88 protein-coding genes and 4 tRNA genes (1 of these 92 cut by a window edge) are annotated in these 101,600 nt (G+C 64.7%); 39 read left to right on the plus strand and 53 right to left on the minus strand.

Going from position 1 to position 101,600, the window contains the following annotated elements; genetic code table 11:
- The 6 genes from TQ98_RS19515 to TQ98_RS19540 all read left to right on the plus strand — a co-directional run.
- On the plus strand, positions 1-581 hold the 3' portion of the coding sequence (locus TQ98_RS19515; protein ID WP_044870546.1) for a phosphatase PAP2 family protein. Its footprint begins 139 nt before the window's first position; the window shows 581 of its 720 coding nt (coding positions 140-720); its start codon lies beyond the left edge, outside the window; its stop codon occupies positions 579-581.
- A 103-nt stretch (positions 582-684) separates the two neighbouring features.
- Entirely contained in the window at positions 685-2,022 is a 1,338-nt protein-coding gene (locus TQ98_RS19520; RefSeq protein WP_044870547.1) for an aspartate aminotransferase family protein, read from the plus strand.
- 51 nt (positions 2,023-2,073) lie between these two features.
- Positions 2,074-2,730 carry a LuxR C-terminal-related transcriptional regulator gene (locus TQ98_RS19525; protein ID WP_044870694.1) on the plus strand — a complete coding sequence of 219 codons (657 nt, stop codon included), beginning with the start codon at positions 2,074-2,076 and terminating at the stop codon, positions 2,728-2,730.
- 179 nt (positions 2,731-2,909) lie between these two features.
- Positions 2,910-3,725: a molybdenum cofactor biosynthesis F family protein gene (locus tag TQ98_RS19530; protein WP_044870548.1), complete on the plus strand. Its 816-nt coding sequence runs from the start codon at positions 2,910-2,912 to the stop codon at positions 3,723-3,725.
- The gene (locus tag TQ98_RS19535; protein WP_044870549.1) at positions 3,722-4,504 is read left to right on the plus strand and encodes an SDR family oxidoreductase; all 783 of its coding nucleotides are present in this window, start codon (positions 3,722-3,724) and stop codon (positions 4,502-4,504) included. The genes TQ98_RS19530 and TQ98_RS19535 overlap by 4 nt, the downstream gene beginning before the upstream one ends.
- Positions 4,505-4,610: 106 nt before the next feature.
- Positions 4,611-5,858, plus strand: coding sequence for an MFS transporter (locus TQ98_RS19540; protein WP_044870550.1), 1,248 nt, complete (start codon positions 4,611-4,613; stop codon positions 5,856-5,858).
- A 42-nt stretch (positions 5,859-5,900) separates the two neighbouring features.
- On the opposite strand, the gene TQ98_RS19545 is transcribed toward TQ98_RS19540, so the two are convergent.
- The 5 genes from TQ98_RS19545 to hpaA form a co-directional block, all read right to left on the minus strand.
- A complete protein-coding gene (locus TQ98_RS19545) occupies positions 5,901-7,112 on the minus strand; it encodes a Bcr/CflA family multidrug efflux MFS transporter (RefSeq protein WP_044870551.1) in 1,212 nt (403 codons plus the stop codon).
- Between the two features lie 52 nt (positions 7,113-7,164).
- Complete coding sequence (locus TQ98_RS19550) at positions 7,165-8,487, minus strand: TRAP transporter large permease (protein WP_044870552.1); 1,323 nt, start codon at positions 8,485-8,487, stop codon at positions 7,165-7,167.
- Positions 8,484-9,014 carry a TRAP transporter small permease gene (locus tag TQ98_RS19555; RefSeq protein WP_044870553.1) on the minus strand — a complete coding sequence of 177 codons (531 nt, stop codon included), beginning with the start codon at positions 9,012-9,014 and terminating at the stop codon, positions 8,484-8,486. Before TQ98_RS19555 ends, TQ98_RS19550 begins: the two co-directional genes overlap by 4 nt.
- Positions 9,015-9,020: 6 nt before the next feature.
- Positions 9,021-10,043, minus strand: a complete 1,023-nt coding sequence (locus tag TQ98_RS19560; RefSeq protein ID WP_044870554.1) for a TRAP transporter substrate-binding protein — start codon at positions 10,041-10,043, stop codon at positions 9,021-9,023.
- A gap of 243 nt (positions 10,044-10,286) precedes the next feature.
- Complete coding sequence (gene hpaA / locus TQ98_RS19565) at positions 10,287-11,204, minus strand: 4-hydroxyphenylacetate catabolism regulatory protein HpaA (protein WP_044870555.1); 918 nt, start codon at positions 11,202-11,204, stop codon at positions 10,287-10,289.
- A 169-nt stretch (positions 11,205-11,373) separates the two neighbouring features.
- On the opposite strand from hpaA, the gene TQ98_RS19570 reads away from it, so the two are divergent.
- The 7 genes from TQ98_RS19570 to hpaI all read left to right on the plus strand — a co-directional run bounded on the left by TQ98_RS19570 (position 11,374) and on the right by hpaI (position 17,473).
- Positions 11,374-12,033, plus strand: a complete 660-nt coding sequence (locus TQ98_RS19570; protein ID WP_044870556.1) for a fumarylacetoacetate hydrolase family protein — start codon at positions 11,374-11,376, stop codon at positions 12,031-12,033.
- A 10-nt stretch (positions 12,034-12,043) separates the two neighbouring features.
- Positions 12,044-12,832: a fumarylacetoacetate hydrolase family protein gene (locus TQ98_RS19575; RefSeq protein WP_044870557.1), complete on the plus strand. Its 789-nt coding sequence runs from the start codon at positions 12,044-12,046 to the stop codon at positions 12,830-12,832.
- 5 nt (positions 12,833-12,837) lie between these two features.
- Complete coding sequence (gene hpaE / locus TQ98_RS19580; RefSeq protein ID WP_103103161.1) at positions 12,838-14,298, plus strand: 5-carboxymethyl-2-hydroxymuconate semialdehyde dehydrogenase; 1,461 nt, start codon at positions 12,838-12,840, stop codon at positions 14,296-14,298.
- A gap of 108 nt (positions 14,299-14,406) precedes the next feature.
- Positions 14,407-15,330 (plus strand): 3,4-dihydroxyphenylacetate 2,3-dioxygenase, encoded by a 924-nt coding sequence (gene hpaD / locus TQ98_RS19585; RefSeq protein WP_044870558.1) that lies wholly within the window; start codon positions 14,407-14,409, stop codon positions 15,328-15,330.
- A gap of 11 nt (positions 15,331-15,341) precedes the next feature.
- Positions 15,342-15,752, plus strand: a complete 411-nt coding sequence (locus TQ98_RS19590; protein WP_044870559.1) for a 5-carboxymethyl-2-hydroxymuconate Delta-isomerase — start codon at positions 15,342-15,344, stop codon at positions 15,750-15,752.
- Between the two features lie 7 nt (positions 15,753-15,759).
- A complete protein-coding gene (hpaH, locus tag TQ98_RS19595; protein WP_044870560.1) occupies positions 15,760-16,563 on the plus strand; it encodes a 2-oxo-hept-4-ene-1,7-dioate hydratase in 804 nt (267 codons plus the stop codon).
- A 106-nt stretch (positions 16,564-16,669) separates the two neighbouring features.
- Positions 16,670-17,473 carry a 4-hydroxy-2-oxoheptanedioate aldolase gene (gene hpaI, locus TQ98_RS19600; protein ID WP_044870561.1) on the plus strand — a complete coding sequence of 268 codons (804 nt, stop codon included), beginning with the start codon at positions 16,670-16,672 and terminating at the stop codon, positions 17,471-17,473.
- A gap of 375 nt (positions 17,474-17,848) precedes the next feature.
- On the opposite strand, the gene TQ98_RS19605 is transcribed toward hpaI, so the two are convergent.
- The 3 genes from TQ98_RS19605 to TQ98_RS19615 form a co-directional block, all read right to left on the minus strand.
- Positions 17,849-17,925 (minus strand) — tRNA-Arg (locus tag TQ98_RS19605).
- Positions 17,926-18,031: 106 nt separating this feature from the next.
- Positions 18,032-19,084, minus strand: a complete 1,053-nt coding sequence (locus TQ98_RS19610) for a Glu/Leu/Phe/Val dehydrogenase dimerization domain-containing protein (protein ID WP_044870562.1) — start codon at positions 19,082-19,084, stop codon at positions 18,032-18,034.
- Between the two features lie 107 nt (positions 19,085-19,191).
- Complete coding sequence (locus TQ98_RS19615; protein WP_044870563.1) at positions 19,192-22,659, minus strand: indolepyruvate ferredoxin oxidoreductase family protein; 3,468 nt, start codon at positions 22,657-22,659, stop codon at positions 19,192-19,194.
- Positions 22,660-22,859: 200 nt separating this feature from the next.
- Between TQ98_RS19615 and TQ98_RS19620 the strand changes: the two genes are divergently transcribed.
- Positions 22,860-23,327 (plus strand): Lrp/AsnC family transcriptional regulator, encoded by a 468-nt coding sequence (locus tag TQ98_RS19620; protein ID WP_044870564.1) that lies wholly within the window; start codon positions 22,860-22,862, stop codon positions 23,325-23,327.
- A gap of 3 nt (positions 23,328-23,330) precedes the next feature.
- Here the strand turns inward: TQ98_RS19620 and phnN are convergent, their stop codons facing one another.
- A complete protein-coding gene (phnN, locus tag TQ98_RS19625; protein ID WP_044870565.1) occupies positions 23,331-23,915 on the minus strand; it encodes a phosphonate metabolism protein/1,5-bisphosphokinase (PRPP-forming) PhnN in 585 nt (194 codons plus the stop codon).
- A gap of 488 nt (positions 23,916-24,403) precedes the next feature.
- Between phnN and TQ98_RS19635 the strand changes: the two genes are divergently transcribed.
- On the plus strand, positions 24,404-24,730 hold the full coding sequence (locus tag TQ98_RS19635; protein WP_041770386.1) for an Arc family DNA-binding protein: 327 nt from the start codon (positions 24,404-24,406) through the stop codon (positions 24,728-24,730).
- Positions 24,731-24,848: 118 nt separating this feature from the next.
- Here the strand turns inward: TQ98_RS19635 and mgtE are convergent, their stop codons facing one another.
- The gene (gene mgtE / locus TQ98_RS19640) at positions 24,849-26,291 is read right to left on the minus strand and encodes a magnesium transporter (RefSeq protein WP_044870567.1); all 1,443 of its coding nucleotides are present in this window, start codon (positions 26,289-26,291) and stop codon (positions 24,849-24,851) included.
- A 316-nt stretch (positions 26,292-26,607) separates the two neighbouring features.
- On the opposite strand from mgtE, the gene TQ98_RS19645 reads away from it, so the two are divergent.
- On the plus strand, positions 26,608-27,111 hold the full coding sequence (locus tag TQ98_RS19645) for a DUF4124 domain-containing protein (RefSeq protein ID WP_044870568.1): 504 nt from the start codon (positions 26,608-26,610) through the stop codon (positions 27,109-27,111).
- Positions 27,112-27,157: 46 nt separating this feature from the next.
- Here TQ98_RS19645 and TQ98_RS19650 read toward each other — a convergent pair.
- From TQ98_RS19650 to TQ98_RS19760, 23 genes are all read right to left on the minus strand, one after another.
- A tRNA-Arg gene (locus TQ98_RS19650) sits at positions 27,158-27,234 on the minus strand.
- Positions 27,235-27,305: 71 nt separating this feature from the next.
- A tRNA-Arg gene (locus TQ98_RS19655) sits at positions 27,306-27,382 on the minus strand.
- A 107-nt stretch (positions 27,383-27,489) separates the two neighbouring features.
- Positions 27,490-27,580 (minus strand) — tRNA-Ser (locus tag TQ98_RS19660).
- Between the two features lie 61 nt (positions 27,581-27,641).
- The gene (csrA, locus tag TQ98_RS19665; protein WP_003283978.1) at positions 27,642-27,827 is read right to left on the minus strand and encodes a carbon storage regulator CsrA; all 186 of its coding nucleotides are present in this window, start codon (positions 27,825-27,827) and stop codon (positions 27,642-27,644) included.
- Between the two features lie 187 nt (positions 27,828-28,014).
- Positions 28,015-29,250, minus strand: a complete 1,236-nt coding sequence (locus TQ98_RS19670; protein WP_044870569.1) for an aspartate kinase — start codon at positions 29,248-29,250, stop codon at positions 28,015-28,017.
- A gap of 100 nt (positions 29,251-29,350) precedes the next feature.
- Positions 29,351-31,975 carry an alanine--tRNA ligase gene (gene alaS / locus TQ98_RS19675; RefSeq protein WP_044870570.1) on the minus strand — a complete coding sequence of 875 codons (2,625 nt, stop codon included), beginning with the start codon at positions 31,973-31,975 and terminating at the stop codon, positions 29,351-29,353.
- A gap of 265 nt (positions 31,976-32,240) precedes the next feature.
- A complete protein-coding gene (gene ltaE / locus TQ98_RS19680) occupies positions 32,241-33,245 on the minus strand; it encodes a low-specificity L-threonine aldolase (RefSeq protein ID WP_044870571.1) in 1,005 nt (334 codons plus the stop codon).
- A gap of 86 nt (positions 33,246-33,331) precedes the next feature.
- Positions 33,332-34,330, minus strand: coding sequence for a succinylglutamate desuccinylase (astE, locus tag TQ98_RS19685; protein WP_044870572.1), 999 nt, complete (start codon positions 34,328-34,330; stop codon positions 33,332-33,334).
- A gap of 9 nt (positions 34,331-34,339) precedes the next feature.
- Positions 34,340-34,624, minus strand: coding sequence for a hypothetical protein (locus tag TQ98_RS19690; RefSeq protein ID WP_044870573.1), 285 nt, complete (start codon positions 34,622-34,624; stop codon positions 34,340-34,342).
- A gap of 10 nt (positions 34,625-34,634) precedes the next feature.
- A complete protein-coding gene (gene astB / locus TQ98_RS19695) occupies positions 34,635-35,981 on the minus strand; it encodes an N-succinylarginine dihydrolase (protein WP_044870574.1) in 1,347 nt (448 codons plus the stop codon).
- On the minus strand, positions 35,978-37,441 hold the full coding sequence (gene astD, locus TQ98_RS19700) for a succinylglutamate-semialdehyde dehydrogenase (protein ID WP_044870575.1): 1,464 nt from the start codon (positions 37,439-37,441) through the stop codon (positions 35,978-35,980). Before astD ends, astB begins: the two co-directional genes overlap by 4 nt.
- Positions 37,442-38,464 (minus strand): arginine N-succinyltransferase, encoded by a 1,023-nt coding sequence (gene astA / locus TQ98_RS19705; protein WP_044870576.1) that lies wholly within the window; start codon positions 38,462-38,464, stop codon positions 37,442-37,444.
- A 108-nt stretch (positions 38,465-38,572) separates the two neighbouring features.
- On the minus strand, positions 38,573-39,589 hold the full coding sequence (aruF, locus tag TQ98_RS19710) for an arginine/ornithine succinyltransferase subunit alpha (protein ID WP_044870577.1): 1,017 nt from the start codon (positions 39,587-39,589) through the stop codon (positions 38,573-38,575).
- 153 nt (positions 39,590-39,742) lie between these two features.
- Complete coding sequence (locus TQ98_RS19715; RefSeq protein ID WP_044870578.1) at positions 39,743-40,963, minus strand: aspartate aminotransferase family protein; 1,221 nt, start codon at positions 40,961-40,963, stop codon at positions 39,743-39,745.
- A gap of 370 nt (positions 40,964-41,333) precedes the next feature.
- A complete protein-coding gene (gene argR / locus TQ98_RS19720) occupies positions 41,334-42,320 on the minus strand; it encodes a transcriptional regulator ArgR (protein WP_044870579.1) in 987 nt (328 codons plus the stop codon).
- Between the two features lie 95 nt (positions 42,321-42,415).
- On the minus strand, positions 42,416-43,180 hold the full coding sequence (gene aotP, locus TQ98_RS19725) for an arginine/ornithine transport ATP-binding protein AotP (RefSeq protein ID WP_044870580.1): 765 nt from the start codon (positions 43,178-43,180) through the stop codon (positions 42,416-42,418).
- A gap of 19 nt (positions 43,181-43,199) precedes the next feature.
- Positions 43,200-44,312 carry a succinylglutamate desuccinylase/aspartoacylase family protein gene (locus tag TQ98_RS19730; RefSeq protein ID WP_044870581.1) on the minus strand — a complete coding sequence of 371 codons (1,113 nt, stop codon included), beginning with the start codon at positions 44,310-44,312 and terminating at the stop codon, positions 43,200-43,202.
- Between the two features lie 4 nt (positions 44,313-44,316).
- A complete protein-coding gene (locus tag TQ98_RS19735) occupies positions 44,317-45,015 on the minus strand; it encodes an ABC transporter permease (protein ID WP_044870582.1) in 699 nt (232 codons plus the stop codon).
- Positions 45,012-45,701, minus strand: coding sequence for an ABC transporter permease (locus TQ98_RS19740; protein WP_044870583.1), 690 nt, complete (start codon positions 45,699-45,701; stop codon positions 45,012-45,014). The genes TQ98_RS19735 and TQ98_RS19740 overlap by 4 nt, the downstream gene beginning before the upstream one ends.
- Before the next feature lie 107 nt (positions 45,702-45,808).
- Entirely contained in the window at positions 45,809-46,591 is a 783-nt protein-coding gene (locus tag TQ98_RS19745) for an ABC transporter substrate-binding protein (protein WP_044870584.1), read from the minus strand.
- A gap of 621 nt (positions 46,592-47,212) precedes the next feature.
- Complete coding sequence (acs, locus tag TQ98_RS19750; protein WP_044870585.1) at positions 47,213-49,168, minus strand: acetate--CoA ligase; 1,956 nt, start codon at positions 49,166-49,168, stop codon at positions 47,213-47,215.
- A 296-nt stretch (positions 49,169-49,464) separates the two neighbouring features.
- A complete protein-coding gene (gene putP / locus TQ98_RS19755; protein ID WP_044870586.1) occupies positions 49,465-50,958 on the minus strand; it encodes a sodium/proline symporter PutP in 1,494 nt (497 codons plus the stop codon).
- A gap of 624 nt (positions 50,959-51,582) precedes the next feature.
- The gene (locus tag TQ98_RS19760) at positions 51,583-52,335 is read right to left on the minus strand and encodes an AraC family transcriptional regulator (protein ID WP_044870587.1); all 753 of its coding nucleotides are present in this window, start codon (positions 52,333-52,335) and stop codon (positions 51,583-51,585) included.
- Positions 52,336-52,482: 147 nt separating this feature from the next.
- Here TQ98_RS19760 and lon point away from each other — a divergent pair, with 147 nt between their 5' ends.
- From lon to cmoB, 6 genes are all read left to right on the plus strand, one after another.
- Complete coding sequence (gene lon, locus TQ98_RS19765; RefSeq protein ID WP_044870588.1) at positions 52,483-54,882, plus strand: endopeptidase La; 2,400 nt, start codon at positions 52,483-52,485, stop codon at positions 54,880-54,882.
- Between the two features lie 101 nt (positions 54,883-54,983).
- Positions 54,984-55,388, plus strand: coding sequence for a protease inhibitor I42 family protein (locus TQ98_RS19770; RefSeq protein WP_044870589.1), 405 nt, complete (start codon positions 54,984-54,986; stop codon positions 55,386-55,388).
- A gap of 91 nt (positions 55,389-55,479) precedes the next feature.
- The gene (locus TQ98_RS19775; RefSeq protein WP_044870590.1) at positions 55,480-56,169 is read left to right on the plus strand and encodes a lysoplasmalogenase; all 690 of its coding nucleotides are present in this window, start codon (positions 55,480-55,482) and stop codon (positions 56,167-56,169) included.
- Between the two features lie 26 nt (positions 56,170-56,195).
- Positions 56,196-56,768, plus strand: coding sequence for a hypothetical protein (locus tag TQ98_RS19780; protein ID WP_044870591.1), 573 nt, complete (start codon positions 56,196-56,198; stop codon positions 56,766-56,768).
- Between the two features lie 65 nt (positions 56,769-56,833).
- The gene (gene cmoA, locus TQ98_RS19785) at positions 56,834-57,577 is read left to right on the plus strand and encodes a carboxy-S-adenosyl-L-methionine synthase CmoA (RefSeq protein ID WP_044870592.1); all 744 of its coding nucleotides are present in this window, start codon (positions 56,834-56,836) and stop codon (positions 57,575-57,577) included.
- Positions 57,574-58,542: a tRNA 5-methoxyuridine(34)/uridine 5-oxyacetic acid(34) synthase CmoB gene (gene cmoB / locus TQ98_RS19790; RefSeq protein WP_044870593.1), complete on the plus strand. Its 969-nt coding sequence runs from the start codon at positions 57,574-57,576 to the stop codon at positions 58,540-58,542. The genes cmoA and cmoB overlap by 4 nt, the downstream gene beginning before the upstream one ends.
- Before the next feature lie 147 nt (positions 58,543-58,689).
- Here the strand turns inward: cmoB and pdxJ are convergent, their stop codons facing one another.
- From pdxJ to rpoE, 11 genes are all read right to left on the minus strand, one after another.
- On the minus strand, positions 58,690-59,436 hold the full coding sequence (gene pdxJ, locus TQ98_RS19795; RefSeq protein WP_044870594.1) for a pyridoxine 5'-phosphate synthase: 747 nt from the start codon (positions 59,434-59,436) through the stop codon (positions 58,690-58,692).
- The gene (gene recO / locus TQ98_RS19800) at positions 59,429-60,127 is read right to left on the minus strand and encodes a DNA repair protein RecO (RefSeq protein WP_044870595.1); all 699 of its coding nucleotides are present in this window, start codon (positions 60,125-60,127) and stop codon (positions 59,429-59,431) included. Before recO ends, pdxJ begins: the two co-directional genes overlap by 8 nt.
- Positions 60,128-60,135: 8 nt before the next feature.
- A complete protein-coding gene (gene era / locus TQ98_RS19805) occupies positions 60,136-61,038 on the minus strand; it encodes a GTPase Era (RefSeq protein ID WP_044870596.1) in 903 nt (300 codons plus the stop codon).
- Positions 61,031-61,720, minus strand: coding sequence for a ribonuclease III (rnc, locus tag TQ98_RS19810; RefSeq protein ID WP_044870597.1), 690 nt, complete (start codon positions 61,718-61,720; stop codon positions 61,031-61,033). Before rnc ends, era begins: the two co-directional genes overlap by 8 nt.
- On the minus strand, positions 61,717-62,094 hold the full coding sequence (locus TQ98_RS19815; RefSeq protein WP_044870598.1) for a DUF4845 domain-containing protein: 378 nt from the start codon (positions 62,092-62,094) through the stop codon (positions 61,717-61,719). Before TQ98_RS19815 ends, rnc begins: the two co-directional genes overlap by 4 nt.
- A 117-nt stretch (positions 62,095-62,211) precedes the next feature.
- Positions 62,212-63,066: a signal peptidase I gene (gene lepB, locus TQ98_RS19820; RefSeq protein ID WP_044870599.1), complete on the minus strand. Its 855-nt coding sequence runs from the start codon at positions 63,064-63,066 to the stop codon at positions 62,212-62,214.
- Positions 63,067-63,071: 5 nt separating this feature from the next.
- On the minus strand, positions 63,072-64,871 hold the full coding sequence (lepA, locus tag TQ98_RS19825; protein WP_044870600.1) for a translation elongation factor 4: 1,800 nt from the start codon (positions 64,869-64,871) through the stop codon (positions 63,072-63,074).
- A 151-nt stretch (positions 64,872-65,022) separates the two neighbouring features.
- Positions 65,023-66,447, minus strand: coding sequence for a DegQ family serine endoprotease (locus tag TQ98_RS19830; protein WP_044870601.1), 1,425 nt, complete (start codon positions 66,445-66,447; stop codon positions 65,023-65,025).
- Positions 66,448-66,633: 186 nt separating this feature from the next.
- On the minus strand, positions 66,634-67,584 hold the full coding sequence (locus TQ98_RS19835; protein ID WP_044870602.1) for a MucB/RseB C-terminal domain-containing protein: 951 nt from the start codon (positions 67,582-67,584) through the stop codon (positions 66,634-66,636).
- 8 nt (positions 67,585-67,592) lie between these two features.
- Complete coding sequence (locus tag TQ98_RS19840; RefSeq protein WP_044870603.1) at positions 67,593-68,186, minus strand: RseA family anti-sigma factor; 594 nt, start codon at positions 68,184-68,186, stop codon at positions 67,593-67,595.
- A gap of 31 nt (positions 68,187-68,217) precedes the next feature.
- Complete coding sequence (gene rpoE / locus TQ98_RS19845) at positions 68,218-68,799, minus strand: RNA polymerase sigma factor RpoE (RefSeq protein ID WP_044870604.1); 582 nt, start codon at positions 68,797-68,799, stop codon at positions 68,218-68,220.
- Positions 68,800-69,180: 381 nt separating this feature from the next.
- Here rpoE and nadB point away from each other — a divergent pair, with 381 nt between their 5' ends.
- Complete coding sequence (nadB, locus tag TQ98_RS19850) at positions 69,181-70,797, plus strand: L-aspartate oxidase (protein WP_044870605.1); 1,617 nt, start codon at positions 69,181-69,183, stop codon at positions 70,795-70,797.
- Here nadB and TQ98_RS19855 read toward each other — a convergent pair.
- Together TQ98_RS19855 and TQ98_RS19860 are read right to left on the minus strand one after the other, a co-directional pair.
- Complete coding sequence (locus TQ98_RS19855; RefSeq protein WP_044870606.1) at positions 70,766-71,218, minus strand: protein YgfX; 453 nt, start codon at positions 71,216-71,218, stop codon at positions 70,766-70,768. The two genes, nadB and TQ98_RS19855, sit on opposite strands and share 32 nt — an antisense overlap.
- On the minus strand, positions 71,202-71,456 hold the full coding sequence (locus TQ98_RS19860) for a succinate dehydrogenase assembly factor 2 (protein ID WP_044870607.1): 255 nt from the start codon (positions 71,454-71,456) through the stop codon (positions 71,202-71,204). Before TQ98_RS19860 ends, TQ98_RS19855 begins: the two co-directional genes overlap by 17 nt.
- Positions 71,457-71,575: 119 nt before the next feature.
- Between TQ98_RS19860 and TQ98_RS19865 the strand changes: the two genes are divergently transcribed.
- From TQ98_RS19865 to TQ98_RS19875, 3 genes are all read left to right on the plus strand, one after another.
- On the plus strand, positions 71,576-72,517 hold the full coding sequence (locus TQ98_RS19865; protein WP_044870608.1) for a folate-binding protein YgfZ: 942 nt from the start codon (positions 71,576-71,578) through the stop codon (positions 72,515-72,517).
- A 31-nt stretch (positions 72,518-72,548) separates the two neighbouring features.
- Positions 72,549-73,385 (plus strand): HDOD domain-containing protein, encoded by an 837-nt coding sequence (locus tag TQ98_RS19870; protein WP_044870609.1) that lies wholly within the window; start codon positions 72,549-72,551, stop codon positions 73,383-73,385.
- A gap of 66 nt (positions 73,386-73,451) precedes the next feature.
- Positions 73,452-74,207, plus strand: a complete 756-nt coding sequence (locus TQ98_RS19875; protein ID WP_044870610.1) for a transporter substrate-binding domain-containing protein — start codon at positions 73,452-73,454, stop codon at positions 74,205-74,207.
- A gap of 67 nt (positions 74,208-74,274) precedes the next feature.
- Here TQ98_RS19875 and TQ98_RS19880 read toward each other — a convergent pair whose 3' ends face one another.
- Positions 74,275-75,660 (minus strand): sensor histidine kinase, encoded by a 1,386-nt coding sequence (locus TQ98_RS19880; RefSeq protein ID WP_044870611.1) that lies wholly within the window; start codon positions 75,658-75,660, stop codon positions 74,275-74,277.
- Positions 75,653-76,324, minus strand: coding sequence for a response regulator (locus tag TQ98_RS19885; RefSeq protein ID WP_044870612.1), 672 nt, complete (start codon positions 76,322-76,324; stop codon positions 75,653-75,655). Before TQ98_RS19885 ends, TQ98_RS19880 begins: the two co-directional genes overlap by 8 nt.
- 204 nt (positions 76,325-76,528) lie before the next feature.
- Here TQ98_RS19885 and TQ98_RS19890 point away from each other — a divergent pair, with 204 nt between their 5' ends.
- The 6 genes from TQ98_RS19890 (at position 76,529) to TQ98_RS19915 (ending at position 82,816) form a co-directional block, all read left to right on the plus strand.
- Positions 76,529-77,794 (plus strand): OprD family porin, encoded by a 1,266-nt coding sequence (locus TQ98_RS19890; RefSeq protein ID WP_044870613.1) that lies wholly within the window; start codon positions 76,529-76,531, stop codon positions 77,792-77,794.
- 37 nt (positions 77,795-77,831) lie between these two features.
- The gene (locus TQ98_RS19895; protein WP_044870614.1) at positions 77,832-78,806 is read left to right on the plus strand and encodes a tripartite tricarboxylate transporter substrate binding protein; all 975 of its coding nucleotides are present in this window, start codon (positions 77,832-77,834) and stop codon (positions 78,804-78,806) included.
- Positions 78,807-78,872: 66 nt separating this feature from the next.
- Positions 78,873-79,316, plus strand: a complete 444-nt coding sequence (locus tag TQ98_RS19900; protein ID WP_044870615.1) for a tripartite tricarboxylate transporter TctB family protein — start codon at positions 78,873-78,875, stop codon at positions 79,314-79,316.
- 1 nt (position 79,317) lies between these two features.
- Positions 79,318-80,829 (plus strand): tripartite tricarboxylate transporter permease, encoded by a 1,512-nt coding sequence (locus TQ98_RS19905; protein WP_044870616.1) that lies wholly within the window; start codon positions 79,318-79,320, stop codon positions 80,827-80,829.
- Positions 80,822-81,844 (plus strand): AbrB family transcriptional regulator, encoded by a 1,023-nt coding sequence (locus TQ98_RS19910; protein WP_082073136.1) that lies wholly within the window; start codon positions 80,822-80,824, stop codon positions 81,842-81,844. Before TQ98_RS19905 ends, TQ98_RS19910 begins: the two co-directional genes overlap by 8 nt.
- 111 nt (positions 81,845-81,955) lie before the next feature.
- On the plus strand, positions 81,956-82,816 hold the full coding sequence (locus TQ98_RS19915; protein WP_044870618.1) for a DUF6279 family lipoprotein: 861 nt from the start codon (positions 81,956-81,958) through the stop codon (positions 82,814-82,816).
- A 5-nt stretch (positions 82,817-82,821) separates the two neighbouring features.
- Here TQ98_RS19915 and ung read toward each other — a convergent pair whose 3' ends face one another.
- Positions 82,822-83,517 carry a uracil-DNA glycosylase gene (gene ung / locus TQ98_RS19920; protein WP_044870619.1) on the minus strand — a complete coding sequence of 232 codons (696 nt, stop codon included), beginning with the start codon at positions 83,515-83,517 and terminating at the stop codon, positions 82,822-82,824.
- 110 nt (positions 83,518-83,627) lie between these two features.
- On the opposite strand from ung, the gene TQ98_RS19925 reads away from it, so the two are divergent.
- Positions 83,628-84,470 (plus strand): HDOD domain-containing protein, encoded by an 843-nt coding sequence (locus TQ98_RS19925; RefSeq protein ID WP_044870620.1) that lies wholly within the window; start codon positions 83,628-83,630, stop codon positions 84,468-84,470.
- Between the two features lie 179 nt (positions 84,471-84,649).
- Here TQ98_RS19925 and TQ98_RS19930 read toward each other — a convergent pair whose 3' ends face one another.
- On the minus strand, positions 84,650-85,531 hold the full coding sequence (locus TQ98_RS19930) for an AraC family transcriptional regulator (RefSeq protein ID WP_044870621.1): 882 nt from the start codon (positions 85,529-85,531) through the stop codon (positions 84,650-84,652).
- A 164-nt stretch (positions 85,532-85,695) separates the two neighbouring features.
- Here TQ98_RS19930 and TQ98_RS19935 point away from each other — a divergent pair, with 164 nt between their 5' ends.
- The 5 genes from TQ98_RS19935 to mmsB all read left to right on the plus strand — a co-directional run bounded on the left by TQ98_RS19935 (position 85,696) and on the right by mmsB (position 91,301).
- Positions 85,696-87,189 carry a CoA-acylating methylmalonate-semialdehyde dehydrogenase gene (locus tag TQ98_RS19935; protein ID WP_044870622.1) on the plus strand — a complete coding sequence of 498 codons (1,494 nt, stop codon included), beginning with the start codon at positions 85,696-85,698 and terminating at the stop codon, positions 87,187-87,189.
- 64 nt (positions 87,190-87,253) lie between these two features.
- The gene (locus tag TQ98_RS19940; protein WP_044870623.1) at positions 87,254-88,417 is read left to right on the plus strand and encodes an isobutyryl-CoA dehydrogenase; all 1,164 of its coding nucleotides are present in this window, start codon (positions 87,254-87,256) and stop codon (positions 88,415-88,417) included.
- A gap of 10 nt (positions 88,418-88,427) precedes the next feature.
- On the plus strand, positions 88,428-89,246 hold the full coding sequence (locus tag TQ98_RS19945) for an enoyl-CoA hydratase (protein ID WP_044870624.1): 819 nt from the start codon (positions 88,428-88,430) through the stop codon (positions 89,244-89,246).
- Positions 89,247-89,269: 23 nt separating this feature from the next.
- Positions 89,270-90,373, plus strand: a complete 1,104-nt coding sequence (locus tag TQ98_RS19950) for an enoyl-CoA hydratase/isomerase family protein (protein ID WP_044870625.1) — start codon at positions 89,270-89,272, stop codon at positions 90,371-90,373.
- A 43-nt stretch (positions 90,374-90,416) separates the two neighbouring features.
- Positions 90,417-91,301, plus strand: a complete 885-nt coding sequence (mmsB, locus tag TQ98_RS19955; RefSeq protein WP_044870626.1) for a 3-hydroxyisobutyrate dehydrogenase — start codon at positions 90,417-90,419, stop codon at positions 91,299-91,301.
- Positions 91,302-91,422: 121 nt separating this feature from the next.
- Here mmsB and TQ98_RS19960 read toward each other — a convergent pair whose 3' ends face one another.
- From TQ98_RS19960 to TQ98_RS19970, 3 genes are all read right to left on the minus strand, one after another.
- On the minus strand, positions 91,423-92,781 hold the full coding sequence (locus TQ98_RS19960; RefSeq protein ID WP_044870627.1) for an HlyD family type I secretion periplasmic adaptor subunit: 1,359 nt from the start codon (positions 92,779-92,781) through the stop codon (positions 91,423-91,425).
- Positions 92,771-94,927 (minus strand): type I secretion system permease/ATPase, encoded by a 2,157-nt coding sequence (locus tag TQ98_RS19965; RefSeq protein WP_044870628.1) that lies wholly within the window; start codon positions 94,925-94,927, stop codon positions 92,771-92,773. The genes TQ98_RS19960 and TQ98_RS19965 overlap by 11 nt, the downstream gene beginning before the upstream one ends.
- A 108-nt stretch (positions 94,928-95,035) precedes the next feature.
- Positions 95,036-96,388: a TolC family outer membrane protein gene (locus tag TQ98_RS19970; protein WP_044870629.1), complete on the minus strand. Its 1,353-nt coding sequence runs from the start codon at positions 96,386-96,388 to the stop codon at positions 95,036-95,038.
- A 349-nt stretch (positions 96,389-96,737) separates the two neighbouring features.
- Here TQ98_RS19970 and TQ98_RS27800 point away from each other — a divergent pair.
- Positions 96,738-101,600: retention module-containing protein (locus TQ98_RS27800; protein ID WP_103103015.1), on the plus strand; the 4,863-nt coding region annotated here is incomplete at its 3' end.

Raw genomic sequence — 101,600 nt, forward strand, 5'->3', positions numbered from 1 at the left:
CCCCTGCTGCCGATTCGCCTGCGGCCCGAGCCGACCTCCAGGCCGTGCTCGACGCCCAGGCCGCGCGCAGTACCGCACAGGTGAGAAAGGTGCAGGCTGACGACCAGTGGGAAGACGGTGTCTTCCCCTTCGCCGCCGACCTGCTCGGCAAGAACTTCGCGGCAGAGCGGCTACCGCTGACCCGCGCCTTCTTCCGCCGCGCCCAGGAAGACCTGGTGCAGGTGCTGATGCCTGCCAAGCAGCACTTCGACCGGCCCCGCCCCTATGAGGCCGACGCCAGGGTGAAGCCCGTGCTGCCGCCGCCGGAAGGCGATTCCTACCCCAGCGGCCACAGCATGAACGCCTACCTCAATGCCACCCTGCTGGGCATGGCGGTGCCGGAACGACACGCCGAGTTGTTCGAACGCGCACAGGAACATGCCGCGAGCCGGGTGATCGCCGGCGTGCATTACCCCAGCGACCTGGAAGGCGGGCAGCTCGCCGCCGCAGCCCTGGTAGCGAACCTGCTGACGGACCCACAGGCCGCCGCCGACTTCACGCGGGTGCGCCAGGAAATCCGCGCGGAACTGGAGCGCAACTAGGCAGGGCCAGGCAACCGGCCTGGCACGGACAGACAAGACGCCCCCGGCCGGTTGCGGCACAAATGCCACACAGCCGCACCGCTGCACGACAGGAGAATTCATTGTGAGCACCAAAGACACCGCCTTCTGGCACCCCATGCTGCACCCCAACGAGATGAAGCAGCGCGAACCCATCCGCATCCTCCGTGGTGAGGGCTGCTTCGTCTTCGATGACAAGGGCAATCGCCTGGTGGACGGCGTGGCGGGCCTGTGGAACGTCAACGTCGGCCACGGCCGCAAGGAGATCAAGGCCGCCATCACCGCCCAGCTGGACGAGCTGGAATACTTCCAGCTGTTCGACGGCATCAGCCACCCGCGCGCCGAGGAACTGGCCGCCAAGGTGATTGGCATGCTGGAACCCGAAGGCATGCGCCGCGTGGCCTTCAGCTCCGGCGGCTCCGACGCCGTGGAAACCGCGCTGAAGCTCGCCCGCCAGTACTGGAAGCTGCAGGGCCAGGCCGACCGCACCAAGTTCATCTCCCTGCGCCAGGGCTACCACGGCACCCACTTCGGCGGCGCTTCGGTGAACGGCAACACGGTGTTCCGCCGCAACTACGAGCCGCTGCTGCCCGGTTGCTTCCACGTCGACACGCCCTGGCTCTACCGCAACCCCTACAGCCAGGACCCGGAAGAACTGGGGCAGATCTGCGCCGACATCCTCGAGCGGGAAATCCAGTTCCAGAGCCCGGACACCGTGGCCGCCTTCATCGCCGAGCCGATCCAGGGCGCGGGTGGTGTGATCGTGCCGCCGGCCAACTACTGGCCGCTGATCCGCAAGGTCTGCGACAAGTACGGCGTGCTGCTGATCGCCGATGAAATCGTCACCGGCTTCGGCCGTTCCGGCGCCATGTTCGGCAGCCGCCTGTGGGGCGTGAAGCCGGACATCATGTGCCTGGCCAAGGGCATCTCCTCGGGCTACATCCCGCTGGGCGCCACCGTGGTCAACGAGCGCATCGAGCAGGCCTTCGCGGGCAATGGCGACTTCACCGGCGCCATCATGCATGGCTACACCTACTCCGGGCATCCGGTGGCCTGCGCCGCGGCCCTGGCCAACCTGGATATCGTCGAGCAGGAAAACCTGCCGGCCAACGCCGCCAAGCAGGGCGACTACCTGCTCAGCAGCCTCGCCTCCTTCCCCGAACGCTTCGCCGCTGTCGGCGAGGTGCGCGGCAAGGGTCTGATGGTGGCGCTGGACCTGGTGAGCGACAAGGCCAGCCGCGACCCCATCGACCCCATGGGCGGCTACGCCAACCGCGTCGCCGAGATCGCCCGCGCCAACGGTGTGATGGTGCGCCCGGTGGGCACCAAGATCATCCTTTCGCCGCCGCTGGTAATCGAGAAGGAGCAGATCGACACCATCGTCAATGCCCTTGCGATAGGTTTCCAGGAAGCCCATCTGTAACCCTTCGGAGCGCGGCCCATGCCGCGCTCCTCCGTTTTCGGGAGCAGCGCCATGCACAACGACTTCGGCCTGCACTGCCTGCACGCCTTCAGCCGGGTTGTCCCGGCCTCCTGCTTCGCCTTCTACCGGGTCGACCCACACCTGCGCGCCCGCGACTTCCAGCTCCTGCGCATGGACGCCCGGACCCACCGCGACTACCTCGACCACTACCGCGACTTCGACCCGCTGCAGCCCGCCCTTTGCCGCGACGAACGCCGCGCCGTGGTGTCACTGCGGGAAGCCATGGCACGCCAGGCCGACAATTCGCGGCGTATCTACCAGGGCTTCCTGGTCCGCCATGGAATCCGCGATGTGGTGGAAGTGATCGCCCATGATCGCCAGCGGCCGGTGGCGGGCGTCTCCCTGCTGCGTCTGGGCAGCCAGACGCCCTTCGATGCCGATGAACTGCAGCGCCTGGATGGCCTGCGCGGCCTGCTCGACCTCGCCGTGCGCCAGCTGCCGGACGCGCCAGCGGAGAAGGATCGGCTGACCGGTTTCACCCCTCGGGAACAGGAAATCGCCCTGCTCCTGCGCGAAGGCCTGTCCAACAAGGACCTCGCCCGGCAGCTCGATATGGGGCTGGCCACGGTGAAGACCCACCTTATCCACCTGTTCCGCAAGACCGGTGCACGCAGCCGGACCGAACTGGTGAGGAAGCTCTTCCCCTAGGATGGGGCGGGTGGTGTTCCGCGAGCTGAGCGAAACCTATCAATCACCGTGTCAGACCGATGGGTATCGCAAGCTCCACCCATCCTACGACCCGAACGTGCCACCTCCACCTTCCGGTTGATACCACCCCTCCCCCATCCAGCCGAGCATGGCGTCATCCCAACCCACGGAGATGAGCCATGACTACCCAACCCGAATGGATCACCGTCGGCGCCCTGGCCGACGGTTTCGCCCCGCAAGCCTTCATCCTGCCCAGCCTGGCGGACCTTGCCGGCCGCACCTTCACCCTGCACTTCGCCAACGGCTGGCGGATCGAGCACCGCTTCGGCGCCGAGCAGCTCGCCTGGTCATTGCAGGACGGCAGCGGCGGCGAGGCGTCCTACCGCGCCACCTCGGTGCGCGAGGGCCTGTACCTGGTGGACTTCCTCAAGCAGGAGAACGGCCGCACGGTCTCGGTAAGCCTGGTGCTGGATATCGCCAACGCCGCCTTCACCGCCGTGCTCGGGCGCATGCCCAGCGAGGCGGAATGCCGGGGCGACCTGTTCGGCAAGGCGCTCGCCGGTGGCGAGCTGACGTCGGTGAAGGCGGAATTCCTCCACGGCAGCCTCGACCGCCCCTGGCGCGAAGGCGCCTGCCCCCACGCGCCGAGCCTCGAACTGGTAGGCCTGCGCAACCTCTACCGCTACAGCCCCAGCGAGGTCTACGAGCACCTCTACCTCAACGAGAACTTCTATAGCTGGCAGTGCCTCAAGGGGGTCGAGCAGGGCCTGGCGGACACCGACCGCTGCCACACTTTGAAGATCGCCGAGTCGCTCTACCTCTTCGTCTGGCGGGAGAAGATCATCCCCACCCTCGGCGTGGTGCTGATCGACCTGCAGCACCATCGCAGCGACGGCAAGATCTGCGGCTATGCCGGCGGCGACTTCGGCCAGTTGTCGAACTTCCCGGTGAGTTCCCACTGCAGCGTGCTGAACCGCACGGAGTATCCGCTGTGAAGGGCCGCACCGTGCTCATCACCGGAGCCGGCAGTGGCATAGGCGCGGCCTGTGCGCAACGTCTCACCCACGACGGCGCGCAACTGGTGCTGGTGGGAAGGCGTCGCGAACCGCTGGAGGACGTGGCCGCCGGGACCGGCGGCCTGGTGCTCTGCGGGGATGCCGCCAGCAGCGCCGACTGGGCCCGCTTCATCCCGGCCATCCGCGAGCGCTTCGGTGGCCTCGACGGGGTGATCGCCAACGCCGGCGGCCATGGCCTGGGCAGCGCCACCGAAACTTCGGACGAGGACTGGCAGGCGGCAATGCGCGCCAACCTGGACAGCGCCTTCTACACCGCCCGCGCCTGCCTGCCGCTACTGGCACAGCGGCGCGGCGCCCTGGTGCTGATGGCCTCCATCGCCGCCCTGGCAGCCGGCGAAGGCGTTTGCGGCTACACCACCGCCAAGCACGCCCTCCTCGGCCTCACCCGCTCCCTGGCCCGGGACTTTGGCCCGCAGGGCGTGCGGGTGAACGCCGTCTGCCCGGGCTGGGTGCGCACACCCATGGCCGACGCCGAGATGCAGCCGTTGATGGAGCGTCATGGCGAAGATCTGGAGGCGGCCTATGCGCGGGTTACCGCCGAAGTGCCACTGCGCCGCCCCGCCAAGCCGGAGGAAATCGCCAGCGTCTGCCGCTTCCTGCTCTCGGACGAAGCCTCCATCATCACTGGCGCCAGCCTGGTGGCCGATGGCGGGTCGAGCATCGTGGACGTGCCGACCTTGGCGTTCGGGCGGGCCTAGCACTCTCCACTCGGCCCCGACGACGTGCCCAAAAAGCGGGCTTGGAGCAAGCGTCAATCACGTTAAGATATTAACTTTCTCTTTCCGCCAAGCTCGCAACTGCACGATGTCCGAACCCCGTCCCTGGCCCGCCGCCATCCGCGCCCTGCGCCACCGCAACTTCCGCCTGTACTTCGCCGGCCAGGCCATTTCCACCCTGGGCAGTTGGCTGCAGCAGGTGGCGCTGGCCTGGTTGATCTACCGCCTCACCGGCTCCGCGGCGCTGCTGGGCGTCACCACCTTTGCCTCATTGCTGCCGCAGTTGCTGGTAGGCCCGCTGGCCGGGGCCTGGATCGACCGCCACGACAAACGCCGCCTACTGATCGGCGTGCAGGGCCTGCTCGGCCTGCAGGCCGTGGTTCTGGCGGGGCTGACGGCGACCGGGCTGATCGGCCCGACGCTGATCGTCGCCATGGCCGCCCTGCTTGGCGTGCTCAACGCCTTCGACACACCGCTGCGCCAATCCCTGCTGAGCCAGTTCGTCAGCGGCAAGGAGGACCTGCCCAACGCCCTGGCGCTGAACGCGATGCTGTTCAACTGCTCGCGCTTCATCGGCCCGCCGCTGGCCGGCCTGCTGCTGGGTTTCACCAGCGAGGCCGCCTGCTTCGCCCTCAACGCCCTCTCCTATCTGGGCCTTGCCGCCGGGCTGCTGGTAATCCGCATGGCCCCCACGCCGCGCGCCCAGGGCTCCACCAGCGATGTGTTCCGCGAGGGCCTGCGCTACATCGCCGGCCGCCCGCCGATCCGCCTGATGATGACCAGCGTGCTGGTGGTCAACCTCACCGCCTCCAGCTACGCGGTGCTGCTGCCGGTGTTCGCCAAGGACATCTTCGCCGGCGACGCGCGCACCCTCGGTTGGCTCTGGGGCGCCGCCGGCCTGGGCTCGCTGCTGGGCACGGCATTTCTCGCCAATCGCCATGCCCTGCCGGGCCTGGTGAACAGCATCATGGCCTGCGCCCTGGCCGGCGGCGCCGGACTGCTGGCCTTCGCCGCCAGCGACGCACTGGCGCTGTCGCTGATGGCCATGGCCGTGCTCGGCTTCGCCATCACCAACTGCAACGTCGGCACCAACATCCTCTTGCAGAGCCTGGCGCCGGAACACCTGCGCGGCCGCGTGGTGGCGCTCTACACCTCGACGCGCTTCGGCTTCGACGCCATAGGGGGCCTGCTGGTCGGCATCCTCGCCGAACACTTCGGCGCCCCCATCGCCATGACTACAGCTGGCGTGCTGCTGCTCGCCTACTGCTTCTGGTTGCTGCCACGCCAGCGCTGGCTGGGCCGGGAGATCGCCGCGACAACGGAAGGTCCGCACTGATCCTGTCGTGCATTAGCCAGGGCAGTGTCTGTGAGGGCGAATTCATTCGGGAGCGGCAGCCACCACCCGCCGCGAGCGAACGGCCAGGCGTAGCGCGAGGAAGGAGCCTGCACCGCAGAGCGCGATGATCAGGCTCATGGGCATGGGCGAGCCGTCATGCAGCACGCCCACCAGGAAGCTGGCCAGGGCGCCGAGACCGAACTGCCCGGCCACCGCCAGGGCTGCGGCGGCGCCGGCACGTTGTGGGAAAAGCGCCATCAGGCTGGCGATGGCGTTGGCGCCGAGCATCCCGGTGACGCAGACAAACAGCAGCAGCGCCAGTGCAATGGCCGGCCAGCCGGACGCCGGCAAGCTAGCCGCCAGCAACAGCCCCAGTCCGGCCAGAGCCGACACTTGGGAACCCCGACGCAGCATGGCTTCGGGGCCTAGACGTCCCACCAGGCGGGCGTTGAGGAAAGTGGCGACTATCACCCCGGCGATATTGGCGCCGAACAGCAGCGCGTATTGCTGCGGGCTGAAGCCGAAATGCTCGATGAAGACGAAGGGCGAGCCGGTGATGTAGGCGAACATCCCGGCGAAGGACAGCTCCATGCACAGCATCAGACCCACCGCCCGTGGGTTGCCGAGGATCGCGAAATACGCGGCGAAGGCGCTGCCCAGGGAATGTCCGCGCGCCTCGCCACAGTGGGTTTCCGGCACCCGCAGCCAGACCGCCAGGCCGCACAGCGCGGCGAAGCCCTGCAGGCCGATGAAGATCGATCGCCAGCCGGCCAGTTCCATCAGGTAGCTGCCCAGCAGGGGCGCCACCAGCGTGGCGAGCATGGTCACCAGATGCATCAGCGACAGCACCCGCGCCGCCTGTTGCAAGGGGAAGAGGTCACGGACGATGGCCCGCGCCAATACCGAGGCAGCGGCGCCACCCAGGGCCTGAAGGCCACGCCACAGGAGCAGCTGGTCGGCACTGGCGGCCCACGAGCAGCCAACGCTGGCGACCACGTACAAGGCGATGCCGCCGAGCAGCAGGGGGCGACGGCCGAAGCGATCCGACAGCGGACCGTAGAACAACATGCCGATGCACAGCCCCACCAGGAACACGCTGATGCTGTGCTGCACCTGGGCATCGCTCGCCGCCAGCTCCCGCGCCAGCGCGGGCAGGCTGGGCAGGTACATGTCGATGGACAGGGGCGCAAAGGCCACCAGGGCAGCCAGAAGAATGATCAGGCCTCGGCCGGCCTGTGGGGCGTGCTGGGACATGGGGACTCCGCAACAGCAGGAAAGGCACGGGCCGCACGGCGGCCCGCGAAGATCAAAGGCTCAATAGCCAGAGGCACACGCCGGGGAACGCGACCAGCAGGACGATGCGCAGTAGGTCGGAGGCGAGGAACGGCAGCACGCCCTTGGCGGTTTCAAGGTAAGGCACGTCGCGCGCCACCTTGTTGACGATGAACAGGTTCATGCCCAGCGGCGGGTGGATAAGCCCGATCTCCACCACCATCAGCGCGAGGATGCCGAACCAGATGGACTTCTGGACTTCGGTGAGGCCATAGAAATCCAGCCCCATGATGACCGGGTAGAAGATCGGAATGGTCAGCAGGATCATCGCCAGGGAGTCCATCACGCAGCCCAGCAGCAGATACAGCAGCAGGATCGCGCAGAGCACCAGCATGGGCGCGAGTCCGCTCTGCTTGACCCATTCGGCCAGCTCGGTGGGCATCTGGGTCAGCGCCAGGCCCGAGTTGAGCAGGTCGGCGCCGAGCAACACGAGGAAGATCATCGCGGAGGTTTCAGCCGTGCCCAGCAGGCTGAGGCGCAATCCAGCTCCGCGCATGCCTCCCTGGAAGAACGCCAGCAGGCCGCACGCCGCCGCGCCGATGGAAGCAGCCTCGGTGGGGTTGGCCCAACCGCCGTAGATGCCGACGATCACCACCAGGAACACTCCCAGTACCGGCAGTACCTGAAGGAACGCCTTGAAACGCTCGGCGGCGCTGGCCGGTTCGCTGCGGGTGTGGCCCTCCGGCTCCCGCGACACCATCAGGCGTACGACGATCAGATAGCCCACCGCCGCCAGCAGGCCCGGCACCACGGCGGCGACGAACAGCTTGGCGATGGATTCCTGGGTCAGCACCGCATAGATGATCAACGGCACCGACGGCGGGATGAGGATGCCCAGGGTGCCGCCCGCCGCCACGGTGGCGGTAGCCAGGCGCCCGGAATAGTTGTGCCGGCGCAGCTCCGGCAGCGCCACCTGGCTCATGGTGGCGGAAGTGGCCAGCGACGAACCGCATATGGCCCCGAAGCCGGCACAGGCGCCGATGGCGGACATGCCGATTCCGCCGCGCAGGTGGCCGACGAAGGCTGCGGCGCAACGGAAAATCGCCCTGGACAGGCCGCCATGGGTGGCGAACTGCCCCATCAGCACGAACAGCGGAATCACCGCCAGGTCGTAGTTGGAGAGGCGTGACCAGGCCAGGTTGTTGAGGCTGAACAGCAGCGCGGAGAAGTCGCCATCGTTCACCGCGAGGAAGCACAGGGCGCCACCCACCATCATGGTCAGGCCGATGTGCACGCGCAGCACCAGCAGGGTGAAGGTGACGGCCAGTGCCAGCAGGCCGAGACTGAGACCGCTCATGGACGTTGCTCCCGGAAAAAGCATTGGCAGGTTCGGGCTCCGGCGGTGACCGCCAGCAGCAGGAGGCTCGGGACGATGCCCAGCAGCGGTATCCACAGCGGCACCGAGAGCAGCGTGGAGACTTCGCCGTATTCATGGCTTTCCAGCACCTGCAAGCCGGTTCGCCAGGCCAGTACCAGCGCAATCAGCAGGCATAGGAAGTGGGCAGCGGCATCCAGCCAGGCCTGGACCCGTACCGGCAATTTCAGGGTGAAGGCGTCCACCTTGATGTGCTGGCCGCGCAGTTCGCAGAGCGGCAGGAACGCCGCGATGGCGACCGCCGCGCCGATTTCCATGATTTCGATATCACCCTGGATGGGCGTAGCGAACAGCTTGCGGCCGATGATGGAGACCATGGACATGGCCACCAGAGCCAGCAGGATGCAGCCGCCACCCAGGGCGAAACCCTGGGCGGTACGCTGCAGTGCGCGGCTGGCCAGGCCAGCCCCCTCGGCGGGGGAAGACTCGAAGGACAAGGACTCGTTCATGATCGATCACCGGGCGTTACTGGAGAGCGACCGGGCGCCTTCGAGCAGCGCCTTGCCGTCGAGCCCTTTTTCCGTGACGGCAGCAGCCCAGGCATCGGCCACCGGCGCGGCGGCCTGGCGCATGGCGCCATAGGCGCTTTCGTCGATGGCGACGATCTGTTCGGAGGGCGTGCGGGTGCGGGCGTCGTCCAGGGCCTTGTCCCAAGCGGTGGCAAAGCGCTGGTTCAAGACCGGGCCGCTGTTGCGTTCGATGATGGCGCGCAGGTCCTCGGGCAGGCTGTTGAACTTGCGCTCGTTCATCAGCATCGCCAGCACGGTGTAGGAGAAGGCCGGCTGGCCGGTGGGAGTGGCCGAGTGGTGATCGGTGACCTCGTCCAGCTTCGTCGGCGGCACCACTTCCCAGGAGGCCAGCGCACCATCCACCACCCCCTTGGAGATGGATTCGGTCATCTGCGCCGGCGGCATGCTCACCGGGGTGGCACCGAGGGTCTTCACCAGACTTGCAGCGGTACGGCTGGACACCCGCAACTTGAGGTTCTTCAGGTCGTCCAGGGTCGCCACGCCCTTGCCACGTGTGTGGATATCCATGCCGCCATCACCGTGCACCGACAGCACCTTGTAGCCCTTGAAGTCGTCCCGGGCGTACTGCTCGTAGTACTGCCAGATGATCGGGTTACTGGCCTTCGCCCCGGCCGGCAGCATGAACGGCAACTCCATGGCCTCCATGCGCGGGAACTTGCCCGCCGAATACGCGGGCGCAGTCCAGACGATGTCGGCGACGCCATTGCGCGCCATGTCTGCCAGCTTGGCCGGGGTCCCGCCCAGTTGCATCGAGGGGTAGAACTGGCACTTCAGGCGGCCGGCGGACTCGCTGGTGAGCTGCTGGCACCAGGGTTCGATGATGTTGCGCTGGGCATTGGAGTTGGCCGGCAGGAAGTGCGCGACCTTGAGGGTGTAGCTCTGCTCCGCGAGCGCCGTGGACGCTGAACAGGCAGCGGCGAAGAGGATGGCAAGCCTGGAGATCTTCATTGGAGTGGGCCTCGTTGTTCTTGTAGTTGCGGGTTGAGCAATCGGGCGACAGTCGATTCGTTAACATATTCAGAATATCATTAACAAATTAACGTTTTGCCCGTGACTGTCAACCGTGGACAACTGCAATGACCCGCTCCGGTTACCCAGCTCAAAGAAAAAACTCAAAGAATCAATAAATTGCGATCGACGAAGGACAGCCGGTCGGGAAATCCGGCCTGGCAGAGAGAGACAAGACAGCAGTCAGCGCCAGGAGTCTTCCTTGTCCGCCGCCCGGCGCTGGCGATATTCCCCGGGGGACATGCCCGCATTACGCGCGAAGAAGCGGCTGAAATAGGCTGGGTCCTTGAAGCCCAGCAAGTAGCAGATCTCGTTGGATGAGCTGCCGGTGAACAGCAGCAGGCGCTTGGCCTCCTGCATCACCCGGTCGTGGATCAGGCGCTTGGACGGCAGATCGGCGATGCGTCGGCAGATGTCGTTCAGCCGCGCCTCGGTCACGCCCATCTGGCTGGCGTACTGGCCGAGGGACCAATGCTCGCGGTAGTGGGCCTCGATCAGTCCGTTGAAGCGGTGGAACACCTGCAGGTCCTCATGGCGCGCCGGCTGCGCCTTGAGGGAGCGGGCGGAAAGCCGCAACAGGCTGATGAAGATCAGCCGGGTCAGGGCCGAGAGCGCCGCCTCGCGTCCTGGCCGCTGGGCACCGAACTCGCTGCGCAGCTGGTCGAACAGCAGGTCCAGGCGCTGCACCTCGTCGCGGTACTCCTCCCCCAGCTCGGAAAAGGCCACACACACCGGCGCAATCTGCGCTCCATCGGCCAATCCCTGCTCGGCTTCGAGCAAGGGCCAGACCAGTTGCTGACGCACGGTGAGCACATGACCGTCGGCGTCCTGCTCGGTGACGAAGGCATGGGGAATGGTGGGCGGGGTGAGGAAGAACAGCGGCCCCTCCTGACGGTATTGCTGCTCGTCGAGGTAGACCCGCACCGCTCCGCTCTTCACGTAATGGACCTGAAAAAAGCGGTCGTGGCGGTGCACCGGCATGTTGCGACCGAAGAAATCCGCCAGCTTGCCGAGGGCCTCGTAGTGCACTTCGGCATCGGCGTAACGCTGGTCGTAGACCTGTCCGATGTTGATGTTGGGAATGGGTTGGCGCTCTGCCATGGCGACCTTTCTCCGCTGCCTTCGCACACCTTCGATGACGAAAGGCGAAGGCGCAAGGCTTGACGATCATTAACATGTTAAATATAAAATTAACACATTAACGAAATCCTCGTTGCGGGTGGTGCCCCTGCCACGGCCCACCCGCTTTTTTCTGCCACAGGAGACGACCATGCGCCCTGCACTCGACCACGTCGCCACCGGCACCCTGTTCGGCATTGCGCTGAACTACCGGGGCCTGCTGGAGAGCCGTCTGGAGGAATTCCAGCAGCCGCCCTACCAGAAGCCGCCGGTCAAGCCGGTGCTGTTCATCAAGACCCCGAACACCCGAAATGGCCACGGCCAGCCAGTGGTCTACCCGCAAGGCGTGGAGCGCCTGCAACCGGGCCCGGCCCTCGGCGTGGTGATCGGCAAGAGCGCCAGCCGCGTACGCGCTGAGGATGCCCTGGCACATGTGGCCGGCTACGTGATCGTCAACGAATTCAGCCTGCCGGAAGAGAGCTACTACCGCCCGGCGGTCAAGGCCAAGTGCCGCGACGGCTTCTGCCCCATTGGCCCGGAATTTGTCCCTGCCGCCAATGTGCAGGACCCGCACGCGCTGACTCTCAAGCTCTTCGTCAACGGCGAACTGCGCCAGGAGAACAGCACCGCCAACCTGGTGCGTGGCATCCCCCAACTGATCGAGGAGATCAGCGAATTCATGACCCTGCATGAGGGCGACGTGCTGATCACCGGCACCCCGGAAGGCCGTGTCGACGTGCAACCGGGCGATGTCGTGGAAGTGGAAATCACCGGCCTCGGCCGCCTCGCCAACACCGTGGTCGCGGAATAAGGAGCCCGAGATGAAACACGCACGTATCCGCTACCAGGGCGGCATCCACGCCGTGACCGTGGAAGCCGGCAATGCCGTCCGCCTCGCCGATGGCCGTCTGCTGGCCGAAGACCAGGTCGAGTGGCTGCCGCCGGCCACCGGCAGCATGTTCGCCCTGGGGCTGAACTACGCCGACCACGCCGCCGAGCTGGCCTTCAAGGCACCCACCGAGCCGCTGGCCTTCATCAAGTCGCCGGGCGCCTACACCGGCCACAACCAGGTCACCTGGCGCCCCGACAACGTCGCCTACATGCACTACGAGTGCGAGCTGGTGGCGGTGATCGGCAAGCCGGCGCGCAACGTGAAGCGCGAAGACGCCCTCGCCTACCTGGCCGGCTACACGGTCTGCAACGACTACGCGATCCGCGACTACCTGGAGAACTACTACCGGCCCAACCTGCGGGTGAAGAACCGCGACGCCACCACCCCGGTCGGCCCCTGGATCGTCGACGCCGCTGACGTGCCCGACCCGATGAAGTTGAAGCTGCGCACCTGGGTGAACGGCGAGCTGAAGCAGGAAGGCACCACCGCAGACATGATCTTCGACATCCCCTGCCTGATCGAATACTTCTCCAGCTTCATGACCCTGCAGCCGGGCGACATGATCGCCACCGGCACGCCGGAGGGCCTGGCCGACGTGGTGCCGGGCGATGAAGTGGTGGTGGAAGTCGAAGGCGTGGGCCGCCTGGTCAACCGAATCGTCAGCGAAGCCGATTTCTTCGAAAGCAAGGGCTTCGCCCGCAAGCAACAAGAGGCATGAGCAGCATGATCAAGCACTGGATCAACGGCCAGGAAGTCGAAAGCAAAGAGACGTTCGTCAACTACAACCCGGCCACCATGGACGCCATCGGTGAGGTCGCCAGCGGTGGCGCCGAGGAAATCGCCGCCGCCGTGGCCGCGGCCAAGGACGCCTTCCCCAAGTGGGCCAACACTCCGGCCAAGGAACGCGCGAAGCTGATGCGCAAGCTGGGTGAGCTGATCGACCAGAACGTGCCGCACCTGGCCGAGCTGGAAACCCTGGACACCGGCCTGCCGATCCACCAGACGAAGAATGTGCTGATCCCCCGCGCCTCGCACAACTTCGAGTTCTTCGCCGAGGTTTGCACCCGCATGGACGGCCACAGCTACCCGGTGGACGACCAGATGCTCAACTACACCCTGTACCAGCCGGTGGGCGTGTGTGGCCTGGTTTCCCCGTGGAACGTGCCCTTCATGACCGCCACCTGGAAGACCGCGCCCTGCCTGGCCCTGGGCAACACCGCAGTACTGAAGATGAGCGAGCTGTCGCCGCTGACCGCCAACGAACTGGGTCGCCTGGCCCTGGAAGCCGGTATCCCGAAAGGCGTGCTGAACGTGGTGCAGGGTTACGGCGCCACCGCTGGTGACGCCCTCGTCCGTCACCCGGACGTGCGCGCGATTTCCTTCACCGGCGGCACCGCCACCGGCCGCAAGATCATGCAGACCGCCGGCCTGAAGAAGTACTCCATGGAACTGGGCGGCAAGTCGCCGGTGCTGATCTTCGACGACGCCGACCTCGACCGCGCCCTCGACGCCGCGCTGTTCACCATCTTCTCGCTGAACGGCGAGCGCTGCACCGCCGGCAGCCGGATCTTCATCCAGGAATCGGTGTACGACCAATTCGTCGCCGAATTCGCCGCCCGCGCCAAACGCCTGATCGTCGGTGATCCGCAGGACCCGAAGACCCAGGTCGGTTCGATGATCACCCAAGCGCACTACGACAAGGTCACCGGCTACATCCGCATCGGCATCGAGGAAGGCGCCACCCTGCTGGCCGGCGGTCTGGAGCGCCCGGCCAACCTCCCGGCGCACCTGTCCAAAGGGCAATTCATCCAGCCCACGGTGTTCGCCGATGTGGATAACCGCATGCGCATCGCCCAGGAAGAAATCTTCGGCCCGGTGGTCTGCCTGATGAAGTTCAAGGACGAAGCCGAGGCGCTGCAACTCGCCAACGATACCGAGTACGGCCTGGCCTCCTACATCTGGACCCAGGACATCGGCAAGGCCCACCGCCTGGCCCGTGGCATCGAAGCCGGCATGGTCTTCATCAACAGCCAGAACGTGCGCGACCTGCGCCAGCCGTTCGGCGGCGTGAAGGGCTCAGGCACCGGCCGCGAGGGCGGCGAGTACAGCTTCGAGGTGTTCGCCGAAATCAAGAACGTGTGCATTTCCATGGGCAGCCACCACATCCCGCGTTGGGGCCTGTGAGATAACTGCTAATCCATAAAGAGGGGAGTCCGACTCCCCTCCCCGTGCCGGCGTGCAACCGACCGAACAACAAGTTCCCTGGAGGGGAACGACACGAGGAGAACCGTCATGGGCAAACTTGCTCTGGCTGCCAAGATCACCCACGTTCCGTCCATGTACCTGTCCGAGCTGCCGGGCCCGCGCCAGGGCTTCCGTCAGGCTGCCATCGATGGGCACATTGAAATCGGCCGCCGCTGCCGCGAGCTGAACGTCGACACCATCGTCGTGTTCGACACCCACTGGCTGGTCAACGCCAACTACCACGTCAACTGCGGCCCTCATTTCCAGGGTCTGTACACCAGCAACGAACTGCCGCACTTCATCAGCAACATGGAGTACGAGTTCCCCGGCAACCCCGAACTGGGTCGCCTGCTGGCCGAGGTATGCAACCGCTACGGCGTGGAAACCATGGCCCACGACGCGACGACGCTGGCCCCGGAATACGGCACCCTGGTGCCCATGCGCTACATGAACGCCGACCAGCACTTCAAGGTGATCTCGGTCTCGGCGCTGTGCACCTCCCACTACCTGAACGACAGCGCCCGCCTCGGCTGGGCCATGCGCAAGGCCGTGGAAGAACACTACGACGGCACGGTCGCCTTCCTCGCCAGCGGATCGCTGTCCCACCGTTTCGCGCAGAACGGCCAGGCGCCAGAGTTCGCCACAAAAGTCTGGAGCCCCTTCCTGGAACTCCTCGATAACCGGGTCGTGCAGATGTGGGAAGACGGTGAGTGGGAGGACTTCTGCGCCATGCTCCCGGAGTACGCGGTGAAGGGCCACGGCGAAGGATTCATGCACGACACCGCGATGCTGCTGGGCGCCCTGGGCTGGTCGAAGTACGACGGCAAGGCCGAGGTCGTCACGCCCTACTTCGGCTCGTCCGGCACTGGCCAGATCAACGCCGTTTTCCCGGTCACCCCGCAGGACGGTTCCGCCATTCCCGCCGCCCAGGCCTCCAACCCGGCCGGCGTCGTCTCCACCAGCCGCCTGTAAGGAGCCGCGAAATGCCCCATCTGGTCCTGCTCTACAGCCCCGACCTGGAACGCGAGGCGGACATCGGCGGCCTGTGCCGTGCCCTCGCCGACTGCATGCTGGAACAGCGCGACGAGACCGGCCGCCAGGTGTTCCCCACCGGCGGCACCCGCGTGCTGGCCTACCCGGCGGCCCATGCCGCCGTGGCTGACGGCAAGGGTGATTACGGTTTTCTCTACGCCAACCTGCGCATGGGCGCCGGACGCAGCCCGGCGGTGCACCAGCAGGTGGGCGACGCGCTGCTGACGGTCTTGCGCGGCTACCTCGACGGCCTGCTGGAGCAACGCCCCATCGGCATCACCCTGCAGATCGACGAAAGCCCCGGCCAGGTCTTCGATGCCAAGCACAGCAGCCTGCACCCCCTGTTCACCAAGAATTCCTGAGGTCTCCATGCTCGACGCCAGCATCATCCAGCAAGCCGCCGCCCGCCTCGACGCCGCCGAGCGTTCCCGCGAGCAGGTGCGCCAGTTCTCCCTGGACTATCCGTCCATCGGCATCGAAGACGCCTACGCCATCCAGCGCGCCTGGGTGGCCCAGAAGATCAAAGACGGCCGCAAGCTGGTGGGCCACAAGATCGGCCTCACCTCCCGCGCCATGCAGGTATCCTCCAACATCACCGAACCGGACTACGGTGCGCTGCTGGACGACATGCTGTTCGACGAAGGCAGTGACATCCCCTTCGAGCGCTTCATCGTCCCCCGCGTGGAAGTGGAGCTGGCCTTCATCCTCGGCAAGCCGCTGCGCGGCCCCAACTGCACGATCTTCGACGTGCTGGACGCCACCGAGTGGGTGATCCCGGCGCTGGAGATCATCGACGCGCGCATCCAGCAGGTGGACCCGGACACCAAGGTCACCCGCAAGGTCTTCGACACCATCTCCGACAATGCCGCCAACGCCGGTGTGGTAATGGGCGGACGCGCCGTGCGTCCCACCGAGATCGACCTGCGTCGCGTGCCGGCGATTCTCTACCGCAATGGCGTGATCGAGGAATCCGGCGTCTCCGCCGCCGTGCTCAACCACCCCGCCAAGGGCGTGGCCTGGCTGGCCAACAAGCTGGCGCCCTACGACGTCACCCTGGAAGCCGGCCAGATCATTCTCGGCGGCTCCTTCACCCGTCCGGTGGCGGCCAACCCTGGCGACACCTTCCACGTCGATTACGACCAGTTGGGCTCCATCGCCTGCCGGTTCGTCTGAGCCCGGTTTCGACCTTCACCCGACCCTTGTAGGAGCGAGCTTGCTCGCGAAGCTCTTCGCCAGCAGAGCTGGCTCCTACGTCCGGTGTATTCCCAGGAGTCCCCCCATGGACCTGCCCATCAATACCTTCAAGGCCCGCCTGCACTCCGGTCAGCCGCAGATCGGCCTCTGGCTCGGCCTTGCCGATGCCTATTGCGCGGAACTGGCGGCCAACGCCGGCTTCGACTGGCTGCTGCTCGACGGCGAGCACGCGCCCAACGACCTGCGCACCCTTCTGGCCCAATTGCAGGCCATTGCGCCCTACCCGTCCCAGCCGATCATCCGCCCACCCGTTGGTGATGCGGTGCTGATCAAGCAACTGCTGGACATCGGCGCCCAGACCTTGCTGGTGCCCATGGTGGAATCCGCCGACCAGGCCGCCGAGCTGGTGCGCGCCATGCGCTACCCGCCCTTCGGCATCCGTGGCGTCGGCAGCGCCCTGGCCCGCGCCTCGCGCTGGAACAGCATCCCCGGCTACCTCGACCAGGCTGACGAGCAGATGTGCCTGCTGGTGCAGATCGAGAACCTCGAAGGCCTCGCCAACCTGGACGTGATCGCTGCCGTGGAAGGTGTCGACGGCGTGTTCATCGGCCCAGCCGACCTCTCCGCCGCCATGGGCCATCGCGGCAATCCTGGCCATCCGGAAGTTCAGGCCGCCATCGAAGACGCGATCCTGCGCATCCGCCGGGCCGGCAAGGCCGCTGGCATCCTCTCCGCCGACCAGGCCTTGGCCCGTCGCTACATCGAACTGGGTGCCGCCTTCGTCGCGGTTGGGGTGGATACCACGGTGCTGATGCGCGGACTGCAGAGCCTGGCAGGTGCGTTCAATGGCACGGCTGCTCCGGTGAGTGGGGGTGGTGGGGTGTATTGATTGGCTCTGGAATCAAGGAAAGCCGGCTCAGATTGCCGGCTTTTGAACTCGAACCTCAGACCCTGTAATTCGGCAGTTTTTTGCGCACAGCCATCGTGGCTAATGGGCCAAGCCTGCTCTGGTTAATGCAAACCAGCGGTTGCTTCTGGCCGCGGCTGTGTAAATACGTGTTGAGCACCGAGCACTGATCGCGTCCCTGACGCGTCAGCCCCTTTCAAGGCAACAAATCAAAATTTGAGCCTGGTCCTCATAGCAGTCGCCAAGCGTAGCCAAAAGGAAGAAAGAAAAGAGGATAGAAGCAGGACGATTGCACCCGTTCTGCACCCACGGGGAACCAAGCTGAATAACGGGATAGGCTGGAAAGCGCATGAAATATGGCGTCCCAGAGTGGGTTCGAACCACCAACCTTCCCCTTAGGAGGGGGATGCTCTATCCAATTGAGCTACTGGGACGCGGCGGACTCACCAGGCCGGTGAGTCGCGAGGACGGGCGGCATGTTAGCGGCGTCTGCGTGATTTGTCATGCCTCGCGGGACCGGTGTCCCGCGAGGCGACGTCCTCAGCGTCCGAAGCGCTCTTCGGCCAGGAGGTCGGCCACCGCGGTGGTGGTGCGACCTTCGCTGTCAGCACGCACGAAGATCTCCCGCAGGGTCTCGCCGATGCCTTCGACATGCTTGCGCAGGGCATCTTCAGTGCCGCCGCTGCGCTCGTACCAGACGTCGATGATGCCGCCGGCGTTGATGGCGTAGTCCGGCGCGTAGAGGGTGCCGCGACGACGCAGTTCCTCGGCCAGGCCGGCGTCGGCCAGTTGGTTGTTGGCAGCGCCGGCGATGATCGGCGCACGCAGGGCCTCAAGGGTCTGCGGATTGATGATGCCGCCCAGAGCGCAGGGGGCGAAGACGTCGACGTCCAGACCGTAGATCTCGTTCTGCCCCACCACCTGGGCGCCCAGTTGTTCGGCGGCGCGGCGGGCGTTGGGTTCGTGGATGTCGCAAACCCAGAGCTGGGCGCCTGCGTCCTTGAGGTGTTTGGCGAGGCTGAAACCCACTTCGCCGACGCCCTGGATGGCCACCTTCAGGCCAGTCAGGTCGTCACGACCGAGGCGATGCTTCACCGCCACGCGAATGCCGACGAAGGTGCCATAGGCCGTGGACGGCGAAGGGTTGCCGTCACGCACGCCGCCGCCCAGGGCTTCGCGGGTGCCGGCGCCGGCCACGTAGCGGCTGCGCTCGGCCATGATGCGCATTTCGGTGACGCCGGTGCCGGAGTCGGCAGCGGTGATGTAGCGGCCACCCAGGCTGTCGACGAAATCGCCCATGGCCTGGAACAGCGCTTCGCTCTTGTCGCGATGCGGGTCGCCGATGATCACGGCCTTGCCACCACCCAGCGGCAGGTTGGCCAGGGCGGACTTGTAGGTCATGCCACGGGACAGGCGCAGCACGTCGCGCAGGGCCTGTTCGTCATTCAGGTAGGGCCACATGCGGCAGCCGCCCAGGGCCGGGCCGAGGTTGCTGTTGTGGATGGCGATGACGGCCTTGAGGCCGGAGGCCTTGTCGTGGCCGAAGACCACTTGCTCGTGATGATCGAACTCGACGTGGGTGAAGACGGACATGGAGGTTCCTCGATTCGGTATTGGCGTGTTTCAAAGCGAAGAGCGCCCTCTCCCCCGGCCCCTCTCCCGCAAGCGGGAGAGGGGGGAGGTTCAGGGCAGGATTGAGGTCAGGCGGCCGGGTCGAACAGGTGCAGGACCTGGATCTCGCTGGCGGTGAGGCGGGTACGGAGCTGCTTCTCCTGCTCGCGGACCTTGGCCAGGGCGCGTTCCTTCACCGGGCCGTAGCCACGGATCTGTTCCGGCAGCTGGGCCAGGGCGACGGCGGTGGCGTAGTTGCTCGGCTTCAGCTCCTTGATCAACTGGTCCACCAGGGCTTCGTACTCGCCAATCAGCTGGCGTTCGAGCTTGCGCTCTTCGCTGTAGCCGAAGACGTCGAAGGCACTGCCACGGAGGAACTTGAAGCGGGCCAGCACGCCGAAGGCCTTGAGCATCCAGGGACCAAAGCGACGCTTGCGCGGCTCGCCGGTAACCGGGTCGGGCTTGGCCAGCCAGGACGGCGCCAGGTGGAATTCCAGGTGGTAGTCACCCTCGAACTGGGCTTCCAGTTGCTTGCGGAACGTGTCGTCGCTGTAGAGGCGAGCCACTTCGTACTCGTCCTTGTAGGCCAGCAGCTTGGCGTAGTAGCGGGCGACCGTGCGGGTCAGGGCCTTGTCCTCGCCGCTGTCAGCCTGGCGTACGCGCTCCACCAGGGCGCGGTAGCGCTCGGCGTAGGCGGCGTCCTGGTAGGCACGCAGATGGTCGGCGCGGTACTGGACGATCTCTTCAAGGGTTTCGCAACGCGGCGCTTCCACTTCGGCGGGCTTGGCGAGTTTTTCCACCGCCGCCAGGTCGTGGGCAGCGCGGCGCCCCCAGAGGAACGCCTGCTGGTTGAGGGTCACGGAAACGCCGTTGAGCTCGACGGCTTTTTCGATGGCTTCGGCGGAGATGGGCACCAGGCCCTTCTGGTAGGCGTAGCCGAGCATGAAGAGGTTGGTGGCGATGCTGTCACCCAGCAGGCGGGTGGCCAGGCGGGTAGCATCGACGAAGTGGGTCTTGGCCTCACCCACCGCTTCCACCAGGGCTTCGCGCATGGCGGCGCCGGGAACCTGGGCATCGGGGTTGCGGGTGAACTCGGCGGTCGCCGCTTCATGGCTGTTGACCACGGCATGGGCGATGCGGTCGTTGAGCTTGGCGAGGGCTTCCTCGCTGGCGGTCACCACCAGGTCGCAGCCCAGCAGCAGGTCGGTTTCACCGGCGGCGATGCGCACGGCGTAGATGTCGTCCTGCTTGGCGGCGATGCGGATGTGGGTAATCACCGGACCGAACTTCTGCGCCAGACCGGCCTGGTCGAGCACAGTGCAGCCCTTGCCTTCGATGTGGGCGGCCATGCCCAGCAGCGCGCCTACAGTGGTCACGCCGCTGCCACCGACGCCCGGCAGGAGGATGTTCCAGGGGCGGTCCAGGCTGGGCTGGCGCGGCTCCGGCAGGGCCACGAAGAGTGCCTTGGCACCCGCGGCCTCCGGCTTGCGCAGGCTGCCACCGTGTACGGTGACGAAGCTCGGGCAGAAACCTTCGACGCAAGAGAAGTCCTTGTTGCAGGCGTTCTGGTCGATCTGGCGCTTGCGCCCCAGTTCAGTTTCCAGCGGCAGCACGGACAGGCAGTTGGATTTCACGCTGCAATCGCCGCAACCCTCGCACACGGCCGGGTTGATGAAGGCGCGCTTGGCCGGGTCCACCAGCTTGCCGCGCTTGCGGCGACGGCGCTTCTCGGTGGCGCAGGTCTGATCGTAGATCAGCACCGACACGCCCTTGAACTCGCGCAGATCGCGCTGCACGGCATCCAGTTCGCGGCGGTGGTGGAAGGTGACGATAGGCGCGAAGGTGTCGCGGGTCGGGTACTTCTCCGGCTCGTCGGTGACCAGGGCGATGCGCTTCACGCCTTCGGCGAAGACTTGCTGGCTGAGCTGGTCGACACGCAGTTCGCCGTCGATGGGCTGGCCGCCAGTCATGGCCACGGCGTCGTTGTAGAGAATCTTGTACGTGATGTTGACCCCGGCGGCGACGGCGGCGCGCAGGGCCAGTTGGCCGGAGTGGAAGTAGGTGCCGTCACCGAGGTTCTGGAAGATGTGCGGGGTGTCGGTGAAGGGGGCCTGGCCGATCCAGGTGGCGCCCTCCCCGCCCATCTGGGTGTAGGTGTCGGTGTTGCGGTCCATCCACTGGGTCATGTAGTGGCAACCGATACCGCCCTGGGCACGGCTGCCTTCCGGCAGCTTGGTGGAGGTGTTGTGCGGGCAGCCGGAGCAGAAGTGCGGGGTGCGCACAGTCGTGTGCTTGGGGGCGGCCAGGGCTTTTTCCTTGGCGGCGAGGAAGGCCAGGCGGGATTCGATCTGTTCGCTGGAGTAGATCGGCGCCAGGCGCTTGGCGATGACGCGGGCGATCATGGCCGGGGTCAGCTCGCTGAGGTTGGGCAGCAGGGAGGTGCCTTCTTCGTCGAACTCGCCCACCACGCGCGGGCGCTTATCCACAGGCCAGTTGTAGAGCTGGCCGGTGACCTGGTCTTCGATGACGCTGCGCTTTTCTTCCACCACCAGGATTTCGTCCAGGCCTTCGGCGAATTCGTGGACGGAGATGGGCTCCAGCGGCCAGCTCATGCCGACCTTGAGCACCCTCAGACCGACCTTGGCGCAGAGTTCCTCGTCCAGGCCGAGGTCGTTCAGCGCCTGGCGTACGTCGAGGTAGGACTTGCCGGTGGTAATGATGCCGAGGCGCGGGCTGGGCGAATCCAGCATCACCTGATTGAGGTTGTTGGCACGGGCGAAGGCGCGGGCGGCGTAGATCTTGTACATGTTCAGGCGCTTTTCCTGCGCCAGGGGCGGGTCCGGCCAGCGGATGTGCACGCCGTCTTCCGGCAGGACGAAGTCTTCCGGGATCTTCACGTCGATTCGCAGCGGGTCCACGTCCACCACGGCGGAGGAGTCGACGTTCTCGGCGATGGTCTTGAGGGCGACCCAGCAACCGCTGTAGCGCGACAGCTCCCAGCCGATGATGCCGTAGTCGAGGATTTCCTGGACGTTGGCCGGGTTCAGCACCGGGATGGAGGCGCCGATGAAGGCGTGCTCGCTCTGGTTGGCGATGCTGGAGGATTTGCAGCCGTGGTCGTCACCGGCCAGCAGCAGGACACCGCCATGGGCCGAAACGCCGGCGGAGTTGCCGTGCTTGAAGACGTCGCCGCAGCGGTCCACGCCCGGGCCCTTGCCGTACCACATGGAGAACACGCCGTCGTAGCGGGCGCCGGGGAACAGGCTGGTCTGCTGGCTGCCCCAGCAGGCGGTGGCGGCCAGTTCTTCGTTGACGCCCGGCTGGAAGTGGATGTGGTTTTCCTTGAGGAAGGACTTGGCTTCCCAGAGGCTCTTGTCGAGGTTGCCCAGCGGCGAACCCCGGTAGCCGGAGATGAAGCAGGCGGTGTTCAGGCCGTGGGCCTTGTCCCGCTGGCGCTGCAGCATCGGCAGGCGGGTGAGTGCCTGGGTGCCGGTGAGGTAGAGGTGACCGGTTGCGAGGCGGTATTTGTCATCCAGGCGGATCTCGGCCAGAGACATGCGGGCGCTCCTGTTGTTTTTATGGCGACCTTGATGGCAAGGGTAGCTGCCATCTCTTGTTCAGCCCGCCGCAGGATCGCTGCGTCGGACGCGTGGCAAGACTGTGACTGATCGGTGCCGATTTTTTCTTTCTATTTTTGGGCTACGGCGTCAGACTTGCGCATGATCTTTCCAACAAAAACAAATTTTCGGATTGATTCATGCAAAACCCTCTGAGCCCCATCGACCGCAAGATCCTCCGTCTGCTGCAGCACAACGCCGACCTGTCCGCCGCCGAAGTGGCAGAAAAGGTGGAGTTGTCGCAATCGCCCTGCTGGCGGCGAATCCACCGCATGCAGGAGGAAGGCCTGATCGAACGCAAGGTGGCCCTGCTCAATCCGAGGCTGCTGGGCTTCTCCATCACGGTGTTCGTCAACATCAAGCTATCGGCCCACGGGCGCAACAACCTCACCGAGTTCGAGGACGCCATCGTCGGCTACCCGGAGGTGCAGGAGTGCTACACCATGGCCGGTGGATCGGACTACTTGCTGAAGGTGGTGGCGCGGGATATCGCCAGCTACGAGCGCTTCCTGCGGGACCATCTGCTGCAACGGCCCCACGTGCTGGAGGCGCACTCGAACATTGCCATGAGCGAGGTCAAGCGCACCACGGAGCTGCCGCTGGACTGAAGATCAGGCGGAGTCAGACCACGCAATGGGGCGGTGGTCTTCGATGAGCTGCAGCAGGCGCTGGCAGGTCTGCTGAAGAGAGCCGGAGTTGTCCAGCAGACAGAGGTCGGGATTTTCGCCGGCCAGCAGGGTGTCGGCGAAACCGGCATTGCGCGCCAGGCGGGCTTCGATTTCTTCTGCCGATTCGCGGCCACGGGCATGCAAGCGCTGTCGCAGGACTCCGTCCTCAACCGTGAGCAGCACGGCCAGCAGGTGCGGATAGCGCCGACGGGCTTCCGGCAGGTAGCCACGGGAGCCATTCACCAGCACGTCGTCGCCTGCATTCAGCCAGTCGTCGATCACCTTGGGGATGCCATAGGACAGTCCGTTGGCGTACCAGCTCATGGCAAAGTCCCCCCGCGCCTCGCTCTGGGCGAACGCCTCAGGGGTCACGGATTCGGCCGACTCACCCCTGGCCTCGGCGGAACGGGTGATGACCCGCCGGACCACGCGGCAGCCCTGCCCTGCCAGGGTTTCTCGAGCGGCGTCGAGCAGGCTGTCCTTGCCGGAACCGGAGGGACCTATGAGGTAGATGAGCCTGCCTTTCATCTGTGCACCTGGGCGAGTTGGGGTCATGCGAAGGGGAGATCAGGTCTGACGCGGAAAGTCTGAACGGGTTTCATGACGGCGCAAAGGATTCTTTCGCGCAAAGCGTGGTCAGACTTCAGCGGCTACCATTTAACATGATGGCCATACAGCATCATGGTGCCGCCATTGGCCAGGAACTCAACAGGAGATCCACGTCGATCAGGGTGGCGTGACGACACTGTGCCAAGACAAACCGGGCCAGCTAGCACGCCAGATAGGGACGAATTGTTCAGCCACTCGCAATTCGGACAATTGGTGCTGGCCAAGAGCCTCTATATTGATCACAATGTGACACCAATTTGACGTCAATGAACCGTTTTACTGACGTCAGGGTCATACCGATTCGAATCGCGAAACTGGTTGAACAATTGCTGCTAAGGACAGTCAAACCGGTGACAATCTTGCAGCTAATCGCCAGCATCGCTTTCCTGAACTAACCGGTTGAATGTATGCGCCCTATGAAACAGGCTATCTATTCCAGTCGCACGGCTGACAAATTCGTCGTTCGTCTCCCCGAGGGCATGCGCGAGCGCATTGCTGTCGTGGCCCGCAACCACCACCGCAGCATGAACTCCGAGATCATCGCCCGCCTCGAGCAGAGCATGCTCCAGGAAGGCGCGCTGGACGAAGGTGTTTCCATGCGTCTTGACAGCCCCGAGCTGACCCTGCACGAACGCGAGCTGCTGCAGCGCTTCCGTCAGCTGTCGCGTCGTCAGCAGAATGCCTTGGTGGCACTGATCGCCCACGATGCGGAACTGGCGGCCGAAGAGTCCTGAGGCCACCCCGCATCGAATGAAGAAGCCGGCAATTGCCGGTTTTTTCATGCCTCCAATTCACGCATACCGTGAAAACAAAGAAGCCGCCCCAAGGGCGGCTTCTTTGTTTTCGGCTGAATCAGAGCAGGAACAGCGTCGCCAGCCCCAGGAAGATGAAGAAGCCGCCGCTGTCGGTCATGGCGGTGATCATCACACTGGAGCCCATGGCCGGGTCGCGCCCCATGCGCGTCAGGGTCATGGGGATCAGCACGCCCATCAGCGCCGCCAGCAGCAGATTCAGGGTCATGGCTCCGGTCATCACCACCCCCAGCGACCAGCTTCCATAGAGGTAGTAGGCCACCAGACCGATGACCCCGCCCCAGATCAGGCCATTGATCAGCGCCACCCCGAGCTCCTTGCGCAGCAGGCGCGAGGTATTGCCGGGCCCCATCTGGTCCAGCGCCATGGCGCGAACGATCATGGTGATGGTCTGGTTGCCCGAATTGCCGCCGATACCGGCAACGATGGGCATCAGTGCCGCCAGGGCCACCAGCTTCTCGATGGAGCCTTCGAACAGGCCAATGACCCGCGAGGCGATGAAGGCGGTAATCAGGTTGACCGCCAGCCAGGCCCAGCGGTTGCCCACCGACTTCCAGACCGAGGCGAAGATGTCTTCTTCCTCCCGCAGACCGGCCATGCTGAGGACTTCGCTTTCGCTCTCCTCACGAATCAAGTCGACCATCTCGTCAATGGTCAGACGGCCAATCAGCTTGTCGTTCTTGTCCACCACGGGCGCCGAAACCAGGTCGTAACGCTCGAACGCCTGGGCGGCGTCGTAGCCATCCTCGTCCGGGTGGAAACTCACCGGGTCGGTAGCCATCACTTCGGCCACCAGCTTTTCCGGGTCGTTAACCAGCAGGCGCTTGATGGGCAGCACACCCTTGAGGACGCCGTCGTAATCCACCACGAAGAGCTTGTCGGTATGGCCGGGCAGCTCCTTGAGGCGACGCAGGTAACGCAACACCACTTCCAGGGTCACATCGTCGCGGATGGTGACCATCTCGAAGTCCATCAGCGCGCCGACCTGGTCTTCCTCATAGGACAGCACGGAGCGAACACGCTCGCGCTGCTGCGCATCGAGGGATTCCATCAGCTCGTGGATCACGTCCCGCGGCAGTTCCGGCGCGAGATCGGCCAGCTCGTCGGCATCCATTTCCTTGGCGGCGGCGAGCAGCTCGTGATCGTCCATGTCGGCGATCAGCGATTCCCGGACGGCATCGGATACTTCGAGGAGGATGTCGCCGTCGCGCTCCGCCTTGACCAGTTGCCAGACAGTCAGACGCTCGTTGAGCGGCAATGCTTCAAGGATGTGGGCGATGTCCGCCGGGTGCAGCTCGTCCAGCTTGCGCTGCAACTCGGCAAGGTTCTGTCGATGGACGAGATTTTCGACGAGGTCGTGGTGCTGGCCTTCCTGACGGTGCGTCAGGTTTTCCACCACCTTGTGGCGATGCAGCAGATCGATTACCTGGGCCAGACGGTCCTGCAGGCTCTCTTGCGGCTTTTTGGCTTCTACTTCAGTCATATAGCGCGCTCCACCCCCAGTGGCAGAGCACGCCGAAAGGAGGTCAGACAGTCATTTCGCGATTGTGCAATCGGGATTCTGAGTAACTACTGGGTAATTCCATGATGGTTGTCCGAATGCCCCGGCGGGGCTGACCGCGCAATCATAACACCGCCGATTAACTCCCGCTTTACAAAATCATGGACAGAACAATCGCTTGCATCGCAAAGCTGATTCTCCGTACGCACTGCTGCGACGTCGGCAAGCCGGTGTAGGACACCCGAGGATCCGAAAAGGCTCGGATACCATCGAGAGCCCAAGCCAAGGAGAAGGCGCCATGAAAAGACTCTCGATCTACCTGATCGCCGCCCTGCCCTGCTGCCTCGACACCTCAGCCAGAGCGGCTTCGGTCTATCGCTGCATCGATGCGCAAGGCAATGTCAGCTTCAACCAGCATGGTTGCCCGCCAGACAGTCAAGCCGAACAGCAACGCACCAGGACGCCAAATCTGCTCAGCAGCCCGCCGATCAAAGAGGAAACAGGGACGGAGTACTTTCCGATTCAGGATTGGGAAAGTCCTGAACGCATCAATGAAGTGGTCGTTGTTGGCGAGCGAGAAGCCGTCTGCGGCGACCTGATATCCCAACAGGAACGTCGCCAGGCCATCATTCGAAAGCAGGTTCGCAGTGGGATGACACGCGCGGACGTGGAAAGCGCACTGGGCAAGCCGGACAGAATAAGCAGCAGCAATGGCCAGGTCCGCTACCACTACAGGCCGAAGAAGGGCGCGAGCCACCAAGTCACGTTTGATGAGGAGGGATGCGTGAAGGGTGGGCGCTGAGAGCACAACAAAAAAAGGGCCTGCATTTCTGCAGGCCCTTTCGGTATGGCGCACTCGAGAGGATTCGAACCTCTGACCGCCCGGTTCGTAGCCGGGTACTCTATCCAGCTGAGCTACGAGTGCGTATCGGTGTTTTTAGACCAGATCACCGCTGGTTGCTTCAAGTTCCCGACGTTAACCGTGAACTTTGAATATGGCGCACTCAGGAGGATTCGAACCTCCGACCGCCCGGTTCGTAGCCGGGTACTCTATCCAGCTGAGCTATGAGTGCGTTGTGGGCGCGCATTATAGGGGAGTTTTCACTCTGGTCAACTACTTTTTCGAGAAGTTTCAGTAACTTATCGATCTAGCGCTGAACCGTCCTACAACACCAAATAATGGCGGAGAAGGGGGGATTCGAACCCCCGACACCCTTTTGAGGTGTACTCCCTTAGCAGGGGAGCGCCTTCGGCCACTCGGCCACCTCTCCGCAACACGGGGCGCATGATATCCATGTTTTCCCCGTTTGCAAAGCAAAAAATGCAGAAAAATTAGTGGCTTGGTTCCTGGTCTTTCTCTTTCTGGATGCGCTGGTAGATTTCTTCACGGTGCACGGCGACCTCCTTCGGGGCGTTAACGCCAATGCGCACCTGGTTACCTTTCACGCCTAACACAGTCACAGTGACATCGTCACCCACCATCAGGGTCTCTCCGACCCGGCGAGTCAGAATCAGCATTCCTTTCTCCTTACGGATTCGTTTCGGGACAACAGTCTGCAAAAAAGAAATGGTTACGGCCCCGACACGGAATCACCGCTGGAGCTTACACCCAAGTATTGACCAGCCCCGGCAAAAGGAAAGTTCCGCCGGCAGCGGCCGAAAACGACAAAAGGCGCGGGGTAAGCCGCGCCTTTTGTTTATAGCCTTACTCGCCCTGTCGGGTCGGGGCGTCCAGCTCGAAGGCAGTGTGCAGGGCACGGACCGCCAACTCCAGGTACTTCTCTTCGATGACCACGGAAACCTTGATTTCCGAGGTAGAGATCATCTGGATATTGATGGTTTCCTTGGCCAGCGCCTCGAACATGCGGCTGGCGACGCCAGCGTGGGAGCGCATGCCGACGCCGACGATGGAGACCTTGGCGATCTTGGTGTCGCCGATCACTTCGCGAGCGCCGATTTCGCTGGCGGTCTGCTCCAGCACGCGCAGAGCATTCTGGTAGTCGTTGCGGTGCACGGTGAAGGTGAAGTCGGTGGTGTTATCGTGCGCCACGTTCTGCACGATCATGTCCACTTCGATGTTGGCGGCACTGATCGGGCCCAGGATCTTGAAGGCCACGCCGGGGATGTCCGGCACGCCACGGATGGTCAGCTTGGCTTCGTCGCGATTGAAGGCGATGCCGGAGATGATCGGCTGTTCCATGGATTCCTCTTCATCAAGGGTAATGAGGGTGCCCGGACCCTCCTGGAAGCTGTGCAGCACGCGCAGCGGGACATTGTATTTACCGGCGAATTCCACCGAGCGGATCTGCAGCACCTTGGAGCCGAGGCTGGCCATTTCCAGCATCTCTTCGAAGGTGATCTTGTCCAGACGCTGAGCCTGGGGCACAACGCGCGGGTCGGTGGTGTAGACGCCGTCCACATCGGTGTAGATCTGGCATTCGTCGGCCTTCAGGGCCGCAGCCAGGGCCACACCAGTGGTGTCGGAGCCGCCACGGCCGAGGGTGGTGATGTTGCCGTGCTCATCCACGCCCTGGAAGCCGGCAACCACAACTACGCGACCGGCCTTGAGGTCGGCGCGAATCTTGTGGTCGTCGATCTGCAGGATGCGCGCCTTGTTGTGAGCGCTGTCGGTGAGGATGCGCACCTGATTGCCGGTATAGGAGACCGCCGGCACGCCGCGCTTGATCAGCGCCATGGACAGCAGGGCGATGGTAACCTGCTCGCCGGTGGAGACCATCACGTCCAGTTCGCGCGGTACCGGCTGCTCGCTGATCTGTTTGGCCAGATCGATCAGGCGGTTGGTTTCACCGCTCATGGCGGAAACCACGACCACGATGTCATCGCCGCCTTCGCGGAACTTCTTCACCTTCTCGGCCACCTGCTCGATGCGCTCGACAGTGCCGACCGAGGTCCCCCCAAACTTCTGTACGATCAAAGCCATTTCAAAAGCCGCCTAATCCCGTGAAGGGCGCCCATTAAACAATCAACGCAGAACACTGCCAAGGCCCGCCGGGCGTGGGGCGGGCCATTGGCGGCGGGCCTTAGAGGCCCTGCTCGACGAACGGTGCTGCAAGGGCCAGGGCCTGCTCCAGGGCCGCAGCGTCGGTACCACCGCCACGGGCCATGTCAGGGCGGCCACCGCCCTTGCCGCCGACCGCCGCCGCGGCCTGCTTCATCAAATCGCCGGCTTTGAGTTGGCCGGTCAGGTCCTGGGTGACGCCGGCGACCAGTGTCACCTTGCCCTCCAGCGCACCGCCGAGCAGGATCACTGCGCGGCCGAGCTTGTTCTTCAGTTGGTCGACCAGCGCCAGCAGCGCGTCGCCATCCAGTCCGTCCAGACGCGCAGCCAGGACCTTCACGCCTTTCACCTCGATGGCGGACGCGGCAAGGTCGTCACCAGCGGCACTTGCCGCCTTGGCCTTGAGCTGCTCCAGCTCCTTCTCGAGCTGGCGATTGCGGTCCAGCAGCGCGGACAGTTTGTCCAGCAGGTTGTCGCGGCTGCCTTTCACCAGCACCGCGGCTTCCTTGAGTTGTTCTTCGGCGCCGTTCAGATAGGCCAGCGCGGCCGAACCGGTCACCGCCTCGATACGACGCACGCCGGCGGCCACGCCACCTTCGCTGACGATCTTGAACAGGCCGATGTCACCGGTGCGGGAGACGTGAGTACCGCCGCAGAGTTCGACGGAGAAGCCGCCGCCCATGGTCAGCACGCGCACCTTCTCACCGTACTTCTCGCCGAACAGCGCCGTGGCGCCCTTGGCCTTGGCGGTATCGATGTCGGTCTCTTCGGTCTCGACTTCGCTGTTCTTGCGGATTTCGGCGTTGACGATGTCTTCCAGGGCCTTCAGCTGCTCGGGCTTGATGGACTCGAAGTGGCTGAAGTCGAAGCGCAGGCGCTGGCTGTCCACCAGGGAGCCTTTCTGTTGTACGTGGTCGCCCAGCACCTGGCGCAGGGCCGCGTGCAGCAGGTGGGTGGCCGAGTGGTTCAGGGCGGTGGCCTGACGTACGGTGGCGTCGATCTGAGCGGTCACGCTGGCACCCACACGCAGGCTGCCGTGATCGACCACGCCATGGTGCAGGAAGGCGCCACCGGCCTTGGTGGTGTCACGCACGTCGAAACGCACGCCCTGGGCAGCGATGAAGCCGCAGTCGCCGATCTGACCGCCGGATTCGGCATAGAACGGAGTGCTGTCCAGGACCAGGACGCCCTCCTCGCCTTCGCCCAGTTGCTCGACGGCCTGGCCGTCCTTGAACAGGGCAATCACCTTGCCTTCGCCGGAGGTGCAGACGTAGCCGGTGAAGTCAGTGTCGGCATCCACCTTGACCAAGGCGTTGTAGTCCATGCCGAAGGAGCTGGAAGCACGGGCGCGCTCGCGCTGGGCCTCCATCTCGCGCTCAAAGCCGGCTTCGTCGATGGTGAAGCCGCGCTCACGGGCGATGTCGCCGGTCAGGTCGACAGGGAAACCGTAGGTGTCATACAGCTTGAACAGGGTTTCGCCCGGAATCATCTTGCCCTTCAGGCCCACCAGATCCTGCTCGAGGATCTTCAGGCCCTGCTCCAGGGTCTTGGCGAACTGCTCTTCCTCGGTCTTCAGAATACGCTCGATGTGCGCCTGCTGCTGCTTGAGCTCCGGATAGGCTTCGCCCATCTCGGCGACCAGGGCGGCGACGATCTTGTGGAAGAAGCTGCCCGTGGCGCCCAGCTTGTTACCGTGGCGGCAGGCACGACGGATGATGCGGCGCAGCACATAGCCACGACCTTCGTTGGACGGCAGCACGCCGTCAGCGATGAGGAAGCTGCAGGAGCGGATGTGGTCAGCCACCACCTTCAGCGACGGGGCGTCGTCATTGGCACAGCCAATGGCCTCGGCCGCGGCCTTCAGCAGATTCTGGAACAGATCGATCTCGTAGTTGGAGTGCACGTGCTGCAGCACGGCGCTGATACGCTCCAGGCCCATGCCGGTGTCCACGCTGGGCGCCGGCAGCGGGTGCATCACGCCGTCCGCAGTGCGGTTGAACTGCATGAACACGTTGTTCCAGATCTCGATGTAGCGGTCGCCGTCCTCTTCCGGGGAACCGGGCGGGCCACCCCAGATGTCCGGGCCGTGGTCGAAGAAGATCTCGGTGCAGGGACCGCACGGGCCGGTATCGCCCATCGCCCAGAAGTTGTCGGAAGCGTACGGGGCGCCCTTGTTATCGCCGATGCGCACCATGCGCTCTTCCGGCACGCCCACTTCCTTGGTCCAGATGTCGTAGGCCTCGTCATCGCTGGCATAGACGGTGACCCACAGCTTTTCCTTCGGCAGTTTCAGCCACTTGTCGCCGGTGAGGAATTCCCAGGCGTAATGGATGGCGTCGCGCTTGAAGTAATCGCCAAAGCTGAAGTTACCCAGCATTTCGAAGAAGGTGTGGTGACGCGCGGTGTAGCCGACGTTTTCCAGGTCGTTGTGCTTGCCGCCCGCACGCACGCATTTCTGGCTGGTGGTGGCACGGGTGTAAGCGCGCTTTTCCAGGCCGAGGAAGCAGTCCTTGAACTGGTTCATACCGGCGTTGGTGAACAGCAGGGTCGGGTCGTTGCCCGGAATCAGGGAGCTGGAAGCGACACGGGTATGCCCCTTCTCTTCGAAGAAGCTCAGGAAGGCTTCACGGATTTCTGCGCTTTTCATAGGTTCTTCCACGGAAACTGCGGCCACGACGGTGGGTGCTAATCGTTATCGGCGAAGGACGGCAAGCGGAAATTGGCAAGAAAGCAGCAGTTTTTCCGAGGAAATCCCGGTATTTCCCGCCTGTTCCCGACATTGCGCGCGAAACTCGCAGCCGTCTTGCGACGCGCATACGAATCACCGGCAAAGGGCCGCATTATATCGGCCCTGCGCCAGCGGGATAGTGCCTTTGTGCGATAGAGGCAGGCTATTTGTGCGCGGCAGCGACTCAGGACTGTCGGAAAGCGGCGAAAGCCTCGATCACACGGGGAATATCGGTGGCCCGGACGTCCAGATGGGTGACCAGACGAAGGCGTGCTGCGGGGCTCACGCGAATGCCACGCCCTGCGAGGAACTCACCAAGGGCTCGGGCCTTGTCGCCCATCTGCACATAGACCATGTTGGTCTGCACCGGTTCGATCCCATAGCCAAGCTCCTGCAGACCCGCGCCGAGGCGCTCTGCATTGGCATGGTCCTCGGCAAGGCGCTCCACCTGGTGATCCAGCGCATAAAGGCCCGCGGCCGCCAGGATGCCGGCCTGGCGCATGCCGCCGCCGACCATCTTGCGCAGACGCCGGGCCTTGGCGATCAGCGCCGCGCTGCCGCAGAGCACCGAGCCCACGGGCGCGCCCAGGCCCTTGGACAGGCACACCGACACCGAGTCGAAATGCCGGGTGATCTCGCGTGCATCCACGCCCAGCTTCACGGCCGCGTTGTACAAACGCGCACCATCCAGATGCAGCCCCAGGCCACGGCGGTGAGTCAGCTCGCGAGCGGCAGCCAGGTAGTCCAGTGGCAGCACCTTGCCCTGCATGGTGTTTTCCAGGGCCAGGAGACGGGTGCGGGCAAAATGGAAGTCGTCCTGCTTGATGGCGGCTTCCACCTTGCCGAGATCAAGGCTGCCGTCGGCTTCGCCCTCGATGGGCTGAGGCTGAATGGAACCCAGTACAGCTGCGCCGCCACCTTCGTACTTATAGGTGTGGGCCTGTTGCCCGACGATGTACTCGTCGCCCCGTTCGCAGTGGGCCATCAGGCCCAGCAGGTTGCTCATGGTGCCGGTAGGCACGAATAGCGCGGCGTCGAAGCCCAGACGCTCGGCCAGGCTGGCTTCCAGACGGTTTACCGTGGGGTCTTCGCCATAGACGTCGTCCCCCAGCTCGGCACGCAGCATGGCGTCCGTCATGCCGGCGGTGGGTTGGGTGACAGTGTCGCTGCGCAGGTCGATAAGGCTCATACCGGGCTCCTTGGATGGGCGAAGAGCCCGATCCTAAGGCCCTGCGCCGTTCGGGTACAGGTACAGAAAGCGGGAAAATCCGGCCGTCAGACCTCGGCGGGTACAACCAGGATGCCGGCACGCAGGCCGTTCTTCACCCTGGGATTGGGGAAGATGATGCGCGCGCCCTGCTCTTCCACCACCCAGCGGGTGCCGGCGATGTCTTCGGCCAGCAGGTAACCCACCGGTAGTTCGCTGAAATTCTCGATATCCGGAGCCAGGTGCAGCTGGAAGGATTCGCTGTGCTTGATGATCTCCCGGGATACCGAGAACAGCTGCAGCCCATTCAGGCTGCTGTCATCCAGTTCCGGCTCGCGGCCTTCGATCAGGCTATGCAGGCGGGCCTCCAGGCGGTCGAGGTTGACCTCCTGGTTGTTGCCAAAGGGCCGGGCCTTGCCCAGTTCCAGGGTGAAGGCTTCTGCATCCAGGCGGGAATAGGTGAAGGAGCTGAACGTGATACCGGTCTTGTTCTGCAGCAGCACGGCATCGATACCGGCTTCACGCAGGCGGGCCAGTTCCAGGCGTGAATGCTCGCGGCCTTCCACATAGGGGTAGAGGGCGAACTGTTCGATCTTCGAGCCACGGATCGCGGTATGCAGGTCGTAGTGCAGGCGCGCGCGATCGGGCTTGCTGAAGAATGCCGTGGCATAGCGCTCCAGTTCACCGGCGCGCATGGCCTCGAAGCCACTGGATTCGGCATGGCGACCGTTGAACAGGCGGTTGATGTCCTGCTCGACGAAGCGTTCGCCGCGGCGCATGGCCTCGGGATTGCCGAGCAGGAAGAGAATGCGGGCCCTCGGCTTGAGTTGACCACGGGCGATCGCCTGGACCAGGCGGTCCAGCAATTCGATGGGGGCGGTCTCGTTGCCGTGGACGCCGGCCGACAGCAGCAGGTCGAGCCCGCTGTCGTCGGCGGCGGGCGGCGTGACGTCGAGCGCCCCTTCGCCCAGCCAGTGCAGGCGCACGCCCCCGGATGTCAGCTGGATCTTCTCGGTCGGCTCACGGCCGGCGAGGGTCAGTTCGAGCAGTTTTCCGAGGGCTAGCATCCTGTTACCTCAATGATCGTGGTCGCAGTCGGGACCATGCACATGGTCGTCGTCGGCGTCGGCCGGTTCCATTTCCAGTTGCAGGCTGACCAGGTTGGTGGCCAGCGGGCGCAGCAGCAGGTTGGCGTACTCGGTATCGCCCTCCTCCACGTCCACGCCGATCAGCAGCTGGCCGTTGCCGGCCTGCTGGATCCACACTTCCTTGCCCTGCCAGACGACGGCGAACCGGGTGCAGGAGGTTTCGAGCTGGGTGCCGTCGGTATCTTCGAGGATGAGTTGCAGGGCGTCGGACATTTGATGACTCTCAGTTGAGCTGGAAGGGATAAACAGCGCCCAGTTTAAGGATCTGCGTCAGTTCATCCAATGCCGTCCGGCACTCCACCAGCAATTGCGGGTCGGCCAGGTCGGCTTCGCTCAGGCGGTCGCGGTAGTGCTTCTCGACCCAGGCGGACAGGGTGGCGTGGAGTTCCGGAGTGAGGATCACGCCCGGATTCACCGCCGCCAGCTCGTCTTCCTTCAGTGCCACACGCAGGCGCAGGCAGGCCGGCCCACCGCCGTTCTGCATGCTCTGCTTGAGGTCGAAGACCTTCACTTCGCGGATCGGCCCCTGACCAGCGGTCAGCTCGTTCAGGTAGTTCCAGACATTGGCGTTGGCACGGCACTCTTCCGGCACGATCAACAGCATGCTGCCGTCGTCGCGGCTGAGCAGTTGGCTGTTGAACAGGTAGGAACGCACCGCGTCCTCTACGGCCACCGCACTGCGCGGCACACGAACCGCGCTGAAGCGGCCGCCGCGCTTGCCCAGCTTGCTGTCCAGCTCGGCCAGCACCTTGTCGGTCTCGAGGAACGCATCCTCGTGGTAGAACAGCACCTCGCCGTTACCCACCGAAATCACGTCGTTGTGGAACACACCCTGATCGATCACCGCCGGGTTCTGCTGAGCGTAGACCACGCCATCGTCCCCCAGGCCATGCAGACGGGCCACCGCCTGGCAGGCTTCAAGGGTCTGACGGGCCGGGTAGCGCTGGGGCGACGGGAAACGGCTGTCGAACGCACTGCGGCCGAACACGAAGAATTCCACGCCGGCATCGCCGTAACCCTTGCAGAAACGGGTGTGGTTGGCCGCGCCTTCATCACCGAACTGGCCTACCGCCGGCAGCGCGGCGTGGTGGGCGAAGAACTTGTCGTTGGCGAACATCGCGCCCAGCACGCGGCTGGTGGTCGGGTGTTCGATCGAGCGGTGGAACTTGCAGTTCAGGTTGGCGGCCGTGAAGTGCACGCGCCCGTCCGCAGTGTCGGCACTGGGGCTGACGGTGCAGGAGTTGGCGGTCCACATGCTGGATGCGGAGCTGCAGGCGGCCAGCAGCGGCATGGCTTCCTTGGCGGCCTGGGCGATCACTTGGGCATCGGTGCCGGAGAAACCCAGGCTGCGCAGGGCGGCGACGTCCTGGCGTTCCTGCGGGGCGAACACCCCCTGCTTGAAGCCCATTTCCATCAGCGCCTTCATCTTGCCCAGGCCCTGAAGCGCGGCCTCCTTCGGGTTGGAGACCGCCTGGCTGTTGCTCTGCGAGGCGACGTTACCGTAGGACAGGCCACCGTAGTTATGGGTCGGGCCGACCAGTCCGTCGAAGTTCACTTCATAGGCTTTCACAGGCTGACTCCTGGGGTAAGGGTTGCAGGCAAGGCAAGGGTTTCGCTTTCCAGCGAGGCCACCGGGTAGGCGCAGTAGTCGGCGGCGTAGTAGGCGCTGGCGCGGTGGTTGCCGGAGGCGCCGACACCACCGAAGGGCGCGCTGCTGGCGGCGCCGGTCAGTTGCTTGTTCCAGTTGACGATGCCGGCACGGCTCTCGATGAGGAACTGCTGGTAGCGCTCGGCGGAATCCGACAGCAGGCCGGCAGCCAGGCCGTACTGGGTGGCGTTTGCTTCCGCGATGGCGGCGTCGAAGTCGGCGTAGCGGATCACCTGCAGCAGCGGGCCGAAGAACTCTTCGTCCGGGCGGCCGGTCACGGCGGTCACATCGAGGATACCGGGGGTCAGCAGCGCAGCGTTGGCCTGGGGCTGGGTCATGACCAACAGGGCCTTGGCGCCCTTGGCCAGCAATTGCTCCTGGGCCTGCATCAGGTGCTGCGCGGCGGCGAGCGAGACGACCGAGCCCATGAAGGGCGCGGGCTGGGCATCGAAGGCGCCAACCTTGATGCTGCCGGCCACGGTCACCAGGCGCGCCAGCAGGGCATCGCCCCAGGCGCCTTCAGGCACCAGTAGACGGCGCGCACAGGTGCAGCGCTGGCCGGCGGAAATGAAGGCCGACTGGATGATGGTGTAGACAGCGGCATCCACGTCCTTGACCTGATCCACCACCAGCGGGTTATTACCGCCCATTTCCAGGGCGAGAATCTTGTCCGGACGGCCGGCGAACTGCTGGTGCAGCAGGTTGCCGGTGCGGCTGGAACCAGTGAAGAACAGGCCATCGATACCCGGGTTGCCGGCCAGGGCAACGCCAGTCTCACGGGCACCCTGCACCAGATTGAGCACACCGGCCGGCAGGCCTGCCTCGACCCAGCACTTCACCGTCAGCTCGGCGACCTTGGGGGTCAGTTCGCTGGGTTTGAAGATCACCGCATTACCGGCCAGCAGCGCCGGCACGATGTGGCCGTTGGGCAGGTGGCCAGGGAAGTTGTAGGGACCGAATACCGCCACCACGCCGTGGGGCTTGTGGCGCAGGACCGCCGTGGCGTCGGCCAGGGGGCCGCTCTTCTCGCCGGTACGCTCGCGGTAGCTCTGAATGGAGATCGCGACCTTGTTGACCATGCTGGTCACTTCGGTGGCCGACTCCCACAGCGGCTTGCCGGTTTCCTCGCCAATGCAGCGAGCCAGTTCGTCGGCATGGCTGCGCAAGGTCGCGGCGAACTGTTCGAGGATGCCGATGCGCTCTTCCAGCGGGCGGCGGGCCCAGGCCGGGAAGGCGGCGCGGGCGGCCTTGACGGCTTCGTCCACCTGGGCGGCGTTGGCGCCCCGGCCGGACCAGACGACCGCCTGGGTCACCGGGTTCAGCGAATCGAAGGCTTCGCCCTGCCCTGCCTGCCAGTTACCGGCGATGAAATGGGTGCTCATTTATACGGACTCCTTGGCCGACAGCGGCACGGCGCGCACGGAGGCGCCGGCGGAGAGTTTCAGGCGTTTGGCCGTCAGCGCGTCCACCACCAGGGTGCCAGCCGCCAGGCGGGCCGGCGCGGCGGTGATGCGGCAGTCTTCGCGCTTGCGGTTGTGGATCAGGAACGGCGTAGCGTCGTCACCCGGGGTGCCGACCGCCAAAACCAGGGTCTGGCTGTCGCGCACGGCGCGGATCTTCGACGTCTCGCATTCGATGGCCGGGCCGGCGTCGAAAATGTCGACATAACCCTGGTAGCTGAAGCCTTCACCCTTGAGCATGGCCAGCGCCGGCTCGGTATCGGGGTGGACGCGCCCGATGGTGTTGCGGGCGGCCTCCGACAGGAAGCAGGTGTACAGCGGGAACTTGGGCATCAGTTCGGCGATGAACGCCTTGTTGCCGACGCCGGTGAGGTAGTCCGCACGGGAGAATTCCATCTTGAAGAAATGCCGGCCGAGGCTTTCCCAGAAGGGGGATACGCCGTCCTTGTCGGACATGCCGCGCATTTCGGCGATCACCTTGTCACCGAAGAGTTCGGGGAACTCGGCGATGAACAGGAAACGCGCCTTGGACAGCAGCCGGCCGTTCAGGCCGCTGCGATGGCCGGAATGGAGGAACAGCGAGCAGAGCTCGGAGTTGCCAGTCAGGTCGTTCGCCAGGAACAGCGTGGGGATCTGGCGGTGGATGTGCAGCTCCTGGGAGGCGCTGACGGTCAGGCCGACCCGGTAGTTGTACCAGGGCTCACGCAGACCCACGGCGCCGGCTACGGCAGAAATGCCGACGACGGAGCCATCGTCATCCTCAAGGACGAACAGGTAGTCCGCGTCGGCGCGCTCGGCCTCGCCACGGAATGCCTTCTCCGCCCAGCCCACTCGATGCGACAGACGCGCCTCGTTGGCCGGCAGCGTGGTCAGACCTGCTCCGGTGCTGCGTGCCAGGTCGATCAGGGCCGATAAATCGGCGCTGCGTACGGGACGAACGATCATGGATCCTCCGGATCAGTTGCGTGCGGCAGTCGGCGCGCCTCGCTGGAGAGGCCGCCACCTTTGCCGCTGGAACTTGCCGCTTGAAGCCTGCAGCTTGTGGCTTGTGTTTTAAACCGCGACCAGGCGGACGCTGGCGCCTTCGCCGACACCCAGGGCTTCGGCGGCTTCTTCACTCAGTACCACGGGCTTGCCGGGCACCCAGTCGAGTTCGGCGACGATGGCACGGAAATCCTGCAGTTGGCCGTTGCACACCAGGTACTGCCGACCGCCCTTGCCCTGCTCGCCCACTTTCACCGGCACCATGCGGCTCTGGGCAATGGAGCGGATGCTCGAAGTCCGGGCGTGGAGGGTCGGGCCGCCATCGAAGATGTCGATGTAGTTGTCGGTTTCGAAGCCTTCGCGCATCAGGATGTCGAAGGTGATCTGCGCCCGTGGGTGCACCTGCCCCATGGATTCCTGGGCCTCGTCCGGCAGCAGCGGCACGTAGATCGGGTAGTGCGGCATCAGCTCGGCGAGGAAGGTGCGGCTCTTCAGGCCGGACAGGCGCTCGGCCTCGGTGTAGTTGAGGTCGAAGAAGTTGCGACCCACAGCGTCCCAGAACGGGGACTCGCCCTGCTCGTCGCTGTAGCCCACGATCTCCACCACCACCGCATCGGCGAAACGCTCCGGGTGGCTGGCCATGAACAGCAGGCGGCCACGGGAGTTCAGCTCGGAGATCGGGGTGTTCACCAGGTCGCGCTCGACGTAAAAGCTGGTGAGCAGGCTGTTGCCGGTCAGGTCGTGGCAGAGCGACAGGACGTGGATCTTGTTGTGGATCTTCAGTTCCCGCGAGGCATGCACGAAGGTTTCGTTGCGGAAGCTGTAGAAGGGTTCGGAGAAGCCGGCGGAAGCGACGATCGCCGAGCAGCCGGCGAGGCGGCCGGTCTGGCTGTCTTCGAGGACGAAGAAGTAGCTTTCCTCACCGTTGAAACTGACTTCGGCGGAGAACGATGCCTCGGAGGCGGCGATCTTCTCACCCAGGACCTCGGCGTCATCCGGCAACGAAGTGACACCCACGGGGCTATCCGCAGCCAGACGCTGGACTTCAGCGAGGTCGGCCATTTGCGCGGGGCGCATCACCAGCATTGGGGGTCACTCCTTTTCTTGTTAAAGGCTCCAGACGGTCAACTCGAACCGTCCGGAGAAAGCAGGGCCCCTATGGCCCACGCTCACGCATGAATCTGTTCCGTCCCTGGGTTGTACGCGCAGCGCGTCCCTGCGCTGCGTACAGCAGTCGCGTTAAGCCTGGGTCAGCTTGGCGATGGCGCGCTCGAAGCGGTCCAGGCCCTCGTCGATGTCCGCATCCGGGATCACCAGGCTGGGGGCGAAGCGAACCACGTCCGGGCTGGCCTGCAGCACCATGACGGCTTCCTTCTCGGCGGCGTTCAGCACATCTTTGGCCTTGCCCTTCCAGGCATCGGTCAGGACGGCACCGATCAGCAGGCCCAGGCCACGAACTTCGGTGAAGATGCCGTACTTGGCGCCGATGGCTTCGAGGCGGGTCTTGAAGCGGTCGTGCTTGGTGTTGATGCCGTTCAGCACGTCCGGCGTGTTGATCACGTCCAGCACGGCTTCAGCCACGGCGCAGGCCAGGGGGTTGCCGCCGTAGGTCGTGCCGTGGGTGCCCACGGAGAGATGCTTGGCGATCTCGCTGGTGGTCAGCATGGCGCCGATGGGGAAACCACCCCCCAGGCTCTTGGCGCTGGAGAGGATGTCGGGGGTCACGCCGTAATGCTGGTAGGCGAACAGGTGGCCGCTACGGCCCATGCCGCTCTGTACTTCGTCGAAGATCAGCAGCGCGTTGTGCTCGTCGCACAGCTTGCGCGCGCCTTCCAGGTAAGCCTTCTGGGCCGGCAGCACGCCGCCCTCACCTTGCACGGGCTCGAGAACCACGGCACAGGTCTTGTCGGAGATGGCCGCCTTCAGGGCTTCCAGGTCGTTGAAGGGCACGTGGGTGATGCCTTCCATCTTTGGACCGAAGCCGTCGGAGTACTTCGGCTGGCCGCCGACGGTCACGGTGAACAGGGTGCGACCATGGAAGCTGTTGGTAGCCGAGATGATCTCGTGCTTCTGCGGACCATAGACGTCATGGGCATAACGACGGGCCAGCTTGAATGCCGCTTCGTTGGCCTCGGCACCGGAGTTGGCGAGGAACACGCGCTCGGCGAAGGTGGCAGCCACCAGCTTCTTGGCCAGGCGCAGGGCCGGCTCGTTAGTGAAGACGTTGGAAACGTGCCAGATCTTGTTGGCCTGCTCGGTCAGCGCATTGACCAGCGCCGGGTGTGCATGACCCAGGGAGTTGACCGCAATGCCGCCGGCAAAATCGATCAGCTCGCGACCGGACTGGTCCCAGACCCGGGAACCCTGGCCACGCACCGGGATGAAAGCGGCGGGGGCATAGTTGGGAACCATCACCTTGTCGAAATCGGCGCGCTCGACCTGCGCATGCTCAACGGACATCAGTTTCTCCTGCCATGAACGGCTAGTGATGAAAGGATTGTAGGGACTGAATCGGGGTTGGCATTGCCGCCATGCGACAACTTCTTACAGCGCCAACCCCGCGAAAACCGGCGCTTACGGAAATGCGACAGAAAGCGTCGGGAAGGCGCAGTTTAAACGCTGATCGCCACTGCTACGCACCGACCGGGAAATTTTCTCCACGGGGTGACTGGTGAGTATCAATCAAGGAGGGGACGGAAAATCTGTGGGGGCGAATTCATTCGCCAAGCAGGCCGCAGGCCTGCCCTACCGGACCGCAGGGGGCAGCGTTGCTGCCCTTGGCGAATGAATTCGCCCCTACAAGAGAATGAAGAGGGGTAAGCGAGAGGGATCAGGTCCGCTCGGCCACGGGAGCCGGCTGCGAAGCCTCGAAGGGGCTGGTGCCGCGGCGCTGGTTGCGGTCTTCGCGGGGAGTGACGCCGAAGAAGTTGCGGTAGGCGCTGGAGAAGTGCGGGCCGGAGGAGAAGCCGCAGGACAGGCCGATCTGGATGATGGACTTGCTGGTCTGCATCAGCATCTGCCGCGCCTTGTTCAGACGCAGTTCCAGGTAGTACTGGCTGGGTACGCGATTGAGGTACTGCTTGAAGATGCGCTCCAGCTGGCGACGGGACACACAGACATGCTGCGCGATCTCGTCGGTGGTCAGCGGCTCTTCGATATTGGCTTCCATCAGCAGCACGGCCTGGGTCAGCTTCGGATGGCTGGAGCCGAGGCGATTCTGCAGCGGGATGCGCTGACGTTCGCCGCCTTCGCGGATGCGCTCCACCACCAATTCTTCGGATACCGCACCGGCCAGTTCAGCGCCATGGTCGCGCGCCAGCACCGCCAGCAGCAGGTCCAGCACCGCCAGCCCGCCACACGCAGTGAGGCGATCACGGTCCCAGTCGAACAGGTGGCTGGTGGCGATCACCTTGGGGAAGCGTTCGGCGAAGTCGTCCTGCCAGCGCCAGTGCACCGCCGTGCGGTAGCCGTCCAGCAAGCCGAGCTGCGCCAGCGGATACACACCGGCGGAAAGGCCGCCGACCACGCAGCCGGCACGCACCAGCTGCTTGATGGCCGCCGACAGCGCCGGGGACATCTGCGCGGGCGGCTCGTCGGCCACCAGGAACAGGCGCTGCAAGCCGTCCAGCTTGCCGGTCCAGCCCTCGCCCGGCAGGCGCCAGCCGCCCTCCGCAGCCGGTTCGGCATGCAGGAAAGACATCTCGTAAACCACTTCCGGATGGAGTCGCTGGGCTACGCGCAGGGCTTCCTCGGCAAGCGCCAGGGTCAGCGCCTTGGTACCAGGCCAGAGGAGAAAAGCGATTCGATGGGCAGTCATGGCAGGCAGCTTAGCAGACCCCGGCAAAAGGAAAGGAAAGAGGTGAAGACTGGCTTCGAAGCAGCGCGGCGGCCCTGGGGCCGCCGCGCTGGACATCACTTCAGGCTGCCAGAGAGGAACTGCTTGAGGCGGTCGGACTGCGGATTGGCCAGCACGTCTTTCGGGCAACCACGCTCTTCCACCAGGCCTTTGTGCAGGAACACCAACTGGTTGGACACCTCGCGGGCGAAGCCCATTTCGTGGGTGACCACCACCATGGTACGGCCTTCCACCGCCAGATCCTTCATTACTTTGAGCACTTCACCCACCAGCTCCGGGTCCAGGGCGGAAGTGGGTTCGTCGAACAGCATCACCTCCGGTTCCATGGCCAGGGCACGGGCGATGGCCACGCGCTGCTGCTCGCCGCCGGACATGTGCGCCGGATAGGCGTCCTTGCGATGGGCCACGCCCACCTTGGCCAGGTAATGCTCGGCCTTTTCGATGGCTTCCTTCTTCGGCACGCCGAGGACATGCACCGGCGCTTCGATCACGTTCTCCAGGGCGCTCATGTGCGACCACAGGTTGAAGTGTTGGAACACCATGGCCAGACGCGAGCGCATGCGCTGCAGCTGCTTGGGATCGGCCGCTTTGAGGCCGCCGTCCTTGTTGGCCACCAGCTTCAGTTCCTCGCCATTGAGGAGGATCTTGCCGCCGTGGGGCTGCTCCAGCATGTTGATGCAGCGCAGGAAGGTACTTTTGCCCGAGCCGCTCGAGCCGATGATGCTGATGACGTCGCCAGCCTTGGCCGCCAGGGACACGCCCTTGAGCACTTCGTGGCTGCCATAGCGCTTGTGCAGATCTTGGACTTCCAGTTTGTACATGGTCTCGGTCTCGTTTGGCTCAGTCGCTCAGCAGGCGTCCCTGACGAATGGGTTCACGGCCGGCCACCTTGGCCAACCACAGTCCAGGTTGCGCGAAACGCATCCGCTCGCGCGCGAACAACACTCCGTCTACCGAAGCGCACACCACGGCGTGACGGTCTTCCAGCGGATCGATCACTTCGAACAGCGGGTCGCCCGCCTTCACGTTCGCCCCGGCGGGCTGCAGGAAACTCACCACACCGGCGTGGGGCGCGTAGAGATATTCGGCGCCCTCGAAGGGGGTGGCCTCACAACAGGCTTGCGGCGCGACCGGCCACTGACCGGTAATCAGCCCCTGGTCGGCGAGGAAGGCCAGGATGGCTTCGGTACGCGCCTCGGCCAGCGGCTTGTCGGTATCCGCCATGCTGCCCAGCTCGACGGTGGTCGCCATGCAGGCCAGCGGAATCGCCGCACCGGGGAAACGCTGGGCCAGGCGCAGCCAGGGCAGCGAACAGGATTCGTCGAAGGAACTGCCGCCGGAGTCTTCGGCGGTCAGCACGGCGCCCGCCTCCAGGCGCGCCGCCAGCGGACGCAGTTCGCTCCAGTGTTGCGGCATGCAGTACAGATGCACCGCGGCTTCGAAGTCGCAATGCAGGTCCAGCACCAGGTCGGCGTCGCAGGCATGCTGCAGCAACAGGCGCTGCAGGCCGGCCAGCTCGGAACCGGCCGGCGGCAGTGCAGCGAGTGCCTCGATCATGGCTTGGCGAATCAGCGCCACATTGGCGGTGGCATCGGCCTCCAAGCGACCGTCCAGGCGATCACCCACCAGGCGGGCCAGGTCGGCGAAGTCGCGATTGAAGTTCTTGCCGCTGCCCAGCTCGAAGCGCCCCTGTTGGGTGGCCTGAATGAGCTGGCCGAGACCAACAGGGTTGGCCACCGGCACCAGTTCGATCACACCGGTCAGACGGCCCTGCCCTTCCAACTCGCGCAGGCGGCGCTTGAGCTCCACCGCCACCCGCATCCCCGGCAGCTCATCAGCGTGCAGCGAGGCCTGGATATAGGCCTTGCGCGCGCCGCTGCCGAAACGGAAGACCGTCAGTTGGCGGCGGGTCCCCAGGCAACTCCAGGGCAGTTCATGGTCGATACGTTGCATGACATCAGGCCTTGCGCGGGGCCAGGTAGGCCAGGTAACGACGCTCGGCGGCCTTGAACAGGCGCACCAGGATGAAGGTCAGGCTCAGGTAGAACAGGCCGGCGGTGATGAAGGCCTCGAACGGCAGGTAGAACTGCGAGTTCACGGTGCGTGCCGCGCCGGTGATGTCGATCAGGGTGACGATGGACGCCAGGCTGGTGGTGTGCAGCATCATGATGACTTCGTTGCTGTACTGCGGCAGCGCACGACGCAATGCCGACGGCAGCAGGATCCGGCGGTACAGCTTGGCGCGGGACATGCCCATGGCCTTGGCCGCCTCGATCTCGCCGTGGGGCGTGGCCTTGATGCTGCCGGCGAGGATTTCCGCAGTGTAGGCGCTGGTGTTGACGGCAAAGGCCAGGCAAGCGCAGAAGGTCGCGTTGGACAGGTAGGGCCAGAACGCGCTCTCGCGCACGGACTCGAACTGGGCCAGGCCGTAATAGATGAGGAACAGCTGCACCAGCATCGGGGTGCCGCGGATCACATAGGTGTAGAGCCAGGCCGGGAAGTTCACCCAGGGCTGCTTGGATACCCGCATCAGCGCCAGCGGCACGGCAGCCGCAAGGCCGAGTGCCAGGGAGATGGCCAGGAGCTTGAGGGTCACCAGCACGCCGCCGAAGTAGAGCGGCAGGCTCTCCCAGATCACGTTGTAGTCGAAGATCATAGTTCAGCCGCCTTGATGCCAGCGGAGTAGCGACGCTCCATGTAGCGCAGGGCCAGCAGGGAAACGCTGGTCAGCACCAGGTACAGCGCGGCAACCGCGAGGTAGAAGGTGAAGGGTTCACGGGTCGCATCCGCTGCGCTCTTGGCCTTGAACATCATGTCCTGCAGACCGACCACCGAAATCAGCGCGGTAGCCTTGGTCATGACCAGCCAGTTGTTGGTGAAGCCCGGAATCGCCAGGCGAATCATTTGCGGCACCAGGATGCGGAAGAACACCTTGGGCCCGCTCATGCCGTAGGCCAGGCCGGCCTCACCCTGCCCTTTCGGGATCGCCATGAAGGCGCCCCGGAAGGTTTCCGAGAGGTAGGCACCGAAGATGAAGCCCAGGGTGAAGACACCGGACCAGAAGGGGTCCAGATCGATGTAGTCCTCGTAGCCGACCATGGGCGCCACGACGTTCACCAGCTGCTGGCCGCCGTAGAAGATCAGGAGAATCAGCACCAGATCGGGAATGCCGCGGATCACCGTGGCGTAGGTTTCACCCATCAGGGCCAGCCACTTGATCGGCGAAAGGCGGAAGGCCGCGCCGATCAGGCCAAGCACTATCGCCATGGAGATGGAAGACAGGGCCAGCAGCAGGGTGAGCCAGGCACCATCGAGAATGGTCGAGCCGTAGCCGTTGAGCATGATCAGATCCTCATGCAGCGCGCCGGAATAGTCCGGGCGGCACCGCCACAACGAAAAAGTGGCACAAACCGCTATGTGAAGTTTGTGCCACTTTCAGGGAAATGCGATTACTCGCCGTAGACGTCGAACTTGAAGTACTTGTCCTGCACATCCTTGTACTTGCCGTTGGCACGGATGGCGGCAATGGCATTGTTGATCTTCTCGGCCAGGGCCTTGTCACCCTTGCGCACCGCGATGCCGGCACCTTCGCCGAAGTACTTCTTCTCGTTGAAGTCCGGACCCACCAGGGCAAAGCCCTTGCCGGCGTCGGTCTTGAGGAAGCCGTCGTCGATGTTGACCACATCCGCCAGGGTGGCGTCGAGACGGCCGGCGGTCATGTCCAGGAAAATCTCGTTCTGGGAGCTGTAGCGCACCACTTCAACACCCGCCGGAGCGAAAACGTCGGTGGCGTAGCGGTCATAGATGGAGGCGCGCTGCACGCCAACTTTCTTGCCCTTGAGGTCGGTCAGCGGGTCGTTGATGACAGTGCCTTCCTTCATCGCGAGACGCGCGGGGGTGTGGTAGTACTTGTTGGTGAAGTCGACCGACTTCAGGCGCTCTTCGGTGATGGTCATGGACGACAGCACGGCGTCGAACTTGCGCACTTTCAGAGCCGGGATCAGGCCGTCGAATTCCTGCTCGATCCACTGGCACTTGACCTTCATCTCGTCGCACAGGGCATTACCGATGTCGTAGTCGAAGCCGGTGATCTTGCCTTCCGGAGTCTTGTAGGCAAAGGGCGGGTAGGCTGCTTCGATACCAATGCGCAGAGGCTTGGCGTCGTCCGCCATGGCGGCCAGCGGCGACAACAGGGACAGCGCCATGGCGCCGAGAAGTGCAATCTTTTTCATGTTATGACTCCTTCAAAGGGGGATGGCTTCTGTTGGCAGCGTGAGATTTCGCCCAGACGGTCCACGAATTGTAGAAAGAGTCGTCGTCTTTGCTGGCTGAAGGCCCTAAGCAAAAGGCTCCGACTGGGTGTGCGGCATTCTAGCCACAGCCCTTAAGTCGATATTTCTTCAATGCGACAACAAATTACAGAAGCGCCGGAGCGGGGGAGAAAGAGGATTGACAGGCACAGGGAAAAGTGCCGGGAAAGCAGGTTTCAAAACCTAGATTAAAGGCAATTATCAGGCCACAAAATCAAGAACCCTGATACTTCGGGCATCACAGCATTTTGACTTGCTGAGCACAGCCGGAAAAATGCTCTGAATCAGCCTCGGCCGTTCCCGATGGAACCAGGTTGGCGTCAGGCGTAACGAACACTGTTACCACAATGCCCCTCCCTTGCTGAAAATCCGATATCCAATCGGCATTTGCAGCAGCGAGTTCACGCTTTTCTTTCCAGGGTAATTCCGAACACGACGATCACCAGACTTCGCGTACGCGGCATCGACGCTGACAACGGCACCCCATAAATGCAAAACCCCGCCCCGGCTTGTGGCCGGGGCGGGGTTTTGCGCAGGGGCGGATCAGGCTGCCTGCATGGTGCGATGAGTATCGATGAGGTGCTGCACCACTCCGGGATCAGCCAGGGTGGAGATGTCGCCGAGGGAATCGTACTCGGAGACGGCGATCTTGCGCAGGATACGGCGCATGATCTTGCCCGAGCGGGTCTTCGGGAGGCCCGGAGCCCACTGGATTACATCGGGGGTGGCGATCGGACCGATCTCCTTGCGCACCCAGGCCCTGAGTTCCTGACGCAGTTGCTCGGAGGCTTCCTCGCCTGCGTTCAGGGTCACGTAGACATAGATGCCCTGCCCCTTGATGTCGTGCGGCATGCCGACCACCGCGGCCTCGGCCACTTTCGGGTGGGCAACCATGGCGCTCTCGATCTCGGCAGTCCCCATGCGGTGGCCGGAGACGTTCAGCACGTCGTCCACGCGGCCGGTGATCCAGTAGTAGCCGTCTTCATCGCGACGGGCGCCATCGCCGGTGAAGTACATGCCCTTGAAGGTCTTGAAGTAGGTGTCGACGAAGCGGTCGTGGTCGCCGTACAGGGTACGGGCCTGACCCGGCCAGGAATCGACTATCACCAGGTTGCCTTCAGCCGGGCCTTCAATGATGTTGCCGAGGTTATCCACAAGCGCCGGCTGCACGCCGAAGAAGGGACGTGCGGCGGACCCCGGTTTCAGCGGGTGGGCGCCGGGCAGCGGAGTCATCAGGCAGGCGCCGGTTTCGGTCTGCCACCAGGTGTCGACGATCGGGCAGCGGCTCTGGCCGACGTTCTCGTAGTACCAGTGCCAGGCTTCCGGGTTGATCGGCTCGCCCACCGAACCCAGCAGACGCAGGCTGGAGCCGTCGGCGCCTTCAACCGCCGCCTTGCCCTCGGCCATCATGGCGCGGATGGCGGTGGGGGCGGTGTAGAGGATGTTGACCTTGTGCTTGTCGACGATCTTGGCGACACGGGTGACGTCCGGGTAGTTCGGCACGCCCTCGAACATCAGGGTGGTGGCGCCATTGGCCAGCGGGCCGTAGACCAGGTAGGTGTGACCGGTGACCCAGCCGATGTCGGCGGTGCACCAGAAGACTTCGCCCGGACGGTAGTCGAACACGCGCTCATGCGTCAGGGAGGCGTACACCAGGTAGCCGCCAGTGGTGTGCAACACACCCTTGGGTTTGCCGGTGGAGCCGGAGGTGTAGAGGATGAACAGCGGGTCCTCGGCGCCCATCTCCTTCGGGATGCAGTGGCTGGACGCAACCTTCATCAGGTCCTCGTACCAGACGTCGCGGTGCTGGTTCCACTTGATGTCGGCGCCCGTGCGCTTGACCACCACGATCTTCTGCACGCTGCTGGTTTCAGGGTTGGTCAGGGCATCGTCGACGTTGGCCTTCAGCGGGACCTTCTTGCCGCCGCGCAGGCCTTCGTCAGCAGTGATCACCACCTTGGAACGGCAATCGATGATGCGACCGGCCAGGGCCTCGGGGGAGAAGCCACCGAAGACCACGGAGTGGATGGCGCCGATACGGGTACAGGCCAGCATGGCCACCACGGCTTCCGGGATCATCGGCATGTAGATGGTCACCACGTCACCGCGGTGCACGTCCTGGCCACGCAGTGCGTTGGCGAATTTGCAGACGCGCTCGTGGAGGTCGCGGTAGGTGATGACCTGATGCTCGGAAGGATCGTCGCCTTCCCAGATGATGGCCGGCTGGTCGCCGCGCTCGGCGAGGTGACGGTCCAGGCAGTTGGCGGAAACGTTGAGGGAGCCATCGGAGAACCACTTGATGTCGACGTGGTGATCGTCGAAAGAGGTCTGCTTCACCTTGGTGAAGGGCTTGATCCAGTCCAGGCGCTTGGCCTGTTCGCGCCAGAATCCGTCGGGGTTGATGACGGACTGCTGGTACATGGCTTTGTAGGTCGCTTCGTCGGTGAGGGACTGGGCGGCCACTTCAGGGCGGACCGGATACAGAGAAGCAGAACTCATGGGGGTCTTACCTCGGTGGGTAGTTGTTTTTGTATGGAGCCTTTTGTATCCCCCGCACTTTAGTGGGGCCATTCGACCATCGTCTTACCAAACTCGGACTATGGTCGAAGCCACCTGAATCGTGCCCAGCCAAAACCGGCCGGAACCGGCCAATGGAATCGCCCGCAATCACCTGGGCAAAAAAAACCGGCCCATGTCCGTGGACATGGGCCGGTGAAGCACTATCGGGTCGTTGGTGAGAGCCCGGGCTAGCCCGGAGGACGGCGCGCGGACGACCGGCCGCGCGTCGCACAGAGTCAGACGTGGGCGTCCTGGTATTCCTGCTCGGCTTCGTCGAAGCGCTTGATCATGGCAGCGGACGGGCCATTGCCGATGCGGCTGAAGATCAGGATGCCGAGGGTGCAGAGGATGAAGCCCGGAATGATTTCGTACAGGCCGGTCCAGCCGAAGAAGTTCTTCCACACGACCACGCTCACCGCACCGAGGATCATGCCGGCCAGGGCGCCGTTACGGGTCATGCCTTTCCAGATCAGGGACAGGATCACCACCGGGCCGAAGGCGGCACCGAAACCGGCCCAGGCGTAGGACACCAGACCCAGCACCTTGCTCTCCGGATCAGCGGCAATGACGATGGAGACCACCGCCACCAGCAGCACCATGGCGCGGCCGACCCAGACCAGTTCGGCCTGGCTGGCGTTCTTGCGGAAGAAGGCCTTGTAGAAGTCTTCGGTGAGGGCGCTGGAGCAGACCAGCAGTTGGCAGCTCAGGGTGGACATCACGGCCGCCAGGATGGCGGACAGCAACACGCCGGCAACCCAGGGGTTGAACAGGATCTTGGCCAGCTCGATGAACACGCGCTCGTGGTTCTCGGTCACGGCGCCAGCCAGGTCCGGATGAGCGGAGAAGTAGGCGATGCCGAAGAAGCCCACGGCTACGGCGCCGCCGAGGCAGAGGACCATCCAGGTCATGGAGATGCGGCGGGCGTTCGGGATGGATTTGACGGAGTCGGCGGCCATGAAACGCGCCAGGATGTGCGGCTGGCCGAAGTAGCCCAGGCCCCAGGCGAGCAGGGAAATCACGCCGACGAAGCTGGCACCCTTGAGCATGTCGAAGTGGGCAGCGTCCTTCATCTCGATGGCGACGAAGGTGGTGTCCATGCCGCCGGTGGCGATCATCACGATGACCGGGGTGAGGATCAGGGCGAAGATCATCAGGCTGGCCTGGACGGTGTCAGTCCAGCTGACCGCGAGGAAGCCACCGACGAAGGTGTAGCAGATGGTCGCGGCAGCGCCGGCCCACAGGGCGGTTTCGTACGAGATGCCGAAGGTGCTCTCGAACAGGCGGGCACCGGCCACGACGCCGGAGGCGCAGTAGATGGTGAAGAACACCAGGATCACCACAGCGGAGAAGATGCGCAGGATGCGGCTGTTGTCTTCGAAGCGGTTGGTGAAGTAGTCCGGCAGGGTCAGGGCGTTGCCGTTGTGCTCGGTCTGCACGCGCAGACGGCCGGCAACCAGCAGCCAGTTGAGGTAGGCGCCAATGATCAGGCCAATGGCGATCCAGCTTTCGGAGAGACCGGAGAGATAGACGGCACCCGGCAGGCCCATCAGCAGCCAGCCGCTCATGTCGGAGGCGCCGGCGGACAGCGCGGTAACGAAGCTACCGAGGCTGCGGCCACCCAGGATGTAGTCGGAAAGGTTGTTGGTGGAGCGATAGGCGGCAAAGCCGATCAGCACCATCGCCGCGATATAGATCACGAAAGTGATCAGCATCGGGTTGTTCATACTCATGGGGGTCTCCCCTGCTCGTTTGTTTTTATTCGGGTGCGGCGGGTTGTCCGCTCCCGTGGTTGCTGTATGGCAAGCACTTGTGGCGCCTGCCGGTTCAATTCCCGACCGAGTCAGCCATGGGGCCGACGCAATCCCGGTCGAGCATTGGCTGCAGGGCGTCCTGCCCTGCCAATGCGATGACCACAGCCTCGGAAGGCCCGGCCCGCCATACGAATCAATGGAATTCCTGGTATGCCTCGGCCATGCCGGAGACAGGGCCTGCAACCGCCCCAGGGCAGTCACTGGAATCGTTCAGTACAACCTGCGGCACGATCGAGGCACCGGGTGCGCCTACCGGTCGCAGGGCGGGTGCGAAATTTAGAGAGTTGGCACTCGGCCTTTCTTGTCGGATTCTCTGGTTTCTTTTCCAAAAGCTCTGATTCAGGGAACTTTCCGCCAAAAGGTGCAACCTGCCACCAGCCAGTCACGGTGTGATTCAGCGCCAACGCGCGATCAACAAGCGGACTCGTGGTTGCTCCTTTCAGGTACAACCCGTCACAACTGTCGATGGCGAGGTTGCACCCACAAGCAAAACCCAAGGCAAAACGGGACGACCGGCGACAATCGGATGCGTGAAAGACGGTGTTAATCGGCGCCGCGCAGGCGCCCGGGGGTCAGGCCCAGGTAACGGCGCATGGCCGTGGTCAGGGCACTCTGGCTGGAAAAACCGCATTCCTCGGCGATGCGCACCAGGGGCTGGTCGCTCTCGCGAACCAGACGGGCTGCCTGATCGAGGCGGGTCTTGAGCAAGTACTGATGGGGCGTCAGCCCCACGCAGTCCTTGAACTGGGCGTGGAAGTGACTCGGGCTGAGGCAGGCCACCTGGGCCAGTTCCGCCACACTGATGCGCCGGGACAGGTTGTTCAGGATGTAGCCGTCCAGGCGCTCGATATCCAGGCTGCCCACCGGCCGCCGCCGAGCCTCGCCGAACAGCCGCAAGTAAAGGGCACGCAGCAGGATGCCGCCCAGGGAGCGCGCCAGCATCGGGTCGCTGCCGTAGCGCGCCAGTTCGGCTCCGGCGTAATTCAGCAGGTTGTGAAAGTCGGCATCAAGTTCGGGGTAACGCGGAGTCTCGAACAGGGGACCCAGCAGTTCCAGGTCCTCCGGCGACGTGCCCCGCTCGTCCAGGTCGAGGATCAGCATGCGGTTGTCGCCCAGGCCGGCGAACTGATGCCCGGCATCCCCCGGCACCAGACAGGCACGCATGCGGCAGACCTCGCCCCCACGGCCCTCCACCTCGAACTCGGCGCGGCCGGCGAGGGACATCACCAATTGATGGTGGTCGTGGGAATGGTGACGGGCCTGATCATCCAGGCGCAGGAGGCGAGCTTCGAGCATGGGGCGACTTGATCAAAATTTGCGCATTCTACCGGGGGTGCCCGGGATTGCCCAGCGCCTCCCGGCAGGCAGCCACGGCCCGATACGGTTGAAATGCCCATCGCCCCTCCCCATCTAGGCTTAGTGAGCCAATAGCCAGGTGCCCCCATGAGCGATCAGGACATCAACGCCGACATCGTCGAAGAAGCTACTTCCAGCCAGCGGACAGGCCTGGTGTTACCCGGCCAGACCCTGCCGGACAAGGTCTACATCATCCCCATCCACAACCGCCCCTTCTTCCCGGCCCAGGTATTGCCGGTGATCGTCAACGAGCAGCCCTGGGCGGAAACCCTGGAGCTGGTGGCCAAGACCGAGCACCACTGCGTGGCGCTGTTCTTCATGGAGAACCCGCCGGAAGACCCGCGCCACTTCGACCCCAGCACGCTGCCGGAGCACGGCACCCTGGTGCGGGTGCACCACGCCAGCCGCGACGGTGGCCGGCTGCAGTTCGTTGCCCAGGGCCTGTCGCGGGTGCGGATTCGCGGCTGGCTCAAGCGCCACCGCCCGCCCTATCTGGTGGAAGTGGATTATCCACAGAGCCCTCTGGACCCACGGGATGAGGTCAAGGCCTACGGCATGGCGCTGATCAACGCGATCAAGGAGCTGCTGCCGCTCAATCCGCTGTACAGCGAAGAGCTGAAGAACTACCTCAACCGATTCAGCCCCAACGATCCTTCGCCGCTGACCGACTTTGCCGCCGCCCTGACCACTGCGCCTGCCCATGAATTGCAGGAGGTGCTGGACACGGTTCCCGTGCTCAAGCGCATGGAGAAGGTGCTGCCCCTGCTGCGCAAGGAAGTGGAAATGGCGCGGCTGCAGAGCGAGCTCTCGGCCGAGGTGAACCGCAAGATCGGCCAGCACCAGCGCGAATTTTTCCTCAAGGAGCAGCTCAAGCTGATCCAACAGGAGTTGGGCATCACCAAGGACGACCGCAGCGCCGACAGTGAACAGTTCACCCAACGCCTGGAAGGCAAGGTGTTGCCGGAGCAGGCGAAGAAACGCATCGACGAAGAGCTGAACAAGCTGTCGATCCTGGAAACCGGCTCCCCCGAGTACGCCGTCACCCGCAATTACCTGGACTGGGCCACCTCCGTGCCTTGGGGCGTGTACGGCGCGGACCGCCTCGACCTCAAGCACGCCCGCAAGGTGCTGGACAAGCACCACGCCGGCCTCGATGACGTGAAGAACCGCATCCTCGAGTTCCTCGCGGTGGGCGCCTTCAAGGGCGAAATTTCCGGTTCCATCGTGCTGCTGGTAGGCCCGCCCGGCGTAGGCAAGACCAGCATCGGCAAGTCCATTGCCGAATCCCTGGGCCGCCCCTTCTACCGTTTCAGCGTCGGCGGCATGCGCGACGAAGCGGAGATCAAGGGCCACCGCCGCACCTACATCGGCGCACTCCCCGGCAAGCTGGTGCAGGCGCTGAAGGAAGTGGAGGTGATGAACCCGGTCATCATGCTCGACGAAATCGACAAGCTCGGCGCCAGCTACCAGGGCGACCCGGCCTCGGCGCTGCTGGAGACCCTCGACCCGGAGCAGAACGTCGAATTCCTCGATCACTACCTGGACCTGCGCCTGGACCTGTCGAAAGTGCTCTTCGTGTGCACCGCCAATACGCTGGATTCCATACCCGGCCCGCTGCTGGACCGCATGGAAACCATCCGCCTCTCCGGCTACATCACCGAAGAGAAGCACGCGATTGCCAAGCGCCACCTCTGGCCACGCCTGCTGGAACGCGCCGGTGTTCCGAAGGAGCGCCTGTCCATCACCGATGGCGCGCTGACGGCGGTGATTGACGGCTATGCCCGCGAGGCTGGAGTGCGCCAGCTGGAGAAGCAGCTGGGCAAGATCATCCGCAAGTCCGTGGTGCAGTTGCTGGACGAGCCCGACGCGAAGATCAAGGTCGGCCAAAAGGACCTCGAGCACTACCTGGGCCTGGCGCCGTTCCGCAAGGAACAGTTGCTGGCGGGTGTCGGTGTCATCACCGGCCTCGCCTGGACCAGCCTGGGCGGCGCTACGCTGCCGATCGAAGCGACCCGCATCCACACCTTGAACCGTGGGTTCAAGCTCACCGGCCAATTGGGCGACGTGATGAAGGAGTCGGCCGAGATCGCCTACAGCTACGTCAGCTCGCACCTGAAGCAGTACGGCGGCGATCCGACCTTCTTCGACCAGGCCTTTGTCCACCTCCACGTACCAGAAGGCGCCACCCCCAAGGACGGCCCCAGCGCAGGTATCACCATGGCCAGCGCCCTGCTCTCACTGGCCCGCAACCAGGCCCCGAAGAGGGGCGTGGCCATGACCGGCGAGCTGACGCTTACCGGCCACGTGCTGCCCATCGGCGGGGTTCGCGAGAAGGTCATTGCCGCGCGCCGGCAGAAAATCCTCGAGCTGATCCTGCCTGAGGCTAACCGCGGCGCCTTCGAGGAACTGCCGGACTACCTCAAGGAAGGCGTGACAGTGCACTTTGCCCGCCGCTTCAGCGACGTGGCCAAGATCCTGTTCGACTGAACACCTTTCACAGGGCGGACCACGCGACCCGTCGCGCCGGAGCTACGCAAGGGCGGAGCCAGCCGTTATGCTGGGCCCGCCCTTGCCCGACGGAGCCGCCGATGTCACTCGTTCCCTCCCCTCGCCTACTGTTGCCCCTGGGCCTCGCCCTGCTCGCCGCCTGCGCCCAGCAGAAGACCGGCCCCATGGTGGTCCAGAACCAGCGCAGCGATTGCCCTATTTCCCTCAGCCAGGGCCAACCCCTGGTGCTGACCCTGCCCAGCAACCCCACCACCGGCTTCCGCTGGGTAATGCGCGATGCGGCCGGCACCGTGCTGCAGCTCCTCGGCCCGGAGGTCTATTCCGTCCCCGAGGACGTCGGTCTGGTGGGCAGCGCCGGCCAATCCACCTGGCGCTTCAAGGCCAGCCAGCCCGGCGAAGGTCGCCTGCGCCTGGATTACCAGCGCCCTTGGGAAACCGACGTGCCACCGGCCAAAAGCTTCGACTGCCAGATCAGCGTCCAGTAGCGCCATTTGACAGTGCCGCTGACGTCCGCCGCCTGGCGGGCCCGCTGGCGCCCTTTCATAGTCCCGCCCAGACCAACTCGCGGGAGCGCCCATGGGAACCCTGATATTCGGACTGGCCGGCGTACTGGCCTTCGTCACCGGCCTGACGCTGGAACTGGACTGGCTATGCTTCTGGAGCAAGCCGGTTCCCATGCTGGCCCTGCTCCTCTGGCTGCGCGCCGCGCCGTCGGGGCCATACCGGCGCTGGATCGTCATCGGCCTGCTGCTGTCCCTGCTGGGTGACATGCTCCTGGCATGGCCCGCCGATCTCTTCGTCTTCGGCCTAGGCGCGTTTCTCCTTGCCCACCTGGCCTACCTGCGCGCCTATCTGCTGCACACCCGCCGCCTGGCGCCCCTGGCGCTGTGGGTGGCGGCCGGATGCGGGGCCGCCATCTTCGCGCTGCTGGCGAGCGGAGGGCTGGGCTCCCTGCTGCTGCCGGTAGGCTGTTACGCGCTGGCCATCAGCACCATGCTCTGGCGCGCCCTCGCCCGTCTGGGCATGGGTCTCGACCGCCAGTCGGCACTGCTGGCGGCAGGTGGCGCCGCCCTCTTCGTGTTGTCCGATAGCCTGATCGGCATCAACCGTTTCGTATCCCCTTTCACCGGTGCGAGTTACCTCATCATCCTCAGTTACTGGCTCGGCCAGGGGGGCATCGCTGCCTCGGCGATGGCACATTCGAATGCCATTTCTTCCTCTACAATCCCACCGGCGCCCCCTCAGGAAATCGGCTATAGCAATTAGGCGGACACTCAAATCAGGAGCGGACGATGAGCAGCCTAACGCGAATATGGAGCTTGCTGTGCTGTACAGTTCTTCTCGCAGGCTGTGGCAGTCTTCTGCCCAGTGAGCGCGCCGAGGTGCTGTCGCCCTTTCGCGACTACACCGATGCGGAAATCCGCTACTCCCAGGCAATGCCGGGCAAGACCACACGCCCGGAACTGTTTTCCCTGGGCTTCGACCCGCTGATCCAGGGCAACGGCAAGATGCTGTCGTTCATCGACATACGTCTGATGTTCGTGCAGCCCAACGTCCCCATCGACTACCTGCCAGACGGCCTGATGAAGTGCCTGGAAGCCAAGGACCGCTGCATCGGCTATGCCTTCGAGTTCACCAAGACGGATACCCAGCGGGTGGGCAGCTTCTGGGCCGACGTCTTCAACTTCCGCAAGAATCGTGAACTGCAAGGCTGGACGTTCCGCGCGGTGTTCGTCCTGGTGGACGACGTCGTGGTGCACAAGGTGAGCAACGGCGAGCCGAACATTCGCCGCTTCGAAGTCAAACGCAACCCGCTGGGGCCGTTGCAGGGCGCAGGAGAGTTCTTTTCCGATCAGTTGAAGTGAGGGTGGTTTGGCCGCGTCGCGCAGTCCGCTAGAATGCCGGCCTTTTCCCTTGCTGGTACCGGCCCGTGACCGAAAAACCCGATCGCATCTACGCCACCCCACAGGCTCAAGTCGCCGACTTCGCCTTCAATGAGGACGTGGTCCGGGTGTTTCCGGACATGATCAAGCGCTCGGTGCCGGGCTATCCCACCATCGTCGAGAACATCGGCGTACTGGCCGCGCAATTCGCCCAGGCCGGCACCCCGCTCTATGACCTCGGCAGTTCCCTTGGCGCCGTGACCCAGGCCCTGCGCCGCCATGTGAAGGCCGACGGCTGCAAGGTCGTCGCTGTGGATAACTCCAGCGCCATGGTGGAGCGCTGCCGAGAGTACCTGCATGCCCAGGACGCCATGTTCCAGGAGCTGTTGCCGGTGGATGTCCTTGAAGCGGACATCCTCACCCTGGACTTCCAGCCTTGCTCCTTTGTTGCGATGAACTTCACCCTGCAGTTCGTGCCCCGCGAGCACCGCACCGAGCTCCTCGGCCGCATTCGCCAGGCGCTGCTGCCGGGCGGCGCACTGGTGTTATCGGAGAAACTGCGTTTCGAGGACGCTGACGAGCACCAGTTGCTCACTGACCTGCATATCGCCTTCAAACGCGCCAACGGCTACAGCGAGCTGGAAATCGCCCAGAAGCGCAGCGCCCTGGAAAATGTCATGCACCCCGACAGCCTCGAAGAACACCGCGCGCGCCTCTTGGCGGCCGGCTTCTCCAAGGTGGTGCCCTGGTTCCAATGCCTCAACTTCGCTTCGCTGATCGCCCTGCCATGATTCGTACGCTGGACCTCGACGCCCTGCAGCAAAAGCTGGCGGGCACCCCCCTGCAGGACTGGGCCGCCGACCTGCCCGGCCAACTGGATGCCAAGCTGGCGGTGGGCCACGGCGACCTGGAACGCTGGGGCGCTGCGGTCAACGCCCTGCCTCCACTGCAGCCGCAGCAGGTCGAGCTGGCCCGGCGATTTCTGCTGGAGGGCCCCTGCGACGACGCTACCCGCGCACAGCTGAAAACAGCCCTTCAAGGGCTGATCCCCTGGCGCAAGGGTCCCTTCGAACTGTTCGGCGTGCACATCAACACGGAATGGCGCTCGGACTGGAAATGGGAACGGGTCTCGCCACACCTGGACCTGACCGGCAAGCGGGTGCTGGATGTGGGTTGCGGTAACGGTTACTACCAGTGGCGCATGCTTGGCGCTGGCGCCGACAGCGTGGTGGGCGTGGACCCGAACTGGCTGTTCTTCTGCCAGTTCCTGGCCATGAAGCGCTTCCTGCCAGACCTCCCCGCCTGGCACCTGCCTCTGGCCCTGGAAGAACTGCCGCCGAAACTGGAAGGCTTCGACACCGTGTTCTCCATGGGCGTGCTTTATCACCGTCGCTCGCCCATCGACCATCTCTTCGACCTCAAGGACTGCCTGCGCCGGAACGGCGAACTGGTGCTGGAAACGCTGGTGGTTGAAGGCGACGCCCAGCAGGTACTGGTCCCCGAGGATCGCTACGCGCAGATGCGCAACGTCTGGTTCCTGCCCTCGGTGCCGGCCCTGGAGCTCTGGCTGCGCCGGGCAGGTTATGTGGATGTGCGCTGCGTGGATGTCAGCTACACCAGCGTCGAAGAACAGCGCAGCACCGAGTGGATGCGCTTCCAGTCCCTGCCGGAGTTCCTCGATCCGGCGGACCACAGCCGCACCATCGAAGGCCTGCCGGCGCCGGCGCGGGCCGTGCTGATCGCGCGCAAGCCCTGACGATCGCAGCTTATAGGGGGCACGCACCGCTTTTCGTAGGTTGGGTAGAGACTGCGTAACCCAACGCAGCGGACTCACCCCACACATCGTTGGGCCTCGTTCCTCGGCGCCAACCTACGGGGCCGCTGCGCAGCCCTTCGATATTGCTTAGCGCGGTGCAGCTGCCGAAACGATCAGCTGTTTCATCTCCACCACCGCCTGCTTGAAGCCGACGAACAGTGCATGGGCCACCAGCGCATGGCCGATGTTCAGCTCATTGATGCCCGGGATCGCCGCGACCGGCTCGACGTTGTGGTAGTGCAAGCCGTGGCCGGCGTTGACGATCAGGCCCAGTTTCAGACCCAGGGCGACGCCCTCCTGGATGCGCTGCAGTTCACGGGCGGCCTCTTCCGGGGTGCGGGCATCGGCGTAGCGACCGGTGTGCAGTTCGATGGCCGGGGCGCCAACACGGTGGGACGCTTCGATCTGCAGCGGATCGGCGTCGATGAACAGCGAAACCTCGCTGCCTACCTTGGCAAGGCGCTCCACAGCGGCCTTGATACGGGCTTCCTGGCCGGCGACGTCGAGGCCGCCCTCGGTGGTCAGTTCCTGACGGGTTTCCGGCACCAGGCAAACGTGCTCAGGGCGGATTTCCTCCGCGAAGGCCATCATCTCCTCGGTCACGCCCATCTCGAAATTCATGCGGGTCTGCAGGACCTCCTTGAGCACGCGCACGTCGCGCTCCTGGATATGGCGGCGGTCTTCGCGCAGGTGCACGGTGATGCCATCGGCACCCGCCTCTTCGGCGTCCAGGGCCGCCTTGACCGGGTCCGGGTAACGGGTGCCACGGGCCTGGCGGAGGGTGGCGACGTGGTCGATGTTCACGCCAAGAAGTACGCGGTTGGCTTCAGTCACGGTGAGGTTCCTTGATCGTCATGAATAGCTCGCGGCTGACCAGCGGCCGGCCGCCCAGGTGAGGTGCCAGGGCCTGGCGCATCAGGCGTTTGGCCGCGCCGAGGGCGCCGGGGGCGCTCCAGTCGGCTTCGGCCAGGGCGAGAAGTTCGCGGCCCTGGAACAGGCCGGGCTGCAACTGCCCCACCGGCTCCAGCCCGGCATCGGGCACGAGCCGATAGATGCCGTCCGGAGCAATGGGCTGCCCGGCCAGGTCCGTATCCAGGGCGAAACCATAGCCCAGCTCGTCCAGCAGACGCCATTCGAACGCGCGCAGCAAAGGTTCCAGCGGGCGGTTGGCGGCCAGGGCCTGGAGGGTTACGGCGTAATGCTCGAAGAGTGCGGCCTGCGGGTCTTCCGCAGGAAGCAGGCGGACCAGCAGTTCGTTGAGGTAGAGGCCGCTGAACAGAGCTTCGCCCGCGAGCAGATTGGGAATGCCGGCGCTGTCGAGGCGGCCGACATTCTTCAGCTCACCACGGCCACGAAACTCGACTTCCAGGGGCAGGAAAGGCCGCGCCAGGGTGCCGGCCTTGCCCCGGGCACCGCGCAGCACAGCGCGCAGGCGACCTTCAGGGGTGAAGAAGTCGACCAGCGCGCTGCTTTCCCGATAGGCCCTGCTGTGCAGGACAAACGCCGGTAGCGCCGCGCCGATCATGGGGTAGCTCAGAGGTCGTTGTAGCCCAGGGATCGCAGGGCCCGCTCGTCATCGGACCAGCCGCCCTTCACTTTCACCCAGAGGTTGAGCATGACCTTGGAGTCGAACATGGTCTCCATGTCCTTGCGGGCATCCTGGCCGATGCGTTTGATGCGCTCACCACCGTCGCCGATGATGATTTTCTTCTGGCCGTCGCGCTCCACCAGGATCAGGGCGTGAATGTGCAGGACATGGCCTTCCTGCTTGAATTCTTCGATTTCCACGGTGATCTGGTAGGGCAGCTCGGCGCCCAGCTGGCGCATGATCTTCTCGCGTACCAGTTCGGCGGCGAGGAAGCGGCTGCTGCGGTCGGTGATCTGGTCTTCCGGGAAAAAGTGATCCCCTTCCGGCAGGCGCTCGGCCACCAGGCGCTCGAGGGTGTCCAGGTTATGGCCCTGCAGGGCGGAGATGGGCACCAGCTCGGCGTTTGGCAGTTGCTCCTGGAGCCACGCCAGGTGCGGAATCAGGTCGCCCTTCTCGTCCATGCGATCGGTCTTGTTCACCGCGATCAGCACCGGGCCCTGCACGTACTGCACGCGCTCCAGCACCAGTTGGTCCTCTTCGGTCCAACGGTCGCGGTCCACGACGAAGACCACCACGTCCACGTCTTTCAGAGCCGCCGAAGCGCTGCGGTTCATATAGCGGTTCAGCGCCTTGTCACTCTTCTTGTGCAGGCCGGGGGTGTCCACATAGATCGCCTGCACACCGCCCTCGGTCTTGATTCCCAGCATGTTGTGGCGGGTGGTCTGGGGCTTGCGCGAAGTGATCGCCAGCTTCTGCCCGAGGATGTGGTTCAGCAGCGTGGACTTGCCCACATTGGGGCGGCCGACGATGGCAACGTAGCCGCAGCGGGGGGTATCGATATCAGTCATTGCCGTTCTCCACGCCGAGGGCAACCAGGGCGGCGGCGGCGGCCACCTGCTCGGCGATGCGGCGGCTGGCGCCCTGGCCCTGGGTCTTGTCATTCAACAGGGTCACCTGGCACTCGACGAAGAACGTCCGACAGTGCGGTTCACCCTGGATATCCACCACCTCATAGCGAGGCAGTTCACAGGCCCGGGACTGCAGGAACTCCTGCAAGCGGGTCTTGGGGTCCTTGTTGGTATCTACCAGGGTGAGGCCTTCGAGTTCATTGGCCAGCCAGGCGAGGACGCGCTCGCGAGCGGCCTCCATGCCCGAATCCAGGTAGATGGCGCCGATCAGCGCTTCCAGCGCGTCGGCGAGGATGGATTCGCGACGGAAGCCACCACTCTTCAGTTCGCCCGACCCCAGGCGCAGGTATTCACCCAGCTCGAATCCCCGGGCCAGTTGGGCCAGGGTCTCGCCCTTCACCAGACGGGCGCGCAACCGCGACAGCTGCCCCTCACGGGCCTGGGGAAAGCGCTCGAACAACGCCTCGCCGGCGACGAAATTGAGGATGGCATCGCCGAGGAATTCGAGGCGCTCGTTGTTGCGCCCCGCGTAACTGCGGTGGGTCAGGGCCAGGGTCATCAGACCCTGGTCCTTGAAGGTATAGCCGAGCTTACGCTCGAGACGGCTGAGGGATACGCTCACTGGACTCGCACACGGATTTCTTTGTCGAAGCGCACCACCAGATCGAGGTTCTCGACCAGCGGTTCGCGTTTTTCATACTTGAGGTGGGCCCTGAACTCGTTGTTTTCCAGGGTCACCTTCAGTGCCTTGTCCAGGTCCAGGTCACGGATGCCGTTGACCTGCATACCCTTGCTGACATGGCTGTAAAAGTCCGGAATGGTTCTGATCTCAAGGGCCTTCTCGGTTTCTACCGAGGTGATGATCTTCTCAAGGGAGAAGAAGTCGAGGTAATGCGGGATCACCTTGAAGGCGGTGCTGGCAAGGAAGGCCACTACAGCCAGAACCAGCAGCCAGCCAAGAACCGACATACCCTTCTGCTTACGCGCGAACGTCATGATCGACCTCAATGTCTGTGTTTTTTTTGGGAGGCCGGATGGCCCGCAAGCAAGACTATATAGCGACTGCGGCGCTGTCATGAACAACGCCGCAAATCCGCAATGGCAAGCAGGCGATCAGTGAATCAGGCCCACTCGGGAGAAGGTTGGCATGTTGTGCATCTTGGGATCAGGCCAGCTCATCCAGACGGCGAAGGCCTTGCCGACGATATTCCGGTCCGGAACCATGCCCAGCAGATCCTTGGGGATACGCGGATCGTTCCAGTAGCGGCTGTCGTTGGAGTTGTCCCGGTTGTCGCCCATCATGAAGTAGTGCCCGGCAGGCACCACCCATTCGCGGCCCGGCTCCATGCGGTAGCGCTTCATTTCCTTGCGGATCAGGTGCTCGGCTTCGCCCAGCTTCTCCTTGTACAGCCTGGCGCTGCCCAGGGTGCCCGGCTCTTCGCCCAGCAGCCGCTCGGCCACCGGCTCGCCATTGATGGTCAGGTGCTTGTCGCTGCTGTAGGCGATGCGGTCGCCCGGCAAGCCGATCACCCGCTTGATGTAGTTGATGTTCGGATCGCTGGGGTAGCGGAACACCATGACATCGCCGCGCTGCGGGTCACCCACCTCGATCACCTTGTTGTCCAGCACTGGCAGGCGAATGCCGTAGGCGAACTTGTTGACCAGGATGAAATCGCCCACTTCCAGGGTCGGCTTCATGGACCCGGAGGGAATCTGGAAGGGTTCCACCAGGAAGGAACGCAGAATCAGCACGATGGCCAGCACCGGGAAGAAGGACTTCCCGTACTCAACCAGCAGCGGCTCCTTGTTCAACCTGTCGAGCACCTCCGGGTCGGGCTCGCTGACTTGCCCCTCGTAGGAGGCAATCGCGGAGCGCCGGCGCGGGGCCAGCAGAACCAGGTCGATAAGCGCGAGCACGCCGCAGACTGCCACGGCGATAACCAACAACAGCGGGAAATTGATCGACATAGACCCTAGCTATCCACTTTGAGCACAGCGAGGAAGGCTTCCTGCGGGATTTCCACGCTGCCGACCTGCTTCATCCTTTTCTTACCGGCCTTCTGCTTCTCCAGCAGTTTTTTCTTACGGCTGACGTCGCCGCCGTAGCACTTGGCCAGAACGTTCTTCCTGAGCGCCTTTACGGTAGTACGCGCAACGATCTGTCCACCGATCGCTGCCTGGATCGCCACGTCGAACATCTGGCGCGGGATCAGTTCCTTCATCTTCTCAGTCAACGCACGGCCTTTGTAGTGGGCCTGGTCGCGGTGCACGATCAACGCCAGGGCGTCGACCTTCTCGCCGTTGATCAGTACGTCCAACTTCACCAGATTAGCCGGCTCGAAGCGATCGAAGCTGTAGTCCAGCGACGCATAGCCACGACTTACCGACTTCAGGCGGTCGAAGAAGTCCAGCACCACCTCGTTCATCGGCAGGTCGTAGCAAACCTGAACCTGGGAACTGAGGAATTGCATGTCGCGCTGGACACCGCGCTTCTCGATGCACAGGGTGATGACGTTACCGAGGTGCTCCTGGGGAACCAGGATGTTGGCTCGGACAATGGGCTCGCGCATCTCGGCGATGGAAGCGAGGTCCGGCAGCTTGGACGGGTTGTCGACGTATACCGTCTCGCCGTTCTTCTGCACGATCTCGAAGACCACGGTCGGAGCGGTGGTGATCAGGTCCAGGTCGTATTCGCGCTCCAGGCGCTCCTGGATGATCTCCATGTGCAGCATGCCGAGGAAGCCGATGCGGAAGCCGAAGCCCAGGGCCTCGGAGCTTTCCGGCTCGTACTGCAGGGCAGCGTCGTTCAAGGTCAGCTTCTGCAGGGCTTCGCGGAAGTCTTCGAAGTCATCGGAGCTGACCGGGAACAGGCCGGCGTAGACCTGCGGCTTGATGCGCTGGAAGCCCGGCAGCACGTCCACGTCAGGGGTATTGGACAGGGTCAGGGTGTCGCCCACCGGAGCGCCGTGAATGTCCTTGATGCCGGCGATAATGAAGCCCACTTCGCCAGCCTTGAGGTCGGCCATCTCGGTGTGTTTCGGGGTGAATACGCCGACGCTGTCCACCTGGTGGATCTTGCCGGTGGACTTCACCAGGATCTTGTCGCCCTTCTTCACCCGGCCGTGCTTGACCCGCACCAGCGAGACCACGCCCAGGTAGTTGTCGAACCAGGAGTCGATGATCAGGGCCTGCAGCGGTGCGTCGATCTCGCCTTCCGGCGCCGGGATCACTTCGACCAGGCGCTCCAGCACGTCGATCACGCCCATGCCGCTCTTGGCACTGCACGGCACGGCGTCGGTGGCGTCGATGCCGATGATGTGTTCGATCTCGTCCTTGACCCGCTCCGGCTCGGCCTGGGGCAGGTCCATCTTGTTCAGCACCGGCATGACCTCGAGTCCCTGCTCGATAGCGGTGTAGCAGTTGGCCACGGACTGGGCTTCCACGCCCTGGCCCGCGTCCACCACCAGCAGCGCGCCTTCACAGGCCGCCAGGGAACGGCTGACTTCGTAGGTGAAGTCCACGTGGCCGGGGGTGTCGATGAAGTTCAACTGATAGGTCTTACCGCTCTGCGCCTTGTAGTGCAGGGTGACGCTGTGGGCCTTGATGGTGATGCCACGCTCGCGCTCCAGGTCCATGGAATCCAGCACCTGGGCCTCCATCTCGCGGTCGGACAGGCCGCCGCACATCTGGATGAAGCGGTCTGCCAGGGTCGACTTGCCATGGTCGATGTGGGCGATGATGGAGAAATTGCGGATATGACTCAGGTCACTCACGGATCAACACTCGAAAAAGCCGCGAGCAGGCTGCTCGCCGAAAAATAGCGGGGGAGTTTACCTGATCGGCGGGTAACCCGTCACGCCCATGCGGCGGAAGCCAGAAATGAAAAAGGGCGGCCCATGGCCGCCCTTTTTCTCAGGAACCGCTTTACTCGGCCAGCTTGAAGGTGATGAAGCTGGCGCGCCCCTGGCGCAGCACGCGCATGGACACCGAACGATTCTTCGGCAGCTCCGTCGCGATCTGGGTGAAGGTCTTGGCGGAGGTGATGGCCTGGTTGTTCAGGTGGGTGATCACGTCGCCCGGGCGCAGGCCCATCATGGCGGCCGGACCGTCCTGGACGTCCTTGATCACCACGCCGCCCTGGATATCCAGGGACTTCTTCTGCTCGTCGGTCAGCTCGACCACGCTCACGCCCAGGCGATTGCTGCTGCGCTCGACGCCATCGCCAGTGGCTGCGGCCATCTCGTCGACGTCTTCCGGCAGGGCACCGATCGCCATGTCGAGGGTCTTGCGGCTGCCGCCACGCACCACTTCGAGGCTGATCTTGCTGCCCGGCTTGAGGTTGCCTACCAGGTGCGGCAGGTCGGCGGAGACCACGATTGGCTGGCCGTTCATGCTGAGGATGACATCCCCAACCTGCAGACCGCCCTTGGCCGCCGGACCACCTTCCTGCACCTGGGCCACCAGGGCGCCAGCCGGCTTGTCCAGGCCGAAGGACTCAGCCAGATCCTTGTTCACTTCCTGGATCACCACGCCCAGCCAGCCACGGCTGACCTTGCCTTCGGTCTTGAGCTGGTCGGCCACGGTCATGGCCACATCGATCGGGATGGCGAAGGACAGCCCCATGAAGCCACCGGAGCGGGTGAATATCTGGGAGTTGATACCGACCACTTCACCGTCCAGGTTGAACAGCGGGCCACCGGAGTTACCCGGGTTGATGGCGACGTCAGTCTGGATGAAGGGTACGTAGTTCTCGTTCGGCAGGCTGCGACCCTTGGCACTGACGATACCGGCGGTCACCGAGTGGTCGAAACCGAAGGGAGAACCGATGGCCAGCACCCAGCTGCCCACCTTTAGTTCGTCGGATTTGCCGATCTTCACGGTCGGCAGGTCCTTGCCCTGGACCTTGAGCAAGGCCACGTCGGTACGCGGGTCGGCGCCGATCAGCTTGGCTTCCAGCTCACTGCGGTCGGACAGGCGCACGATGATCTCGTCGGCGTCGGCCACCACGTGGTTGTTGGTCAGGACATAGCCGTCCTTGGAAATGATGAAGCCGGAACCGAGGGACTGCGCCTCGCGCTGGCGACCGCCCTGGGGATTGCGCGGCACCTGCGGCATGTTGCGCTCGAAGAATTCGCGCAGCATGGGCGGCAGGCCTTCGAGATCAGGCATTACCTGGGCGCCGGCCCCACTACGCTGGGGCAGCTTCTGCCGGGTACTGATGTTGACCACTGCCGGGGACGCCTCTTCAACCAGAGGCGTGAAGTCCGGCAGCTCAGCACGGGCCACGAGGGTTTGACCGATCAGCAGCACAGCTGCCAAAGCGGTCATGCAGGATTTGAGGTTAAGCATCGACATACAGCTCCCGTCGCATAACGAGTGGTATGAACTCACTGAGCCGCCCGGCCCCGCGAGCAAAACACAAAAGCAAAAAGAGCCCGGAGCGTCAGCCCCGGGCCCGGTGGAACATCGTGAAAAAGATAGGGCGGGAGTCGATGCCCCCGCACTTTGCAACGCTTGCGGATCCTGTAGCGCGGATCATTGTGTTGCAGTGACCTCCGCTGCCCGCATGGACAGGGCCACCCGCTCGGCCGTCCCCAGGGGGATCTCGCCGACCACGGTCACCATGACGTCGCCTTTCGGCGTACTGACCCGCTTGGACACCATGACCGTCGGCCCCAGCTGACTGCGGGCATCTTCGACCACAGCACCGTTCAGGGGCTCGAGGAACACCGAGAAGCGCGCCAGACCATCGCTGTAGAGCAGGCTTGAAACGGCCTCGGAGGAAGCCGGGCTGCGCCGCTCCTGGGCACTGGTCAGGCTGAAGCCCGGCGGCAGCCATTCGGAGCGCCAGTGGGCGGGCTTTTCTTTCTGCTCATCGCTGACCCGCACCTCCTTGCAGGCCGCACCCGGCTGCAGGTCGGCATCAGCGGGGGCGGTAGCGGTATCGATGCGGGTGAACTGGAAGCGTTCCAGCAGTTGACCCTTGTCACTCAGCAGCAGGGACTTGAGCGGCAGACCGGTGTCCCGGTCAAGATGCAGCTCGAAACCGTAGCGATGCTGATCGCGCGGAGTGAGGGTCAGGACCATGGCCGGCCGCCCGGCTACGCGGGACTCGCCGGCCAGGCGCAGGTCGTACCACTCGGAGAGCTGCTTGGCGTCAAGCGCACGAGCGGGCCAGACCCGGCCGTCGGACATCTGATCGGAAAGGGAGCCACTTACGCACTGGGTGCGCCCATTTACGCGCACCACCTCCTGCGCCGGACCATCGAGCTGCAACAGACGCTCGTGCACTTCCCCACTCTGCTGGACCTGATGCCAGACCTGATGAGTGGAGAAACTCCCATTTCGTTCGTAGACGAATGTTCCCTGGAAACTCTGGCGCTGCTCCGCTTCAGCGAGGCGCTGCAGCCAGTCCTGAGCGTCGGCGGCCTGGGCTGATTGAGTCAGCCAGCCGCCAAGCAAGATGAATACCGGAAGTGCGCGCATGTTCCTCCTCAGCGGCTCTCCAGACTGGCAGCGCGGGCATAGGGCAATGCGCTGTCGCTACCGCTCATAGCGGCCTGCTGAGCGTGCTGCCGCAGATAAGCCGGCAAGCGCTTCTCGTGCCAGCCAGACGACGACTGGGTCGCGCCGATGGGCTGTTGCGCCTGCTGCGTATCCTCACTATAGCCAGCCAGAACGGCACCCTGTTGCGCCTGCGGCATTACCATGGCCGGCTGGCTGCCCTGCTGCTGCGCCAGCTGCTGGGTGCCCGCCACCTCATCATGGTTGTACAGGCGTACACCGGCCAGTACGGCCAGGGTCACCGATGCGGCTACGGCAATGCGGCCCAGGTTGCGCCACGGAGCACGTGCAACCGGTTTGGCCGGGACAGCCTCCTCGGCCAGCGCGGCGGATACCGCGGCAGCGATGTCCAGGCGCGGCTCCAGCAGCTCCTTGTGCATCACAGCCCGGGCGATCTGGTAACGCGACCAGGTTGCCCGCAATTCTTGATCTTCGCTGGCGGCGAGAACTCGACGCAGCTCCAGTTCGTCCGCCTCGTTATCCATCACCGCGGACAGCGATTCCTGCAAAGCTTCACGACTCATGGCGGTTCCCCTCTTGGCTGTCGCCGCTGTCTCAGGTTCCATGCAACAAAGGTTGCAAGGCTTTATCGATGGCTTCCCGCGCCCTGAAGATGCGGGATCGCACAGTACCCACGGGACACTGCATGACACTCGCAATGTCCTCGTAACTAAGACCATCGAACTCGCGCAAAGTCAGGGCCGTGCGCAGGTCCTCCGGTAGTTGCTGGATGCTCCGGTGCACTGTGGCCTCGATCTCGTCGCGAAGCAGGGCTCGCTCCGGCGACTCGATATCCTTGAGGGCGTGGTCGCCGTCATAAAACTCGGCGTCCTCAGCACTTACATCACTGTCTGGCGGGCGTCTTCCACGCGCCACCAGATGGTTTTTCGCCGTATTGATGGCGATGCGATACAGCCACGTATAAAACGCACTGTCACCGCGGAAGTTTCCAAGTGCGCGGTAAGCCTTGATGAAGGCTTCCTGGGCTACGTCCTGGGCTTCCTGGGCGTCATGCACGAAGCGCACGATCAACCCCAGAATCTTGTGCTGGTACTTCAACACCAGCAGATCGAAAGCCCGCTTGTCGCCCCGCTGCACCCGTTCGACCAGTTGCTGATCCTGTTCCTGGGTTAGCATGAACACTCCTCGTCGATCTCTAAGGGGTGTTGCGCTAGCCAGTGGATCGGCTTGCCAAAATAGACTCGGGCGTTGCGCAAAAGTTCTCCCCTCAATGCAAGCTTCCTGCAGATTGTTTTCTCGTCTGCACGGAATGGCGCAGCAGGGCTCGCGGCCATGCTGCGCCGAAAATTAGTCGCTTGATCTACAGGCATCCGGGCTGCACATTTCAAGTGCATTCGTTGCGTCAGTGTAAGCAAGCACCGTCTCTTTAAAATGGTGACCCTGAATGGAACCTGAACGACTAAAAAAGTTCCGTGGCGCCATGCATGGTCATAAGCGCGCTATTTTGCCGGCCACCCCGGCTATATACTAGCCGCCGCTTTTTTCGCGGGAACCGACATGAGCCAACATTTCCAGCATGACGTACTGGTCATCGGCAGCGGCGCCGCCGGCCTGACCCTGGCCCTCACCCTGCCCTCGCACCTGAACATCGTCGTGCTGAGCAAGGCCGACCTCAGCAATGGTTCGACCTACTGGGCCCAGGGCGGGGTCGCTGCTGTGCTGGACGATACCGACACCGTCGATTCCCACGTCGAAGACACCCTGGTTGCCGGCGCCGGCCTGTGCCGCGAGGACGCCGTGCGTTTCACGGTAGAACACAGCCGCTCGGCCATCCAATGGCTGATCGATCAGGGCGTACCCTTCACCCGTGAAGACGAGAGCGCCCGCGAAGACGGTGGCTTCGAATTCCACCTCACCCGCGAAGGGGGCCACAGCCATCGGCGTATCATTCATGCCGCCGATGCCACCGGCGCCGCCATCTTCAATACCCTGCTCGAGCAGGCGAAGAAGCGCCCGAACATCCAATTGCTGGAACAACGCGTCGCCGTCGACCTGATCACCGAGCGCAAGCTGGGCCGCAAAGGCCAGCGCTGCCTGGGCGCCTATGTGCTCAACCGCAACAACGGTGAAGTGGATACCTTTCACGCGCGCTTCACGGTGCTGGCCTCCGGCGGTGCAGCCAAGGTCTACCTCTATACCAGCAACCCGGACAGCGCCTGTGGCGACGGCATCGCCATGGCCTGGCGGGCCGGCTGCCGGGTGGGCAACCTGGAGTTCAACCAGTTCCACCCGACCTGCCTCTATCACCCCCAGGCCAAGAGCTTCCTGATCACAGAAGCCGTGCGCGGCGAAGGCGGCCTGCTCAAGCTGCCCAATGGCGAGCGCTTCATGCAGCGTTTCCATCCGCGCGCCGAACTGGCGCCACGCGACGTGGTAGCTCGCGCCATCGACCACGAGATGAAGCGCCTTGGTGTGGATTGCGTCTACCTGGACATCAGCCACAAGCCCGCGGAATTCGTGAAGAGCCACTTCCCGACCGTCTACGAGCGCTGCCTGGATTTCGGCATCGATATCACCCGCAAGCCCATCCCGGTGGTGCCGGCGGCGCACTACACCTGCGGCGGCGTCGTCGTCGACCAGCACGGCTGCACTGATATCCCCGGCCTCTACGCCATCGGCGAAACCAGCTTCACCGGCCTGCACGGTGCCAATCGCATGGCCAGCAATTCGCTGCTGGAATGCTTCGTCTATGGGCGCTCGGCAGCGGAGGACATCGTCCGCCAGCTGGACAAGGTGTCGATGCCTCTCAGCCTGCCGACCTGGGACGCCAGCCAGGTGACCGACTCGGACGAAGACGTGATCATCGCCCACAACTGGGACGAACTACGGCGATTCATGTGGGACTACGTGGGCATCGTGCGCACCAACAAACGCCTGCAACGCGCCCAGCACCGGGTACGCCTGCTGCTCAGCGAGATCGACGAGTTCTATAGCAACTACAAGGTCAGCCGGGACCTGATCGAACTGCGCAACCTGGCGCTGGTGGCGGAACTGATGATCCGCTCGGCGATGCAGCGCCACGAGAGCCGCGGCCTGCACTACACCCTGGACTACCCGGACCTGCTCCCCGAGGCCAAGGACACTATCCTGGTTCCGCCCACCTTCGGCGACTGAACCCCAGCCTCACCCGCAACCGGCGGTGCTGCTCCTGATCGAGGGCATCCGCCGGAATGCACAGCCCCCTCCCCCACCATTCTCCCGACAGACGGAAACGCAGGATCACCGCCTGCGGCAGCGCGAGGCTGTCCGGCCGCAGCTGGACCGAACGCCAGCCGTCGGCGGCACGCCAGAGTTGCCAGCCGTCGCCATCCAGGCGCAACCCGGTAAAAGCCTTGGGGGAAGTCAGGAGAATCTGCCTGGGCAGGCACCAGGCGGCGTGTGCAGCGCAGGCAAGGACGCCGGCGAGCCGCGCCCAGAAGGGAACATCGGCAACCGACAAGGCCAGGACGGCCAGGAACGACAGGATCAGGTAAAGGGCCAGCAGGCGCCGCGAGGGGCGCCAATGGCACTCGAAAACTTCACTTGGGCTGGACACGGTCCAGGATCATGCGAACCATGCGGCGCAGGTCCGCATCTTCCGGCTCGCCACGCTGCATGAACCAGCCGAACATGTCCTGGTCCTCGCACTCCAGCAGCTTGCGGTAGCGAGCCTGGTCTTCGGCGTCGAGACTCGGATAGACCTCCTGCACGAAGGGGACCAGCAGCACATCCAGTTCGAGCATGCCGCGACGGCTGTGCCAGAAGAGTCGGTTCAGTTCAATTGCGTCGGCCATCACAGCGCCTCCAGGAGAGAGGCGCGCATTATAACCACAGCCGCTGCCCCGGGCACCCGCTGACAAGGCACCAGCGGGACTCTATGATGGCGCCCCAGACTTTTTTCCAGCGATCCGCAATGGCCGACTCAGCATTCTTCTGCACGCTCACTCATGAAGGCCTGCTCGCCGTTCGCGGCGTGGATGCCGCGAAATTCCTCCAGGGCCAGTTGACCTGCAACCTCAGTTACCTCGACCAGGCCACCAGCAGCCTGGGTGCCCGCTGCACCCCCAAGGGCCGGATGATCTCCAGCTTCCGCATCCTCGCCCAGGGCGAAGGCTTCCTCCTCGCCATGTCCCGCGAGTTGGTGGAAGCCCAACTGGCCGACCTGAAGAAATACGCCGTCTTTTCCAAGTCCAGCCTGGCCGACGAAAGCGCCGACTGGACACGTTTCGGCCTCAGCCAGGGCGACGGCGTCCTGCTCGCCCTTGGCCTCGACCTGCCCCAGACCGCCGACAGCGTGGCCCGCGAAGGCAACCTGATTGCCGTGCGCCTTCCCGACGGCCGCGCCGAACTCTGGGCGCCCAGCGCTGAAGCCGGCGCCCTCGAATCCCGCCTCGCCGCCCAACTGCCGCAGGCCCCGCTGGACGCCTGGCTGCTGGCCCAGGTCCGCGCGGGCATCGGCCAGGTCCTCGGCGCCACCCGCGAGCTGTTCATCCCGCAGATGATCAACCTTCAGGCCCTGGGCGGCGTCAGCTTCAAGAAGGGCTGCTATACCGGACAGGAAATCGTCGCCCGCATGCAGTACCTGGGCAAGCTCAAGCGCCGCCTCTATCGCCTGGCACTGGTCGGAGGCGACCTGCCCCAGCCGGGCCAGGAGCTCTTCTCCCCGGTGCACCAGAGCTCGGTGGGCGAAGTCGTGCTGGCGGCGCCGACGGAAAACGGCTGCGAACTGCTCGCCGTGCTTCAGGAAGATGCTGTGAACGATGGCCGCATCAGCCTGGGCGCCGCCGATGGTCCGGCCCTGAACCTGCTGAGCCTGCCCTACACCCTGGACGCTGACCGCGAAATCCAACGCTAGCCCGCCCTTTCGGCCACTGACGAGAATCTCCATGAGCAAGCTTGCAGAAAAAGTCCAACAGGAACTGATCCAGGCCATCGACAACGACGAACTGGTATTGCCGACGCTGCCGGAAGTGGCGCTCAAGGTGCGCGAGACTGCCGAAGACCCGAACTCCAGCATCCAGGACCTGACCAAGGTGATCGGCAACGACGCCGCGCTGACCGCCCGCATCATCAAGGTGGTGAACAGCCCGCTGCTGCGCACCAACAAGGAAATCACCGACCTGCAGATGGCCATCGGCCGCCTGGGCATCAACTACACCAGCAACCTGGCCACCGGCCTGGCCATGGAGCAGATGTTCCAGGCCACCTCGGACGTGGTCGACCGCAAGATGCGCGAAGTCTGGAACAAGAGCACCGAAATCGCCGGCATCTGCCACGTGCTCTGCCGCCACTACACCCGCCTGCTGCCCGACCAGGCCACCCTGGCCGGCCTGGTGCACCAGATCGGCGTGCTGCCGATCCTCACCTACGCCGAGGAACACAATGAGCTGCTGGCCGACTCCATCAGCCTCAACCATGTGATCGAGCGCATCCATCCGCTGATTGGCGACCGCATTCTGCGCGCCTGGGAATTCCCCGAGCCGATCGCATCCATCCCCAGCCAGTACCTGGACTTCAGCCGCGACTCCGCCCGCGCCGACTACATCGACATCGTCCAGGTCGCCACCCTGCAGAGCTACCTGGGTAGCGAGCACCCCTTCACCCAGCTGGATTGGAGCCAGGTGCCCGCCTTCGGCAAGCTCGGCCTCGACACCAATGTCGATATGCAAGCCGATGAGGACCTCTCCGCCGCCATGGAAGCGGCCATGAGCATGCTCCAGTAATTTCACACGCATAGGTCCATCCGGCGCTATTCTCAGGCTTCCCCTGACGTAGCCGGATGGACCCGCATGCGTGCACTGCTTCTCGCCCTATGCCTGCTCTGCCACGGCCTCGCCGCCGCGGAAGAAGTGCGCCTGACCAACGGCGAGTGGGCGCCCTACCTGGGAGCCCATCTGCCATATCAAGGGGTGGCGTCGCGCATCATCCAGGAAGCCTTCGCCCTGGAAGGCGTCCAGGTGCGCTGGGAGTTCTATCCCTGGGCCCGCTCGATGCACCTTGCCGAACGAGGTGAACGCGCCGGCACCGCCGTCTGGCTACGCAGCCCGGAGCGGGAGCAACGCTTCTATATCAGCGATCCGGTGGTGGAGAGTTCCTACTACTTCTTCCACCGCAAGGACCGCCCCATGGACTGGAAGCAGGTTTCCGACCTCAAGGACCTGCGCCTGGGCGGCGCCCTGGGCTACGACTACGGGGCAGAGTTCCAGCAGGCGGAACACGAACACCGTATCCAGGTCCAGCGGCTGAGCGGTGAGGAGCAAGGCATGCGCATGGTCCTGGCCGGCAGGCTGGACGCTTTCCCCATGGACAAGGTGGTGGCCTTCGCCCTGCTCAACGATAAGTTCAGCTCCGCCGAGCGCGTTCAGATGAGCTTTCACCCTCTGCCCCTTCGCACCGACAGCCTGCACCTGATGCTGTCCCGCGAAGTGCCCGGCAATGCTGAGCTCATGGCCCGTTTCAACAAGGGCCTCGCCCTGCTGCGCGAAAGTGGCAAGGTCGCTCAGTACCTGCTGCAAGTGCAGCAGCCGCTGAGTCTGGCGCCGTAGCTCAAAGCCCGCCTGTGTATGGGTGATTTCAATTGCCCCCACAACGCCCAGACAGGCGCGGATCCGATCATGCCGGCGGAAAACTCACCCGCACCTTGAGCCCGCCCGCCGCGCCATCATGAAGGCTGATTTCCGCCTGATGGGCCTGGCAGATCTCGCCGACGATCGCCAGGCCCAAGCCGGCGCCACTCCCCTGCATGCTGCGCCGATAGAAACGCTGGAACACCTTGTCGCGCTCCTCGGGCGGGATGCCGCTACCATCGTCCTCCACCTCCAGAATGGCCGGCGCCGCCACCCGCAGCACCACATTGCCGCCGTTGGGCGTGTGGGCCAGGGCGTTATCCACCAGGTTGCAGAGCAGTTCATTGAGCAGGGTCGGCTCTCCCATCACCCAGGCCTGATCTTCAGCCTCCAGTGCCAGGGCCACGCCACGGGCATGGGCCAGGGGCGCCAGGGCCATGCCCAGCTCCCGGGCGAGTTGACCCAGTTCGATGCGCTCGGCGCCGCCTTCGGCAATGGCCCGCGCCCCGCTCTCGATGCGCGCCAGGGACAGCAACTGGTTGGCCAGATGAGTCAGCCGATCAGTGTTCTGTGCAGCCTCCTCCAGCGTCGAACGCCAGATCACCGGGTCCTCCTCCCGCAGCCCCAGGTCCACCCGAGCCTTGAGGGCGGCCAGCGGTGTGCGCAGTTCATGGGACGCATCGGCAATGAAATCCGCCTGGCGCTGGAACAATCCACGCAGGCGTTCGGTGAACTGGTTGAGGGCATCCACCAGGGGCCGCAGCTCCCGCTGCACCGCCACCTCAGGCAAGGGCCGCAGGTCATCCACCTGGCGCTCTTCCACAGCCAGGCGCAGCTTGTTCAGCGGCCGCAGCGCAGCGCTGACCGCCAGCCACACCAGCACCAGCGCCACCACCACCAGCAGCACCAACCGCCACAGGCTGTCCACCAGCAGGCCACGGGCAAGACGCTCGCGGGCGCTTTCAGTCTCGGCTACACGAATTTCGGCGATACCGTTCAGGCGCGGCTCGCTCACCGGTTGCAAGAGGCTGACCACTCGCACGCCCACCCCCTGGTACTCGCCATCGTAGAAGCGCGCCAGCGCCGGGTAATCGTCCGTGCGCTTGGTGCCGGGCGGCGGTGGCGGGAGATTGTCGTAGCCCGAAACCAGTTTCCCGTCCGGGTCGATCACCTGGTAGAAAATCCGCCCCGCGAGGTCGTAGGCGAACACATCCAGCGCCACATAGGGCACGTCCGCCTTGAGGCGCCCGTCGTTCTCGTAAAGCCCGTCGGCGATGGCCCGTGCCGAAGCCAGCAGCGTGCGGTCATAGGCGGTGTCGGCGGCCTGGCGGGCGTTCCAGTAGGAGCTCGAGCTGGCGATCAGCAGCAAGGCGCCCAGCATCAGCGCCAGACGGCGCAGCAGCCGCCCGCGCAGGCTGCCGGCTTCACGCATCCTGGCTCTCCAGCAGGTAGCCCAGGCCACGGAAGGTGACGATGCGTACCGCGCTGCCTTCCAGCTTCTTGCGCAGGCGGTGGATGTAGATCTCGATGGCGTCCGGACTGGCCTCCTCGTCCAGGCCGAAGACCTGGGAAGCCAGCTGCTCCTTGCTCATCACCCGCCCCGGCCGGGCGATCAACGCCTCCAGCACCGACTGCTCACGGGACGTCAGGCTGAGGATGTCACCCTCCAGGGTGAAGCGCCGGGTCCCCAGGTCATAGACCAGCGCCCCGCACCGCTGCTGCTGTTCGCCGCCAAGCACACTGCGGCGCAACAGCGCCTTCACCCGTGCCTCCAGCTCGGTCAGCTCGAAGGGCTTGGCCAGGTAATCGTCTGCGCCGAGATTGAGGCCGTGCACCCGGTCCTTCACCTCGCCACGGGCGGTGAGCATCAGCACCGGCAGGGTCTTGCCCCGCCCGCGAAGGCGCGCCAGCACTTCGAAGCCATCCATGCGCGGCAGGCCCACGTCCAGGACCGCCAGGGCGTAATCCTCGCTGGCCAGGGCCAGGTCAGCCGCCACGCCGTCATGCAGCACGTCCACCGTCCAGCCCGCGCCCTTGAGCACCTGGGCAACGCTTTCGGCAAGTTGCGGATGGTCTTCGACCAGCAGGATTCGCACGACAAAGTCTCCGAAATGGCAGCGATCGGACTGAAGTTTAACGGCCCGTTGGCCCCTGTGAACGCCGCACCGACTTTCTTTCGCACTGAAAGCCTGGCGAAAGTTTCGCTACATAGCATCGCGACAGGGTGGCAAGGACCACCCGCACCTAAAAGCCGGCCAGTGGTTGGGCCGGCTAACAAGAACAACAATGGAGACCACCCGATGCAAACTGCCGTACGGCGGGCATTGCCCCCTGTTCGCATCCTCAGCCTCGTCATCGCGAGCTGCACCCTCGCCCCCCAGGCCCACGCCGAATTCTTCAAGGACAGCTCGGCCACCCTCGAAGCCCGCAACATCTACCTGAACCGCGACTACCGCGACGGCAGCGGCCAGAACAAACGCGAAGAATGGGCACAAGGCTTCATCCTCAACCTCGAATCCGGCTACACCGAAGGCACCGTCGGACTGGGCCTCGACGCGCTGGGCATGCTCGGCGTCAAGCTGGACTCTGGAAAAGGCCGTAGCGGCACCGACCTGCTGCCGGTGCAGGACGACGGCGGCACCCCGGACGAGTACAGCAAGCTGGGCCTGACCGCCAAGGTCCGCGCCTCGAAGAGCGAGTTGCGCCTGGGCACCCACATCCCCGAACTGCCGGTGGTGAAGGCCAGCGACAGCCGCATCCTGCCCCAGGTGTTCGAGGGCGGCCTGCTCACCTCCAAGGAAATCAGCAACCTGACCTTTACCGGCGGGCGTCTGTCGGAGGTCAAGGACCGCGCCTCCACCAACTCCGAAGACCTGGCCATCAGCAACAAGAACAAGCGCTTCGCCAGTGCCGCGACCGGCGACCACTTCGACCTCGGCGGCGCCGATTACGCCTTCAGCGAGCACTACACCGGCCGCTACTACTTCGCCGAACTGGACGACGTGTACCGCCAGCACTTCTTCGGCCTCCTGGCCAGCCAGCCCCTAGGCACCGGCACCCTGAGCGCCGACCTGCGCTACGCCATCAGCGACGACAGCGGCCAGGCCGAGGCCGGCAAGGTGGACAACCGCGCGCTCAACGGCATGGTCAGCTACGGCCTGGGCAGCCACAAGGTCGGCCTGGGCTACCAGCGCATGAGCGGCGACACCGGCTACGCCTACATCGATGGCAGCGACCCGTTCCTGATCAACTTCGTGCAGATCAACGATTTCGCCAACGCCGACCAGCGTTCCTGGCAGGCCCGCTACGACCTGGACTTCGCCGCCCTGGGCGCTCCCGGCCTGAGCTTCATGACCCGCTACGTCACCAGTGACCACGCCGAGGTCACCGGCAGCAGCGAGGAAGGCCGCGAATGGGAACGCGATATCGAGTTCAAGTACGTGGTGCCCAGCGGCAGCCTGAAGAACCTTACCTTCCGCGCCCGCCACGCCGGATTCCGCTCGAACTTCGCCCGCGATGCGGATGAATTGCGCCTGATCGTCAGCTACGCCCTGCCGATCTGGTGACGCCTGAACCACAATAAAACTCCACAGGAGAAAACCGATGAAGACCGCCCTCTCCCGCATCGCCCTGCTCACCTCCGGCCTGCTGCTGTCCACCCAGTTGCTGGCCGAGCCCAAGCGCCCCGAATGCATCGCCCCGGCCAAGCCCGGCGGTGGTTTCGACCTGACCTGCAAGCTGGCCCAGAGCGGCCTGAAGGACGGCGGCCTGCTCAAGGCGCCGATGCGCGTCACCTATATGCCAGGCGGCGTGGGCGCCGTGGCCTACAACGCGGTGGTGGCCCAGCGCCCGAAGGACGCGGGCACCATCACGGCCTTCTCCTCGGGCTCCCTGCTGAACCTCGCGCAAGGCAAGTTCGGTCGCTATGACGAAAACGCCGTGCGCTGGCTGGCCGGTATCGGCACCGACTACGGCGCGATCTCCGTGCGGGCCGACTCCCCGTACAAGACCCTGGGCGACCTGGTGGAAGCGGTGAAGCAGGACCCGGCCAGCATCGTCTTCGGCGCCGGCGCCACCATCGGCGGCCAGGACTGGATGCAGACCGCGCTGATCGCCCGCGCTGCCGGCATCGACCCGCAGAAGCTGCGCTACGTCGCCTTCGAGGGCGGCGGCGAAACCCTCACCGCCATGCTCGGCGGCCATGTGCAGGTCACCAGCAGCGGCCTCGGCGAGATCACCCCGCAACTGGCTGCCGGCAAGATCCGCATCCTCGCGGTGCTGTCCGACCAGCGCCTGCCGGGCAAGCTGGCGGCCATCCCCACCGCCAAGGAACAGGGCTACGACATCGTCTGGCCGGTGATCCGCGGCTTCTACATGGGCCCGGAAGTCAGCGACGAGGACTTCAACTGGTGGAAGCAGCGGTTCGACACCCTGCTGGCCAGCGAGGACTTCGCCAAGCTGCGCGAGCAGCGTGACCTGTTCCCCCTGAGCCTGACCGGCGACCAATTGAAGACCTACGTCTTCGAGCAGGTGAAGCAGTACAAGCAGCTCGCCGGCGAATTCGGCCTGGCGCCGTAACACAGCCCTCCCTCGTCCCCTCTCCCGCCGGGAGAGGGGCGGCCATTGCATACCTAGGTATCCGCCATGTACGTACGAATCTTCGCTGCGGTCTGGCTGCTCGTCTGCGCCCTGCTCGCCGTGGTCGCCTGGGGCTTCCAGGCGCCCTTCAGCTATGACCCGGTGGGCCCGCGCGCCTACCCCCTGCTGCTGCTCTTCCTGATGGCCACCGCCGCACTCTGGCTGATCTACAAGCCCGGTGAGGAGCAAGACCTGCCGATCTCCTGGTCCCTGGCGCGCAAGGTCAGCCTCTTCGTCATCGCCCTGTTCGCCTACGCCCTGCTCTTCGAGCCCCTCGGCTTCGTCGTCAGCACGGCCCTGGTGGGTTTCGGCCTCGGCCTGCTGTTCAACGGCCGGCTGCTGCCGAGCCTGGCCAGCGGCGTACTGATGGGGCTGCTGCTCTACGGCCTGTTCGACTACCTGCTGGATGTCCCGCTGCCCATGGGCGTGCTGGGCTTCCTGGAGAACTGATATGGAAACCCTGAACTTCCTGGCCCAGGGCTTCGATGTCGCCCTGCGCCCGATCAACCTGCTGGTGGCGCTGTTCGGTGCCTTCGTCGGTACTGTGGTCGGCCTGCTGCCGGGCCTGGGGCCGATCAATGGCGTGGCCATCCTGCTGCCGCTGGCCTTCGCCCTCGGCCTGCCGCCGGAAACCGCGCTGATCCTGCTGGCCGCCGTGTACCTGGGCTGCGAGTACGGCGGGCGCATCTCGGCCATCCTGCTCAACGTGCCGGGCGACGCCGCCGCCATCATGACCACCCTGGACGGTTACCCCCTCGCCCGTCAGGGCAAGGCCGGCATCGCCCTGTCGCTGTCCGCCATGAGCTCCTTCATCGGCAGCACCATCGCCACCATCGGCGTCGTGCTCTTCGCGCCGATCCTGGCCAACTGGGCGGTGGCGTTCGGGCCGGCGGAGTACTTCATGCTGATGGTCTTCGCCATTGCCTGCCTCGGCGGCATGGTGGGCGACAAACCGGTCAAGACGCTGCTCTCGGCATTGATCGGCCTGGGCCTTGCCACGGTCGGCGTGGACGCCACCACCGGCGTCTACCGCTTCACCTTCGACAGCGTGGGCTTGTCCGACGGCATCCAGTTCGTGATTGTGGTCATCGGCCTGTTCAGCGTCAGCGAAGTGCTGCTGATGCTCGAACACACCGCCACCGGCCAGCAGGCGGTCAAGGCCAGCGGGCGCATGCTGTTCAACTTCAAGGAGTTCACCTTCACCTGGTGGAGCAGCGTGCGCAGCTCGCTGTCCGGCTTCGTCATCGGCGTGTTGCCCGGTGCCGGTGCCACCATCGCCAGCGCCATCACCTACATGAGCGAGAAGCGCATGGCGGGCAGCTCCGGACGCTTCGGCGACGGCGACCTGCGTGGCGTTGCGGCTCCGGAAGCGGCCAACAACGCCTCGGCCTGCGGCTCGCTCATCCCCATGCTGACCCTCGGCGTACCGGGCTCCGGCACCACCGCGGTGATGATCGGCGCCCTGACGCTGTACAACATCACCCCCGGCCCGTTGCTGTTCGAGCAGCAGCCGGACGTGGTCTGGGGCCTGATTGCGTCGCTGTTCATCGGCAACGTCATCCTGCTGGTGATGAACATCCCGCTGGTGGGCCTGTTCGCTCGCATGCTCAGCGTGCCGAACTGGATCCTGGTGCCCGCCATCACCGTCGTCAGTGTGGTAGGTGTGTACGCCGTGCACAGCACCACCTTCGACCTGGTGCTGATGGCCGCCCTTGGGGTGTTCGGCTACCTGCTGCGGAAGATGGACTTCCCGCTGTCGTCGCTGATCCTCGGTTTCGTCCTCGGTGAGCTGATGGAGTCCAACCTGCGCCGCGCCCTGTCCATCACCGACGGTGACCTGGGCATCCTCTGGAGCAGCCCCATCACCATTGCCCTCTGGGTGCTCACCGCAGTGATGCTGGCCCTGCCGGGCATCCGCTGGGTGCGCGGACGTGCCAAGGCAAAGCTGGTGGCCCATGCCTAAGTGGTGGCTCACGCCGCTGGTGGGCGGCGCCGGCGGCTGGCTGGCCAGCCTGGTGGGCTGGCCGCTGCCCTGGATGGTGGGCTCGCTGCTGGCGGTGATCGCCGTGCGCTGCCTTGGCGGTCTGCCACTGGCGGAAGTGCCGGGCGGCCGCAAGTGCGGGCAGTGGGTCGTGGGCGTGGGCATCGGCCTGCACTTCACCCCGGCGGTGATCGAGCAGGTGCTGGCCCACAGCGGCATCATCCTGATCGGCGCCCTGGCCACCACCCTCTCCAGCGTCATCGGCATCAGCCTGATGCTGCGCAGCGGCGAGGACCGCGCCACCGCGTTCTTCGCCAGCATGCCGGGGGGCGCCAGTGAGATGGTCAACCTCGGCAAGCGCAATGGCGCGGTGCTCAGCCGCGTCGCCGCCGGCCAAAGCCTGCGCCTCCTGCTGGTGGTGCTCAGCGTGCCGGCGCTGTTCCAGTTGGTACTCGGCGCCCCGCCCAGCGCCCATCACGCAGCCCCGGTGGACTGGGGCTGGCTGGTTCTACTGCTGGGCGGCGGCGCCCTTCTGGCCTGCCTGATGCAGCGCTTCCACCAGCCCAACCCCTGGCTGATCGGCCCGCTCCTGGTGAGCGCAGCCCTGTGCATCAGCTTCGACTTGCAACTGGGCCTGCCCCAAGGCGCCAGCCAACTCGGCCAGTGGTTGATCGGCAGCGCATTGGGCTGTCACTTCGACCGCGCCTTCTTCCGCCGGGCGCCCTCCTTCATCGGCCGCACCCTGCTGGCCACCAGCCTGGGCATGGCCTTCGCCGCCGTGGCCGCGGAACTGCTGGGCTGGCTGGACGGGCTGGATCACCGCTCCCTGATGCTGGGCATGATGCCGGGCGGTATCGCCGAACTCAGCCTCACGGCTGAAGCCCTGCAGCTGTCGGTGCCGCTGGTCACCGCCTTGCAGGTACTCCGACTGCTCCTGGTGCTGTTCCTCGCCGAGCCGGTATTCCGCCGCTGGCAGAAGCAAGAGACCCACGCTTAGCCCGCCATGTGCGGGCTTTTTTTGGGGAGCCGTAAGCCGCGGGGAAACCCTCATTAGCAACAAGTCGGGCCTATGCTCTCCCGTATTCGATCGTCGCCAAGGCTGCCCCTCATGTACGGACGCACCGTCTGTCTACGCCCCCTGCTGTTCGGGCTCATCCTGCTGCTGGCCGCCTGCAGCCGCCTCGATCTGGCGTACCGAAACCTCGACGTGGTCATCCCCTGGTGGATCGGCACCTTCGTCACCCTCGACGACAACCAGGAGCGCTGGCTGGAACCTCGCCTGCGCAAGCACCTGGACTGGCACTGCCGGACCCAGCTGCCGGAGTACGTCGCCTGGCTGGAACAATTGAGCCAGCTCAGCCAGCGCCCCAGCCTCACGCAAACGGATCTGCAGGGCCAGTTTTCCCAGGTCCGCGACGCCATTCTGGGCATCGCCGTGGAGATCACTCCCACCGCGCTGGGCCTGGCGGAGAGCCTGTCGCCCTCACAGATGGGCGAACTTTACGTGGCCATGGACGAACGCAATGCCGAGCTCCATGAAGAACACGTCGCCCCGCCCCTGAAGGAACAGATCGCGGCGCGGGCGGAACGCATGCGCGGGCATGTCGAGGACTGGATGGGGCCGCTGCGGCCGAGCCAGCAGGCGCGCATCGACGCCTGGGCCAAGGCCCAGGGCGATTACAACAGGGTCTGGGAAGAGAACCGCCAGAACTGGCAGAAGGAGCTGCGCAACACCCTCTACGCCCGCCACAACACGGACTTCCCGTCACGCTTCACCGCCTTGCTGCAGCAGCCGGAATCCTTCTGGACACCGGCTTACCGCAAGGCCTACCCGGCGGCGGAAGAGGCCATGGCGCGGCTGCTGGCGGACCTGTTCAACAGCGCCGACGAGCGTCAGCGCAGCGTACTGCGCCAACGCATCGGCGATCTGGTGGCGGACTTGAAGGGACTGGAGTGCTACCCGGGCTGAGCGCGCTACAGCTCCGGCAGGCTCCAGTCGATGGGGTCCAGCCCGTGCTGAGCGAGGAATTTGTTGCAGCGGCTGAAGTGGCCATTGCCGAGGAAACCACGGTACGCCGACAGCGGAGACGGATGCGCGGACTTCAGGATCAGGTGCTTGGTGGGATCGATCAGCCGTTCCTTGCTCTGGGCATGGGAGCCCCAGAGCAGGAACACCAGGCTCTGGCGACGCTGGCTGACCACTTCGATTACCTTGTCGGTGAAGTGGTGCCAACCGGCGCTGGCATGGGAACCCGCGCGGGCCTGTTCGACGGTGAGGGACGTGTTGAGCAGCAGCACGCCCTGCTCCGCCCAGGACTGCAGGTAGCCGTGGGACGGAATCTCGATGTTCAGGTCGCGCTTGAGTTCCTTGTAGATGTTCTGCAGCGACGGCGGCGCGGGCACGCCCGGCTGCACCGAGAAGCACAGGCCGTGGGCCTGGCCGGGACCGTGGTAGGGGTCCTGGCCGATGATCACCACTTTCACCTGTTCCAGCGGTGTGGAATTCAGGGCGTTGAAGATCAGCGGGCCGGGCGGGAATATCACCTTTCCGGAGGCCTTCTCCTGGCGCAGGAAGTCGCCCAGGGCCTTCATGTAGGGCTTCTCGAACTCGTCCTTCAGGGCATCTTTCCAGCTCGGTTCGAGCTTGATCCGATCGTCGTTCTCAGTCATTGCTCATTCTTTTCCGTGGCGGTTGCCGGGGCGCTTCCCGCCCGATGGTCGGGCACCCTAAAAAATGCCCACTACCCTTGTCAATCAAGGACGCAAGGAACAAACCCCGCATGGACAATCGCCACGACTCGGTGAAAGTCGCGCTCTATGAGCGCTTCCTGAAGGACCCAGACGCCCTGCCGCCGATACCGGGGGTATCCCCGCGCCTGCGTCAGCTGCTGGCCGCCGGCAAGCCCGCGAGCGAGCAGATCTGCGCCCTGCTGGAAGAGTCCCCAGCCCTGGCCAGTCGCCTGATGCAGTTCGCCGCCCTGCCCCTGCTCGGCCATATCCGGCCCGCTTCCCAGTTGCAGGAAGTCGTGAAACAGCTGGATGGCAAACGCCTGGCCAACCTGGTGCTGGCCTTCGAATTGCGGCAGCTGTTCGACGGCGCCGAATCCAGCCTGCTGAAAGTGTTCAGCAAGCGCTGGAGCCTCAGCCTGCAGCGGGCCGCTTTCAGCGCCGGCCTGGCCCAGCACCTGCCCCATCTGGAAGTGGAAGACGCCCTGCTCGCCGGGTTGCTGCAGGATGTCGGCAGCCTGCCGCTGTTGCAGGAGCTGCACCAGTGGCCCCACGTCTCGCGCCTGGAGGTCGACCTGCAACGGCTTTGCGATCAGCTTTCGGACGACCTGGGCGTGCTCCTGCTGACCGCCTGGAAACTGCCCGCCACCCTGCTGGACTGCGCCCGCTTGCGCCGCGACTGGTGCCGCCAGCACAAAGGCCCGGTGGACCTGGCGGATGTCGTGCAGGTTGCCAGCCAACTGCTGGACGAGCCTCGCGACGACGAACGCCTGGCCAGGCTGCCTGCCTACCAGCGCATGGAATTGCCGGCGCCGCAGATATTGCGGGCGGAAATGGCGGAGGTGGTGGCGCTGTGGCTGAAGTTGCTGGGCGGCAGGTCGCTGGGCACCGATTGACTCGCTGGCCTCAAGCGGTCCGCCAGATCGTAGGGTGGATCACGCTTCACCGATCCACCATTGCGCTCGCCCCCAGCCACGACGGTGGACATGAAAAGCGATGTCCACCCTACGTCTGTACGGCCTGACGCGACTCCCTGCAAGGGCGAATGCATTCGCCCCCACAACCGCCGCGTAGCTCACCCTTGATGCAACGCCCGGTAATGACTGGGCGCCATCCCCACCACCTTGCGGAACAGTCGCGAGAAGTAATAGACGTCCTCGTACCCCAGCTGCTCGGCGATCTGCCGCACGCCCTGGTCGCCTTCGTCCAGCAGGCGGCAGGCGTGGGCCATTTTCAGTTGGATGAAGTCCTGGATCGGCGCATGGCCGGTCAGGGCGCGATAGGTCTTGGCGAAGTGGAAGCGCGACAGTTTGAACTGCGCCGCCAACTGGTCGAGGTTGAGGCTGTCATGGAGGTGGGCGCGCATCACCGCCTGCACCGCATCGACGTCCAGCACCCGGCCGGACTTGAGGTAGCCCCGCACCGGCAGCACCGCCAGCGACGTCAGCAGGGTCTGCAACTGATGGGCGGCATGGATGAAATGAGGCAAGTTCAGGCCCTGCTTGCGCAATCCCAGCAGGGCATCGAAGTCCGCCAGCAGGCGCGGCTGCACACCAATGCGGCGCAGGGCCGACTGCCCCAGCGGACGCAGGTACTCCTCCACCAACTCGCCCTCGAAGTGCACCCAATAGATGCTCCAGGGCCGCTGGGCATCAGCGCCGTAGGCGTGCAGCTGCCCCTTGGGCAGGAGCAGCAGGTCACCACCGCCCACCTCGAATCGTCCATCCCCATACTCCAGCCAGCCCTGTCCCGAGCGGCAGTAGATCAGCAGGTTGTCGTCCGGGGCGTGGCGCTGCATGCGATGCCCCTGGGCCTCCGGGTAGTAGCCCAGGGCCAGCGGGTAACAGGCGGAGGTCAAGGGATTGCGAGCCAGCAGGCGGCGCAGGCGGGGTGGCGTGGTGAAGCGCACGCCGTTGGCCGGCAAGGGCCAGTTGGAGGTTTCCACGTTGCGATTCATGGCTGTCGTTGTGATGACCTTCAATACCAAGATCGTCCATCCCGCAACCAAGATCGTCAATCCACAACTGCCTCGGCCGCCGCTATAAGAACAAGAAAAAACAAGGTCCCAACACAGACAAGCCCCCCCGCGTTCCAGCATGGGCCGGCTTCGAGGAGGACAAGATGGCCAAGACGATTCCGCAACTCATCGATGGCGAATGGCGCGAGAGCCGCGCCCGCGAGCTGATCGAAGTCACCGACCCGGCGACCCAGGAAGTCCTGGCCCTGGCGCCCAAGGCCACGGCCGAGGAAATCGAGGCGGCTGTCGCCAGCGCCAAGGAAGCCTTCCAGACCTGGCGTGAAGTGCCCGTACCGGAACGCGCCCGGTTGATGCTGCGTTACCAGCAACTGCTCAAGGACCATCACGACGAGCTCGCCGAACTGCTGGCGAGCGAAACCGGCAAGACCTTCGCCGATGCCAAGGGCGATGTCTGGCGCGGCATCGAAGTGGCCGAGCACGCCGCCAACGTGGCCAGCCTGATGATGGGCGAAACGGTTGAGAACGTTGCCCGCGAGATCGACACCGCCAGTTGGGTCCAGCCGCTGGGCGTGTGTGTGGGCATCACCCCCTTCAACTTCCCGGCGATGATCCCGCTGTGGATGTTTCCGCTGGCCGTCGCCTGCGGCAACACCTTCGTCCTGAAGCCCTCCGAGCAGGACCCGCTGACACCCAACCGCCTTGCCGAGCTGTTCATCGAAGCCGGTGCGCCCAAAGGCGTGCTCCAGGTGATCCACGGCGGGCGCGAGCAGGTCGACGCCCTGCTCACCCACCCGGACGTGCGCGCCATTTCCTTCGTCGGCTCGGTACCCGTGGGCCAGCACATCTACCGCACCGGCACCGCCCACCTGAAACGGGTGCAGGCCTTCGCCGGCGCCAAGAACCACATGGTGGTGTTGCCCGACGCCCACAAGGACCAGGTGCTGAGCAACCTGGTGGGTGCCAGCTGCGGGGCCGCCGGCCAGCGCTGCATGGCCATCAGCGTGGCGATCTTCGTGGGCGAGGCGCGCCAGTGGATTCCCGAACTGGCCGCACAGATGGCCGAGCTGCGCCCCGGTCACTGGAAGGACGCCCATTCGGCGTTCGGTCCGCTCATCAGCCAGCAAGCCCGCCAGCGGGTACTGCGGCTGATCGCCGAAGGCAAGGTAGAAGGCGCCGAATGCCTGCTGGATGGCTCCCAGTGCCAGGTGCCCGGCTATCCGAACGGAAACTGGCTGGGCCCGACCCTGTTCCGTGGCGTGACGCCGAAGATGGGCCTGTACCGCGAGGAAATCTTCGGCCCGGTGCTGGTGTGCATGGAGGTGGACAGCCTCGAAGAAGCCATCGCCCTGGTCAACGCCAACCCCTACGGCAACGGCACCAGCCTGTTCACTCGCTCCGGCGGCGCCGCGCGGCACTTCCAGCATGCGGTGGAAGTTGGCCAGGTAGGGATCAACGTGCCCATCCCGGTGCCCCTGCCCTTCTTCTCCTTCACGGGCTGGAAGGGCTCCTTCTACGGCGACCTCCATGCCTACGGCAAACAGGCGGTGCGCTTCTACACCGAAACCAAGACGGTCACCACGCGATGGTTCGATGACACACCCGTCACCGGCCCGAACATGACCATCCATTTGAAGTAGGGGCGAATTCATTCGCCAAGCGGTGCGCAGCACCGCCACGCAACCGAGCCAAGGCACACGACATATGGATTTCGACCTCACCGAAGAACAACGCCTGCTGGTGGACAGCGCCCGCGCCTTCGCCAGCCATGAGCTGGCTCCCTTTGCCGCGGACTGGGACCGGGGCCACCACTTCCCGCTGGAGGTGATCCGCCGCGCGGCCGAGCAGGGCTATCTCGGCCTCTACATCGCGGAAGAAGACGGCGGACTGGGGCTGTCCCGGTTGTCTGCCTCGCTGATCTTCGAACAGCTGGCCGCCGGCTGCGTGGCCACCACCGCCTACCTGACCATCCACAACATGGCAGCCTGGATGCTCGCCTCCTTTGGCGATGCCGAGCTCAAGGCACGCTGGCTGCCCGGCCTGATCAATGGCGAGCTGCTGGCGTCCTACTGCCTGACCGAACCGGACGCCGGTTCCGACGCGGCCCATCTGCGCACCCGCGCCCGCCGAGACGGCGACGATTACGTGCTGGATGGCAGCAAGTGCTTCATTTCCGGCGCCGGCAGCACCCAGGTGCTGATCGTCATGGCGCGCACCGGGGAAGATGGCGCCAAGGGCATTTCCTGCTTCCTGGTGCCGGCCGATGCCGAGGGCGTCCGCTACGGGCGCAACGAAGACAAGATGGGCTGGCGCGCCCAACCCACCCGTACCATCACCTTCGAGGGCGTGCGCGTTCCCGCGGGCAATCGCATCGGCCCGGAGGGTCAGGGTTTCGTCTATGCCATGAAGGGGCTGGACGGCGGTCGCCTGAACATCGCCAGCTGCTCCCTCGGTGCCGCCCAGGCGGCCCTCGAACAGAGCCTGCGCTACGTGGAGGAACGCAAACAGTTCGGCAAGCCCCTGGCCGACTTCCAGGCCCTGCAGTTCAAGCTCGCCGACATGCTCACCGCCCTCACCGCCAGCCGGCAGATGGTGCGCCTGGCCGCCCATCGCCTGGACCAGCGCCACGCCGAAGCCAGCCTCTACTGCGCCATGGCCAAGCGCTTCGCCACCGACCAGTGCTTCGAGCTGTGCAACGAAGCCCTGCAACTCCACGGCGGATACGGCTACCTGAACGACTATCCTCTGGAGCGCTGGGTGCGAGACACACGGGTGCACCAGATACTCGAAGGTACGAATGAAATCATGCGCGTCATCGTGGCGCGCCGTTTACTGGAACAGGGCGGCGCCCTCGACCGTCTTTTGTAAGGAGATGCACATGTCCACTGCCGTTGAACCCTACCAGCCCGGCGTCTTCGACCTGACCCACAAGCTGACCGTCGAGAAGCATGGCCACACTGCGCTGCTCACCATCAACAACCCGCCGGCCAATACCTGGGACCGCGAGTCGCTGATCGGCCTCAAGCAGCTGGTCGAGCACCTCAACCACGACGACAACATCTACGCCCTGGTGGTGACCGGCCAGGGACCGAAGTTCTTCAGCGCCGGCGCCGACCTCAAGCTCTTCGCCGACGGCGACAAGGCCCGCGCCCGCGAGATGGCCCGGCGCTTCGGCGAAGCCTTCGAGGCCCTGCGGGATTTCCGTGGCGTGTCCATCGCCGCCATCAACGGCTACGCCATGGGTGGCGGCCTGGAATGCGCCCTGGCCTGCGACATCCGCATCGCCGAACGTCAGGCCCAGATGGCCCTGCCGGAAGCTGCCGTAGGCTTGCTGCCCTGCGCCGGCGGCACCCAGGCCCTGTCCTGGCTGGTGGGCGAAGGCTGGGCCAAGCGCATGATCCTTTGCGGCGAACGCGTGGATGCCGAGACGGCCCTGCGCATCGGACTGGTGGAACAGGTGGTGGACAGTGGCGAGGCCCGTGGCACCGCCCTGCTATTGGCGGCCAAGGTGGCCCGCCAGAGCCCGGTGGCAGTGCGCACCATCAAGCCGCTGATCCAGGGCGCGCGGGAGCGCGGGCCGAACAGCTGGCTGCCGGAAGAGCGCGAGCGCTTCGTCGACCTGTTCGACGCCGACGACACCCGCGAAGGCGTCAACGCCTTCCTGGAAAAACGCGACCCGCACTGGCGCAACAAATGACCGATAGCCGGACGACCACGACCATGAATGTGAGTTTCGAAGAACGCAGTGGCCTGCATGGCGCCCGCATCGGCATCGCCAGCCTGGACGCCGAAGCCAGCCTGAACGCCCTGTCGCTGCCGATGATCGAAGCCCTGGACGCAAAGCTGCGCGCCTGGGCGCAGGACCCGGAAATCGTCTGCGTGCTGCTGCGCGGCAACGGGCCCAAGGCCTTCTGCGCCGGTGGTGACGTGCGCAAACTGGTGGACGCCTGCCGCGAACATCCCGGGGTGGTGCCGCCGCTGGCTGGCCGCTTCTTCTCGGACGAATACCGCCTCGACCACCGTATCCACACCTACCCCAAGCCGCTGATCTGCTGGGCCCACGGCCATGTGCTGGGCGGCGGCATGGGCCTGATGCAAGGTGCCTCGATCCGCATCGTCACCCCGTCCAGCCGCCTGGGGATGCCGGAGATCAATATCGGCCTCTACCCCGATGTGGGCGGCAGCTGGTTCCTCGCCCGCCTGCCGGGCAAGCTCGGTCTCTTCCTCGGCCTGGGGGCGGGCACAATCAACGCCCACGACGCCCTGGACCTTGACCTGGCCGACCGCTTCCTCCTCGAAGACCAGCAGGACGCCCTGATCAAGGGCCTGGTCCAGCTCAACTGGCAGGACAAGCCGCAAACCCAGCTCAACAGCCTGCTCAAGGCCCTGGAGCACGAAGCCCGTGGCCATCTGCCGGAAGCCCAGTGGCTGCCGCGCCGCAAGCGCATCGACGAACTGCTGGACGTCGCCGACCTGCCCGCAGCCTGGAAGGCCATGACCGCCCTGCACCACGACAGCGACGTGCCCCTGGCCCGTGCCGCCAAGACCCTGGCCGGTGGCTGCCCGCTCACCGCCCACCTGGTCTGGGAGCAGATCCGCCGGGCGAAGCACCTGTCGCTGGCCGAGGTGTTCCGCATGGAATACGCGATGAGCCTGAACTGCTGCCGCCATCCGGAGTTTCCCGAGGGCGTGCGCGCCCGGTTGATCGACAAGGACAACGCACCGCGCTGGCACTGGCCGGATGTCGCCGCCATTCCCCGGGCGGTGATCGACGCCCATTTCGAGCCGGTGTGGGAAGGCCGGCACCCCCTGGACGATCTCTGACAAGCAGCCCGGCGCCCCTGGGCCCGGACCAAGGAGAAGCACGATGAGCAAGATCGCCTTTATCGGACTCGGTCACATGGGCCTGCCCATGGCCCGCAACCTGCTCAAGGCCGGCCACGCGCTGGCGGTCTACGACCTGGTGCAGGCCGCCGTGGATGAATTGGCGGCCGAGGGGGCCAGGCCTGCGCGGGATGCACGGGACGCGGTCAGCGGCGCGGGCGTGGTGATCACCATGCTGCCGGCCAGCCGGCATGTGGAAGGTCTGCTGCTGGGCGATGGCGGGCTGCTGGAATCCATCGTCGCCGGCAGTCTGGTGCTGGAGTGCTCGACCATCGCCCCGGAGTCCGCGCGCAAGGTCCATGCAGCCGCAAAAGCGCGCGGCATCGAACTGCTGGATGCGCCGGTGTCCGGCGGCACAGCGGGCGCAGCCGCCGGCACGCTGACCTTCATGGTCGGCGGCGAGGCAGCGGCCCTGGAAAAGGCGCGGCCGATCTTCCAGGCCATGGGCAAGAACATCTTCCATGCCGGTCCCGACGGCGCCGGGCAGGTGGCCAAGGTGTGCAACAACCAACTGCTGGCGGTGCAGATGATCGGCACCGCCGAATCCATGGCCCTGGGCGTGGCCAATGGCCTGGACCCGGCCATCCTCGCCGAGATCATGCGCCAGAGTTCAGGCGGCAACTGGGTGCTGGAGCGCTACAACCCGTGGCCGGGCGTGATGCCCAACGCGCCGGCGAGCAAGGAATATGAAGGCGGCTTCATGGCCGAGCTGATGGCCAAGGACCTGGGGCTTGCCCAGGAGGCCGCGCAGAACAGCCTCTCCAGCACCCCCATGGGCGCCCTGGCGTTGCAGCTGTATCGGCTGCTGCTCAAGCAGGGCAAGGGCAAGAAGGATTTCTCGGTGGTGCAGAAACTGTTCACCGAGTGACCTCGCCCAGCCCCCAGATGATGAGTCTCAGCAACGCAAGATGAGTGGAGCAGAGCGATACCCATGCGGACCGGGCTGATGGGTATCGCTTCGCTCCTTCCTACGAAGCATCAGCGCAGGCTCAACGCTCGCGCAGCGCCTCGGCCCGGGCGCGGATGATGGGTTTCAGCAAGTAGCTGAGGATGCTCTTCTTGCCGGTCATGATGTCCACCGTGGCCACCATGCCGGGGATGATCAGCAGCGGGTCCTGCTCGGTGCCCAGGTGGCTCTTCTGGGTGCGCAGCTTGATCAGGTAGAAGCTGTTGCCTTCCTCGTCGGTGATGGTGTCCGCGCCGATCTGTTCCAGTTCGGCCGACAGTCCGCCGTAGATGGTGTAGTCGTAGGCGGTGAACTTGACCATGGCTTTCTGCCCGGGATGGAGGAAGGCGATGTCCTGGGGTCGGATCCGTGCTTCCACCAGCAGGGTGTCGTCCAGCGGCACGATTTCCACCAGGTCGCTGCCCGGCTGGATCACGCCACCGATGGTATTCACCAGCAGTTGCTTGACGATGCCGCGCACGGGCGAGGTGACGAGGGTGCGCTTGACCCGGTCTTCCAGCGCCTTGCCGGTGGCATTGGCCTTGTTCAGCTCGGTGCGCGCTTCGTTCAGTTGGCCCAGGGCTTCGCTGCGGAAGCGCGAACGGGTTTCGGCGATCTTGTTCTCGGCTTCCTTGATCGCCGACTCGGCGCGGGGAATGGCGAGGCCCGTGGCTTCCAACTGGCCACGGTTTTCCACCTCGGCACGGCGCAGGCGCAGGACTTCCACCTTGGAAATGGCGCCCTCGGCCACCAGGGGCTCGGAGATGGCGATCTCCTGCCGCAGCAGCTGCAGGCTGTTACGGAACTGCTCCTGCTTGGAAATGAACTCCTGCAGCTCCTGGCGACGCTGCACGAGCTGCTGTTCCAGGCCGCCCACCTCGTCTTGCAATTGCTGCTGCCGGCTGCGGTAGAGCGCTTCCTCGCTGGCCGTCTGTTCCGGGGCGAGCTTGCGCAGGTCCTCGGAGATCCGCAGCGGGCGCTCCTCGACCTCGGCGCTCAGGCGCTCCACCCGCAGCTGCATGGCGGTGCGGTCGGCCTCAGTCTCACCGACGTTGGACTGGAAGCGGGTCGGGTCCAGGCGCAGCAGCGGATCACCCACTTCCACCACCTGGCCTTCGCGAATGAACAGCTCGGAAATGATGCCGCCTTCCAGGTTCTGAATCTTCTGCAGCTTGGACGAAGGAATGGCCTTGCCTTCACCCCGGGTGACTTCATCGATCTGGGCGAAGTGGGCCCAGAGCAGCATGAACAGGGTGAAGCCGATCAGCGTCCAGATGGTCAGGCGCACCACGCGAGGTGCGTCTTCCACCAGGGCCTTGTTGACCTCGGGGAGCGGCTGGTCGGACAGGGACTCGCTGCCCTGGAAATACTGGCGCAGCGCGCCGGAAGCCTTATGCGACACTGATCTGCCCCTTCTTCAGCGCTTCCATGACCGATTCCTTCGGACCATCGGCAATGACCCGGCCACGGTCGACGATCAGCAGCCGGTCCACCAGCGAGAGCATGGAGGCACGGTGGGTGACCAGCAGCAGGGTCTTGTTGGCGATTACCGCGGCGAGGCGCTCCTTCAAGCGCTCCTCACCCGGGTTGTCCATGGAGCTGGTGGGTTCGTCGAGCAGCAGGATCGGCGGGTCCAGCAACAAGGCGCGGGCCAGGGCGACGTTCTGCCGCTGGCCACCGGACAGGTTCTGGCCACGCTCGCCCACCTGCAGCTCGTAGCCCTGGGGGTGCAGCCGGGCGAACTCGTGCACGCCGGACAGCTCGGAGGCCTGCAGGACCAGCTCGTCTTCCACGTAGCGGGCACCGGACATCAGGTTGTCGCGCAGGGTGCCGCTGAACAGCTGGATGTCCTGGGGCACGTAGCCGACGTTGTGGCGCAGCTCGCTGACGTCCAACTGGCGGATGTCGGTGCCGTCCACCAGCAGGCTGCCGGAGTCGGCCTGGTAGAGCCCGACGATCAGCTTGGCCAGGGAGCTCTTGCCCGAGCCGCTGCGGCCGATGATGCCGATCTTCTCGCCCGGACGGATGATCAGGTTGACCCCGCTGAGGGCCACGCTCTGCTGGTGCGGATAGGTGAAGCTGACCTCGCGCAGTTCCAGGCTGCCCTGCAGCTTGGAGCGGACCAGCGGCTGCTCGCCTTCCTGGCGTTCCTGGGGCAGGTCCATCATCTGGTCCACGGAATTCATGGTCAGGCGCGCCTGCTGGTAGCGGGTGAACAGGCCCGACAACTGGCTCAGCGGGCCGAGGGCGCGGCCATTGAGCATGTAGCAGGCGATCAGGCCGCCCATGCTGAGGTCGCCGGCCATGATCAGGTAGACGCCGGCAACGATCATCACCACGCCAGCGAGCTGCTGGATCATCAGGGTCAGGTTCATCGCCAGGCTGGAGAGCATCTTCACCCGCAGTTCGAGGCGGCCGAGGGTGCCGATGGTCTGTTCCCAGATGTACTGACGGTCGCTCTCGGCGTTGTTCACCTTCACCGCATCGAGGCTGGCGAGGGTTTCGATCAGGCTCGACTGACGCTCGGCGGCCAGCGCCATGGTGCGGTCCATGGTCGCCACCAGCGGTTTCTGCAGCAGCCAGCTGATGCCCAGGGCCAGCGGGAAGGCCAGCAGGGGCACCCAGACCAGGGGGCCGCCAAGCAGGCCGATCACCAAGAGGATCAGCAGGGTAAACGGCAGGTCGATGACACTGGTCAGGGTCAGGGAGGCGAGGAAGTCCCGTAGCGTCTGGAACTCGTGGATGTTCTGGGCAAAGCTGCCAACCCGCGTCGGACGGAACTTCATCGCCATGCCGACGATGCGCTCGAACAGGGTGGCGGAAATGATCAGGTCGGTCTTCTTGCCCGCCAGGTCCAGGCACAGACCGCGCATGGTCTTGAGCAGCAGATCGAAGATGTAGGCGCCGGAGATGCCGATGGCCAGCACCCAGAGGGTGGCGGCGGCCTGGTTGGGCACCACGCGGTCGTACACGTTCATCACGAAGAGTGGCGCGCTGAGGCCGATCAGGTTGATCAGCAGGCTGGCGGCCACCGCATCGATATAGAGCCAGCGGGAACGCTTGAGGGTGTCGCGAAACCAGGACTGGGTGCGCGGGATCAGGCTGCCCTGGTTCAGGTCGTACTTGTGCTGGGGCTGGGCGAAGAACACCTGGCCGCTGTAGTCCTCCTGCAGCAGCTCACGCGTCACCTTCACTTCGCCGCCGTCGCTCTCGCTGAGCAGCAGGCGTGCCTTGCCGTCGTCGGTCCAGCCGAGCATCACCGCGCAGCGACCTTCCTTGAGCAACAGCAGGGCCGGCAGGGCGATCTTCGGAATCTGCTCCAGGCGCCGCTGCAGCAGTCGGCCCTGGAGGCCGGCGCGGGCTGCCGCGCGGGGCAGCAGCTCGGGGGTCAGGCGCTGCTTGGGCAGTGGCAGTCCGCTGGTGAGCATGGCCCGGTTGGCCGGCTTGCGGTGCAGGACGCACAGGGACAGCAGCGAGTCCAGCAAGGGATCGTCATGCTGACCGCGTGGATCGGTGTTGAGTTGAACGCGACTGACTTCTGGATCCACGCCTCGGCACTCTTGTTCTGGGTTCTTCGAAAGGCTCAGCCCGGATCAGAACTCACAAGCCCGGCGAGACGGAGGCGTCTCACCGGGCGGTGCGCATCGGATCAGGACTTAGTTCAGGCCGGGAAGGGTTGCCTGGGGCTTCAGCTCCGTCTGTACGACCGAGGCCATCGGCGCGACCACTCCCTGGCTCTTCAGCAACTCGCCCATCGTGGCCTTGATGCGGTACTGAGTAAACAACTCGGTGTAACGCAGATCGACCAGCCGACGAGAGGCAGTGAACAGCTCGTTTTCGCTGTCCAGCAGGTCCAACAGCGTGCGCTCGCCGATGCTGAACTGCTTCTGGTAGGACTCACGCACACGGGTACTGTAGTCGACATACTGCTGCGCGATCGGCAGCTGCTCGCGAGCGTTGCCCAGGGCGTTCCAGGACAGGCCGAGGTCTTCGTTCAGCACACGCAGGGCGTTGTTGCGGATGTCCAGGGCCTCGTTGATCTGGTAGGCCTTGGATTCCAGGTCGGCCTTGTTGCTGCCGCCGGCAAACAGGTTGTAACGCATGCGCAACATTGCCTGCCATTCGTTGGAATGACCGTTCTCGCCATCCAGGTCATTGTCCGCGTTGCGGGACAATTCGGCGTCGAAACGCGGATAGAAGGTGGACTTGGCGGCTTCGTACTGCTTCTCGGCCGCAGCGACATCGGACTCGGCGGAACGCAGGACCGGGCTGTTGGCCAGCAGGGCCTTGCGGGCGTCATCGAGAGATTCCGGCAGCTGTCCAGGCAGACCGGCCGGATCGCTCAGGTCAGCCGGCGCCACACCTACCACGCTGAAGTAATTGGTACGGGCATCAGCCAGGTTGGTCTGTTCGGTGATCAGGTTGTTGCGGGCCTGGGCCAGACGCGCTTCGGCCTGGTCCTGGTCGGCCAGGCGCCCTACCCCGCGCTCACTACGCAGGCTGATCTGGTCGAAGATGCGCTCGTGGCTGCGCAGGTTCTGTTCGGCCAGGCGAACCATTTCCTGGCGGCGCAGCACATCGAGGTAGACCTGGGACACATCCAGCGCGGTGCGCTCGGACGTGCTGAGCAGGGAATAGGCACGGGAGTTGACGGTGGCCTGCTGGCGGGCCACTTCGTTCTGGGTGGCGAAGCCGTCGAACACCATCTGCTGCAGGCGCACGCTGGACTCACCGCGGGTCATGGTCTTCCAGTGGTCATTGCCGGTTGCCCGGGTGCTGGTGTCGTCAGTGCCTTCACGGCCATAACCGCCCAACAAGTCGACGGACGGCAGGTATCCCCCCTTTGCCGCCTGGAGCTGTTTGTCGGCCGACAAACGGCTGTTAACGCCTGCCTGGATTTCCGGGTGGGCATCCATGGCCTGCTGCATGGCCTCGGAGAGGCTCTGCGCATGGACAGGGAGGCTTGCGACCAGGGCGAACGGAAGAACGGTGGAGAAACGCAAACGCATATTCTTGGCATCCTTTTCGTTGGTTTTCGCGGCCCGGAAACTCGCCGGAGGCCCGCCAAAAGCGCTTCTCGTCTACGTTCAGACTTCGTGACCGAGGTCACACTGGATCCCCCGAGACGAGTGAGCAAATATCAAAGTGACAGCATGAAATTGATTGTTTAGGATGGGAATCAATTGGTCAATACTTTGGCATATTCGCAATAGCCAAATGTAATAAGCCAATATATTGGCGCCATCAATTCGCCACGCTATTAACTATAGAAGGGAATGTCAGTCCTGCGCTTGGTCGCCGCACTTTGCGACCCCAGCGACGACAAGCCAGCTGAGAGTCAATCCAGGAGAGTCGCCCATGAGCAGTGTCGTTGCGATTGTCAAAAGCATTGTTGGCCAGGTGTTTGCCGTTTCGTCCGATGGGCTCCAGCGCCTTCTGGTCGAGGGGGATCGACTCTTCAAGGGCGATCAGGTCCTGACGGGCGACGCGGGCATGGTGAGCCTGGAACTGGCAGACGGCCGCACCCTCGACCTGGGCCGTGACTCCCAATGGAGCGAAGGCGACACCAGCGTCCACGCCCAGACCCAGCCCACCCAGGCACAGACCGAGGCTCCCGCCACAGACGTCGCGCAGCTGCAGAAGGCGATCGAGGCCGGCGTCGACCCGACCCAGGCACTCGAAGCCACCGCGGCCGGTCCGGGCGCGGGCAACGCGGGCGGCAATACAGGCGGCGTGGGCGGCGGTCACAGCTTCGTGATGCTGGACGCGACTGCCGGTCGGGTTGACGCCAACATTGGTTTCGAAACCGGCGCCATTCCCCCGGTCGCCGAAGCCCAGGAGGTGGACGATTCGTCGCCGCTGCTGAACGCCCCGGCGGTCGAAGAAGTGCCGGCTGCGCCGAACAACGCGCCGCAAGGCGAAGACGCCAGCATCACCACCGACGAAGACACCCCGATCCAGGGCCAGGTGACTGCCGCCGATCAGGATGGGGACTCGCTGACATTCAGCCTGGGCAACAACCCCGGTAACGGTACCGTGGTGGTCAAGCCCGATGGCTCCTACGTCTACACGCCCAATCCTGACTTCAACGGCAACGACAGCTTCACGGTCATTGTCGATGATGGCAACGGCGGGACAGACACCATCACCGTCAGCATCGGCGTGAACCCGGTGAACGATGCCCCGGTTGCGCTCAACGACGGCCCGACTGCCGTCACCGAAGACACCCCGGCCACCGGCAACGTCCTGACCAACGACAGCGACGTCGACGGCGACACCCTGACCGTGACCCAGTTCACCATCGGTGGCAGCACCTTCCAGGCCGGCCAGACCGCCGTGATCGAGGGTATTGGTTCCCTGGTGATCAACGCCGACGGTTCCTACAGCTTCACTCCGGCGCCGAACTACACCGGCCCGGTGCCGACCGCGACCTACACAGTCACCGACGGCACCGCCACCGATACCGCTGACCTGAGCTTCGCCGATGTCACCCCGGTCAACGATGCGCCGGTTGCGCTCAACGATGGCCCGACCGCCGTCACCGAAGACACCCCGGCCACCGGCAACGTCCTGACCAACGACAGCGACGTCGACGGCGACCCCCTGACCGTGACCCAGTTCACCATCGGTGAGAGCACCTTCCAGGCCGGCCAGACCGCCGTGATCAATGGCGTCGGCTCCCTGGTGATCAACGCCGACGGTTCCTACAGCTTCACCCCGGCGCCGAACTACACCGGCCCGGTACCGACCGCGACCTACACCGTCACCGACGGCACCGCCACCGATACCGCTGACCTGAGCTTCGCCGATGTCACCCCGGTCAACGATGCGCCGGTTGCGCTCAACGATGGCCCGACCGCCGTCACCGAAGACACCCCGGCCACCGGCAACGTCCTGACCAACGACAGCGACGTCGACGGCGACCCCCTGACCGTGACCCAGTTCACCATCGGTGAGAGCACCTTCCAGGCTGGCCAGACCGCCGTGATCAATGGTGTCGGCTCCCTGGTGATCAACGCCGACGGCTCCTACAGCTTCACCCCGGCGCCGAACTACACCGGCCCGGTGCCGACCGCGACCTACACCGTCACCGACGGCACCGCCACCGATACCGCTGACCTGAGCTTCGCCGATGTCAGCCCGGTCAACGATGCGCCGGTTGCGCTCAACGATGGCCCGACCGCCGTCACCGAAGACACTCCGGCCACCGGCAACGTCCTGACCAACGACAGCGACGTCGACGGCGATACCCTGACCGTTACCCAGTTCACCATCGGTGAGAGCACCTTCCAGGCCGGCCAGACCGCCGTGATCAAAGGCGTCGGCTCCCTGGTGATCAACGCCGACGGCTCCTACAGCTTCACTCCGGCGCCGGACTACACCGGCCCGGTGCCGACCGCGACCTACACCGTCACCGACGGCACCGCCACCGATACCGCTGACCTGAGCTTCGCCGACGTCACCCCCGTCAACGATGCCTCGATCCTGGTCGCCGACAGCAAGACCGTAGCCGAGGACAACCCGGCGACCGGCAACGTGCTGGCCAACGACAGCGACGTAGACGACGTCCTCACCGTCGCCACCTTCAGCATTGATGGCGTGCAGGGCACCTTCACCGCAGGCACCACGGCCACCATCGGCCAGATCGGCAGCCTGGTGATCAACACTGACGGCACCTACGTCTTCACCCCGGCACCTAACTGGAATGGTGAGGTTCCCGAGGTCAGCTACACCACCAACACCGGCAGCAGCTCAACGCTGACCATCACCGTTACCCCGGAGAACGACGCGCCCGAGACCAACGCGACGTCCGCTTCCGGCAACGAAGACGCTGAAGGTATTCCGGTTGTTCTGAGCGGATCGGATGTGGACGGCAGCGTTGACCACTTCGTCATCAAGTCGTTGCCGAGCAACGGCACGCTGCTCCTCGATGGCGTGGTCCTGGGTATCGGCGCGGTCATTCCAGCAACCGCCAATGGCGCCACTGTCACATTCGTGCCGGATGCCAACTGGAACGGCACCACCACCGTTGAATATGCATCCGTGGACAACGATGGCCTGGAGGATTCCACTCCAGCGACCGCTACCATCACGGTTGCCCCGGTGAACGACGCCCCGGTGATCGACGGCGGCGACGGCCACGTGCCGGACAGCAACGACTTCGCCATCACCACCGACGAAGACACCCCGGTTACCGGCACCATCCAGGCCAGCGACCTGGACGGCGATAGCCTGACCTACACCGTCGGCACCTCGCCGGCCCATGGCAGCGTCACCTTCGGCACCGACGGCGCCTACACCTACACCCCGGGCACCGACTTCAACGGCAGCGACAGCTTCACCGTCACCGTCAGCGACGGCAACGGCGGCACCGTCACCAGCACCGTCAACGTCACTGTGAAGCCGGTCGTCGACGCCAAGGACGATGCCGTCACCGTCGCCGAGGACCAGTCGCTGACTACCAACGTCCTGGCCAACGACACCTTCGGCGCCGGCGCCCAGGTCACCTCGGTCGGCACCGCCACCCATGGCACCGTCACCCTGAACGCCGACGGCACCGTCACCTACACCCCGAGCGCCAACTACAACGGCCCCGACAGCTACACCTACACCGTCACCACCGCCGCCGGGAACCAGGAATCCGCCACAGTCAACATCACCGTCACCCCGGTGAACGACGCCCCGGTTGCTGTCGCCGACACTGCCACCGTCAACGAAGGTGGCAGCGTCAACATCAGTGTGGCCAATAACGACAGCGACACTGACGACGGCCTCGACCTGGGCAGCATCACCATCACCAGTGGCCCGGCCAACGGCACCGTGATCGTCAACGCCAATGGCACCGTCAGCTACCAGCACAACGGCAGCGAGACCACCGCCGACAGCTTCACCTACACCATCAAGGACAAGTCCGGCGCCGAGTCCAACCCGGTCACCGTCAACATCGGGGTCACGCCGGTGAACGACGCGCCGGTTGCCGTGGCCGACACTGCCATCGTCAATGAAGGCGGCAGCGTCAACATCAATGTGGCCGGCAACGACACGGACGCCGACGACGGCCTCGACCTGACCAGCATCACCGTCACCAGCGGCCCGGCCAACGGCACCCTCACCGTCAACGCCGACGGTACCGTCAGCTACCAGCACAATGGCAGCGAGACCACCGCCGACAGCTTCACCTACACCATCAAGGACAAATCCGGCGTCGAGTCCAACCCGGTCACCGTCAACATCGGGGTCACCCCGGTGAACGACGCGCCGGTTGCCGTAGCCGACAGCGCCACCGTCAACGAAGGCGGCAGCGTCAACATCAGTGTGGCCAGTAACGACACGGACGCCGACGACGGCCTCGACCTGGGCAGCATCACCATCACCAGTGGCCCGGCCAACGGCACCCTCACAGTCAACGCCGACGGTACCGTCAGCTACCAGCACAATGGCAGCGAGACCACTGAAGACAGCTTCACCTACACCATCAAGGACAAGTCCGGCGTCGAGTCGAACCCGGTCACCGTCAGCATCGGCGTCACCCCGGTGAACAACGCCCCGGTTGCTGTGGCCGACAGCGCAACCGTCAACGAAGGTGGCAGCGTCAACATCAGTGTGGCCAATAACGACAGCGACGCTGACGACGGCCTCGACCTGACCAGCATCACCGTCACCAGCGGCCCGGCCAACGGCACCCTTACCGTCAATGCCGATGGCACCGTCAGCTACCAGCACAACGGCAGCGAGACCACCGCTGACAGTTTCACCTACACCATCAAGGACCAGTCTGGCGCCGAATCCAACCCGGTCACCGTCAGCATCGGTGTCACCCCGGTGAACGATGCCCCGGTTGCTGTCGCCGACACTGCCACCGTCAACGAAGGCGGCAGTGTCAACATCAATGTGGCCGGCAACGACAGCGACGCCGACGACGGCCTCGACCTCGGCAGCATCGTCATCGGCACCAACCCGGCGCATGGCACCCTCACCGTCAACGCCGACGGTACCGTCAGCTATCAGCACGACGGCAGCGAGACCACCGCCGACAGCTTCACCTACACCATCAAGGACCAGTCTGGCGTCGAGTCCAACCCGGTCACCGTCAGCATCGGCGTGACCCCGGTGAACGATGCGCCGGTCGCTGTCGCCGACACTGCCACCGTCAACGAAGGCGGCAGCGTCAACATCAATGTGGCCAGTAACGACACGGACGCCGACGACGGCCTCAACCTC

Origin of the sequence: Pseudomonas sp. LFM046, assembly GCF_000949385.2 — a bacterium.
Lineage (GTDB): Bacteria > Pseudomonadota > Gammaproteobacteria > Pseudomonadales > Pseudomonadaceae > Metapseudomonas.

Bases quoted from the DNA above. Each gene is read 5' to 3' on its own strand.
- putP (WP_044870586.1), bottom strand. From the start codon at position 50,958: ATGAGTATGAACAACCCGATGCTGATCACTTTCGTGATCTATATCGCG.
- TQ98_RS19890 (WP_044870613.1), top strand. From the start codon at position 76,529: ATGCAAACTGCCGTACGGCGGGCATTGCCCCCTGTTCGCATCCTCAGC.
- TQ98_RS19875 (WP_044870610.1), top strand. From the start codon at position 73,452: ATGCGTGCACTGCTTCTCGCCCTATGCCTGCTCTGCCACGGCCTCGCC.
- TQ98_RS19930 (WP_044870621.1), bottom strand. From the start codon at position 85,531: ATGAATCGCAACGTGGAAACCTCCAACTGGCCCTTGCCGGCCAACGGC.
- TQ98_RS19545 (WP_044870551.1), bottom strand. From the start codon at position 7,112: ATGTCCCAGCACGCCCCACAGGCCGGCCGAGGCCTGATCATTCTTCTG.
- aruF (WP_044870577.1), bottom strand. From the start codon at position 39,589: ATGCTGGTGATGCGCCCCGCGCAAATGGCCGACCTCGCTGAAGTCCAG.
- TQ98_RS19560 (WP_044870554.1), bottom strand. From the start codon at position 10,043: ATGAAGATCTCCAGGCTTGCCATCCTCTTCGCCGCTGCCTGTTCAGCG.
- TQ98_RS19865 (WP_044870608.1), top strand. From the start codon at position 71,576: ATGGCCGACTCAGCATTCTTCTGCACGCTCACTCATGAAGGCCTGCTC.
- alaS (WP_044870570.1), bottom strand. From the start codon at position 31,975: ATGAAAAGCGCAGAAATCCGTGAAGCCTTCCTGAGCTTCTTCGAAGAG.
- TQ98_RS19740 (WP_044870583.1), bottom strand. From the start codon at position 45,701: ATGCTCAACGGCTACGGCTCGACCATTCTCGATGGTGCCTGGCTCACC.
- phnN (WP_044870565.1), bottom strand. From the start codon at position 23,915: ATGAAAGGCAGGCTCATCTACCTCATAGGTCCCTCCGGTTCCGGCAAG.
- TQ98_RS19670 (WP_044870569.1), bottom strand. From the start codon at position 29,250: ATGGCTTTGATCGTACAGAAGTTTGGGGGGACCTCGGTCGGCACTGTC.
- TQ98_RS19635 (WP_041770386.1), top strand. From the start codon at position 24,404: ATGCGCCCTATGAAACAGGCTATCTATTCCAGTCGCACGGCTGACAAA.
- TQ98_RS19570 (WP_044870556.1), top strand. From the start codon at position 11,374: ATGCGCCCTGCACTCGACCACGTCGCCACCGGCACCCTGTTCGGCATT.
- lon (WP_044870588.1), top strand. From the start codon at position 52,483: ATGAGCGATCAGGACATCAACGCCGACATCGTCGAAGAAGCTACTTCC.
- TQ98_RS19645 (WP_044870568.1), top strand. From the start codon at position 26,608: ATGAAAAGACTCTCGATCTACCTGATCGCCGCCCTGCCCTGCTGCCTC.
- TQ98_RS19620 (WP_044870564.1), top strand. From the start codon at position 22,860: ATGCAAAACCCTCTGAGCCCCATCGACCGCAAGATCCTCCGTCTGCTG.
- TQ98_RS19745 (WP_044870584.1), bottom strand. From the start codon at position 46,591: ATGAAAAAGATTGCACTTCTCGGCGCCATGGCGCTGTCCCTGTTGTCG.
- recO (WP_044870595.1), bottom strand. From the start codon at position 60,127: ATGATCGGCGCGGCGCTACCGGCGTTTGTCCTGCACAGCAGGGCCTAT.
- TQ98_RS19525 (WP_044870694.1), top strand. From the start codon at position 2,074: ATGCACAACGACTTCGGCCTGCACTGCCTGCACGCCTTCAGCCGGGTT.
- TQ98_RS19910 (WP_082073136.1), top strand. From the start codon at position 80,822: ATGCCTAAGTGGTGGCTCACGCCGCTGGTGGGCGGCGCCGGCGGCTGG.
- hpaD (WP_044870558.1), top strand. From the start codon at position 14,407: ATGGGCAAACTTGCTCTGGCTGCCAAGATCACCCACGTTCCGTCCATG.
- mmsB (WP_044870626.1), top strand. From the start codon at position 90,417: ATGAGCAAGATCGCCTTTATCGGACTCGGTCACATGGGCCTGCCCATG.
- TQ98_RS19775 (WP_044870590.1), top strand. From the start codon at position 55,480: ATGGGAACCCTGATATTCGGACTGGCCGGCGTACTGGCCTTCGTCACC.
- TQ98_RS19900 (WP_044870615.1), top strand. From the start codon at position 78,873: ATGTACGTACGAATCTTCGCTGCGGTCTGGCTGCTCGTCTGCGCCCTG.
- TQ98_RS19770 (WP_044870589.1), top strand. From the start codon at position 54,984: ATGTCACTCGTTCCCTCCCCTCGCCTACTGTTGCCCCTGGGCCTCGCC.
- TQ98_RS19950 (WP_044870625.1), top strand. From the start codon at position 89,270: ATGAATGTGAGTTTCGAAGAACGCAGTGGCCTGCATGGCGCCCGCATC.
- TQ98_RS19925 (WP_044870620.1), top strand. From the start codon at position 83,628: ATGGACAATCGCCACGACTCGGTGAAAGTCGCGCTCTATGAGCGCTTC.
- aotP (WP_044870580.1), bottom strand. From the start codon at position 43,180: ATGTACAAACTGGAAGTCCAAGATCTGCACAAGCGCTATGGCAGCCAC.
- astD (WP_044870575.1), bottom strand. From the start codon at position 37,441: ATGAGCACCCATTTCATCGCCGGTAACTGGCAGGCAGGGCAGGGCGAA.
- TQ98_RS19555 (WP_044870553.1), bottom strand. From the start codon at position 9,014: ATGAACGAGTCCTTGTCCTTCGAGTCTTCCCCCGCCGAGGGGGCTGGC.
- TQ98_RS19730 (WP_044870581.1), bottom strand. From the start codon at position 44,312: ATGCAACGTATCGACCATGAACTGCCCTGGAGTTGCCTGGGGACCCGC.
- astE (WP_044870572.1), bottom strand. From the start codon at position 34,330: ATGCTAGCCCTCGGAAAACTGCTCGAACTGACCCTCGCCGGCCGTGAG.
- TQ98_RS19880 (WP_044870611.1), bottom strand. From the start codon at position 75,660: ATGCGTGAAGCCGGCAGCCTGCGCGGGCGGCTGCTGCGCCGTCTGGCG.
- TQ98_RS19760 (WP_044870587.1), bottom strand. From the start codon at position 52,335: ATGCTCGAAGCTCGCCTCCTGCGCCTGGATGATCAGGCCCGTCACCAT.
- TQ98_RS19815 (WP_044870598.1), bottom strand. From the start codon at position 62,094: ATGACGTTCGCGCGTAAGCAGAAGGGTATGTCGGTTCTTGGCTGGCTG.
- hpaI (WP_044870561.1), top strand. From the start codon at position 16,670: ATGGACCTGCCCATCAATACCTTCAAGGCCCGCCTGCACTCCGGTCAG.
- TQ98_RS19970 (WP_044870629.1), bottom strand. From the start codon at position 96,388: ATGCGTTTGCGTTTCTCCACCGTTCTTCCGTTCGCCCTGGTCGCAAGC.
- ung (WP_044870619.1), bottom strand. From the start codon at position 83,517: ATGACTGAGAACGACGATCGGATCAAGCTCGAACCGAGCTGGAAAGAT.
- csrA (WP_003283978.1), bottom strand. From the start codon at position 27,827: ATGCTGATTCTGACTCGCCGGGTCGGAGAGACCCTGATGGTGGGTGAC.
- TQ98_RS19615 (WP_044870563.1), bottom strand. From the start codon at position 22,659: ATGTCTCTGGCCGAGATCCGCCTGGATGACAAATACCGCCTCGCAACC.
- TQ98_RS19905 (WP_044870616.1), top strand. From the start codon at position 79,318: ATGGAAACCCTGAACTTCCTGGCCCAGGGCTTCGATGTCGCCCTGCGC.
- TQ98_RS19590 (WP_044870559.1), top strand. From the start codon at position 15,342: ATGCCCCATCTGGTCCTGCTCTACAGCCCCGACCTGGAACGCGAGGCG.
- TQ98_RS19780 (WP_044870591.1), top strand. From the start codon at position 56,196: ATGAGCAGCCTAACGCGAATATGGAGCTTGCTGTGCTGTACAGTTCTT.
- rpoE (WP_044870604.1), bottom strand. From the start codon at position 68,799: ATGCTAACCCAGGAACAGGATCAGCAACTGGTCGAACGGGTGCAGCGG.
- acs (WP_044870585.1), bottom strand. From the start codon at position 49,168: ATGAGTTCTGCTTCTCTGTATCCGGTCCGCCCTGAAGTGGCCGCCCAG.
- era (WP_044870596.1), bottom strand. From the start codon at position 61,038: ATGACTGATATCGATACCCCCCGCTGCGGCTACGTTGCCATCGTCGGC.
- TQ98_RS19530 (WP_044870548.1), top strand. From the start codon at position 2,910: ATGACTACCCAACCCGAATGGATCACCGTCGGCGCCCTGGCCGACGGT.
- nadB (WP_044870605.1), top strand. From the start codon at position 69,181: ATGAGCCAACATTTCCAGCATGACGTACTGGTCATCGGCAGCGGCGCC.
- TQ98_RS19690 (WP_044870573.1), bottom strand. From the start codon at position 34,624: ATGTCCGACGCCCTGCAACTCATCCTCGAAGATACCGACGGCACCCAG.
- hpaH (WP_044870560.1), top strand. From the start codon at position 15,760: ATGCTCGACGCCAGCATCATCCAGCAAGCCGCCGCCCGCCTCGACGCC.
- TQ98_RS19945 (WP_044870624.1), top strand. From the start codon at position 88,428: ATGTCCACTGCCGTTGAACCCTACCAGCCCGGCGTCTTCGACCTGACC.
- TQ98_RS19915 (WP_044870618.1), top strand. From the start codon at position 81,956: ATGTACGGACGCACCGTCTGTCTACGCCCCCTGCTGTTCGGGCTCATC.
- argR (WP_044870579.1), bottom strand. From the start codon at position 42,320: ATGACTGCCCATCGAATCGCTTTTCTCCTCTGGCCTGGTACCAAGGCG.
- TQ98_RS19860 (WP_044870607.1), bottom strand. From the start codon at position 71,456: ATGGCCGACGCAATTGAACTGAACCGACTCTTCTGGCACAGCCGTCGC.
- TQ98_RS19550 (WP_044870552.1), bottom strand. From the start codon at position 8,487: ATGAGCGGTCTCAGTCTCGGCCTGCTGGCACTGGCCGTCACCTTCACC.
- TQ98_RS19540 (WP_044870550.1), top strand. From the start codon at position 4,611: ATGTCCGAACCCCGTCCCTGGCCCGCCGCCATCCGCGCCCTGCGCCAC.
- TQ98_RS19830 (WP_044870601.1), bottom strand. From the start codon at position 66,447: ATGCTTAACCTCAAATCCTGCATGACCGCTTTGGCAGCTGTGCTGCTG.
- hpaA (WP_044870555.1), bottom strand. From the start codon at position 11,204: ATGGCAGAGCGCCAACCCATTCCCAACATCAACATCGGACAGGTCTAC.
- hpaE (WP_103103161.1), top strand. From the start codon at position 12,838: ATGATCAAGCACTGGATCAACGGCCAGGAAGTCGAAAGCAAAGAGACG.
- lepB (WP_044870599.1), bottom strand. From the start codon at position 63,066: ATGTCGATCAATTTCCCGCTGTTGTTGGTTATCGCCGTGGCAGTCTGC.
- ltaE (WP_044870571.1), bottom strand. From the start codon at position 33,245: ATGAGCCTTATCGACCTGCGCAGCGACACTGTCACCCAACCCACCGCC.
- TQ98_RS19715 (WP_044870578.1), bottom strand. From the start codon at position 40,963: ATGTCCGTTGAGCATGCGCAGGTCGAGCGCGCCGATTTCGACAAGGTG.
- TQ98_RS19575 (WP_044870557.1), top strand. From the start codon at position 12,044: ATGAAACACGCACGTATCCGCTACCAGGGCGGCATCCACGCCGTGACC.
- TQ98_RS19735 (WP_044870582.1), bottom strand. From the start codon at position 45,015: ATGATCTTCGACTACAACGTGATCTGGGAGAGCCTGCCGCTCTACTTC.
- TQ98_RS19610 (WP_044870562.1), bottom strand. From the start codon at position 19,084: ATGTCCGTCTTCACCCACGTCGAGTTCGATCATCACGAGCAAGTGGTC.
- TQ98_RS19940 (WP_044870623.1), top strand. From the start codon at position 87,254: ATGGATTTCGACCTCACCGAAGAACAACGCCTGCTGGTGGACAGCGCC.
- TQ98_RS19870 (WP_044870609.1), top strand. From the start codon at position 72,549: ATGAGCAAGCTTGCAGAAAAAGTCCAACAGGAACTGATCCAGGCCATC.
- TQ98_RS19935 (WP_044870622.1), top strand. From the start codon at position 85,696: ATGGCCAAGACGATTCCGCAACTCATCGATGGCGAATGGCGCGAGAGC.
- TQ98_RS19895 (WP_044870614.1), top strand. From the start codon at position 77,832: ATGAAGACCGCCCTCTCCCGCATCGCCCTGCTCACCTCCGGCCTGCTG.
- TQ98_RS19840 (WP_044870603.1), bottom strand. From the start codon at position 68,186: ATGAGTCGTGAAGCTTTGCAGGAATCGCTGTCCGCGGTGATGGATAAC.
- mgtE (WP_044870567.1), bottom strand. From the start codon at position 26,291: ATGACTGAAGTAGAAGCCAAAAAGCCGCAAGAGAGCCTGCAGGACCGT.
- astA (WP_044870576.1), bottom strand. From the start codon at position 38,464: ATGATCGTTCGTCCCGTACGCAGCGCCGATTTATCGGCCCTGATCGAC.
- TQ98_RS19835 (WP_044870602.1), bottom strand. From the start codon at position 67,584: ATGCGCGCACTTCCGGTATTCATCTTGCTTGGCGGCTGGCTGACTCAA.
- cmoB (WP_044870593.1), top strand. From the start codon at position 57,574: ATGATTCGTACGCTGGACCTCGACGCCCTGCAGCAAAAGCTGGCGGGC.